Source organism: Streptomyces sp. NPDC048514, from assembly GCF_043199955.1.
Classification (GTDB): domain Bacteria; phylum Actinomycetota; class Actinomycetes; order Streptomycetales; family Streptomycetaceae; genus Streptomyces.
The window spans coordinates 469996-583537 of sequence record NZ_JBICWT010000005.1; the positions used below are offsets into that span (position 1 = coordinate 469996).

At 70.1% G+C, this 113542-nt stretch carries 99 protein-coding genes, 2 tRNA genes and 4 pseudogenes (1 of these 105 cut by a window edge); 63 read left to right on the plus strand and 42 right to left on the minus strand.

Annotated features, from left to right (window positions below):
* The 3 genes in view from ACGFT2_RS13815 to ACGFT2_RS13825 are tightly spaced (at most 26 nt apart) and all read left to right on the plus strand, a layout consistent with a single transcriptional unit that may run on beyond the window.
* Nucleotides 1-112, plus strand: the 3' end of a protein-coding gene (locus ACGFT2_RS13815) for a DUF742 domain-containing protein (RefSeq protein WP_393277419.1). The gene continues 296 nt to the left of window position 1, outside the view; only the last 112 of its 408 coding nucleotides appear in the window; the start codon falls outside the window, past its left edge; its stop codon occupies nt 110-112.
* Nucleotides 93-752: an ATP/GTP-binding protein gene (locus ACGFT2_RS13820; RefSeq protein ID WP_393277422.1), complete on the plus strand. Its 660-nt coding sequence runs from the start codon at nt 93-95 to the stop codon at nt 750-752. Before ACGFT2_RS13815 ends, ACGFT2_RS13820 begins: the two co-directional genes overlap by 20 nt.
* Before the next feature lie 26 nt (nt 753-778).
* Complete coding sequence (locus tag ACGFT2_RS13825; protein WP_393277424.1) at nt 779-2032, plus strand: styrene monooxygenase/indole monooxygenase family protein; 1254 nt, start codon at nt 779-781, stop codon at nt 2030-2032.
* Here the strand turns inward: ACGFT2_RS13825 and ACGFT2_RS13830 are convergent.
* From ACGFT2_RS13830 to ACGFT2_RS13845, 4 genes are all read right to left on the minus strand, one after another.
* Nucleotides 2005-3135: an NlpC/P60 family protein gene (locus ACGFT2_RS13830; protein ID WP_393277427.1), complete on the minus strand. Its 1131-nt coding sequence runs from the start codon at nt 3133-3135 to the stop codon at nt 2005-2007. The genes ACGFT2_RS13825 and ACGFT2_RS13830 overlap by 28 nt on opposite strands.
* 112 nt (nt 3136-3247) lie before the next feature.
* Entirely contained in the window at nt 3248-3550 is a 303-nt protein-coding gene (locus ACGFT2_RS13835; protein WP_393277430.1) for a hypothetical protein, read from the minus strand.
* Nucleotides 3551-3560: 10 nt separating this feature from the next.
* Nucleotides 3561-4211 (minus strand): TetR/AcrR family transcriptional regulator, encoded by a 651-nt coding sequence (locus ACGFT2_RS13840; protein WP_393277433.1) that lies wholly within the window; start codon nt 4209-4211, stop codon nt 3561-3563.
* A 190-nt stretch (nt 4212-4401) separates the two neighbouring features.
* Nucleotides 4402-5340 (minus strand): diiron oxygenase, encoded by a 939-nt coding sequence (locus ACGFT2_RS13845; RefSeq protein WP_393277436.1) that lies wholly within the window; start codon nt 5338-5340, stop codon nt 4402-4404.
* A 122-nt stretch (nt 5341-5462) separates the two neighbouring features.
* Between ACGFT2_RS13845 and ACGFT2_RS13850 the strand changes: the two genes are divergently transcribed.
* Nucleotides 5463-6605 (plus strand): ferritin-like domain-containing protein, encoded by a 1143-nt coding sequence (locus ACGFT2_RS13850; protein ID WP_393277438.1) that lies wholly within the window; start codon nt 5463-5465, stop codon nt 6603-6605.
* A gap of 79 nt (nt 6606-6684) precedes the next feature.
* Nucleotides 6685-7530 (plus strand): hypothetical protein, encoded by an 846-nt coding sequence (locus ACGFT2_RS13855; RefSeq protein ID WP_393277690.1) that lies wholly within the window; start codon nt 6685-6687, stop codon nt 7528-7530.
* Nucleotides 7531-7691: 161 nt separating this feature from the next.
* Here the strand turns inward: ACGFT2_RS13855 and ACGFT2_RS13860 are convergent, their stop codons facing one another.
* The 5 genes from ACGFT2_RS13860 to ACGFT2_RS13880 all read right to left on the minus strand — a co-directional run bounded on the left by ACGFT2_RS13860 (nt 7692) and on the right by ACGFT2_RS13880 (nt 13603).
* Nucleotides 7692-9149: a penicillin-binding transpeptidase domain-containing protein gene (locus tag ACGFT2_RS13860; protein WP_393277692.1), complete on the minus strand. Its 1458-nt coding sequence runs from the start codon at nt 9147-9149 to the stop codon at nt 7692-7694.
* 23 nt (nt 9150-9172) lie between these two features.
* Nucleotides 9173-10534: an FtsW/RodA/SpoVE family cell cycle protein gene (locus tag ACGFT2_RS13865; protein WP_393277440.1), complete on the minus strand. Its 1362-nt coding sequence runs from the start codon at nt 10532-10534 to the stop codon at nt 9173-9175.
* A gap of 411 nt (nt 10535-10945) precedes the next feature.
* Nucleotides 10946-12196, minus strand: coding sequence for an ATP-binding protein (locus tag ACGFT2_RS13870; RefSeq protein WP_393277442.1), 1251 nt, complete (start codon nt 12194-12196; stop codon nt 10946-10948).
* A complete protein-coding gene (locus ACGFT2_RS13875; RefSeq protein WP_393277444.1) occupies nt 12193-12915 on the minus strand; it encodes a hypothetical protein in 723 nt (240 codons plus the stop codon). The genes ACGFT2_RS13870 and ACGFT2_RS13875 overlap by 4 nt, the downstream gene beginning before the upstream one ends.
* A 181-nt stretch (nt 12916-13096) precedes the next feature.
* Nucleotides 13097-13603: a dual specificity protein phosphatase family protein gene (locus ACGFT2_RS13880; RefSeq protein ID WP_393277446.1), complete on the minus strand. Its 507-nt coding sequence runs from the start codon at nt 13601-13603 to the stop codon at nt 13097-13099.
* Nucleotides 13604-13727: 124 nt separating this feature from the next.
* On the opposite strand from ACGFT2_RS13880, the gene ACGFT2_RS13885 reads away from it, so the two are divergent.
* On the plus strand, nt 13728-14531 hold the full coding sequence (locus ACGFT2_RS13885; RefSeq protein ID WP_393277448.1) for a nuclease-related domain-containing protein: 804 nt from the start codon (nt 13728-13730) through the stop codon (nt 14529-14531).
* Between the two features lie 281 nt (nt 14532-14812).
* On the opposite strand, the gene ligD is transcribed toward ACGFT2_RS13885, so the two are convergent.
* Nucleotides 14813-15700, minus strand: a complete 888-nt coding sequence (gene ligD / locus ACGFT2_RS13890) for a non-homologous end-joining DNA ligase (protein WP_393277450.1) — start codon at nt 15698-15700, stop codon at nt 14813-14815.
* A gap of 53 nt (nt 15701-15753) precedes the next feature.
* Between ligD and ACGFT2_RS13895 the strand changes: the two genes are divergently transcribed.
* The gene (locus ACGFT2_RS13895) at nt 15754-16803 is read left to right on the plus strand and encodes a Ku protein (protein WP_393277451.1); all 1050 of its coding nucleotides are present in this window, start codon (nt 15754-15756) and stop codon (nt 16801-16803) included.
* Between the two features lie 265 nt (nt 16804-17068).
* Here ACGFT2_RS13895 and ACGFT2_RS13900 read toward each other — a convergent pair whose 3' ends face one another.
* Both ACGFT2_RS13900 and ACGFT2_RS13905 read right to left on the minus strand, forming a co-directional pair.
* Complete coding sequence (locus ACGFT2_RS13900; RefSeq protein ID WP_393277452.1) at nt 17069-17443, minus strand: hypothetical protein; 375 nt, start codon at nt 17441-17443, stop codon at nt 17069-17071.
* A gap of 339 nt (nt 17444-17782) precedes the next feature.
* Complete coding sequence (locus ACGFT2_RS13905; protein WP_393277454.1) at nt 17783-17956, minus strand: hypothetical protein; 174 nt, start codon at nt 17954-17956, stop codon at nt 17783-17785.
* Between the two features lie 785 nt (nt 17957-18741).
* Between ACGFT2_RS13905 and ACGFT2_RS13910 the strand changes: the two genes are divergently transcribed.
* Nucleotides 18742-19767 (plus strand): cytochrome P450, encoded by a 1026-nt coding sequence (locus tag ACGFT2_RS13910; protein ID WP_393277456.1) that lies wholly within the window; start codon nt 18742-18744, stop codon nt 19765-19767.
* 108 nt (nt 19768-19875) lie between these two features.
* On the opposite strand, the gene ACGFT2_RS13915 is transcribed toward ACGFT2_RS13910, so the two are convergent.
* Both ACGFT2_RS13915 and ACGFT2_RS13920 read right to left on the minus strand, forming a co-directional pair.
* Nucleotides 19876-20433 carry a GNAT family N-acetyltransferase gene (locus ACGFT2_RS13915; protein ID WP_393277458.1) on the minus strand — a complete coding sequence of 186 codons (558 nt, stop codon included), beginning with the start codon at nt 20431-20433 and terminating at the stop codon, nt 19876-19878.
* A 1902-nt stretch (nt 20434-22335) separates the two neighbouring features.
* Nucleotides 22336-22617: a DUF2511 domain-containing protein gene (locus tag ACGFT2_RS13920; protein WP_393277460.1), complete on the minus strand. Its 282-nt coding sequence runs from the start codon at nt 22615-22617 to the stop codon at nt 22336-22338.
* Nucleotides 22618-22997: 380 nt separating this feature from the next.
* On the opposite strand from ACGFT2_RS13920, the gene ACGFT2_RS13925 reads away from it, so the two are divergent.
* The 4 genes and pseudogenes from ACGFT2_RS13925 (at nt 22998) to ACGFT2_RS13940 (ending at nt 26348) form a co-directional block, all read left to right on the plus strand.
* Nucleotides 22998-23228 (plus strand): hypothetical protein, encoded by a 231-nt coding sequence (locus ACGFT2_RS13925; RefSeq protein ID WP_393277462.1) that lies wholly within the window; start codon nt 22998-23000, stop codon nt 23226-23228.
* 68 nt (nt 23229-23296) lie between these two features.
* Nucleotides 23297-23482 carry a hypothetical protein gene (locus ACGFT2_RS13930; protein ID WP_393277464.1) on the plus strand — a complete coding sequence of 62 codons (186 nt, stop codon included), beginning with the start codon at nt 23297-23299 and terminating at the stop codon, nt 23480-23482.
* 1631 nt (nt 23483-25113) lie between these two features.
* Nucleotides 25114-25523 (plus strand): annotated as a pseudogene (locus ACGFT2_RS13935) (site-specific integrase); the annotation flags it as partial.
* A gap of 606 nt (nt 25524-26129) precedes the next feature.
* Entirely contained in the window at nt 26130-26348 is a 219-nt protein-coding gene (locus ACGFT2_RS13940; RefSeq protein WP_393277694.1) for a DUF3761 domain-containing protein, read from the plus strand.
* 567 nt (nt 26349-26915) lie between these two features.
* Here the strand turns inward: ACGFT2_RS13940 and ACGFT2_RS13945 are convergent.
* Complete coding sequence (locus tag ACGFT2_RS13945) at nt 26916-27632, minus strand: tetratricopeptide repeat protein (RefSeq protein ID WP_393277466.1); 717 nt, start codon at nt 27630-27632, stop codon at nt 26916-26918.
* A gap of 429 nt (nt 27633-28061) precedes the next feature.
* On the opposite strand from ACGFT2_RS13945, the pseudogene ACGFT2_RS13950 reads away from it, so the two are divergent.
* Nucleotides 28062-28472: pseudogene (locus ACGFT2_RS13950) on the plus strand (site-specific integrase); the annotation flags it as partial.
* A 137-nt stretch (nt 28473-28609) separates the two neighbouring features.
* Here ACGFT2_RS13950 and ACGFT2_RS13955 read toward each other — a convergent pair.
* Nucleotides 28610-28846 (minus strand): hypothetical protein, encoded by a 237-nt coding sequence (locus ACGFT2_RS13955; protein ID WP_393277468.1) that lies wholly within the window; start codon nt 28844-28846, stop codon nt 28610-28612.
* 631 nt (nt 28847-29477) lie between these two features.
* A tRNA-Ser gene (locus tag ACGFT2_RS13960) sits at nt 29478-29557 on the minus strand.
* Between the two features lie 582 nt (nt 29558-30139).
* Here ACGFT2_RS13960 and ACGFT2_RS13965 point away from each other — a divergent pair.
* From ACGFT2_RS13965 to ACGFT2_RS13980, 4 genes are all read left to right on the plus strand, one after another.
* The gene (locus ACGFT2_RS13965; RefSeq protein ID WP_393277470.1) at nt 30140-33364 is read left to right on the plus strand and encodes a helicase-related protein; all 3225 of its coding nucleotides are present in this window, start codon (nt 30140-30142) and stop codon (nt 33362-33364) included.
* Nucleotides 33361-36111, plus strand: a complete 2751-nt coding sequence (locus ACGFT2_RS13970; protein ID WP_393277472.1) for a DUF1156 domain-containing protein — start codon at nt 33361-33363, stop codon at nt 36109-36111. Before ACGFT2_RS13965 ends, ACGFT2_RS13970 begins: the two co-directional genes overlap by 4 nt.
* 55 nt (nt 36112-36166) lie before the next feature.
* Entirely contained in the window at nt 36167-39163 is a 2997-nt protein-coding gene (locus tag ACGFT2_RS13975; protein WP_393277474.1) for a DUF499 domain-containing protein, read from the plus strand.
* A 1096-nt stretch (nt 39164-40259) separates the two neighbouring features.
* On the plus strand, nt 40260-40670 hold the full coding sequence (locus tag ACGFT2_RS13980) for a hypothetical protein (protein WP_393277476.1): 411 nt from the start codon (nt 40260-40262) through the stop codon (nt 40668-40670).
* Nucleotides 40671-40693: 23 nt separating this feature from the next.
* Here ACGFT2_RS13980 and ACGFT2_RS13985 read toward each other — a convergent pair whose 3' ends face one another.
* The gene (locus ACGFT2_RS13985) at nt 40694-42433 is read right to left on the minus strand and encodes an AIPR family protein (protein ID WP_393277478.1); all 1740 of its coding nucleotides are present in this window, start codon (nt 42431-42433) and stop codon (nt 40694-40696) included.
* A gap of 783 nt (nt 42434-43216) precedes the next feature.
* Between ACGFT2_RS13985 and ACGFT2_RS13990 the strand changes: the two genes are divergently transcribed.
* Nucleotides 43217-44044, plus strand: coding sequence for an MBL fold metallo-hydrolase (locus ACGFT2_RS13990; RefSeq protein ID WP_393277480.1), 828 nt, complete (start codon nt 43217-43219; stop codon nt 44042-44044).
* Between the two features lie 107 nt (nt 44045-44151).
* Here the strand turns inward: ACGFT2_RS13990 and ACGFT2_RS13995 are convergent, their stop codons facing one another.
* Entirely contained in the window at nt 44152-45255 is a 1104-nt protein-coding gene (locus tag ACGFT2_RS13995) for a DUF1152 domain-containing protein (protein ID WP_393277482.1), read from the minus strand.
* 80 nt (nt 45256-45335) lie between these two features.
* Between ACGFT2_RS13995 and ACGFT2_RS14000 the strand changes: the two genes are divergently transcribed.
* From ACGFT2_RS14000 to ACGFT2_RS14015, 4 genes and pseudogenes are all read left to right on the plus strand, one after another.
* Nucleotides 45336-46076 (plus strand): GntR family transcriptional regulator, encoded by a 741-nt coding sequence (locus tag ACGFT2_RS14000; protein WP_393277484.1) that lies wholly within the window; start codon nt 45336-45338, stop codon nt 46074-46076.
* Nucleotides 46077-46351: 275 nt separating this feature from the next.
* Nucleotides 46352-46789 (plus strand): ATP-binding protein, encoded by a 438-nt coding sequence (locus ACGFT2_RS14005; RefSeq protein ID WP_393277486.1) that lies wholly within the window; start codon nt 46352-46354, stop codon nt 46787-46789.
* Between the two features lie 88 nt (nt 46790-46877).
* Nucleotides 46878-47357, plus strand: coding sequence for a GntR family transcriptional regulator (locus ACGFT2_RS14010; RefSeq protein ID WP_393277488.1), 480 nt, complete (start codon nt 46878-46880; stop codon nt 47355-47357).
* A gap of 26 nt (nt 47358-47383) precedes the next feature.
* Nucleotides 47384-47626 (plus strand): annotated as a pseudogene (locus ACGFT2_RS14015) (site-specific integrase); the annotation flags it as partial.
* Nucleotides 47627-47782: 156 nt separating this feature from the next.
* On the opposite strand, the gene ACGFT2_RS14020 reads toward ACGFT2_RS14015, so the two are convergent.
* Nucleotides 47783-48253: a GNAT family N-acetyltransferase gene (locus ACGFT2_RS14020; protein ID WP_393277490.1), complete on the minus strand. Its 471-nt coding sequence runs from the start codon at nt 48251-48253 to the stop codon at nt 47783-47785.
* Between the two features lie 300 nt (nt 48254-48553).
* Nucleotides 48554-48625 (minus strand) — tRNA-Arg (locus ACGFT2_RS14025).
* Nucleotides 48626-48811: 186 nt separating this feature from the next.
* Here ACGFT2_RS14025 and ACGFT2_RS14030 point away from each other — a divergent pair.
* The 25 genes and pseudogenes from ACGFT2_RS14030 to ACGFT2_RS14150 form a co-directional block, all read left to right on the plus strand.
* Nucleotides 48812-49309: pseudogene (locus ACGFT2_RS14030) on the plus strand (PleD family two-component system response regulator); the annotation flags it as partial.
* Nucleotides 49310-50012: 703 nt separating this feature from the next.
* Entirely contained in the window at nt 50013-51266 is a 1254-nt protein-coding gene (gene nrtL / locus ACGFT2_RS14035; protein ID WP_393277492.1) for an ArgS-related anticodon-binding protein NrtL, read from the plus strand.
* A gap of 54 nt (nt 51267-51320) precedes the next feature.
* Nucleotides 51321-52712, plus strand: a complete 1392-nt coding sequence (gene lysA, locus ACGFT2_RS14040; RefSeq protein WP_393277494.1) for a diaminopimelate decarboxylase — start codon at nt 51321-51323, stop codon at nt 52710-52712.
* Between the two features lie 219 nt (nt 52713-52931).
* Entirely contained in the window at nt 52932-54224 is a 1293-nt protein-coding gene (locus tag ACGFT2_RS14045; protein ID WP_393277496.1) for a homoserine dehydrogenase, read from the plus strand.
* 6 nt (nt 54225-54230) lie between these two features.
* Nucleotides 54231-55289, plus strand: coding sequence for a threonine synthase (gene thrC / locus ACGFT2_RS14050; RefSeq protein ID WP_393277498.1), 1059 nt, complete (start codon nt 54231-54233; stop codon nt 55287-55289).
* 302 nt (nt 55290-55591) lie between these two features.
* Nucleotides 55592-56509: a homoserine kinase gene (gene thrB, locus ACGFT2_RS14055; protein WP_393277500.1), complete on the plus strand. Its 918-nt coding sequence runs from the start codon at nt 55592-55594 to the stop codon at nt 56507-56509.
* A 405-nt stretch (nt 56510-56914) separates the two neighbouring features.
* On the plus strand, nt 56915-58951 hold the full coding sequence (gene rho, locus ACGFT2_RS14060) for a transcription termination factor Rho (RefSeq protein WP_393277501.1): 2037 nt from the start codon (nt 56915-56917) through the stop codon (nt 58949-58951).
* A 478-nt stretch (nt 58952-59429) separates the two neighbouring features.
* Nucleotides 59430-60566, plus strand: coding sequence for an LCP family protein (locus ACGFT2_RS14065; protein ID WP_393277503.1), 1137 nt, complete (start codon nt 59430-59432; stop codon nt 60564-60566).
* Between the two features lie 481 nt (nt 60567-61047).
* Nucleotides 61048-61269, plus strand: coding sequence for a 50S ribosomal protein L31 (gene rpmE / locus ACGFT2_RS14070; RefSeq protein ID WP_030042685.1), 222 nt, complete (start codon nt 61048-61050; stop codon nt 61267-61269).
* A gap of 109 nt (nt 61270-61378) precedes the next feature.
* Nucleotides 61379-62455: a peptide chain release factor 1 gene (prfA, locus tag ACGFT2_RS14075; RefSeq protein ID WP_393277505.1), complete on the plus strand. Its 1077-nt coding sequence runs from the start codon at nt 61379-61381 to the stop codon at nt 62453-62455.
* 39 nt (nt 62456-62494) lie between these two features.
* Nucleotides 62495-63340, plus strand: coding sequence for a peptide chain release factor N(5)-glutamine methyltransferase (gene prmC / locus ACGFT2_RS14080; RefSeq protein ID WP_393277507.1), 846 nt, complete (start codon nt 62495-62497; stop codon nt 63338-63340).
* 52 nt (nt 63341-63392) lie between these two features.
* Nucleotides 63393-64040: an L-threonylcarbamoyladenylate synthase gene (locus ACGFT2_RS14085; protein ID WP_393277509.1), complete on the plus strand. Its 648-nt coding sequence runs from the start codon at nt 63393-63395 to the stop codon at nt 64038-64040.
* Entirely contained in the window at nt 64037-64714 is a 678-nt protein-coding gene (locus tag ACGFT2_RS14090; RefSeq protein WP_393277511.1) for a protein-tyrosine-phosphatase, read from the plus strand. Before ACGFT2_RS14085 ends, ACGFT2_RS14090 begins: the two co-directional genes overlap by 4 nt.
* A gap of 291 nt (nt 64715-65005) precedes the next feature.
* On the plus strand, nt 65006-66244 hold the full coding sequence (gene glyA, locus ACGFT2_RS14095) for a serine hydroxymethyltransferase (protein ID WP_393277513.1): 1239 nt from the start codon (nt 65006-65008) through the stop codon (nt 66242-66244).
* Between the two features lie 160 nt (nt 66245-66404).
* Entirely contained in the window at nt 66405-67751 is a 1347-nt protein-coding gene (locus tag ACGFT2_RS14100; RefSeq protein ID WP_393277515.1) for an MraY family glycosyltransferase, read from the plus strand.
* A gap of 302 nt (nt 67752-68053) precedes the next feature.
* On the plus strand, nt 68054-68500 hold the full coding sequence (locus ACGFT2_RS14105; protein ID WP_393277517.1) for a hypothetical protein: 447 nt from the start codon (nt 68054-68056) through the stop codon (nt 68498-68500).
* A 225-nt stretch (nt 68501-68725) separates the two neighbouring features.
* Nucleotides 68726-69547 carry a F0F1 ATP synthase subunit A gene (gene atpB / locus ACGFT2_RS14110; RefSeq protein WP_393277519.1) on the plus strand — a complete coding sequence of 274 codons (822 nt, stop codon included), beginning with the start codon at nt 68726-68728 and terminating at the stop codon, nt 69545-69547.
* A 74-nt stretch (nt 69548-69621) separates the two neighbouring features.
* The gene (locus ACGFT2_RS14115; RefSeq protein ID WP_388850538.1) at nt 69622-69864 is read left to right on the plus strand and encodes a F0F1 ATP synthase subunit C; all 243 of its coding nucleotides are present in this window, start codon (nt 69622-69624) and stop codon (nt 69862-69864) included.
* Nucleotides 69865-69905: 41 nt separating this feature from the next.
* Nucleotides 69906-70451 (plus strand): F0F1 ATP synthase subunit B, encoded by a 546-nt coding sequence (locus ACGFT2_RS14120; RefSeq protein ID WP_393277521.1) that lies wholly within the window; start codon nt 69906-69908, stop codon nt 70449-70451.
* Entirely contained in the window at nt 70448-71263 is an 816-nt protein-coding gene (locus tag ACGFT2_RS14125; protein ID WP_393277523.1) for a F0F1 ATP synthase subunit delta, read from the plus strand. The genes ACGFT2_RS14120 and ACGFT2_RS14125 overlap by 4 nt, the downstream gene beginning before the upstream one ends.
* A 141-nt stretch (nt 71264-71404) precedes the next feature.
* Nucleotides 71405-72997, plus strand: a complete 1593-nt coding sequence (gene atpA, locus ACGFT2_RS14130; protein WP_393277525.1) for a F0F1 ATP synthase subunit alpha — start codon at nt 71405-71407, stop codon at nt 72995-72997.
* Nucleotides 72998-73018: 21 nt separating this feature from the next.
* Nucleotides 73019-73936 (plus strand): F0F1 ATP synthase subunit gamma, encoded by a 918-nt coding sequence (locus tag ACGFT2_RS14135; protein WP_393277527.1) that lies wholly within the window; start codon nt 73019-73021, stop codon nt 73934-73936.
* Nucleotides 73936-75372, plus strand: a complete 1437-nt coding sequence (atpD, locus tag ACGFT2_RS14140; protein WP_393277529.1) for a F0F1 ATP synthase subunit beta — start codon at nt 73936-73938, stop codon at nt 75370-75372. Before ACGFT2_RS14135 ends, atpD begins: the two co-directional genes overlap by 1 nt.
* Nucleotides 75373-75483: 111 nt before the next feature.
* A complete protein-coding gene (locus ACGFT2_RS14145; RefSeq protein ID WP_353601191.1) occupies nt 75484-75858 on the plus strand; it encodes a F0F1 ATP synthase subunit epsilon in 375 nt (124 codons plus the stop codon).
* A gap of 154 nt (nt 75859-76012) precedes the next feature.
* Nucleotides 76013-76459: a DUF2550 domain-containing protein gene (locus ACGFT2_RS14150; protein WP_393277531.1), complete on the plus strand. Its 447-nt coding sequence runs from the start codon at nt 76013-76015 to the stop codon at nt 76457-76459.
* A 66-nt stretch (nt 76460-76525) separates the two neighbouring features.
* Here ACGFT2_RS14150 and ACGFT2_RS14155 read toward each other — a convergent pair whose 3' ends face one another.
* The 3 genes from ACGFT2_RS14155 to ACGFT2_RS14165 form a co-directional block, all read right to left on the minus strand.
* Nucleotides 76526-78346: a glycosyl hydrolase family 18 protein gene (locus tag ACGFT2_RS14155; RefSeq protein WP_393277533.1), complete on the minus strand. Its 1821-nt coding sequence runs from the start codon at nt 78344-78346 to the stop codon at nt 76526-76528.
* A 125-nt stretch (nt 78347-78471) separates the two neighbouring features.
* Nucleotides 78472-79113, minus strand: a complete 642-nt coding sequence (locus ACGFT2_RS14160; RefSeq protein WP_393277535.1) for a response regulator — start codon at nt 79111-79113, stop codon at nt 78472-78474.
* On the minus strand, nt 79110-80282 hold the full coding sequence (locus ACGFT2_RS14165) for a sensor histidine kinase (protein ID WP_393277537.1): 1173 nt from the start codon (nt 80280-80282) through the stop codon (nt 79110-79112). The genes ACGFT2_RS14160 and ACGFT2_RS14165 overlap by 4 nt, the downstream gene beginning before the upstream one ends.
* A gap of 151 nt (nt 80283-80433) precedes the next feature.
* On the opposite strand from ACGFT2_RS14165, the gene ACGFT2_RS14170 reads away from it, so the two are divergent.
* The 5 genes from ACGFT2_RS14170 to ACGFT2_RS14190 all read left to right on the plus strand — a co-directional run bounded on the left by ACGFT2_RS14170 (nt 80434) and on the right by ACGFT2_RS14190 (nt 83982).
* Entirely contained in the window at nt 80434-81015 is a 582-nt protein-coding gene (locus ACGFT2_RS14170) for a hypothetical protein (RefSeq protein WP_393277539.1), read from the plus strand.
* A gap of 115 nt (nt 81016-81130) precedes the next feature.
* The gene (locus tag ACGFT2_RS14175) at nt 81131-81835 is read left to right on the plus strand and encodes a response regulator transcription factor (RefSeq protein WP_393277541.1); all 705 of its coding nucleotides are present in this window, start codon (nt 81131-81133) and stop codon (nt 81833-81835) included.
* A complete protein-coding gene (locus ACGFT2_RS14180) occupies nt 81832-83295 on the plus strand; it encodes an ATP-binding protein (protein WP_393277543.1) in 1464 nt (487 codons plus the stop codon). Before ACGFT2_RS14175 ends, ACGFT2_RS14180 begins: the two co-directional genes overlap by 4 nt.
* Before the next feature lie 55 nt (nt 83296-83350).
* Entirely contained in the window at nt 83351-83755 is a 405-nt protein-coding gene (locus tag ACGFT2_RS14185; protein ID WP_393277545.1) for a hypothetical protein, read from the plus strand.
* Nucleotides 83755-83982: a hypothetical protein gene (locus tag ACGFT2_RS14190; RefSeq protein WP_393277547.1), complete on the plus strand. Its 228-nt coding sequence runs from the start codon at nt 83755-83757 to the stop codon at nt 83980-83982. Before ACGFT2_RS14185 ends, ACGFT2_RS14190 begins: the two co-directional genes overlap by 1 nt.
* 35 nt (nt 83983-84017) lie before the next feature.
* Here the strand turns inward: ACGFT2_RS14190 and ACGFT2_RS14195 are convergent, their stop codons facing one another.
* Genes ACGFT2_RS14195 through ACGFT2_RS14205 form a run of 3 tightly spaced genes read right to left on the minus strand, consistent with a single transcriptional unit; the run spans nt 84018 to nt 86171 of the window.
* Complete coding sequence (locus ACGFT2_RS14195; RefSeq protein ID WP_393277549.1) at nt 84018-84590, minus strand: cob(I)yrinic acid a,c-diamide adenosyltransferase; 573 nt, start codon at nt 84588-84590, stop codon at nt 84018-84020.
* 13 nt (nt 84591-84603) lie between these two features.
* Nucleotides 84604-85353 (minus strand): ABC transporter permease, encoded by a 750-nt coding sequence (locus ACGFT2_RS14200; protein WP_393277551.1) that lies wholly within the window; start codon nt 85351-85353, stop codon nt 84604-84606.
* A gap of 29 nt (nt 85354-85382) precedes the next feature.
* Nucleotides 85383-86171 (minus strand): ABC transporter ATP-binding protein, encoded by a 789-nt coding sequence (locus ACGFT2_RS14205; RefSeq protein WP_393277553.1) that lies wholly within the window; start codon nt 86169-86171, stop codon nt 85383-85385.
* Nucleotides 86172-86251: 80 nt separating this feature from the next.
* On the opposite strand from ACGFT2_RS14205, the gene ACGFT2_RS14210 reads away from it, so the two are divergent.
* The 4 genes from ACGFT2_RS14210 (at nt 86252) to ACGFT2_RS14225 (ending at nt 91309) form a co-directional block, all read left to right on the plus strand.
* Nucleotides 86252-86893 (plus strand): TetR/AcrR family transcriptional regulator, encoded by a 642-nt coding sequence (locus ACGFT2_RS14210; RefSeq protein WP_393277555.1) that lies wholly within the window; start codon nt 86252-86254, stop codon nt 86891-86893.
* 283 nt (nt 86894-87176) lie between these two features.
* Nucleotides 87177-88025: a 3-hydroxyacyl-CoA dehydrogenase family protein gene (locus ACGFT2_RS14215; RefSeq protein ID WP_393277557.1), complete on the plus strand. Its 849-nt coding sequence runs from the start codon at nt 87177-87179 to the stop codon at nt 88023-88025.
* Between the two features lie 214 nt (nt 88026-88239).
* Complete coding sequence (locus ACGFT2_RS14220; RefSeq protein WP_393277559.1) at nt 88240-88563, plus strand: STAS domain-containing protein; 324 nt, start codon at nt 88240-88242, stop codon at nt 88561-88563.
* A gap of 271 nt (nt 88564-88834) precedes the next feature.
* Nucleotides 88835-91309 carry an ATP-binding protein gene (locus ACGFT2_RS14225; RefSeq protein ID WP_393277561.1) on the plus strand — a complete coding sequence of 825 codons (2475 nt, stop codon included), beginning with the start codon at nt 88835-88837 and terminating at the stop codon, nt 91307-91309.
* A gap of 122 nt (nt 91310-91431) precedes the next feature.
* Here ACGFT2_RS14225 and nucS read toward each other — a convergent pair whose 3' ends face one another.
* Nucleotides 91432-92103 (minus strand): endonuclease NucS, encoded by a 672-nt coding sequence (nucS, locus tag ACGFT2_RS14230; RefSeq protein WP_393277563.1) that lies wholly within the window; start codon nt 92101-92103, stop codon nt 91432-91434.
* A gap of 277 nt (nt 92104-92380) precedes the next feature.
* Here nucS and ACGFT2_RS14235 point away from each other — a divergent pair, with 277 nt between their 5' ends.
* Entirely contained in the window at nt 92381-92773 is a 393-nt protein-coding gene (locus tag ACGFT2_RS14235) for an SCO5389 family protein (RefSeq protein WP_393277565.1), read from the plus strand.
* 131 nt (nt 92774-92904) lie between these two features.
* On the opposite strand, the gene ACGFT2_RS14240 is transcribed toward ACGFT2_RS14235, so the two are convergent.
* Nucleotides 92905-93933 carry an LLM class flavin-dependent oxidoreductase gene (locus ACGFT2_RS14240; RefSeq protein ID WP_393277567.1) on the minus strand — a complete coding sequence of 343 codons (1029 nt, stop codon included), beginning with the start codon at nt 93931-93933 and terminating at the stop codon, nt 92905-92907.
* 222 nt (nt 93934-94155) lie between these two features.
* Here ACGFT2_RS14240 and ACGFT2_RS14245 point away from each other — a divergent pair, with 222 nt between their 5' ends.
* Nucleotides 94156-94488 carry an ATP/GTP-binding protein gene (locus tag ACGFT2_RS14245; protein ID WP_393277568.1) on the plus strand — a complete coding sequence of 111 codons (333 nt, stop codon included), beginning with the start codon at nt 94156-94158 and terminating at the stop codon, nt 94486-94488.
* 52 nt (nt 94489-94540) lie between these two features.
* On the opposite strand, the gene ACGFT2_RS14250 is transcribed toward ACGFT2_RS14245, so the two are convergent.
* The 8 genes from ACGFT2_RS14250 to mce all read right to left on the minus strand — a co-directional run bounded on the left by ACGFT2_RS14250 (nt 94541) and on the right by mce (nt 105065).
* Nucleotides 94541-95425, minus strand: a complete 885-nt coding sequence (locus ACGFT2_RS14250) for an ABC transporter permease (RefSeq protein ID WP_393277570.1) — start codon at nt 95423-95425, stop codon at nt 94541-94543.
* The gene (locus ACGFT2_RS14255; RefSeq protein WP_393277572.1) at nt 95422-96843 is read right to left on the minus strand and encodes an ABC transporter ATP-binding protein; all 1422 of its coding nucleotides are present in this window, start codon (nt 96841-96843) and stop codon (nt 95422-95424) included. Before ACGFT2_RS14255 ends, ACGFT2_RS14250 begins: the two co-directional genes overlap by 4 nt.
* A gap of 131 nt (nt 96844-96974) precedes the next feature.
* Nucleotides 96975-97748 carry an ABC transporter permease gene (locus ACGFT2_RS14260; RefSeq protein ID WP_393277574.1) on the minus strand — a complete coding sequence of 258 codons (774 nt, stop codon included), beginning with the start codon at nt 97746-97748 and terminating at the stop codon, nt 96975-96977.
* A 3-nt stretch (nt 97749-97751) separates the two neighbouring features.
* A complete protein-coding gene (locus tag ACGFT2_RS14265; RefSeq protein ID WP_393277576.1) occupies nt 97752-98729 on the minus strand; it encodes an ABC transporter ATP-binding protein in 978 nt (325 codons plus the stop codon).
* A 135-nt stretch (nt 98730-98864) separates the two neighbouring features.
* Nucleotides 98865-99125 (minus strand): DUF3253 domain-containing protein, encoded by a 261-nt coding sequence (locus ACGFT2_RS14270; RefSeq protein ID WP_393277578.1) that lies wholly within the window; start codon nt 99123-99125, stop codon nt 98865-98867.
* 225 nt (nt 99126-99350) lie between these two features.
* Nucleotides 99351-100286 carry a cellulose-binding protein gene (locus tag ACGFT2_RS14275; RefSeq protein ID WP_362163037.1) on the minus strand — a complete coding sequence of 312 codons (936 nt, stop codon included), beginning with the start codon at nt 100284-100286 and terminating at the stop codon, nt 99351-99353.
* A 183-nt stretch (nt 100287-100469) separates the two neighbouring features.
* A complete protein-coding gene (scy, locus tag ACGFT2_RS14280; protein WP_393277580.1) occupies nt 100470-104417 on the minus strand; it encodes a polarized growth protein Scy in 3948 nt (1315 codons plus the stop codon).
* 207 nt (nt 104418-104624) lie between these two features.
* A complete protein-coding gene (mce, locus tag ACGFT2_RS14285; protein WP_393277583.1) occupies nt 104625-105065 on the minus strand; it encodes a methylmalonyl-CoA epimerase in 441 nt (146 codons plus the stop codon).
* A gap of 150 nt (nt 105066-105215) precedes the next feature.
* Between mce and ACGFT2_RS14290 the strand changes: the two genes are divergently transcribed.
* The 3 genes from ACGFT2_RS14290 to ACGFT2_RS14300 all read left to right on the plus strand — a co-directional run bounded on the left by ACGFT2_RS14290 (nt 105216) and on the right by ACGFT2_RS14300 (nt 108856).
* A complete protein-coding gene (locus tag ACGFT2_RS14290) occupies nt 105216-106415 on the plus strand; it encodes an acetyl-CoA C-acetyltransferase (RefSeq protein ID WP_393277585.1) in 1200 nt (399 codons plus the stop codon).
* A 59-nt stretch (nt 106416-106474) separates the two neighbouring features.
* Nucleotides 106475-107431: a methylmalonyl Co-A mutase-associated GTPase MeaB gene (meaB, locus tag ACGFT2_RS14295; protein ID WP_393277587.1), complete on the plus strand. Its 957-nt coding sequence runs from the start codon at nt 106475-106477 to the stop codon at nt 107429-107431.
* Nucleotides 107432-107578: 147 nt separating this feature from the next.
* Nucleotides 107579-108856 (plus strand): MFS transporter, encoded by a 1278-nt coding sequence (locus ACGFT2_RS14300; protein ID WP_393277589.1) that lies wholly within the window; start codon nt 107579-107581, stop codon nt 108854-108856.
* Here the strand turns inward: ACGFT2_RS14300 and ACGFT2_RS14305 are convergent.
* The 4 genes from ACGFT2_RS14305 to ACGFT2_RS14320 all read right to left on the minus strand — a co-directional run bounded on the left by ACGFT2_RS14305 (nt 108810) and on the right by ACGFT2_RS14320 (nt 111466).
* The gene (locus ACGFT2_RS14305; RefSeq protein ID WP_393277591.1) at nt 108810-109286 is read right to left on the minus strand and encodes a MarR family winged helix-turn-helix transcriptional regulator; all 477 of its coding nucleotides are present in this window, start codon (nt 109284-109286) and stop codon (nt 108810-108812) included. The genes ACGFT2_RS14300 and ACGFT2_RS14305 overlap by 47 nt on opposite strands.
* Before the next feature lie 92 nt (nt 109287-109378).
* Nucleotides 109379-110185, minus strand: coding sequence for an AIM24 family protein (locus tag ACGFT2_RS14310; protein ID WP_393277593.1), 807 nt, complete (start codon nt 110183-110185; stop codon nt 109379-109381).
* On the minus strand, nt 110182-110832 hold the full coding sequence (locus ACGFT2_RS14315) for an AIM24 family protein (RefSeq protein ID WP_393277595.1): 651 nt from the start codon (nt 110830-110832) through the stop codon (nt 110182-110184). The genes ACGFT2_RS14310 and ACGFT2_RS14315 overlap by 4 nt, the downstream gene beginning before the upstream one ends.
* Before the next feature lies 1 nt (nt 110833).
* Nucleotides 110834-111466, minus strand: a complete 633-nt coding sequence (locus ACGFT2_RS14320) for an AIM24 family protein (RefSeq protein WP_393277695.1) — start codon at nt 111464-111466, stop codon at nt 110834-110836.
* Between the two features lie 192 nt (nt 111467-111658).
* On the opposite strand from ACGFT2_RS14320, the gene ACGFT2_RS14325 reads away from it, so the two are divergent.
* Nucleotides 111659-112009, plus strand: coding sequence for a DUF3817 domain-containing protein (locus tag ACGFT2_RS14325; RefSeq protein ID WP_393277597.1), 351 nt, complete (start codon nt 111659-111661; stop codon nt 112007-112009).
* Nucleotides 112006-112308 (plus strand): MTH1187 family thiamine-binding protein, encoded by a 303-nt coding sequence (locus tag ACGFT2_RS14330; protein WP_393277599.1) that lies wholly within the window; start codon nt 112006-112008, stop codon nt 112306-112308. Before ACGFT2_RS14325 ends, ACGFT2_RS14330 begins: the two co-directional genes overlap by 4 nt.
* 3 nt (nt 112309-112311) lie before the next feature.
* On the opposite strand, the gene ACGFT2_RS14335 is transcribed toward ACGFT2_RS14330, so the two are convergent.
* On the minus strand, nt 112312-113292 hold the full coding sequence (locus ACGFT2_RS14335) for a DUF5937 family protein (RefSeq protein ID WP_393277601.1): 981 nt from the start codon (nt 113290-113292) through the stop codon (nt 112312-112314).
* Nucleotides 113293-113542 lie beyond the last annotated feature (250 nt).

Sequence of the window (113542 nt, forward strand, 5' to 3'; positions counted from 1 at the left end):
CCTCGCGGACCAGGGAAAGATCCGTGTGTACGGCACCGGAACCGGTCACGGCACCGGCCGCCCGGACCGCGCTCTGCTGGAAAGGGTGCTGAGTGGACTCCGTCGTCTCTGACGCCGTCGCCTCCGGGGTCGGAGGCAACCCCCTCGCCGCCGGTCACATAGAGCCCGACGGTGACCTGAAGTCCTGGCAGACGGACCGTAGCCGGGCTCCCGTCGCCACGAAGATAGTGGTGGCCGGGGGCTTCGGAGTCGGCAAGACCACCCTGGTCACCTCCGTCTCGGAGATCACGCCCCTGCAGACCGAGGCGCTGATGACCGAGGCGAGCCAGGAGACCGACGACCTGTCGGCCACGCCGGGCAAGCTCACCACCACCGTGGCGATGGACTTCGGCCGCATCACGCTCGACGACGACCTGGTGCTCTACCTGTTCGGCACGCCGGGCCAGCAGCGGTTCTGGTTCATGTGGGACGACCTGGTGCGCGGTGCCATCGGTGCCGTGGTGCTGGCCGACACCCGCCGCCTGAAGGACTGCTTCCCGGCGCTGGACTACTTCGAGAGCTGCGGACTGCCGTACGTCGTCGCGGTCAACCACTTCGACGGCAGCGAGCGGTTCCAGCCCGAGGACGTACGGGAGGCGCTGACCATACCCGCGCACATCCCTGTCATGATCATGGATGCGCGACGGCGGATCTCGGTCATCGAGACCCTGCTGGGCCTGGTGGCCCACGCGCTGGACGAAACCCCCGAGTAGTCCTCACCCGTAGGAGAACCACCCGCATGCGGAAGATACTCGTCGTCGGAGCCGGCCAGTCCGGACTCCAGCTCGCCCTCGGCCTGCAGTCGCACGGCTACGAGGTCACCCTGATGTCGAACCGGACCGCGGACGAGATCCGCTCCGGCCGGGTCATGTCGACGCAGTGCATGTTCCACACGGCCCTGCAGCACGAGCGCGACCTCCAGCTGAACTTCTGGGAGTCCCAGGCCCCGAAGATCGAAGGACTGGGCGTCTCGGTCGCGGCCCCCGGCTCGCACGACCCCGGCCCCACCCAGCGGGCGATCGACTGGGTGGGCAGGCTGGACGGATACGCGCAGTCGGTCGACCAGCGGGTGAAGATGGCCGGCTGGATGGACACCTTCGCCCAGCGCGGCGGCCAGCTGGTCATCCACGGCGCGGCCGTCGGCGACCTCGACTACTTCTCCCGCACCTACGACCTCGTCCTGGTCGCGGCGGGCAAGGGCGAACTGGTGTCGATGTTCGCCCGGGACCCGGAGCGCTCCCCGTACGCCGAGCCGCAGCGCGCCCTCGCCGTGGCGTACGTCCACGGGCTCGGACCGCGCCCGGAGCACCCGGAGTTCGACGCGGTCCGCTGCAACCTGGTCCCCGGCGTCGGCGAGCTGTTCATCATGCCGACGTTCACCACCTCCGGCCGCGCCGACATCCTGTTCTGGGAGGGCATACCCGGCGGCCCGGTCGACGCGTTCAACGGCGTCAAGGACCCGGCGGAGCACCTCTCCCTGACCCTGGAACTCATGGAGAAGTTCACGCCCTGGGAGTACGCGCGGGCGACGAAGGTCGAACTCACCGACGCCGGCGGCACGCTGGCCGGCCGCTACGCGCCGACCGTCCGCAACCCGATCGGCCGGCTGCCCGGTGGCGGTCTGGTCCTCGGCGTGGCCGACGTGGTCGTCGCCAACGACCCGATCACCGGCCAGGGCTCCAACTCCGCGGCCAAGTGCGCGGCCGCCTACCTCGCGTCCATCCTGGAGCGGGGGGACGAGCCGTTCGACGAGGAGTGGATGCGCGCCACCTTCGACCGTTACTGGGCCACCGCCCAGCACGTCACCAAGTGGACGAACGCGATGCTGGCGCCGCCGCCGGAGCACATCCTGAACCTGATCGGTGCGGCCGGCCAGCTGCAGCCGGTCGCCGACCGCTTCGCCAACGCCTTCAACGACCCGGCCGACTTCGAGGACTTCTTCTACGAGCCGGAGAAGACGCAGGCCTACCTGGCCTCGGTCGCCGGGGCCTGATCGTCCCCGGGGTGCGGGCGGACCGGCTGCGCGAGGTGGTTCGCGGCCGGGAGCGTGGTGGTCCGCGCCCCCGGCGGGTCGTCCGGACGCACGGCGCCGAGCACCGGATAGGAGGCCAGGGGCGAGACCTTCACCTGCCCGCCCGGCCTCGGCGCCTGTACGACCCTGCCGTCTCCCACGTACATCGCCACGTGTGTGGCCTCGGGGTAGTACACGACGAGGTCACCGGGGCGCAGTTCGTTCAGCGGCACCCGCTCCAGCTGCCGCCACTGCTCCTGGCTGGTGCGGGGGATCGGCGTGCCCGCATGCTGCCAGGCCTGGGAGGTCAGGCCCGAGCAGTCGTACGCCGAGGGCCCCTGGGCGCCCCACCGGTACGGCTTGCCGAGCTGGTCCATGGCGTAGTGGACGGCGCGGTCGCCCTCGCCGGAGGCGGGGCGGGCCGTGGGCAGGGCCCCGGCGGTGGTGAGCTTGCGCTGGGCCGCTGCGACCCCCTGCTGTTCCAGCCGGGCCACGGCGGCGAGCTGGGCCGGGGTGAGGGAGGCCAGCAGGCGTTCGACGTCCCCCAGCCTGGCCCGGACGTCGTCGCGCTGCTTGTGCTGCCGGTCCGCGAGGGTGAGCTGGGTGTCGAGCGCCTTGCGGGCCGCGCGTGCCAGGGCGTCCGCCCGCTTCTCCGCGCCGGTCAGCCGGGCCACCGTCCGGGCGTGTTCGCGGGTCAGCTCGCCGATGACATGGCCCTCGTCCAGGGCGTGCTGCGGATCGCGGGCGAGGAGCAGGCGGAGGTAGGGGCCGAAGTTGCCGCCGTTCTGGTACTGCTGGCGGGCCAGGCGGCCGGCGTCGGTCCGGCTGCCGCGCAGGGCGAGGCGGGCACGGGCCAGTTCGCCGTCGAGCCGGGCCACCTCGGCGCGCTGCCGCTCCAGCCTCACCGCCGTGGCGTTGTAGGTCTCGGTGGCCTGTTCGGCCTTCCGGTACAGCTGCTGAAGGTCCGTCAGCAGCTGCGAGACGGATCGCTGCGGGTCCGGTGCGGCCACCGCCGGCACCGGCGCGAGGACGGCCTGGGCCGCCATCGCTGCGGTACAGGCCAGACGGAGAAGCCTTCCTGACACGTCATCACCTCCGGTGCGGTGGAGGCGGTCTCTCCGCCTCTCGTCGCAACCCGATAATCAGACGTGACTTTGTCCGTTTTGTGTGACGTGTGCGCGGATCGGCGCAGCGCTTTCACTCGTTCGTGTCGTCCGGCTTGCCGGACGGCGGGACGTCCGGCTTGGACCAGGGCCACTTGAGCCTGCCGCCGGAGGTGTCGTCCGGGTCGTACCGGTACTTCCAGCCCTGGATCAGCCCCAGCCGCCTGCTGTGTCCCCGGGGCACGCGGCGGTAGACCAGCGTGGTGGGCGGGCCGCCGGCGGGGTCCGGGACGGGGATGCGGTAGGTCTTCGGGGGGTGTCCGGTGGGGCCGAGCAGGACGGGCAGCACGCGCCCGTCCATGGGGCCGTCCTCGAAGGGGATGTCCTGGCTCTTCACGGTTGCGGTCTCAGCCTTCCTCGGCGAGCGCGCCGACGACGGCGGCCGTCTGCGGGTCGCGTCCTGCGGTGACCGTGAGGACGGCGACGAACTGCTCCACCAGCCAGTCGCGCAGTTCCTCGACGGGGGGCTGCTTGTCCTCGTCCAGCCAGATCAGCGAGGCCGCCTCCACGGCCGTGATCCAGGTCCGGACCGTCATGCGCAGCCGCGCGCCGGGGAGCGGCACGCCGAGATGGCTGTAGATGTGCTCGGCGGCGGCCCGGCGCACCCCGTCCACGATGGCCGTCGTCCGGGACGTCTCCACCACGCTGCCGCCCTGCAGCAGCGCGCTGAAGCCGGTGTCGTGCTCGTCCACGAAGGTCAGATAGCGGTCGAGGGCGTGGGACAGCCGGGGCAGCAGCGGGCCGTCGCGGGGTTCGTCGAAGCACAGCCGGAGTTCCTCGGCGGCGGACCGGAGGGCGGCCTCGTACAGCTGCTGCTTGCCGCCGGGGAAGTAGCGGTACACCAGCGGACGGGAGACCCCGGCCGCCTCCGCCACGTCGTCCAGCGACACGTCCTCGGGGGCGCGGTGCGCGAAGAGGGACAGCGCGGCGGTGAGGAGCTGGCTACGGCGTTCCTCGACGCTCAGGCGGCGGTACGCGGGGGTGGCCGACGGGGTCATGCCGTCAGCCTAATCGCCGCTCCGGGGGACCGGGCGCGGGCGGCGTCGGGCCGTGGCGGGTTGCCGCCGCAGTGCCCCGCGCCCCTCCGGCCGAAAGGCGCGGCCGGCCTCGAGGGGGCGCGGGACTCCCGGTGCCGCGGCGCCCCGTGTGTCAGGCCGGCAGGCCCGACACCGCGGCCGGCCTCGTGTGTCAGGCCAGCAGTCCCGAGGACCGCCACAGCCGCCGGCCCACGCCCCGCAGCACCCCGATGTCGTCCAGGAAGTCGGTCAGCTTCCTCGCGCCGGTCTGCATGACCTCCCGGCGGTGCCCGCTCGCCTTCACCTGGGCCATGGCCTCCCGCTTGTCGAGGCCCACGTTCGGGTACACGTCGGGGTTCACGAAGGCGACCGAGAACACCCGCGCGAACTCGCCGGACGTGACCCGGGTGAACTCCTGGGACCACTTGGGGGCGGTCACCATCTGGCGCCGCAGTTCCTCACGGGCGTACCGGACATGGCGCGCCTCCTCGACCACGTGGATGCGCGTGACGCCCCGGATCAGGGTCTGCACCCGCTCGTCGGGGAACGTCAGCCGCTGCATCCAGTCCAGGATCTCCTCGCCGAGCAGCGTGGCGGTGAAGGAGCCGGGGGTCGTCGAGACGGTCTTGAACAGGCGGCCGAGGTTCAGGTGCGCGCGGTTCACCGGGTACCAGGGCGTGCCGCCCTGCGAGATCAGCCGCGCGAACATCTTCGAGTGCCGGCACTCGTCCTCGATCTCGGTGAGCGCGTACCGTACGTGCGCGCTCGTCGCCGCCTTGTCGTAGATGTGCCGGACGAGCAGCTGCATCAGGATGATCTCGAACCAGATGCCGAGCGAGGCCAGGGCCGCCGCCTCGTGCTGGGAGAGCAGGATGCGCTGCTCCTCGCTCATCCGCTTCCACAGCGGGGTGTCGTACAGCGACACCAGCTCCGGCGGCCAGAACCACTTGCCCTCCTCGAAGGGCGCGTCCCAGTCCAGCTCCCTGTCCGGGTCGAAGGAGTGCTTGGCGGAGGAGGCCAGCAGTCGTTCGGCCACCTGCTCCCGGTCCTTGAGCAGGCCGAGCGCGTCGCGCAGGCCGTCCAGCGCGTCCGCTTCCGTCAGGGTCGTCATGGCTCCCTCACCTCGTCACCCGGGGTACGTCGTCCGCCTCTTATGAGACTGCCTGTCAGCAAGGTCGTCAATCCCTTGCGCATGACTTGTTGACTCCGCGTCTACGTGTGAGCCTGCGAAGTATGCCGACCCGAGACCTGTACGCCGACGACGCCGGGGACTCGCCCTGGCAGGTGGCCGCCACCGGTGCGGCCCGGTTCAGCTGGGAGTACGACGACGGCCGTGACCGGCTGCTCGCCCTGTACCAGAAGGGCAAGGACAAGCAGTGGGACGGGAGCAGGCGCATCGACTGGGACCTGGAGGTCGATCCGTACGACGCGCTCGGCACCCCCGAGGAGGCGATGACCCTCTACGGCACGAAGTACTGGGACAAGTTCACCGAACGGGACAAGGGTGAGCTGCGCCGGCACTTCGCGTCCTGGCAGTTCAGCCAGTTCCTGCACGGTGAGCAGGGCGCGATGATCTGCGCGGCGCGGATCGTCGAGTCGGTGCCCGACCTGGACGCCAAGTTCTACTCCGCGACCCAGACGATGGACGAGGCCCGGCACGCCGAGATCTACGGCCGGTTCCTGCACGAGAAGATCGGCCTGCTCTACCCGATCAACGACAACCTCCGGTCCCTCCTCGACGACACCCTGCGCGACAGCCGGTGGGACATGCCCTACCTCGGCATGCAGGTGCTGATCGAGGGCCTGGCGCTGGCCGCGTTCGGCATGATCCGGGACACCACGGACAAGCCGCTGCCCAAGCAGATCCTGACCTACGTCATGCAGGACGAGGCCCGGCACGTGGCCTTCGGCCGGATGGCGCTCCGGGACTACTACCGGCAGCTCACCGACGCCGAACTGCGCGAGCGCGAGGAGTTCGTCATCGAGGGCTGCCACCTGATGCGCGACCGGCTGCGCGGGGTGGAGGTGCTGGAGAACTTCGGCATCCCCAGGGCCGAGGCGGAGACGCTCAGCGAACGCTCCGAGTTCCTCCAGCTGTTCCGCAAGCTGCTGTTCAGCCGCATCGTGCCCTGCGTCAAGGACATCGGCCTGTGGGGCAGGCGGCTGCAGCAGGCGTATGTGGACATGGGCGTCCTGGAGATGGGCGACGCCGATCTGGACCTGCTGATGTCGCAGGACGAGGAACTGGCCGAGCGGCTGGACGCGGAACGCTTCGCGGCGGAGGAGCGGGAGCGCGTGGCCGAGATACGAGGGGCGATCGAGTCGGGTGCGGCGGAAACGGAGAGAGGGGAGGCGGGGGCGGAGGGGAAGGGCTGACCCGAGCGGGGCGAGACGGGACGAATCGGGGTGTGGTTTCCGGCCGTTCACCCGGGTGCAGTAGCGTGCTGGCGTGTCCATGCCTCCGCCGCCGCAGCAGCCGCAGCATCCGAATCAGCCGCAGCCCCCGTACGGTCAGCAGCCTCCGCAGCCCCCGTACGGCCAGCAGCCCCCGCAGCCCCCGCAGGCCGCCCCCGGTCCGTACGGTGCGCCGTACCCCCAGCAGCCGTACCCTCCGCAGCAGGCCCACCCCCAGCAGCCGTACCCCGCCTGGGGCGCGCCGCCCATGGCGCCGCCCCCGAAGAAGCGCCGGGTCGGCCTGGTGCTCGGGATCGTGGGCGGTGTGATCGCGGCGGTCGTCGCGGTGATCGTGCTGATCGGCGTCCTGGCCGAGAGCGGCTTCCCCGCGGCCGAGAACAAGCTCACCCTGCCCAAGACGCTGCTGGACGGGCAGTACCAGCTCAGCCGGGACATGTCCGCCTCCGAGGGCCAGAAGATCGAGTCCGAGGCGGACGGCGCCTGGGACGCCAAGGACACCCACGGTGTCGTCGGCAGTTACACCGCCGGCGGTGACGAGGCCAAGGGCACCCTGGTGGTGTCGGGCATGTACGGCCGGTTCAAGAACACCGAAGCGGCCCGCAAGAACATGATGAAGGGCGCCGCCGGAAGTGGCAGCGCGACGGTCGCCGTACCGCCGAAGGAATTCGACCTGGACGTCACGATCAGCTGCCAGGTGCTGACCCAGAACCAGCTCGGGACCAAGGTGACCCTGCCCATGTGCGCCTGGGCCGACGGCAACACGGGCGCCACGATCGCCGAGGTGACCACGGACGCCGTGTCGCAGAGCCCCTCGGACGTGGACCTGGAGGCGCTCGCGAAGAGGACCGTCAAGATCCGCTCGGAGATGGTCAAGCCGATCGGCTGACCGGCCGCGGCCGCGAGGCCGCGACGGACGCCCGCGGCGTGACGGCGTACGGGTGGCGTACGGGTGAAGCCGGCCGTACGCCCCCTGGGCGTGGCCGGCGGCACCCGTACGCCGGGGGCCGCCGACCGTACGCCCCCCGGGGCGCGGCGGGCGTTCCCGTGTCACCGGCCGAGTACCGCCCGCATCACGTCCTTCGCGATCGGGGCCGCGTCCCCGCCGCCGCTGATCTCACCGCGGTCGGCCGAGGCGTCCTCCACCACCACCGCGACCGCCACCCCCGGCTCCACGGCGTCGTCGGCCTGCGCCCAGGAGACGAACCAGGCATAGGGCACACCGGCGTTGCCGACCCCGTGCTGGGCGGTGCCGGTCTTGCCGCCGACGATGGCGCCGGGGATGGCCGCCTGGGTGCCGGTGCCCTCCTCCACCACGTCGGTCATCAGCTCCTTCAGCCGGGCCGCCGTGGCCAGCCGCATCACCTGCCGGACCGGACGCGGCCCCGCCCCGGCGACCGTCTCGCCACCCTTGCGGGTCGTCCGCTCCACCAGATACGGCGTCCGCAGCTGCCCGTCGCTCGCCACGGCCGCCGCCACCATCGCCATCTGCAACGGCGTGGCCCGGGTGTTGTACTGCCCGATCGAGGACAGCGCCAGCTGGGCCTTGTCCACGTGCTGGTCGAAGGTGCTGGGCGAGACGGAGAACGGGATGCGCAGGCCGGTGTCGCTGAACCCGAACGCCCGTGCCGTGGCCGTCATGTCGTCGGCCCCCACGTCCACGCCCAGCTTGGCGAACACGGTGTTGCACGACCACTCGAAGGCCGTCCGCAGCGAGGCGTCACGGCAGCCGTCCGCCTCGTTGGTGAGCCGGGTCGTGGTGCCCGGCAGCCGGTACGGGTCGGGGGAGTCCGTCGGCGCGTCCAGATCCGAGACCACGCCCGCGTCCAGCGCCGCAGCCGCGGTGACCACCTTGAACGTCGAACCCGGCGGATACGTCTGCCGCACCGCCCGGTTGAGCATCGGCTTCTCCGGATCGTGGTTGAACCGCGCCCACGCCGACGCGACCGCCTCGCCGTTGCCGGACAGCGCCGAGGGGTCGTACGACGGGCTGGTCACCAGGGCCAGGACCCGGCCCGTGGCCGGCTCGATCGCCGCCACCGCACCCTTGCGCCCGGCCAGACCCCGGTACGCCGCCTCCTGCGCCTGCCGGTTCAGGGTCGTCACGACGTCCCCGCCCGGACTCCGCTTGCGCGTCACGTCGTTCCACAGGGGGAGCGGCGACAGCATCGGATCGGTGCCGGAGAGCACCCCGTCGTGGCTGTGCTCCAGGAAGGTGGTGCCGTACATCTGCGAGGCGAAGCCGGTGACCGGGGCGAACAACGGGCCGTCCCGGTAGGTGCGTTCGTAGCGCAGCTGCTCCCCGGTGTCCGTGGACCCGGTGACCGGCTCGCCGCCGACCAGGATGTCTCCGCGCGGTTGCTGGTAACGGGCGATCGTGGGCCGCCGGTTGGCCGGGTTGCCGTCGTACAGGCGCGACTGCACGAGCTGCACGCGGGCCGCGTTGACCAGCAGGGCCGCCAGCAACAGGGTGCAGAACGCGCAGGCGTGCCGGATGTACCGGGCCATCGGCCGCCCGCCGGAGTACTCGGTCACGGGGCCTCCTGGCCGTCGTACTGGCTGCGCGCCGAGTCGCTCACCCGGATCAGCAGTGCCACGATCGCCCAGTTGGTGACCACGGAGGAGCCGCCCTGGGCGAGGAACGGCATCGCCATGCCGGTCAGCGGGATCAGCCCGGTGACCCCGCCCGCGATCACGAACACCTGCAGCGCGAGGATCGAGGCCAGCCCCACCGCGAGCAGCCGGCCGAACGGCTCGCGCAGGGCGAGCCCCGCCCGGTAGCCGCGCTCCACCAGCAGGGCGTACAGCAGGATGATCGCCGCGAGCCCCGCAAGGCCCAGCTCCTCGCCCGCCGTGGCCAGGATGAAGTCCGACTTCACGGCGAAGCCGATGAGGACCGAGTGCCCGAGCCCGAGTCCGGTGCCGAGGAAACCGCCCGCGGCGAAGGCGAACAGCGACTGGGAGAGCTGGTTGGGCCCCAGCCCGGCCTCGATGGTGGCGAACGGGTGCAGCCAGTCCTCGATCCGGCCGTTCACATGCGGCTCGAGCCGGCCGACGGCGAACGCGCCGAGGACCGCCAGCACCAGCCCGACCGCGATCCAGCCGGTTCGGCCGGTGGCGACGTACAGCAGCACCACGAAGAGGCCGAAGAACAGCAGTGAGGTGCCGAGATCGCGTTCCAGGACCAGCACGCCGACGCTCAGCAGCCAGATCGTCACGATCGGGCCGAGCACCCGCCCGGTCGGGAACTGCATCCGCCACACCCGGCGGCCGCTGTACGCGAGGGCGTTGCGGTTGTCGGCCAGGTAGGCGGCGAAGAACACCGCGAGCAGCACCTTGGCGAACTCACCCGGCTGGATGGAGAATCCGGCGATCCGGATCCAGATGCGGGCGCCGTTGACCGCCGGGAAGAGGATCGGCAGCAGCAGGAGCGCCAGCGCCGCCACCACGCACACGTAGGAGTACCGCTGGAGGAACCGGTGGTCGCGCAGCATCAGGACGACGGCGATGAACAGACCCACCCCGAGTGTCGACCACACCAGCTGGGTGGGGGCCGCCCGGTCGCCCGGGGTCTCCAGGTCCAGCCGGTAGATCAGCACCAGCCCCAGCCCGTTGAGCAGCACGCCGATCGGCAGCGGCAGCGGATCGGCGTACGGCGCCCGGATACGGACCGCGAGGTGCGCGAACAGGGCGAGCACCCCGAGCCCGGCGGCGTAGCCGACGGCACCGGGCGGGACGGTACCGGTCCGCGCCAGCCCCACCGCGCAGTAGCCGTACACGGACAGCAGCACGGCCAGCACGATCAGGGCGAGTTCCATGCCCCGGCGCCGGGGGAGCCGCACGGCAGGTGCGGGAGCCTTGGCCGCCGTTACGGTGGTTCCGGCGTTCGTCATGCCCGGAACCTACCCAAACTGGGCGACTCCCGCCCCAAGCCACCCCACCCCGCGTGGCGAGCCGCCGAGGGAACGGCGACACGACAGCCGCCCCGAGCGCCGAGGCTCCCCGGAGACACGGCGAACCACACGCCCACCCTCTTCACCCCCGCACCCGCTCTCGCGACGGCCCGCGGGCGGCCCGCAGGAACGGCGCCCCTCCGGCACCGCCCCCCGGTGACTCCCTCAGGGGCGCGGGGAACTGCGCGCTCGGCCCACTCGCTCCCGCACCCGCACTCCTGGCGTCCTGCGGGTGGCCCGCAGGAGCGGCGCCCCTCCGGCACCGCCCCCGGTGACTCCCTCAGGGGCGCGGGGAACTGCGCGCTCGGCCCACTCGCTCCCGCACCCGCACTCCGGGCCGCACCAGACCCCTCACCCCTCCTCGGCCGTCGGCAACGTCAGCGTCGCCACCGCGCCCCCGTCCGCACCGTTGCCGAAGGACAGGCGCGCGCCCAGGACCTCCGCCTGTCCCAGCGCGATGGTCAGCCCGAGTCCGTGGCCCTTGGCCCCACCCTCCGTGCGGAAGCGCTGTGGCCCATGGGCCACCAGGTACTCCGGATACCCGCCCCCGTGATCCCGCACGGTCACCACGGGCCCGTCCACGGTGAGCACCACCGGAGGGCCGCCGTGCTTGTGCCCGTTGGCCACCAGATTGCCCAGCACCCGCTCCAGCCGCCGCCGGTCGGTCTCCACCCGCGCGTCCCGCACGATCCGCACCTCGGTGTCCGTGCCGGACGCCCGGACCACCCGCCGGGCCAGCGCCCCCAGCTCCTCGGTGTCGACGTCCAGCCGCTCCCGCCCGGTGTCCAGCCGGGAGATCTCCAGCAGGTCCTCGGTGAGCGTGCGCAGCGCCGCCACCCGGTCGCGGACCAGCTCCGTCGGCCGGCCCGGCGGCAGCAGCTCGGCCGCCGCGTGCAGCCCGGTCAGCGGGGTCCGCAGCTCGTGCGCCACGTCCGCGGTGAACCGCTGCTCGCTCAGCAGCTTGCCCTGCAGGGACGACGCCATGGTGTCCAGGGCCGCCGCCACCGCGGCCACCTCGTCCTGCGGGCGGCTCGCATCCTTCGTCCGGGGGTCGTGCACCCGGGCGTCCAGGTCGCCGGCGCTGATCCGCCGCGCCACCCGCGCGGTGCCGTGCAGTCGCCGGGTCACCCGGGTCACCGCGAACACACCGACCAGCACCGTCGCCCCGATCGCGAGCACGGAGGACCACAGGATCGCCTTGTCGAGCCCGGCGATGGTGCCGGACTGCTGCGAGTAGTCGACCTCCACGGCGAGCGCCCGGTGCCCGGCCGCCGGACCGGCCGCCCACATCGTGGGATGCCCCCGGTGCTTCGACACCATCGTGCCGCGCTTGCCGTCCGCCGCCAGGGACCGCAGCGGCGCGGGCAGCCCCCCGGGGTCGACCCCCGCACCCGGCAGCAGCCGGTCCCCGGCCTCGTACGCCTCGGTCGCGTCCGCGAGCCGGGACAGGGCGAGGTCGCGGGCCTGACCGACGGTCTGGTTGGTCACCGAGACGTGCACCAGGACGCCGAGCAGCGCGGCCAGCGCACAGCACATCACCGTGATGAACGCGGCGGCCTTCACGGCGAGCGTGCCGGCCCACTGCGGCAGCAGCGGTCTCACCGCGTGCTCGCGGACGGGCCGCCCGACGGGGACGGCGAGGGCGACGGCTTCTTGCCGTGCCGTCGGCCGTCGGTGTGCAGATACTCGTCGCGGGAGAACGTCATCGCGCGCTCCCCGGGATCCCACACCCAGGTGGTGCGGTACTCGTAGCCGGAGATGTCGGCCGGAGAGCGTTCGATCAGCGCCCGGCCGGCCAGCTCCACTCCCATGATCGCGTCGTTGTCCGACAGCACCTGCACGAGCTTGTGGTTCTCGACGGTGTAGACCCGCACCGCCGTCTGGTTGGTCGGGTAGAGTCGGAAGCCGAGCGTCAGGTCGGCCCTGCCGTCCCCGGTGAGATCCCGGTAGTACGGCTTCAGCAGCGGACAGCGCGCCTCGTCCCCACCGGCGCGGCACGCCTTCATCCGGTCCGCGGTCCCGTGGTAGGCGCCCTTGGCGGAGTAGTCGTCGGGATGCGCCTTGATCTCCGCCTCGACGACGTCCACCGGGTCGACCTTGCGGATGTCGTCACCGGGGACCTTCACCCCCTTGACGATCGCCCTGGTCGCCACGTCGTACGGGTAGGCCGGACTGGACGCCGGCCTGAGGTTCGGCCAGAGCCGGGCGGGGCTGACGGCGGTCGGGGTCGACCCCGCGGCCTGCAGCGCGCCGGTGTCCCCGCAGGCCGCCGCCGTCGCCGACAGCAGGGCGACGGCGGTCACGGCGAGGGCGGTACGCATGGGGCGGCGGGATGGCACGGTGCTCCTGGGCGTCGGGATCGGTAGGGCCCCCCACCTTAATTCGTCGGTTCGTATGGAAGTGTGCCCAGATTCCGAAGGAAGTCCGTTTTGTGCATCGGGGGAGGACGTCCGATCCCGGCGTCGGATTCCGGCACCCGTCCCCGATGTCCGGACGCGGCGGCTACTCGGCCAGCTCCTCCAGCAGCCGCACGGTGGACAGCCCCGCCCGCAGGTACTCCACGAACAGCTCGTTGTGCAGCGCCCACGCCGAGCGCCGGTCGCGGATCAGCCGGATCGCCTCGTCGGGCGAGCTCCCGCGCTGGACCAGGGCGTGCGCGATGACCAGGCCCGAGCGGTTGTACCCGTGGTGGCAGCGCACCAGCACCCGGCGGCCGGCGTCCAGCGTCTCGTTCACCGCGCGGGCCAGCCGCATCACCCCGGCGAGCTGCGTGCCGTCCAGCGGTCCGTCCGGGATCGGCCACACATGGTGCTCCACGCCCGGATCCGGCCCGTACCCCGGAAGCCGCAGCAGCGACTGCACGAGATCGAACTCGGCACGCACGACGACGGACTCGAGCCGGCCCGAACGGCCCCGGAACTCGTGCCCACCCATCCACAGACCGGGCACGATCTCACTCCACGGGCGCTCCGGCGCCGGTACGTCGTGCTGCTTTCCGCGGGTCCGCACCGGCGCCTCCCCAACTCCCCCTCGCAGGGCCGCCACAACGCGCCCTCGCAGGGCCGCCATCCAAGGTAACCGGTCTTGCCCCGGGAGCACCCTGCCTGTTCCCATGGTCGAGGGGTGATGGCGCATGAGCGGACTGCGCGTGGTGCCGGCCTTCCGGCACGGCCGGGAACGGCTGTACGTCTGCCGGCCGGACGGAAGCAGCGTCGCCTGGTACGACCGTGAGACGGCCCGGGTCAACCTGCTCGGCGAGGACGGCCGGGACGACGTCCTCGCGGCCCTGAAACCATTCCTGACCGGCCACGTGACCGTGGGCCCGCCACCGGTACCGACCCCCGCGGAACTCGCCCGGCTGACCCTGCACCCGGACGACGACCTGGCGCCCAACCGCCCCGGCGAGGCCCTGCTCGTCGACCTCGACCGCGCCCCCGGCCCCACCCACCGGCTGCGCCCCGACCCGCGCCGGCGCGCCCTGTCCGCCGAGCAGACCGTCGGCGAGGCCCTGGACCGGCTGGAGGGCGCCGGCTGGCACACCCTGCACTCCGTGCCGCTCCCCGGCGCCGACCGCATCCACCACCTGCTGATCGGCCCCGGCGGCCTGTTCGCCGTCCGGGCCCTGTACGCCCGCAAGAGCAGGGTGCTGGTCGCCGGCCCCATGGTCACCGTCGGCCGCCGCGAGGCCGAGCCGCTGCTGCGCCGGCTGCGCGCCGCCGCCGACCGGGCCGCCTTCGCCCTGACCGCCGAGGTCCACCCGGTTCTGGCGCTGGCGGGCCCGGCCCAGCTGACCGTGACCGCCGAGCCGCGCGGGATACGGATCCTGCAGGACCCGGAGCTGGGCGCGCTGGCCCGCCTCGGCGGGGTGCTGAAACCGGCGGACGTGGAGGCGCTGCACGCGATGGCACGGGACCGGAACACCTGGGGGAGCGTGTAGGCCGGGCGGCACGGGCCGGAACACCCGGGGGTGGAGGCCGGGGCGGCGCACGACCGGAACGCCTCGGGGTGGAGGCCGGGGCGGCGCAGGACCGGAACATCTGCGGGGAGCGTGTGCGCCGCGGAGGTGCAGGGCCGAAACGGGGGCGGAGGCCGGGGCGGCACGGGACCGGAACACCTGCGGGGAGCGTGTGCGCCGCGGAGGCGCGGGACGGAAACGCCTGCGGGGAGCGTGTGCGCCGCGGAGGCGCGGGACGGAAACGCCTGCGGGGAGTGTGCGGGTCAGGGCAGCGGGGCCGCCCTGCCGGGGTCCAGCAGCGGTGCCAGCAGATCCCCGTGGTCCTGCAGCCGCGGCGCCATGTCGTCGGCCAGGAACTCCAGCCGGCCGGGGCCGTCGCACTCCTCGACCTCCTCCCACGTGACCGGCGCAGACACCAGCGGGGCCGCGCGGGCGCGCAGGGTGTAGGGCGTCGCGGTGGTCTTGCGGGCCGCGTTCTGGCTCCAGTCGACGAAGACCTTCCCCGGCCTGAGGCTCTTCGTCATCCGGTGCACCACGAGCCGCGGCATCGCCCGCTCCGCCTCCACCGCCAGCGCCTTCGCGTACTCGGACGTCCGGTCCGGCGAACTCCCGCGCACCGCCGCCAGCAGGTGCAGCCCCTTCGACCCGGCCGTCTTCGGGTACGCCTCGATCCCGTCCACCGCGAGCCGCTCGCGCAGCCACAGGGCGACCTCGCAGCACTGGACGACGGTCGCCGGGGCGCCCGGATCCAGGTCGAACACCAGCCGGTCCGCCTCGTCCGGGCTCTGCACCAGCCACTGGTGGGTGTGGAACTCGGTGACCAGGTTGGCCGCCCACACCAGGCTCGGCAGGTCCTGCACGACCACCATCCGGGCCGGTCCCTCCGAGGACGAGCGCAGGACCTCGGCGGTCGTGACCCAGTCGGGCGTACCAGGCGGCACGTTCTTGGTGAAGAACTGCTGACCGTCGGGGCCGTCCGGATACCGCAGGAAGGACACCGCGCGGTCGCGCAGATGCGGCAGCAGGGCACCGGCGGTGGTCGCGTAGTAGTGCAGCAGCTCTCCCTTGGTGAAGCCGGTCTCCGGATAGAGCACCTTCTCCAGGTTGCTGAGCGAGACCCGCCGCCCCTCCACCTCCGTGATAGGCGTCATAGGATGACAATCCCAGACGGACCGGACAAAACGGTAAAGGAAGGGTGCGGCACGTGCGATCGATTTGGAACGGCGCCATCTCCTTCGGTCTCGTCAGCATCCCGATCAAGCTGGTGAACGCGACCGAGAGCCACTCGATCGCCTTCCGCCAGATCCACACCGAGGACAACGGCCGCATCCGCTACCGCAAGGTCTGCGAACTGGAGGACCGCGAGGTCACCCAGGACGAGATCGGCAAGGGCTACGAGGACGCGGACGGCACGATCATCCCGATCACCGACGACGACCTCTCCCACCTGCCCATCCCGACCGCCCGCACCATCGACATCGTCGCCTTCGTGCCGGCCGACCGGATCGACCCGCTGCAGATGGGGTCCGCCTACTACCTGGCGGCGAGCGGGGCCCCGGCGGCCAAGCCGTACACACTCCTGCGCGAGGCCCTCAAGCGCAGCAACAAGGTCGCCATCGCCAAGTTCGCGCTGCGCGGCCGGGAGCGCCTCGGCATGCTGCGCGTGGTCGGCGAGGCCATCGCCATGCACGGTCTGCTCTGGCCGGACGAGGTACGCGCCCCCGAGGGCCTGGCCCCGGACACCGAGGTCACCATCCGCGACAAGGAACTCGACCTCGCGGACGCCCTGATGGACACGCTAGGCGAGGTCGACCTGGCGGACCTGCACGACGAGTACCGGCAGGCGCTGGAGGAGGTCATCGCCGCGAAGGCCTCCGGCGAGGCACCGCCGGAGACGCCCGAACCGGCGGCCGGGGGCAAGGTGCTCGACCTGATGGCGGCCCTGGAGAACAGCGTGCGGGCGGCCAGGGAATCGCGCGGCGCGGAGCCCTCCGGCGACCAGGCCGAGGTCCGGCCACTGCCCCGGCGCCGGGCCGCCCCCAAGGAGCCCGGGGGCAAGAAGTCGACGTCCACGGCGAAGAAGACGGCTGCCGCCAAGAAACCGGCGGCCGCGCGCAAGTCGACGTCCAAGTCCGCGGAGCCGACGAAGAAGACGGCGGCGACGAAGAGCACGGCGAGGTCGTCCGCGAAGAGCACGGCGGCGGAGAAGAAGACGGCGGCGAAGAAGACGACTTCACGAAAACGCTCGGCCTGAGGTCTGAGGTCTGAGGTCTGAGGCCTGAGGTCTGAGGTCTGAGGCCTTGTTCGTGACCGGGCGGTCGACGGTGACGTGTGACGGGAGCACGCAGGTGAGCCGGACGACGACCGCTGCCGAAATCGGGCCTTCCGTTTTGCCGCCCGGAGGCGTAGGTTCCGTTTACCCCGCGGCGGCGCCTTCCGAGGCGCTGGCCCGCCAGTTCCGGACGGCGGGCCGCGCGGGGGCCAACTGCTGGCGCACGACCGCGTCCCGGCATGCCGTCTCAAGCGCTTGAGCGTGCCTTCCGGGCCTGGCGGAAGTCGAGGTACGACAGCGCGATGACCAACAGCGGAATGGTGATCCACAGCAGCGCGACCCGGAGCCGGCCACCGGTGAAGGTGGCGACCAGGACCACCGCGATGCCGCTGGCGACGAACCCGAAGAACTGCCGGTAGGAGCGGAAGCCACCTGTCAGGGCCGCGTGCGTCGCAGCAGGATCGTCCTCCTCCGCCAACGCGGCGCGCACGGGGTGACTGTCGCCCTCGCGCCGGGCCTGCCGCCAGGCGAAGAACCAACGGCCGCAGGCGTAGACAACGAATGTGCCCAGGAAGATCCACCACTCGGACGCCTCGTCGGGTAGGGAGCGTGCCAGTGTCATGGGCACCGGCTGCCCCTGGCCGCGCCGAGTAGACGGTTCCGGATGTGTACGGCCGGCCGTACGCCGGGGGCCGCACGCCCCACGTGCACCGACGCACCACACCACATGCACCACACCACATGCACCGCACGCACCACACCACGTGCACCGCATGCACCACGTGCACCGCACCGCAGGCACCACCCCACCACACCCCGCAACACCACCGCACCCGCAACACCGACCCACGAGGGCGCGAACCGCCCTCGCCGCGCCCCGGTGGTACGACTGGCCGGCCGTCAGGCCTGCGAACGGTCGTTCAGTGTCACGAGCGCGCGGTGACTCAAGGTCACGACATCGTCAGTGCTTGAACGAGCCCTTGGTCCTCTCCTTCGCGCCCCGCATCTTCCCTCGAGCTTCCAGGGCTGCGCCCTTCGCCGCGAGGGTGTCCTTGTGCACCGCATGGGCCGCCTTTCGCACGGCCATTCCGGCGACCTGCTCGGCCTTCGCCTTGGCCTTCTCTCCAGCACTCATCTCAGAACCTCCGTGCTCACTGCCCCAGTGCCTGTGAGGCAGGGACGAAACCCTGGACAGGCGGTGTCCCTGTGTCCCACCACCTCCGCCCGGGTCGTCCAGCGGCAGCAGCGCGTCTCGTGCACCTGGCCTCCCTGCTGTGACCTCCAGCCCCGGGACGACGTCGGCTGACTTCGGTCCTGGGCCCGGGCCTGCAAGCACGTGCCGTGAGCCGGTAGACATACGCGGCTGATGCTCCGCATATCGCATATACCGCATGTATGCCATATGTGGCAATATGCCATGTGGGGCATCTGATGCGAGAGGAGTGCGTCGTGATCGCCAAACTGCTCGGCAAGCTGTCCTTCACCCGGCACTACGGTGCGTACGGGGATAACGAGTGGAACGCGTACGCCGGCGACGACTGAGTCTGACCGCATTGCCGGCGGGCGCCCCCGGGCGCCCGCCGGCACCCAGCTATCCAGCCGACGACATCGGCCTGTACTCGTACGACCGTCAGGGACGATCTCATGGGCCGAACACATCAGCCGCCGCGGTTGCCCGAAGGCGGCTTCGCCGCCTGGAGCCGCGACCGGCTGGCAGTCGCGCGCCGTGGCGCTGACGAGTGCGGGGACGTCTGGCAGCTGGAGCCTGGTGTCTACGTGGCCGCTGCGGCCGGGCCGTGCGAAGCGGTCCTGAGCCGCGCGCATGACTTCCCCAAGGCGCCCTCTCCTCTCTTCCCGCCCTTGAAGCGGTCGAGCGGAGCACCGACGCCCGAGGAGCGTGCGCACGCTCACGCCGCCCGCATGCGCGGACTACGCGCGCAGGCGGTTGCAGCCCGGATCGGTGAGATTGCGGCCGGGATCGCTCGATTCGCCGACCACTGGCCCACGGGCCAGGACATCGAGGTCCTGCCCCCGGTCCGGCGCACCCTGGCAGAGATCGGCGTGCGCTACCTCTTCTCCGAAGACGCCCCCGTCCTCCTGCCCTTCGCCTCACGGCTCTTCCTGGCCAGGGAGGTGCTCGTACGCCCCTCACGCTGGGTATGGCCGCGCTGGATCCCCACACCGGCACGGCGATTCCGCACCCGGCAGCAAGTCGCCTTCACCGACGCTCTGCGGCCCATCGTCCGCCGGCGCCGTTCATCGGGCCGACTCGGCGACGACGTGCTGGGCCAGATGCTCCGGCCCTCCTCCCGCCACGGCGCCCTGCCGGAAGAGGCCATCCTCGACACTCTCCCCGGAATCACCGTCGCCACCTTCGAGACACCCTCCCGGGCAGCTGGATGGATCCTGCTTCACCTGGCCCGGCACCCCCAGGCAGCGGCCCGCGTCGCCGCCGAAGCCGCCTTGCTGCCCGCGGACCCGGCCGCGACGACCAGCACCCACCTCGACAGCCTGTGCTTCACCCAGGCACTGGTACGCGAGGTGCTCCGGCTGCACCCGCCGAGCTGGCTGCTGACCCGGCACGTCACGCGGCAGACTCAGCTCGCCGGCTACACCATCGACGCCGGGTCCACCGTTCTCGTCTGCCCCTACACCGCCCACCGCGACGCACGGGAACACCCCGAGCCGGATCGGTTCCAGCCCGAGCGCTGGCTCGACGACTCGGGCTCGCCGGCGGAATCCGGGGCCTTCCTCTCCTTCGGTGCCGGGCCGCATGGCTGCGAGGGAGTCGCTCTGGCCATGGCGATGCTGACGCTCCTGACCGCGCAGACCGCCCGCCGCTACCACTTGAGCGAGCCGCCCGGACCGGAACCCGGCTACCAGGTCACCACCTTCGGAGGTCTCGCGACCGTCGGCCTGCGCCTGCGTGCGACCCCGCGAAGCTGAGGGCTCCTGCCTTCGGTGACAGGCCGCATCCACCCGCGAACAGCGAACAGCGAACAGCGAACGTCGATCGAGTTCGGGCGCGGTTCCGCACACGCCCGGACGATCGGCTCATGCTTCGCTCATCGCGTGTCGCTGGTCGAACTCGCCGGCGAGCATGCCCATCATGACGAGGTCGTGGTACCGGCCGGCGAAGAAGACGTGCTCGCGAAAGCGCCCCTCCTCGGTGAAGCCGAGCCCACGAGTCAGTGCCAGCGATGCCTCGTTGTGGGCGAAGATCGCTCCCAGGCATTTGTGATAGCGCCGCTCGGCGAACATGAAGCGCATCAGCAACACGGCGGATTCCGCCGCGTAGCCCTTGCGCCGGTGGCCGGCGCCGATCGTGACATCGAACTCGAACCAGCCCGAACGAGGGCCGGTGCGATGTGAGCCGACCGTGCCGACAGGCTCTCCCGTGGCCGTCGCCTCAACCACCAACCGAAAGCGGTCGTCATCGCACGTGGCAACGGATTGCTCCTTCGCCCAGGCACGGTAGTCCTCGGCGGACCGCGGCAGGTTCAGCCGACTCCCTCGCCGCCCGTCGTCGTCGGCGAAGCCCATGAACGCTGTCCAGTCGTCGGGCTCGACAGCGCGTAGGCGCACCCGTCTACCAGTCCAGGACGATGCCATGCCTCATTCGACCACGCAGCAGTGCACGCGGGCCCGAGAGGCACGCCGAGAAGGGAGACGTCGTCCGCCGGAGCCTGTTTCCCCGGCAAGGAGGTACGACGGGGCTGCGATCACAATCCCCGCTCACCGGAGCGGCGTTCGGCCTCACCGCTGCCGAACTGAACCGACGCTCATGCCACACCGAGTGCCGTACTCCCACCCCAGACCGCCGCCGCTGGAGGCCGCGGCTGCGCGGGTCGCTCAAGCGAACGAGATGAGATCCGAGCCCTCTGGGTCGGATTTCGGGAGGTGGTTATGTCAATTCCTCACGTATGACGAGTAAGGGCCGCTCCTCCGTTGAAGAAAACCGGCCCTGAGTGTGTGTACTGCTCTGGTTCACACCGGCAGTCGCGGACCGGTCGGAATTCCGGGTGCGGGTGGCACGGTTCGCGGTGGGATTCCGGGTGCGGGTGGCACGGTTCGCGGTGGGATTCCGGGTGCGGGTGGCACGGTTCGCGGTGGGATTCCGGGTGCGGGTGGCACGGTTCGCGGTGGGATTCCGGGTGCTGGCGGTACGGTTCGCGGTGGGATTCCGGGTGCGGGTGGCACGGTCCGCGGTGGGATTCCGGGTGCTGGCGGTACGGTTCGCGGCGGGATTCCGGGTGCGGGTGGTACCGTCCGCGGCGGCGACCTACGGTCCCTGCCATGGCCGTCGCGCCACTTGTTGTGGTCGCGCCACTTGTTGTGATCGCGTTGGCTGTTGCTGTCGCGCCGGTTGTTGCCGTTATCCCCGTTCCCGCCGCCGTCGTCCGAATTGCCGTTACCGTTATCCTCGGAGGGCGTCATGACGGTGGAAACAGAAACCTGCTCCGCGGAGGCGGGAAGCGCGCTGGAGGGAACCGCTGTACCCCCTACAGCGAGGACGGCCAAGGCCGAAAGCATCCAGAATCGGTGTGGCGTGGATGAACAAGGCATAGCAATTCCTTTGTTGCATCAGAGTGGAAAGATCTTGCGAGCGGCCCGATCGATTGGCGACTCATCAGGTGTATGCGTGGGGCCGAACTTTCGACGATCGGCGGGTGGCGCAGCGCATAACTGCCGTTCTAGGCATGCTCGGCAGGTAATTACTGCGTCAGCCGTGCACGCTTGATCGAAGCCCGTGAAATCGCCCGAGCGTCATCTCAAAACGTCGCGGACGTGAGAGCCCGGATCGACGGGGGCTGCGTCGCTGACGAGGTCTTCGATATAGCGCCGTTACCATCAGAATCTCACTATGGCAACTCTGCTGCATCTCGGGAGGACGTGGGTGAGCAGAATCCGGTATTAGTTGAATGCCGCGCATATCGAAGCGACCCGAGCCGGCCCGGCTGGGCTTACGCCGTGAGGACCGACCCGAGGTCAATCCAGTGGTCGCGACTCTGGCTGGAGGATTGACAGCCCGAGTATGAGCAGGTGGCCAACTTCGGGTGCCCGGCACCCCTCTGAAGCGAACGGCGCAGGCAGGGGGCAGGGGCCCGGAGCAAGATCCGATGCATTTGCGCCCTGCTGGCCAGGGGCTACACACGACGGGAGCCGGCTACGCGCCAACCCCGCTCGTCATGCGCACGTCGAGCTGCTCGCGGCTGGCGGACCCGGAGTCACCACATCGAGGCCGCACCGTCGTCCTTCGGCAGCAGCGGTGCCCGGGGCATTCTGCCCCGGGCCTCCTTCGTCGCCTCAATCCTCAGTAAGCCCGATCAGGGCTCGGGTATCGCCTCTCGCGGCGTCTTGCTTACCGAATTGAATGGCGAGCGAGGTCCGACGCGCACGAAAATCCCGTCCGTCCGTATCGCCATCCGACCCCGGGGGCGTCTCGTAGACCCGACCCGGGGGCCGCGGCAACCGTAATCGTGGCAGAGATTCGCGGGCCCACACCCGAACAACTCAGTTCGGGCACAGCTTCAGGGCGCGGTCGATGAGCGGTCCCGTTGCCGCCTTCAGGCCCTGTGCGGCCCACGACGGGATGCGATTCGGCGCAACAATCTCTTCGGCGCTCGGATATGAGTCCGACTGCGGCTCACCGTCGATACGGTCGTTGTAGTTGAGTAGGTACCTTGTCCCGTCTTCGGTTTCGAAGATGATGTCGGAACCCCGCTCACAGGACAGAGTTCCCTCGTCGACCCCGGCGACGAAGGGCCAGTCCTCGCCGTACTCTGCCTCCGTCACGACCATCGGCTTCTTAGGTGCCCCGGAGCCGGATCCACAGCCGCACAGCAGCACAACACCAGCTGCCGTCACGCCTATGTACCCCCCTGTACGCACAGCGTTCCCTCCCCCGAAAAATCCCTCTTCTGGTCATCTCGTGTCCGCGATCGACCATCAGTCATAGCAACTGCTGCCAGTAACTTAGCGGGCCTTGCCCCGGCTCCAGGTCGGCCCGCTCTGCCGGTGACCACCGCTCACGGCCCCCGCAGGCGCCAGCGCGGCCAACTACCGCGCCACCTGCGGTCGGTGCTCCCTGTCCATCGCTCGGCCGGCGGTCTTGTGGGCCAGCCCTCTTACTGCTGCTATGTCGGCGACATCGCCGCGAGGGCACGAGGGGTCTTATGGAGCTGCACATCACGCGCTGGAAGCGGTACGGACATGACCGCCTGTACGCCAGCCTGTCGGATGGCACTGCGGTCGGTTGGGCGGACGTGAGGACAGGGGCCATCACGGTCTTGCGGGCCGACTATCGCAACGACGTGATCGCCCAGCTGACACAGCACTTACAGAACCTCAGCGAGACAGCCCCGGCAGACAGGACGCCCGACACTGAAGCGCGTCCGGTGCTTTGAAAGTCGATCACGGGAAACCCAAGCGAGTCGTCCGGGTGCTTGAGCACTATTGCGACTTTCCTGTACCGGTGGAGCCAGTGCTCGTCTTCGTTGGCGTCACCGATCTGAAGGTGGTCGCCACGCAACTCACTGTGCGGGTGTACCAGGAGCGCCAAGTAGGGTCCCTGGCACCGCTTTCAGGCGTGCTGACGGCCGAGCAGGTTGAGCAGGTGTACAGCGTCGCACGCCATCGCCAGGCCTGGACTCAGGCCTGAGCCGGTGGCCTCAGCGCGACGCCGGTGGCCCTCGTGGGCGCCCGGGTGATCTAGGGGGAGTTGGGTGCCTGACCTGCGGGAGTGGAGTGGCATGACGGCTCTTCGACGCCGATGACTCACTGCCCGCCGCTCCCGTGGCTCCCCGCCCAACTGAAACGGATCTGGCACGAGCTTGAGCGGTGAGGCAGCCGGCCAATGTCGCACGCGGGGTCCCGGCCTTTTCCGTGCGGACGACCTCACCACTCAACAGGTTATGCCTCCTGATGAGTAGCTCTACAGAGATTGGCCATTTAGGGACATGCAAGCTGCGACTTGCGGGGCTGTGGAGACCGGAGGAGCATGGTGCCAAAGGGCTTTCAGCTGCCCTTCTACCGGAGCGACTTGAGTCGTAGCCTGTTCAATTAATTGGCCCCAAGAGCCCACGCGAATCGCCACTCGGTGCAACATCATCCGTTCACGGAGTCATCATGACTACCACGGCCCGGGGGCAAATCCCCCGACTCATCTGCGTATCCTGCCTCAGTAGTGCACTTCTCATTTCCGTAGGTGCCACTACAGCGGCAGCGGGCACCCAGCCTTCTACCGGCGCGCCCGAACAACAAATATTCGCGACCGATCCGGACGGCAGCGAATCGGACCCCGGAAGTTCCGGCACCTCCGACGATGCGCCGCTCTTGGCCCAGAACGTGCCCCCGAAATCGAGAGATTCCTATGTGGATCCTAAGGATTCATACACCTATCCCGAACACACCGCCAAATCGAGCCAACGAAGAGAAGCCGGAGAAGCGATCGGACAAATGATCGGAGAAGGTGTCGGAGGTGTCGCGGGAGGAGGGTACGGCGACAGCCTCAAACAGATAACTGGGCCCATGGGCAAGGAGATCGGTGGCGGAATAGCCGATTTTGCCGACAAATTCGAGGCCGCGGCAACTCGCCCTCGGACCACCGTGTCTCCCGACAGCACCGTGACTGGGGGCGTGTCGGGTACTGGCACGGAGGGCACGGGCGGCGTGTCGGTTGGGAGCGCGGAACGCACTGGCGGTGTGTCGACGAGTAGCGGTGACACCAGCACGGGTGGGGGCATGTCGGGTACTGGCACGGAGGGCACTGGCGGCGTGTCGGTTGCCGGCTCGGACGGCACTAGCAGTACGTCGACGAGTAGCGGTGACAGCAGCGTGACTGGGGGCGTGTCGGGTACGGGCACGGAGGGCACGGGCGGCGTGTCGGTTGCCGGCTCCGACAGCACTGGCGGTGTGTCGACGAGTAGCGGTGACACCAGCACGAGTGGGGGCATGTCGGGTAGTGGCACGGAGGGCACTGGCGGCGTGTCGGTTGCCGGTTCGGACGGCACTAGCAGTACGTCGACGAGTAGCAGTGACAGCACTGAGAGCGCGACTGACAGCAACATGTCGACCAGCGGTGGCGCTGGCACCGACAGTGTGACTGACAGCAACATGTCGACCAGCGGTAGCGCCGGCACCGACAGTGCGACTGACAGCCAATTGACAACGCCAGATCTCTGACAGGCTGGCTGACCTACTGGTTGCTGCGTCACCCTCCTAGCGGTGGACGTGGTTGCTTCCTCGTCGTGAGGGAGGGTCGGGGACCCTTCCGCAGATCATCGCTGAACTGGGCGGGAGAACCGGCCGGTGAAGGAAGTCCGGCTCGTGCCTATCCCGCCCCAGCTCGTCACTATCCTCCGGCAGCACCTCGATACGTTCGGCAGTGCCGAGGGCGGGGCGGCCGTTCACCAGCGAGCGCGGGGGAGTGGTTGGCTCGTCCACGTACTACCGCGTGTGGCAGGAGGCTCGGATTCTCGCGCTCCCGCCGGCCATCGCCACCTCGCCGCTCGCGAGTCGGCCGTACGACCTTCGGCACTCGGCGCTGTCGACATGGCTCAATGCCGGAGTTGATCCACCGAGGTTGCCGAGCGCGCCGGCAACAGCGTCGAGGTCCTGCTTACCCGCTACGCGAAGTGCCTCGACGGACGGCAGGAGTCGCCGACCGGCGTATCGAGAACCTGCTTCGCGAGTACGAGTGACGGTCGCCTGACCGTGCCCGAGGCCCCTGACATCCTGTCGAGGGGCCTCGTTGACTGCTGATGAGGCTGCTCTTGCGCCCGTGTATGCCGCCAGTGCTCGCCCAACGGCCGGATCCTGCGGTGGATGAGCGCTCGTCTATGAGCGTCACCTCGGGGTGGCGGTTCGGGCGTGCGGGGATGGTGGCCTGCGGGGGCAGTTGGGAGTTGCGAGGTCACAACTGAGTCACTGTCTTCACCGGCCCCTCACAACTGATGCACCGGCGTAGGTAGCTTCACCCTTCAAGTACTTATGCAGGGGGGTCCTGTGAGCTACTACCAGCCTCAACCGCCGTTCCAGCCTCCGCCCGGGCCGCAGGCCGTCCGTCCCGCACCCAAGTGGGCCCGCAAGCGATTCGTGCTGCCCGCCCTGGGCCTCGCGTTCATCATCGGCGTGGGCAGCGCCGGCGCAGACGGCCAGAACTCGAACGCGACGAAGACGGTGGCTGACCACAAGGCACAGCCGGCGGCCACGGCACGGCCACGGCCACGGTCACCGCGACAGCCACGGCGACGGAGACCGCGAAGCCGAAGCCTGCGCCGACGGTGACGAAGACGGTCAAGGTGAAGGTGACCGTCACCGCGCACGCCGCAGCCGCGGGGTCGGGCACGGGGGGCAGTTCGACGTCTGGCGGATCGTCGTCCAGCAGCGGGTCCACCTCGTCGGGTGGCTCCAGCTCTGCGGGCGGCGGTGCCACGGCTCTGTGCAACGACGGCACGTACTCGTACGCCGCTCACCATCAGGGGGCCTGCTCGCATCACGGTGGCGTGGCCGTCTTCTACCGGTAGCCGCCGTCTCACGTTGGTGCTCTAGCTCGTGGTGTGAGTGCGGGATCGCCCGCCCCGTTGAATGGGGCAGGCCGGTCCCGCGTCTCCGGGGCCTGGGGGGCATGTGGGGCCTGTGGGGCATGTCCGAACGCACGACCACCCCGTTCCGCTATCAGCGCGGGGCTGGGCAGAAGACGGTGCGACAGGAGCGGCCAGAGCGATCAGGCTGGCCCGCAAGGATCGAGCTACAAGGTCGTCGACCTCGGAGGATTCGAACCTGCGCAGACGGCTCCGGAGCACAAGCGGAATTCGGCCTGCAAACCGCCTCTGACCATCGGGTTCCTTGATCCCAGGAGCTGCTCGGTGTTCTCCTGTATCGCAGATGGTGCGAATCGGGAGTCGCCTCCGGCTCCTGGCCCATTGAGAGGTCGGCTTCACCGACGGCTGCAACGCCCTGGAAGTGTTGCAGCCGCTTGTGACCGGACAGCCCGGACACCGGTACTTTGAGCTGTCCGGGCTGTTTGTGCAGGTGAGAGGCCCATTCGGAGAGCTGGGACACCCCTGTCCGGAGTCGCGGTGCGCGTCCGATCAAGCGCCGTCGATGCGGTCGAGCAGAGCCTGAGCCTCGACTGTGCGGCGATGGTCCGGGCCGAATGAGGCCAGACAGGCCTCGTGAGCAGCTGCGGCCTGACGGCGGGCTTCGGTGCCGCGGCGTAGTCCCAGGAGGGCGGTGGCTACGGCCAGCTCGATGGCGCCGGTCTCTGGGCGGCTCTCTCCCGCGGGCAGGCTGCGGCGCAGCTCACGGGCACGCTCCGCCTCGGCCAGGGCCTCCTCGTGGCGGGCTTGGCCGTTGAGGCTGCGTACCAGGCCGAGTCGCAACGCCAGAGTCAGCCGGTCCGGTTCAGGATGGGCGGCCAGGGCCTCGCGGGCGCGTGCCTCGGCCTCCGGGTGGCGCCCCTGCGCGCTGAGAGCGAAGACCAGCCCGTTACTGGCGGCCCTTACTACGTTTTGCAACTCCCCGGTACCGCCGCGCGCGGTCTGGGCGACGGCCGCACACTCTGCCTCACACTCGGCGTACTGACCGAGCGCGGCCAGCGTCTGGGCGCGGTCGGAGCGCAGCTTCAGGGTCTGCCAGTGATCAGCTCCGAAAGTCTTTCCGACAGCCGGCAGCACTTCGTCGTATATGGCGAGAGCGTCGGCGTGGCGGCCCTGGGCGCCCGTCGCGTTTGCGGCGATGCTCAGCGCCAGCGGTGTGTACGTGTCATCGTGTGGCAGCGACCGGGCCACGGCACGGGCCTCGGTCACCGCCTCTGCGTAGCGCCCGGCCCTGTACAGGGTCATAGCCCGCGACACAGGGGGTTCAGTCGTCCGCTTGGCGCGCGGTCGGAAGAGTCTCATGGCCGGAGGATATGGATATTGCGCCTGGTGTTCGGCCGAGGGGCGGGAATGACCGGCAGCACCGGATGGACCAACTGGGTTGCGCGGCGGCCACCTTGCGTGCTCAGCCCCTTGAGTTCGCTACTGCCGGAGGGATCCGTCCGTTTGACCTGCGGCGGAGCAGATCAGGAGGTGGCAGGACACAGGCTGTGTCGGAGGTGTGTCGCATGCGCCCCGGGGAGCGGGGCCGAGCGCTCTTGAGCCATGCATCCGAGGTGCTCCCTCGTCCACCCTTCAAATTCGAGCCGCATGGCTTGAACAGCGGCCTATCTGCCTCGGTTTGACCCGGTCATCCTGTCAAGGGAGGCCAAGAGCGACCGACCGGCCCCCATCCCGCCTGTCCCGGTGGTGATCCTTCGGGCTCACCTGGACGCGTTTGCCGCGGCCAAGGAAGGGCGCGTGTTCGGCAACGAGCGTGGGGGAGGGGTCGACTCATCCACCTACTGGCGGGTGTGGGAGGAGGCGCGGGAGTATGCGCTCCCGCCTGAGCGCGTCGCCTCGCCGTTGGCCGGGCGCCCGTACGACCTGCGGCACGCGTGCATCACGCGCTGGTTGAACGCGGGGGTGCCGATCGCTGAGGTTGCCCGGCGGGTCGGCAACTCTCCCGAGGTGATCCACCGGCGCTATCACGGCTGCATCGACGGCCACGAGGAAGCCGCCAACGCGAAGATCACAAGGGCATTGGAAGAGGACGGGGACGCTGCATAGCGCTCCGTGTCATCGCGCTGCGAGGGCGGTCCGGGAGATTCGAACCGCCCTCATGGCTCGGCACGTACCTGCGACTCTCCCGGCTACGCCCGCGTGGGAGCGCCCCGCAGCGCGTGGCTGCGGGGCGCCTAGTGGGTTTAGTCGACATCCTGCCCGTTGAAGTTGCCGCCCTTGCAGGTCGGGAGCCCGGCCGCGGACGTGGTCGACCGATCGACCGTTCCGCCGCCCTGCTCGCACTCACCCGGGGTGAGGCTGGCGGGGGTGGCGGTTGTGGCGGCGGCGGTTGCGGCGGTGGCGGTGGCGGCGCCTGTGAGGCCGAGTCCGGCGAGGGCTGCCGTGGCGATGACGGCGGCGAGGGTTCGTCGAATGCGCATTTGGTTTCCCTTTCACGGATTGCCTCGGTTGGGGCACTAGCCAGCCTGATCTTCACCCATGTGGGTGGCACGTCATGTTGCGCCATTCAGGTGAAAGCGCTGTCGGGTGCGGGGTCGGTGACGCGACGCGTCGGACAGGCCTCAGCACCAAAAATGTGCAGCGAGTGACCAAAAGCCCTGCTGGCCCGCGCTATCGGCTCAGGCACTGGCTAGCGCCGCCCGGTACGCTTCGTATCGAACCCAGGCGTCTTCGACCATCTCGATGGCGGCCGGCATGGCGCCGCACTCTTCGAGGCAGGCGCACTGGCCCGACCGCCCCTTCCGCGAGGCCGGCCAGGATCATTAGCGACGCCGCGGACGAGGTCACCGATGCCACTGTTTCGATCGGTTTGGGCCTGCAATCACGCCGTGAAGCTCTCCGCTTGGGCATGTCCGCACCCTTCCGCACAGCCACCCGACGTCGTCAGGGGTGCCCCACTCGTGAGGAGCGCGTGAGCGTGTCGGGTGTATCGCAGATGGTGCGCGGATAGTGAGAGACCACAAGAGAGGGCGGGAGTCAGTGAGACTGACTCCCGCCCTCTGCTGTCGGCATCCGCCCTGGTCAGCTAGGAACGTTCCTAGGCGATCGGCGAGTGCCCCGGCAGCATTCGAACCTGCGCACACGGCTCCGGAGGCCGTGCCTGGTCTCGCGAATTCGCAGGTCACGGGCCCATGACCGGTCGATGACGCGAGCGGGGTCCACAAGTGGTCCACGAGTGGCCAACGCGGTTCTTGAACGGAGTAGGTACCGGAGCACACCCGCACCAAGACTCTTCCGACCGGTCACATCACCGCAGCCCTCGACCGGCTCACTTAACTGTCCGACGCTGGCTGACCATCGGATTCCCTACCTTCGACAGCACCACCGACCGGAGCAGTGGAACCCGGCGCCACCCCACACCCGGGCCCACAGCCTGCGCCCACGGCGCGAAAGCGGTCCGCCGACTCTGTCAGCGGACCGTCACGAAAGATCGAGGCTAGGGGGCCGCGTCGCTGCTCAACTGTCAGAACCAGGCGCCTCTCGGACATGGAACTGGCTCGCAAAAACTGTTGCCCACACCAACCTTGTGCGCTCCATGTATTGGAAACGCGCAGGTAGTTGAGGTAACTTGACGGCTCGTTAGTCGGCCAGGGTGGGGAACCGTAGGTGGCCGAGGGGAGGGATAGGGACATGTCTTGTCCACGTCCAGTGAGTCGGCATGTGACCATTCTCGGCAGCTCGATGTCGGTGAGCCTCGAGGTAGACGCGTAGGCATGCAGCCCCAAGGCTTGTTCGAGCGCGGCCAGAGAGTACGAGTCCGGGCCGCTGGCGTGCCGGAGTTCGCCACGATCCGCTTCGCCCTGCCCGGAGATCAACCCGGTTCATGGGACCTCATCCTCGTCGATGACGAAGACCGCCGTCACGAAGTGAATCTGGCAGCCGGAGACACCGAGACCGTGCGGCCCCTCGTCAGTGACGGCAAGGCTGACTCCGCTCGCGTGCTGGCCGCTATGTGGACGCAGTGGATGAACGCCGCGGCGACCAACGCCGAGTCCAGCGCGATGGCAGCTACGCCGCTGAAGCCGTACGCGCACCAGACAACGGCTGTCTACGGAGCAATGCTTCCCCAGCCCCTGCTGCGCTTCCTCCTGGCCGACGAGCCGGGCACCGGCAAGACGATCATGGCGGGCCTGTATCTCCGTGAGATGCAGCGACTCGGCCTGATCAAGCGGGCGATCATCGTCTGTCCGGCGAACCTGGCCACCAAGTGGGTGGACGACTTCCAGCGGCTCCTGGGAGGTGGGTTGCGTCAGCTCACCTCGGCCACGGTGCGTGAGAACGCCCTGAACTCCAATGATCTGTGGGTGGTTTCCCTCGAGCTCGCAGCGGTGAACCCCGCAGTGCAGGACGCGATACGCCCGGACAAGGCTGGCTGGGATCTGGTCGTCTTCGACGAGGCCCATCGGCTGACTCCGACTGCCGCCGGATTCCACCAGGTTGGACGGCTCTTAGCCAAGAACACCCCGCGGGCGCTGCTGATGACGGCAACACCGCACCGGGGCAAGGAGTGGCTCTTCCGGCACCTGCTGCACCTGGTCGACCCCGAGATCTACCCGGATCCGGGCAGTGACCCCAACGTCGAGCTCAGTGCGCTGCGTCCCGGGCCCATCCACTTCTTACGGCGGATGAAGGAGGACCTGGTCGACTACGACGGCGCTACTCGGCTGTTCAGGGGGCGTACCGCGCGCAACCACAGTGTCCCGCTGTCGCAGACCGAGTACGGCTTCTATCAGGCCGCTCTCGACATGGTCGACCGGTTCTTTCCTCCGGTGGCGCAGCCGCTTGCCCGCATGGTCTACGGCAAGCGGGCAGCCTCCAGCCTCTACGCGCTGGCCCAGACCCTGCGGCGGCGCCACGAGCACATGGGGGCGATGAGCGAGGCGGAGGCGGCGCTCATCGCCGATCGCGAGGACCACGGTGACGAGGCCGAGGTCGAAGAGGCGAAGGTGATTCACACGGTCTCGGCCTCGACCAGGGCTGAGCGAACCGCGATCAACAGCCTTGTGCAGCAGATCGAGGCAACAAGCACCGACTCCCGTTGGCAACCGTCGAAGTGGAAGCGGCTCACCGATGATTGTCTGGCCGCCCACGGCATTCACCCGGGAAACGGCGAACAGGCCGTCATCTTCACCGAGTACGCGGACTCGGCCGAGTGGATCGCCCGACGGCTCCAGGCCGAGGGGTACACCGCCGAGCTGTACTCGGGCCGGCAGAGCAAGGCCGAGCGCGATGAGACCCGCAAGGCCTTCATGCGTGCCGAGTTCCAGATCATCGTCACCACCGATGCTGGCAACGAGGGCATCGACCTGCAGGCCGCGCATGTGCTGGTGAACTACGACATTCCGTGGTCCTTGGTGCGTCTCGAACAGCGGATGGGACGTATTCACCGTGTCGGTCAGCGGCGTGACGTGTATCTCTACAATCTGGTCGCCACGGACACTCGGGAAGGCGCGACCCTGCTCCGTCTGCTGGACAACTTCGTCATGGCCGCGAATGAGCTGCGTGGTCAGATGTTCGACAGCCTGTCGGCAGTTGCCGAGATCACGGGCGTCGACTACGACAAGTGGCTGTCGGACCTCTACGGCAACGATGATGTGAAGAAGCAGCAGGCCATAGATGCTGCCCAAGCGGTCCAGGCCCAGCAACTCACCCGCGCGGCCCGGAAGGTTCGCGACAATGAGCGCCGCCTGGCCAGTCAGGTGGACGCGGTCGCGGCCCTGACGCTGCTCCAGCGCGACTTGTTCGCGCGCATCAACCCTGCCATCGTCGAGGCGTACCTCGACCGGCTCGCAGCCGCCGGCGTGCTGGAGTGCGCACCGACCGCGGCCGGCCCTGGGTTCCGACAGCTCACCTTGAACGGCGAGACCGGTTTTCCTGTCACCCTGGGCGGACAGCGCGAAGTGCACGTCGCGACTAGCGGCGACGCGGTACGCAACGCCTCTGGGAGCATCGACGTCGGGGACACCATCACCCTGGGCCCCGGCGAGCCCGGCTTCAGCGACCTGATCAACATAGCCGAGCGCACCCTGGCCGAGGACTTGTACCAGTCCGGCGCCGCATCCGACCCCACCAGCCTCACTCCGTACGAGCTGTACGCGTACGAGGCGACGATGACGGAGAGCAACGGCAAGCGCGCCAGTGTGTGGGCCACCCTGATCAAGGTGGACGACAGCGGCAACGCCCGACCGGTCCGGTGGGAGTCACTGGCCAACCTCGTGCCAACCGAACAGAACGGCAGCGAACCACACCCTGCCCGGGAGGGCCACGCGTTCAGCGCGGCCCTCGAAGTGGCCGCCGCGACCGTCGCGGAACACCGTAAGGTGCGCGCCGACTGGTTCGCCCAGGCCCGTCGCGACCTGACCAACTTGCCCCTGAGCCTGACTGACCGTATTGAGGACCGCGTTGCCCGTCTTGAGTTGCGGCGTCGACTTCAGGCCCAGACCGCACAGCGACTCGAAGAACTGGAACGGCTCGCGGGCGTGCAGCTGACCGAACCGAAGCAGGTGGGGCGGATCCGCGTCCTGGCTACCGCCGACACTCGCGTCCAAGCCGAGATTGACGCCGAGTTGGTCTCCATGCGTCACGTGCAACAACTCCTCGAGGACGACGGCTGGACAGTGGCCGACGTCCACACCGAGGGCCGCGGATACGACCTGGAGGTTCGCCGCAACAGCCAGGTCCGTCACGTCGAGGTCAAGGGCGTGCTCGGCAGCGCGGCCAGTAACGGCATCCGGATGACTGGCAACGAAGTCCTCATCGCGACTCAGCACCGCAAGGAGTACTGGCTCTACGTCATCGACCATTGCGCCGACGGCAGGGGTCGATTCTTCGGCGCCTACCAGGACCCCGCCACCCTCTTCGCGAACGTCATGACCGGGAACGCGGTGTTCCGCGTCCCGGGCAGCAGTCTCAAGAACGCCCCCGGGAGCAACGCATGACCCGAATGATCGAACGCTGGTTTCCCTGTGCCGAGGTTTCGGCGAACAGCTCAGCAGGATGGGGCAGCGGGTCGACAGAGATCGGGCTGTTCCCGTGGTTCGCGAAACGTCCGGTTGCCCAGGCGAAGGCGGCGGTGGTCTGCTCGTTGCTGCCCTGGCCGGAGGATCAATCAGAACAGCAGCGTCTTCAAGAGCTAGTCCAGGAGGGCATGTCCGGACGCTATGGTGCCTGGCAACTGCTCCACGACGAGATCGTCAAGGCCAACCCTGAAGGCGCGTCGGTCCTGGATCCGTTCAGTGGTCGCGGCATGATCCCGCTGGAGGCAGGGCGGCTCGGGCTGGAAGCCCACGGTGTCGACTACAGCCCGGTCGCGGTGCTGGCCAGCACGCTCCTCACCGACTTCCCCTTTCGGGACTGGTCGCAGGAGCCGCGTCTGCCGTTCGCCCAGGAGAGCGACGCCCTCTACGATGACCGGCCTCGGCTGCTTGTCGACGTTCGCGCCACCCTTGACGAGGTGGGCCGCCGGTGGACTGCAGCTATGAAGGACTACTACCCCCAGGTCAACGGAAGGCAGCCATGGGGGTACCTGTGGGCCATCGCCATCCCCTGCCAGGAGTGCGGCAACCGTTTCCCTTTGGTCGGCTCGTTCGAGCTGCGTAGGCCGAGTCAGAAAAGCGGTCGAAAGGGTGCTCCGCCGGTCGTCGACCCCGGCCAGTCGTTCTACGTCGAAGCCGATCCGGCCACAGGGACCTGCGCGCCGGTAGTGCACGAGGGTGCTCCAAGGCGCACTCCAACGCTGACGCGCGCTCGTACCGCTGAGGGTCGCACGCTGCCGGGGAAATCAGCGATCTGCCCGTTCTGCAGTCACGTGCACCCACTCGATGTGCACCGACGGCTCACCGATGAGGGGCGGGCCACGGACATGCTGCTGGTGGTGGCCGACCACTCGGACGACTCCGGCAAGGAGTACCGGGAGCCCACCCAGGCGGAACTCTCGGCTGTCGCCGCAGCGCCTGCGGCACTACGTGCGCTGTCCGACCCGAGTCCATTTCTCAGTGCCATACCAGAGGAACGAATCGCACCGGGTAACAACAACATCATTGGGCCGTCCATCTACGGGGCGCGCACCTACGGCGATTTCATGTGCGATCGGCAGACCCTGGCCTTCGTCATGCTCACCCGATCCATCGCCGAGGTTGCCGACGAACTCATGCACAAGGTGGGGGTGAGCTCTGACTATGCCCGAGCACTTAGCGGATACGCCGGGTCCGTAGTCGCCCGGAAGCTTCGGCGGGCTACCCGTGGATGCACGATCGACATTAGTCGCGCAGGGGTCCACGACATATATGCAAATCAGGGATCAATTACGTTTTCACAGGACTTCTTTGAGGTAGGAATCGGCACCGGCGCGGGATCATGGGCGTCCCTGTGCAAGAGCAGCATGTCGACGCTGACGAACCTGATGGCCGACATCCAGGGGGCGCCGGTCAGTGTGAGCAGGGGATCGGCAACCTCGCTGAACCTGCGAGACGCGTCCATCACTGCCGTGGTGACCGACCCGCCGTATGACGAGATGCTCGCGTACGCCGACTCCTCCGATCTGATCTACGCGTGGCTGAAGCGTGCCCTCTACAACACCTGGCCCGAGTTGGTCGTCACGTCCAACGAGTACGGCTGCCAGGAGAAGCAGGAAGAGATCATCGTCAAGCGGGTCCGGGGAGAGGCGCCCAACGAGCATCGAACTCGCGAGCATTACGACACCAAGATCGCCCAGGCGTTCGGTGAGATGCGTCGCGCGGTCCGCGATGACGGTCTAGTGACCATCGTGTTCGGGTCCGGAGACCCGGAAGTCTGGCAGCGTCTTCTCACGGCCGTCGAGCAGGCCGGCTTGGTGATGACCGGTTCTTGGCCTGCGAACACCGAGGCAGGCAGCCACCAGGGCAAGGCGAATATCGAGACCACGTTGACCATGACGTGCCGTCCGAAGGCGCCCGGGCGTTCTCCTGGGCGCAAGGGGGCGGTCGAGGCCGAGATCAAGGCTGAGATCAAGCGGCGCTACCCGGACTGGGAGCGGTGGGGCCTGGCCCCGGCCGACATGCTGATGGCGGCTGCCGGGCCGGCGATGGAGGTCGTCGGTCGGTACAGCGAAATCCTCGACGCCAAGGGCGAACCGGTCGACATCTACACGTTCCTGCCGTTGGCCCGAGCCGCGGTCCAGGAGGCGATGGCAGTCGAGATCAACCACCAGCCGCTGGAGACCTTCGACGCTCGCACGCGGTTCGCACTGTGGTGGGTGACGCTGTACAACCGTCAGGTCCGGGGGAAGTCCGAGCTGCGCTGGCAGGCTCTGGCCGCCACGCTCGACTTGGCGACTATACGTGACCTGGTGCCCGACGCGGACGGGGGTGTCCGGTTCGTAGCCTCCCGCGACTTCAAGGGCAAGATCAACGCGGATTCGACGGTCATAGACATCGCCCTCGCGCTCGCAGCCGCCTCGGAAGATGGCCTGCAGGCCATGGGCCAGGTGCTCGCCGCTGCACAGCACACGGCCGACGACACCTTCCTGTGGTCCGCCATCCAGTTCCTCGCGGACCGGCTGCCAGACAACGACCCGGATTCCGTCCGCTTCACTCGGGTGCTACGCAACCGGGCCGGCGTCGTCGGAGCCGCCGAGTCCATCTCCGCGAGCGCCCTCGACAACCCGCAGCTCGAACTGATCGATGACGACGAGTTGCGGCGCCTGTGATGACGGTCCGCAGGACCCCCACCGCCTTTGTGCCCAGCAGCCCAGGAGAGCAGAAGTGACGACCAGCGTGACGCCTTGGTGGAAGGCGCTCAAGCTCCGCAAGGAGATCCTCAACGCCTCCGGGCAGATCGACGACGTACAGATGTCGCTGTTCCGGGCCGTTCACGCGACCGGAGCCGATCGCCCGCCCTACGCCGACGCGGGCTACTACGGGGACATCACGCACCCGACCGAACTGCTCATCGACCTGCTCACCGAGGTCGCGGTGCGTATCGGTGGCGGTGACGACTACTCGAAGGCCCGAGCGGTAACCCGGCTCGCCCAGGGCATGGGTGGCGGTAAGTCGCACGCGTGCATCGGCGCCTACCACCTGGCCGCCAATCCAGCGGCACTGCTGGGTACCGAACTCGGCCAGAAGGTCGCTGAGCGGGCACAGGCCAGGATCGGGCACCCGCTGACTGACGACCTCGGACGTCCGCACGTCGTCGTGCTGCCCTGCGACAACATGACCCCCGGCGCCGGCGTGCAGGAGCTCGACGGTCCCGCCTTCACCCTCTACGAGCGTTTCCTCTGGCGCCTATTCTCCAAGGATTACACCCTCTTCGAACGCTACCGGCCCTTCTGGAGCGACAAGCACAAGATTGCTGAGGCCATCAGTGCGGTGAACCGGCCCGTGCTGATCATCGTCGATGAAGTGCTCGACTACATCGGCAACGGACTAGACGGCGCGAACAAGACCGACCTGGCGGCGCAGGACATGGCGTTTCTGCGCGCAGTGCTCGATGTGGTCAACGATGTCCCTCACGTCGCGATGCTGGTCGTGATGATCGCTCCCGACGTCGACAAGACCTCACTGTCCGCCGCTGCGCAGGCCCGCCGTGATGACTTGAACAGCCAGCTCGACCGCAACGGCCTGCCGACCACTGTTACCGGCGTGGGCGACTTCGCCGACATCCTCCGCCGGCGGCTGTTCGACGCCGAGCCCGCCGGGGAGGTCCTTGCTGCGACTGCCGCACTGTACGAGAAAGTGTTGACGGACAAGGCGTGGGCGAAGCAGGTCTGGGACCCGATCAATGCCACCTGGCGTCGTAACTGGCGCACGGAGATGGCGACGTGCTACCCGTTCCACCCCATGCTCATTAAGCTGGCGCAGGACGAGTGGGGCAAGATCACCGGATTCCAACGGGTTCGGTCCACGATCCGCATCTTCGCTGCCACGGTCTACGCCCTCCAGCAACGCGGCAAGGCCGGCGAGTGGGTGCCGGCACTCATAGGCCCCGGAGACCTGCCGCTGTCGGACAACACTGTGCGAGAGGCGCTCCTGGGCAGCGGTCTGGTGGAGGACGACCGGACCATCGCCAACTACCGGAGCCTGGCCGAGATCGAAGTCGTCAACCACGACGCCTCATCCGGGGCCGCGCGCCGCCAGGACCTCGAACGCCCGTCGAGCACCTGGTCCTCGCACAACCCCCGCGCCGCCGAACGAGCGGCCACCTTCATCTTCCTGGCCAGCGTCGTTGGCACCTTGCGGCCGGGGCGAGGCCGCGGGGCCAGTGCTCCCGAGGTCAAGGCGGCCACTAGCGTCCCGATAATCACCTACACGATCACTGACGCCGACGGCGTCGTCGACGAGCTGGTCAACCCGAACCGAGGAATGAGCGCACTCGACATCACACCTGGACAGGGCAACAACAAGCCGGCCCGCTACTTCCTGTCCACCCGGCTCACCCACCGCATGCTGGTCAAGAACATCCGCCGAACCATCACCGAAACGGAGCGCGACCAGGTCATCTTCGACTTCGCGAAGAGGCTGACCAGCAGCGGACCGTTTCGTGACGTGAAATACGTCTCGGCGGACCTCCAACGAAGCCCCGCCGACGTCCTGGCCACGGCCGGGCTGGACACCGCCCACACCACCCGGCTCATCGTGCTCGACCCCGCGCAGTACAGCCTGCGGAACGGAATGGAGAAGCCCACCCTCGAGGCGCTCAACGTAGCCATGGGACTCGGGCAAGGTTCCCAGCAGCTTCCCGTCCAATGGGCCAGCAGCGCGGTCTACGCCGTGGTGAACACACAGCAGCGAGCCCTGGCACGCAACCTGGCGGTGGAGTACCTGGCCAGGCAAAAGGCTCTGCAAGCGCCCGAGATCCAGAACGACGACGAGCTCAAGACCATCGGGGCGAAGGAACTCAGCGAGGCCAAGACCCAGCTGGAGAGGCAGATCAAGCGGGCTTACCAGCATGTCGCCTTCCTAGCTCAGCCCGACCCGGATCGAGAGCGGTACCTGGACCAGCTCACGTTCGACAAGGACAACATCACGGCCCTCGACGGCCTGCTCGTCTGGAAGGGCCTCGCCGACCGGGACAAGGTTTTCGACACCGGCCAGTTCAGCGCCAAGGCCCTCCTGCACAACCTCCGCGACAATGACTACGGCAAGACCCTCTCTGACATCCGGGCCGCCTTCTACAGTGCCCCCCGGCTGCCGCTGCTGTACGCCGGCGATCGCGATCTCCAGCAGGGCATCCACGACGCCGTGAGCCAAGGGCTGCTGAGCATCGTCGACGGAGCTGGCACCGAGGTGGCGGTCACCGCTCCCGGCCAGGTCAACCTCGCAAGCACGGGCCTGCGCCTTGCCAAGCCACAGGCCAAAACCTGCCTCACCTGCGACCAGCCGGCCCACGAAGGCCCGTGCGCTGCCAGTGTCGACGACACCGCGGGTGGGGCCGCGTCTCCTGTGCCCGGAAGGCCAGAGGACAAGGCATCCGAAACCCCTCAGCAGCAGGCTGGCGGGCAGGATCCGGAAACCTCACCGAAGCCGATGCCTGTCAAGGAGCGGCAGGTCGCCTTCTCCTTCACGAAGAACCTTCTGGCCAACACTGACAGCGCCGACGGCTTCGCCGCGCTCTTCCGGGCGTTCTACATGACCCTTGACGAACGGCAGATCAGCTACCTGCAGGGCACCCTCCAGTTGGTGATGCAGGCTGAAGCGGCAGAGGAGATACAGCAGCGCCTTGAAGAACTCGGCATTAACGGGACGTTCAAGGAAATATGACAAGACCGCCGCTGCCGACGATGGCAGAGACTACCCAGGGAAGCTTCCAGTCCCGGTTAGGGCCTGTTGTGAGAGTGGATCTTGTTCGTCGCTGATCACGTCCCCTAGGACGTGGGGATCTGACGAACGGCCAGTGGGCCCGTATTGAGCCCCGGCTGCCGACGGGGCATCAACGGAAACTATGACGGGCGGCCATCACGGGTCCATTGGTCACGGGCCTGGGGGTGTCGTCGTGCTCAGCGCGGTTGCCACGGTTCCACATGACGGCATCTTGCCCGCTGGGTGTAGCCGCCGGGCACGTCGAGGCTGACGGAATCCCAGAACGGCTCGGCCTCGCGGAAGTGACCGCCGCCCGTATGCCACTGGACTCCTGGGTAGGCGTGGCGCAGGGACCGAAGAGCGGCTGAGGCGAGGCCGCAGCGCTTATAGCCCTCATAGGAGTGAGGCGCTTCGACCCAGGCGATCTTGCACAGGTTGCAGACCACGTACTCGACCTCGAAGGCCAGGTCGGACCGGACGTAGGCCGCACGGATGCGCCAGCCTGTTCGCTCGTAGTGGCCGGCGGGCCGGTCGACCCAGGGTTCCGGTGGGGTGGCGGTCCCGTCGAAGTGGTACGACGCGGGGTTCAGCCACTGGCGAAGCCGGTCCCGTCAGGTCGGTTTGTCGGGCCACTTCCGTACCCAGTACACGTGGTCAGCACGGCGCGCCACAGTACGGATTGCCGCCTCGTCCGCCATGCGCTCTCCTCCCCGGGCCTGGAGTCGCCCTCAGCCATGGTCCGGTGCGCGGGAGGCTGCTGTACAGGACAACATATGGATCTCACTGGTCGTGACTGCTTCGCACGGTCGTCGTGGGGAATACAGGGTTCCTGTCCCTGTGCGACGAGGCGGCAGCAACACTGGTCCAGTGAAGTGGCTTACACCCTTCATCGGACTTGTCGGCGTAGTCGTTGGTGCCGCCACCTCCTACGCCTCGACCCAACAGGCGCAGAAGCGACAACTCGCTGACGCTCGCCTCGCGCGTGAGGAGGCAGAGCGGGCGGCCGTGGTTACCGCCAATGCCCAGGCGTTTGCCGCGTTGCTGGGGTACAAGGGAGATGCCGCCCGACTCCACATTGGCAGATGTTCCTTCGGATACGTACGAGCAGCTTGCCAAGCGTGAGCAGGCCTGGGGAAAAGAGCTGCATGAATATCTAGAACCGGCGCGCCTAGCAGCACTAGAAGTGCGCGATGAGGAACTTCGGACGCTCCTTGTCGATGGCCTGACACGGATCCATGATTGGGATTGGATCGATCTCGGTCTCTACAGGAGAAGTCGAGAGTGGCTCATAACGGGAACGATCCATCACCTGATTTCCTGTTTGTTTGCATGGAAGCGCGGCGATGCACAAATGCCAGAGCCCAATGGTCACTGTAGTCGCTACAAGGAGGCATGGGAATACGAGGAGGAAAGGCGACGCATCGAGGCCGAGGAGGTCGAGGCAGAGCGTCGCGGCCAACGCCATTGACGTAGGTCGCGATCTAAGCAGGGTTAGGGCGTTGCTTGCCGAGCTGCTTGCGCTCGGTTCAGTAGGTATTCGCTGAACCGTTGAGCCTTGGTTGCCCTTTCCAGGATTACGCCTTCTTGCTCAAGATAGGTAGCAGACCATTCCTTGAGATTTTCGAAGAGAGTTTTGATCTCCGTTTCCTCGACTCCAGCGTTCCTGGAGGCTAAGGAGCGAAGTTGCTGCGGCCTTCGAATGGGACCGCCGTTCAATTTTTCCACGATGAGCATGGATAGATGGAACTTAAGGTTGCTCTTTTGAGACACGTTGGCTTCGGCGGCATCAGACAAGATGAAGTTATCCACTTGGCGCTGTAGTCTTGCGCACCATAGGTAGGTATGCAGATCAATCGAAGAGTTGAAAACAAGACGGTAGTCTTCATCGTTCTTAAGTAGCGAAGAAGGCTTACCGCGAGATTTGTCCGGGCGCGCCAGCCCCATCGCTGTGACGGACGCTCCAACGAATTGAATGCTCACAATTTTGGCAGGATCCTTGCCGTCGTTCTTGTAGTATCCTTTCCTCCTGTCGTAGTACCAGCCTTGGGTCAAAAAATAGTCCTCGATATTGCGTTGTACCTCATCCGTTGCACGCAGAGAGGCGTCAGTAATTGCTGTTTGGCGGTTGGTGGCCCTGATGACCATATCTCTGGTTGCGGCGTCATCAGTGACGATAATCCGCACGAGAAGCATGCGCTCTGCAGCTTCTTCCGTGGGGTTTCCTCTGAGCGCTTCACAAATTTCGTGACTGGTCTGCAAGCCATTCACGATCTGAATATTTGACAGGGAGTAGGTCTTCGCTGTACTCGTAGCTTCGCTGCAAATCAGGGTGACGCCATTGTTTAGCCACCAAAACTCAGGGCTTTCAGTAGCCGTCAAGGACTGGCGAATCTCCTGATTCACCGACACGTTACCTTGATAGTCTCTAACGTTCCATTCGAAGAGGTGCCGACGGAGTCGACCGTTCTCATCAACGATCAAGTTGTAGTAGTCCCTCAACTTAACGAGGGCTACGTGGGACTGTCCGCTTGTGGCGCTTTCTTGATAGTTCATGGCCAAGGTGTAAGGCGGACGTTCGTTGTACCTAGCCAGTAGCTCCTTATCGCCAAGAAGCTCTACAGAGATTGTCCGTGCGTCCGGCACTGAAGAGAGAATCACTTGCTTCAGGGCGTGTAGTTTTGCCTCGAACTGCGGTGTGATGTTGCTGGAGTCTCCTGGAGTGGCATAAATAATATTGACACTGATTCGGGGGCGGCGTGTGAGGAGCTTCTCCCAAGCGGCGCGGAAGATTCCGAAACGTGCCAGCAGCGTGGGATTGTATAGAACGGATAGATCGTCAAGGGGTTGCGATAGGTCAAGCAATCGGCGCATCGTATTCTCTAGCTTTTCTGCTACCTCCTCGGCGAAGCTAGGTGTCCGCTTAGCTTGCACCACCCAGAGTTCAAGGTTTCTATCTTGTCCGAAATCGGTGGGGCGGCTTGTTTCTGACACTACATCTGAGTCTTCATCTAGCAGCGTGTCATCGAAGAAGACGTGCACTGAGTCAATGGCGCCATCCTGCCCACCGCCTACAATCCCCGCTTCAATATCCTCAAGCCCCAGACCGAATGGCCGCAATGCAAGCTCGGATGCGAAGACTTCAAAGGCCGTGCCCACGTCAACCGTAGGTAGGTTTTCTTCTTTCCATGCATCGAAGATTCGCATGATCAGCATCTGTGCGTTGCTGGGCATTTTCGGCATATGAGAACTCCCGCCCGTCAAAGCGATGTTGCGTGCTGAACGTACCATTGAGGTGGGTGGCCGTGCAGTGCTTTCACGGTTTAAGGGTTCTAGAGGGCAGCGCTCTCATCTGGCTGGTCGTCCGTGTGCATCCGGGTTAAACGTAGGCCGCAGCAGCATGGCAGTCAGGTCGGTGGAGCGGCTTTTGGGTGGCGCTGCTTTGGCGCGAGTGATCATGGCCCCGTAAGCTTCCGGCGCGTCGGGCAGTCTGTGGACCTGCCCGGTAAAGCACGACGTTGGGGCCATGATCTTCGAGGCTCGCGCCAAAGTGGCTGCCTAAAGCCGTGTAGCCGACCGCCCCAGCCACGACGTGCCCCTTCTCTGACATCAGGCGGCTGATTGCTTTAATGCGCGGCACGGGCGCCGGTCGGGCTGGAGCGGGGCGGAGACAGGAGCGCAGGCCCGGCCGGGGGCCGGGCCTGCGCGCGGTGAGCGGAGCGAGCCGCCTTGAACCAGTAGAGAAAGTTGTGACTCAGTCGGTCGCGTGGGCCTTGTCTTGTCTCGGTTGATGCTTGAGAGGAGGCCGGGCCTCGTGGCGGATCACCAGTGCGTGCCGACGGGGCTTCGCAGAATGGACCGTTGTGAGAGGGCATACGAGGTCCTGAGCTGGCTCTCCTGCCTCTGGGGGCCGAGGATGCTCGTATGAAGGTGCCGATCGGTCGCCCGAGTCTGCGGCCCTACCTGGCTTACCAACAGCGCGCTGCAACGCACCGTGAGGGGCTGATCGCTCACTTCTTGGGCACCAGTTCAGTGCTGCTGTCGGACGGACAGACCTCGGTGCTCAGTGACGGGTTCATCACCCGCCCGGGGATGCTGCGTGTGGGAATGGGCAAGATCGCCCCGGACCGCTCGCTGGTGCGTGCCGCCATCGAGCGGCTGCGGGCCGACACCCTCGCCGCCGTGGTGTGCGCGCATTCCCACTACGACCACGCCCTCGACGCGCCAGTGTGGGCGTTGGAGACCGGCGCCGAACTGGTCGGGTCGGAGTCCACCGCCAACATCGGGCGCGGCCTGGGGGTCCCCGAGTCGTCCTTGCGGTTGGTCGGCGACGGCGACACCGCCACCTATGGCAGCTTCACACTGACCTTCCTGGACTCCGTGCACAGCCCGGGCGACCACTACCCAGGGACCGTTGACCGGCCCTTGGTGCCGCCGGCCCGCGCCGGTGCCTGGAAGACCGGCACCGCCTACTCCGTGCTCGTCACCCACCCCCACGGCCGTGTGCTACTGCAAGCCAGTGCCAACTACCGGCCCGGCGCGCTTCGTGGTCACCATGTCGACGTCATCTACCTGGGCGTCGGCATGCTGGGCAAACAGCCCGCCGAGTTCCTCCACACCTACTGGGACGAGGTCGTGGTCGCGACCGGGGCCAAGCGGGTCATCTTGGTGCACTGGGACGACTTTTTCTTCGGCCTGGACCGGCCACTGCGTCCCATGTCCTACCTGTTCGACGACCTTGGCACCACCATGCGCAGGCTGCTGCCCCTGGCCCGCCGTGACGGCGTCGACGTCGTCCTGCCCGTCTCCTGGCAACCGAGCGCGCCCTTCACCGGTCTCGCGTGAACTCGGCTCAGAGCTGGAATCGGCGCTGTGCGTCGATTATCCGGCAAACGATGCGATACGAGGCACTGTGAACCGAGAAGGATCAACCGACACGAATCCGTCAAGATTCAACTGGACCTGGGCACTTCCGTGATGCGCCATAGGGGCGCGTCGTACTGCTCCGGGCGGTTGTCGATGAGCAGCTGGCGCAAGGCATGGCGCTGAGAGCCGTTGAGGTTCAGGGCCTCGGTGATGTGGCGGAACGTCGTGTGGGTGACTTCGCGGCTGCGGGCCTCCGCCTCGAACTGGTCGAGTTGCGGCAACACGGCTGCGCTGTCGAGCTTGACCGGCGGCTGGTCCTTTAGCCACGCGGCCTTGTTGCGCTCGTAGTCGATCTCGGAGAAGCCGCAGATTTCACGGCTGTATGCCTCGACCTCGTCTAGGAGGGCGGTTGTCATGATGGCTCGGGCCAAGCTGTTGCGGTTCACCGCTTCGTCCAGGTCGACCTCGTGGACCCTGGGGCCTTCGTCGGTGAGTGCCACGGGGAGGCCGGCATCGCGGACCTCGCAGGTGCCCCGCACTCCGCTGGCCGTCGCGGCGAGCATCGCGGTTGCCTCGGACGGGTGCCACTGAAGGACCGTGCTGATCCGCTCCACGTCGTCCGCGGTGAGGGTGCGGACGAGGGAACCGAGCAACGGGCGTAGGTCGTCCGGGGAGAGTTCTCCGTCCAGGCCGGGGCCGGCTACCAGGAGTCGAATCGATGCGTTCACCTGGCAGGCCGCGGCCAAGGTGACGGCGTCGGCGAGGGGGCTCTTCAGTGTGGGCTCGTCGCCTCGCGCAAGGATGTCCCCGCCGACGTCCAAGAGATCAATCGACTCCGGCTCGAAGTGACTGATCAGCTCTTCCAGTTGGCGCGTGACGCCTTCGACGCCTTGGTGCGGGTCAAGCAAAGCAAAGGTGTGCGGGAGTTCCGCTGCGAGTCGCGGGAGGGTGGATCCTGCGGGCGCGATCGCGTGGGCATCGGCCGGCACTGCCGAGACTGCTGGGGTGATCCGCTCGAGGCCCGTGAAGTCGCGGGCTCCTCGTGGCCCCGGTACCGGATCGATGAGGAGGCGATCCCATGCGTAGGTCAGGATCACCGCCTGGTCCTCGTCGCCGTACAGGGCGGCGCTGAGCATTGCGGAGGCGACTGCGTCGCCACCTCCTCCTGCTGCGACGATCAACCGCGTCATGTCATCAGCGTACGGGTTTCGATGTTGGCCACTCACCCTATAGTGGCTAGAGGCCATAGCCAGTTGAATAGGGAGGGAGCATGCCTCAGATCGAGGAGGCTCAGCCGAAGTATCTCCAGATCGCACACTTCATCCGTGATCAGATCCTTCGAGGGGACCTGCGACCGGGGGACGAGGTCCCCTCGGAACGGCAACTCGCGGCGGACTGGAAGGTGTCCAGGCCGACCGCTGCCCGCTCGTTGGAGGCGCTGAGTCATCAGGGCCTGGTCGAGAAGAGGCAGGGATCGGGTACGTACGTCCGGAGCCTGGAAGTCAACCGGAGGGCACGGGAGCTGTACGGGCGCGCTCGTCAGACCGGGAAGATCTACACCTCTGGTGAGTACGCGGTCATCACGTCAGCCGGCTGGCTTGAGGCGCCGGACCACGTCGCTGAGGCGCTGGGGCTGGCCAAGGACCGGCGGGCCGTTCATCGGCGGCGCGTCACGAACAACCAGGACGGCGCCATCACGCTGTCCACCTCGTGGTTCGCCCCCGACGTCGGCCAGAAGGCGCCCAAGCTCATGGATCCTGAGCGGATCCAGGAGGGCACCCTCATGTACGTCGAGAACATGACGGGACGTCAGGGCAGCTATGCCGAAGACCGCATGTGCGCTCGCACCGCGACGGAAGAGGAGGCGGCCGATCTCCAGCTGGAGCATGGCTCCGCCGTCCTGATCGTCCATCACGTCGTCTTCGACCTGCAGGACCGTCCCCTGGAGTTCGCCGAAGCGACCTACCCGCCTCACCGCTGGGCGTTCGAGCAGGGCTACCCGCTCACCTGAGGCTTGGTCTGATTGCGTCGAACCGCTTGCACGGCGTGAGTGGCTAATGCCACTATCCAGTAAGTGGCTAAGGCCACTTACCAAGGGGGCACGGCGTGACGAGTCGGCGGCCTGAACAGGACGCGCACTTAGCTTGCCTGAGTTGCCGGGGGCGCGGTTGGAAGCGCGTGAGCTCGCGTACGACGCTGGCGCTCTCCACCGTCAACGACCGTGCTCGTGCCACATCGAAGCGACGGTGCCTCGACTGCGACGGCACCGGCAAGGAGTGAGCACGGATGGCCTACACGCTGGACCGTGACCCATGCCCGGAGTCGCCCCGTCTCGGAGCGATGACCTTGCACCCGACCCCCGAGTCGGTGCCCCGGGCGCGACGCTGGTTCAAGAAATTCATCGCCTCGTACGACCCGGCCTGCTCGGTTGACGACTGCCTACTGATGATCTCGGAGTTGGTGACCAACGCCATCTCCTACGGCCGGTCGGATGAGCCCTGGCTCGTCCGGGTGGAGTGGTTCCGTGACGGGACCTCGCTTCGGGTCGAGGTCCACAATCCGGGCTTCCCGGCGCACGTTCGGCTGCGCCGGCCGGACGCCACCGAAGCCCATGGACGTGGTCTGCTTCTGGTCGACTCCATCGCCGACTCGTGGCGGTCCGGTCCGAGTGGCTTCGGCGGGACGGTCGTGTCGTTCACGATGGCCGATGCCTGGCCGTCGTGAGAGATGCCCGACCCTGTCTGTCCTGACACGGGGAGTGTCGCTGGTCTGGCTGACCAGTTGACTTGGCCACTCTCGATGGGCGGCGTTCATGGCGTATGAGGTGGAGGCACCCAAGTACGTACGCCTCGCGCGGACCATCCAGCGTCGCATCGAGGACGGTACGTATCCGCCCGGCACCCGGGTCCCCAGTGAGAACCAGCTGATGCAGGCCTTCGGGATGTCCCGCCCGACCGTCGTTCGGGCGCTGGAGCTGCTGAAGCGGGACGGCTGGCCGGAGTCTCGCCGGGGTTACGGCACGATCGTGCGCGGCCGCCCGGCCGCCGTGGACCGGAAGGACCGCAGAGGGCGGGACGTGCTGGAGCGCGACGAGTCGCGCGCTCCGGGTCGCCTCGTAGAGGTCGGCGAAGTCTCTGTTCCTGCCCGCGTCGCTTCCGTGCTTCGGCCTGCCGAAGCGCGCCAAGGTGGTCATGCGTCGCTTCCTCGTCGAAGGGGACCGCGAAGCTGTCGAGTTGGTCTCGTCCTACTTCCCCGCAGACCTGGTCGAGGGCACCGAGCTGGCGAGCAGTGACGTCCTGGGCGGCAGTCCGCGTGTGACAGCAGGCTCGGGCGCTCGGGCTCCAGCCGGCTGCCCTCGCCTCGCCGCTGGCTGCGCGGCCGTACGATCTCCGACACTCGGCGCTGTCTACGTGGCCCAACTCCGGGGTGGGCCCGACCGAGGTGGCCGAACGCGCGGGTATCAGTGTTGAGGTACTGCTGAGCCGCTACGCCAAGTGCATTGATGGGCGGCAGAAAATCGCCAACCGCAAGATCGAAGAGCTGCTGCGCGAATACGAGTGACGAGGCACATAGCCATGAGCCCCTGGTCCGCGAGTGGGCCGGGGGCTTCGTCGTGTGTCCCGGTCGCAGGGCGTCGGTCACAGGCAGACTTCCGAAGCCCACCAAATTCCTGGTCAGGTGACCACCGGAAAACTTTCTGCGGTTTCCTGTGTGAGTTCACTCGGTGGGGAAGGTGAGCCGCAGAACGATCTCGCCGTCGTCGATCTCCCCAGTGGGCTCGAATCCGAACTTCTGGTAGAAGGGCCACGGTTCGCCCTCGCCGGGATCGTAGCTGGTCAGCAACTCGGTGGCGCCGTCCTCACGAACCAGGGCGGCGATCTGCGTGAGAGTTTCCCGGCCGATCCCTCGCCGCTGATGGTGCTTGTCAATGAGCAGGCGCCAGACGAAGTGCCGCCCTGTGTAAGGACCAGCCGGCGGCTTCCACGACAGCATCACGAAGCCGACTGGCTCGTCGCCGATGTACACCGCGCGATACCAGGGATTGGTCTCCGGGTGCTGTGCCGCCTGCTTGAGAGACCTGGACACGGAGGCGACGAACTGCTTCTGGTCACGGCGGACGCGGAGGGCACGAACGGCATCCCGGTTGTCGTCAGTGATCTCGCGTAGGTGTACGTCTGGAGACCTCATGCCACACCCTTTCCTGCATGCGGCGGCTGTGCCGTCCCGAGCGACGTGAAGAGCCGTTCTCGTGTGGCATTCAGGCGCAGCGTATTCGGCGCCGTGGATCTGGTGGGGGACCGGCACGCCGGGCCGCGTCCGCTCCGAGATAGCCGCTGTGACCTGGGCAGACGCGCTCAGTTCCTGTCCACGAATAGTCCACAGACCCCGGCATACGGCCGCTCCGGGCGGCACACGCCTGCACAAACGCGAAGACCCCGGCCTCAGCGTTTCCGCTGGTGACGGGGTCTTTGGGCACCTAATCCAAGGTGCCCCCGGCAGGATTCGAACCTGCGCACACGGCTCCGGAGGCCGTTGCTCTATCCCCTGAGCTACGGGGGCGTGTCGGCTGCTGAGCTGCTCGCTCGCGGCGACGGGTAGAACACTAGCAGGTCCGGCGGGGTGATCAGGAACCCGTTTCCGTGGGGCGGGGGAGGGCGGCTGCCTGCAGGGGGTGGGGGTGGGGGAACGTAGGTCGCCTGTGCCGGATGGAAGAGGGGGAGAGCGGGTCCCCTGTACGGGGTGGAAGTGGGGAAAACCCGGACGCGGTGGCCGGGCCGGACCTACTCTCGACGTGTGTCAGGCGCCTCGGGCCGGGTGCTTGTTGTGGACGACAACAAGGTCATCCGGCAGCTGATCAGGGTCAACCTCGAGCTTGAAGGGCTCGAGGTCGTGACCGCGGCCGATGGTGCCGAGTGTCTGGATGTGGTGCACCAGGTACGGCCCGATGTCGTGACTCTCGATGTCGTCATGCCCCGGCTGGACGGGCTGCGCACCGCCGCTCGGCTCCGCGCGGACCCCCGTACGCGTCACCTGCCCCTCGCCATCATCAGCGCGTGTACGCCTTACGAGGTCGAGACCGGCCTCGACGTCGGTGTCGACGCCTTCCTCGCCAAACCCTTCGAGCCTGCCGAACTCGTCCGGCTCGTCAAGGACTTGATCGGCAAGCGGACCGAGCGCGGGGGAGACGGGCATCGTCGAGTGGGGCATCCCGGAGACGCGGGCGGCGGCGACGGACGTGCGGGTGAAGAACACGGCGGCCCTGCGCTTGGCGACGGGCATGTTCGTGACGGACACGGAGGCGCTGCACGTGGGAGGGAAGCGCGTGGGCGACGGGGGAGCGAGCCGGACCCTGGTGGGGGCGGTGATGGGGAAGGGGACGATGACGGCGTCCCCGACGAGGTACCGGGCGGCATCTCCTTCGGATTCGGCGGCGGATAGTTCGGCGGCGGATAGCCGTTGAGTCCTCGGCCAGGTACCCGGTGGGATGGTCGCAGGTCGCAGGTCGCAGGTCGCAGGTCGCAGGTCGCAGGTCGAGGGTCGCGGCGGCGGCTCAGCCTGTCGTCGACACTGTGGGTGCGAGTGCGAGTGCGAGTGCGAGTGCGAGTGCGAGTGCGGGATCGGATGCGGGTGCGGGTCGGATGCGGCGGTGGCACCAAGCTCGCGGGCGTCGCTACGGCACTCTCCTCCGCCTGCCTGGGAGTGTCGCGTCTGCCGTAATCCGGCCGGGGTGTGTCGTAGCCCCGTAGCCCCGTAGCCCCGTAGCCCCGTAGCCCCGTAGCCCCGTAGCCCCGTAGCCCCGTAGCCCCGTGGCCGTCGGTCTGTTGCGGTCGGTCTGACCGGTGGGGCCGGTCCCTGACGCGGGGATCTTCGTGCCGTCCGGCATCCGGTCGTTCCACAGGCTGAACCGGTTCGCCTACCCTGCCCCCTCCTCCCCTACGCTTGTCCCGTGACCCCCGTCGAGCTCTCCCGTACCGTGCTGCGCGCGGTGCGTCGTGCTGTCGACGACGGGGAGCTGAGCGTGGTCGTTCCCGAGCGGGTGATGGTGACCGAGCCGGGGCCCGGCGGATGCGGGGACTACGCCACCAACATCGCCCTCCAGCTCGCTCGGCCGGCCGGGACGCCGCCGCGGCGGGTCGCCGAGATTTTGCGGTCCCGTCTCGTCGGCGCCGACGGCATCCGGGACGTCGTCGTCACCGGGCCCGGGTTCCTCAACATCACCCTCGACGCGCAGGTCGACCTCGTCACCGGCCTGGTCCGGGAGATCCGGGATCGCGGTGCCGCGTACGGACACGGTGCCGCCCTTGCCGGGGAGGTTCTCGCGCTGCGCGTGCCGTACGAGGTCCGGGCGGAGATCGTCGCCGACGCGGTGGTGCGGATCGCGGCCACTCAGGGCGGGCGGGCGGTCGTCGAGCACGGCGAGCCGGTCAATCTGCGGCCCGTACCCGCCCCGGAGGACCCCGCCCCGCTCGGCCCCGACGCCGCCCGGTGGGCCCTCCTCCACCCCGCCCCGCACGACCGGCCCCGGATCACCGCCGACCACCTGGTCCAGCGGGAGAGCAATCCCCTCTTCCGCGTCCGGTACGCCCATGCCCGCATCCGCTCCCTCAGCCGCAACGCCGCCCGCCTGGGCTTCACCGCCGAGCCCGGTCCCGTCGCCCTCGACAAGACGGCCCCGGCGCACCTGCCTGCCGGCACGGAAGCTCGTACACCTCGTACACCTCGTACGCCCGACAGGGCCCAGGCCCACCTGCCCCAGCCGCACGGGGACGCGCCCGTCTCCGGCACGCCGACGCACGGCGACGCGCCCATGGTCTCCGGTACGCCGGCGAACGGGGACGCGCCCACCGTCCACGGCCCGCCGACCACCTTCAGCGCACCCCCACCCCCCGGCGCCCCACCCACCCGCAGCGCACCCCCGGCCCCCGGTGCCGACCCCGGCGTTCGTGCTCTGCTCACGCCCCTCGCCGATCACCCCCGCATCCTCGCCGGGGCCGCCACCCACCGTGCCCCGGACCGGGTTGCGCGGCATCTGGTCGGTCTTGCCGATGCCGTGCTGCCCTTTCTGGCCTCGGTGCTGCCCTGCGGTGAGGAGAAACCCTCGGCCGCCCACCGTGCCCGGCTGGCGCTCGCCGAAGCCGCCGGGACGGTGCTGGCCGGCGGCCTGTCCCTGCTCGGCATCGACGCACCCGAACACCTCTGAGGGCCGCGGAAGACATGGGCCCCGGAGAGACACAGAGAGTCTGAGAGTCACGTCATGAGCCGTTCCGCGCACCCCGCCGGGCCCCGCCACGCCGACGTCCTGCCCGAGGGGCACTACTCGGCGCCGCCCACGGACCTCAACGCCCTCGACCGCAAGGTGTGGGCCCAGACCGTCACCCGCGACGCCGACGGTGTCGTGACCGTGGGCGGGATCGACGTCAACCGGCTCGCCGAGGAGTTCGGCACCCCCGCCTACATCCTCGACGAGGCCGACTTCCGGGCCCGGGCACGCGCGTGGCGTGCCGCCTTCGGGACCGACGCCGACGTGTTCTACGCCGGCAAGGCCTTCCTCTCGCGCGCCGTCGTGCGGTGGCTGGACGAGGAGGGGCTGAACCTGGACGTGTGCTCCGGCGGCGAGCTGGCCACCGCGCTGTCCGCCGGGATGCCCGCCGAGCGCATCGCCTTCCACGGCAACAACAAGTCCGCCGAGGAGATCGAGCGGGCCGTCGGCGCCGGCGTCGGGCGTATCGTCCTCGACTCCTTCCAGGAGATCGTGCGCGTCGCACACATCGCGCAGTCCCTCGGGAAGCGGCAGCGGGTGCAGATCCGGATCACCGTGGGGGTGGAGGCGCACACGCACGAGTTCATCGCCACCGCCCACGAAGACCAGAAGTTCGGGATCCCGCTCGCCGGCGGGCAGGCCGCCGAGGCGGTACGGCGGGCCCTGACGCTCGACGGACTCGAGCTGATCGGCATCCACAGCCACATCGGCTCGCAGATCTTCGACATGTCCGGCTTCGAGGTCGCCGCCCACCGCGTGGTCGGGCTGCTGAAGGACATCCGGGACGAGCACGGGGTCGAGCTGCCCGAGATCGACCTCGGGGGCGGCCTCGGCATCGCCTACACCAGCGACGACGACCCGCGCGAGCCGCACGAGATCGCCAAGGCGCTCACCGAGATCGTCGGCCGGGAGTGCGAGGCGGCCCGGCTGCGGACGCCCCGCATCTCCGTCGAGCCGGGGCGCGCGGTCGTCGGCCCGACCGCCTTCACCCTGTACGAGGTCGGCACCGTCAAGCCGCTCGACGGGCTGCGTACGTACGTCTCCGTCGACGGCGGCATGTCGGACAACATCCGGACCGCGTTGTACGACGCCGAGTACAGCGTCGCGCTCGTCTCCCGGACCTCCGCCGCCGAGCCCATGCTCGCCCGTGTGGTCGGCAAGCACTGCGAGAGCGGGGACATCGTGGTCAAGGACGCGTTCCTGCCCGCGGACCTGGCGCCCGGCGACCTGATCGCCGTGCCGGCCACGGGTGCGTACTGCCGGTCCATGGCCAGCAACTACAACCACGTGCTCCGGCCGCCGGTCGTCGCCGTGCGCGACGGCGAGGCCCGGGTCATCGTCCGGCGGGAGACGGAGGAGGACCTCCTGCGGCTCGACGTCGGCTGACCGCACCCGCCGGAGACCCGGCGAGCAGGTCGGCCCGGGGGACCCCGGGACGGCCCCGGGGACACCCCGGCACCCCGGGAACGACGGGGGTGGAAGATCTACGGTCTTCCGCCCCCGTACAAATGAAATAGATGTCTCACGATCCGGACGAAGGGTAGAAACTCCCGTCCGGTGAGTGAGACTGGTCCAACCGTAGACGGTATGAGGAAACGAGGTCGGATGATGCGTACGCGTCCGCTGAAGGTGGCGCTGCTGGGCTGTGGAGTGGTCGGCTCAGAGGTGGCGCGCATCATGACGACGCACGCCGACGACCTCGCCGCCAGGATCGGCGCCCCGGTGGAGCTGGCGGGCGTGGCCGTACGGCGCCCGGGCAAGGTGCGCGAGGGCATCGACCCGGCCCTCGTCACCACCGACGCCACCGCCCTCGTCAAACGTGGCGACCTCGACGTGGTCGTCGAGGTCATCGGCGGGATCGAGCCCGCGAAGTCGCTGATCACCACCGCCTTCGCGCACGGCGCCTCCGTCGTCTCCGCCAACAAGGCCCTGCTCGCCCAGGACGGGGCCGCCCTGCACGCCGCAGCCGGGGAGCACGGCCGGGACCTGTACTACGAGGCCGCCGTCGCCGGCGCCATCCCGCTGATCCGGCCGCTGCGCGAGTCCCTCGCCGGGGACAAGGTCAACCGGGTGCTCGGCATCGTCAACGGCACCACCAACTTCATCCTCGACAAGATGGACTCCACGGGGGCGGGCTACCAGGAGGCCCTCGACGAGGCCACCGCCCTGGGGTACGCCGAGGCCGACCCGACCGCCGACGTCGAGGGTTTCGACGCCGCCGCCAAGGCCGCCATCCTCGCCGGGATCGCCTTCCACACGCGCGTGCGTCTCGACGACGTCTACCGCGAGGGCATGACCGAGGTCACCGCCGCCGACTTCCAGTCGGCCAAGGAGATGGGCTGCACCATCAAGCTGCTCGCCATCTGCGAGCGCGCCAAGGACGGGGCGTCCGTCACCGCGCGCGTGCACCCGGCGATGATTCCGCTCAGCCATCCGCTCGCCTCCGTGCGCGGCGCGTACAACGCCGTCTTCGTGGAGTCCGACGCGGCCGGGCAGCTGATGTTCTACGGCCCGGGCGCCGGCGGTGCGCCGACCGCCTCCGCGGTCCTCGGCGACCTCGTCGCCGTCTGCCGCAACCGGCTGAACGGCACCACCGGACCCGGCGAGTCGGCGTACGCGGACCTGACCGTCTCCTCGATGGGCGAGGTCGTCACGCGCTACCACATCAGCCTCGACGTCGCCGACAAGCCGGGTGTGCTCGCCCAGGTCGCCACCGTCTTCGCCGAGCACGGGGTGTCGATCGACACCGTTCGGCAATCGGGCAAGGACGGCGAGGCCTCCCTCGTCGTCGTCACCCACCGGGCCTTCGACGCCTCCCTCACCGGGACCGTCGAGGCACTGCGCAAGCTCGACACCGTGCGGGGTGTCGCCAGCATCATGCGGGTTGAAGGAGAGTAACCAGCAATGACCCACCAATGGCGCGGAATCATCGAGGAGTACCGGGACAGGCTGCCGGTCTCCGACACCACGCCGGTCGTGACGCTCCGCGAGGGCGGCACGCCCCTCGTGCCCGCGCAGGTGCTCTCCGAGCGCACGGGCTGCGAGGTCCACCTGAAGGTGGAGGGCGCGAACCCCACCGGGTCCTTCAAGGACCGGGGCATGACCATGGCCATCTCCAGGGCCAAGGAGGAGGGGGCGAAGGCCGTCATCTGCGCCTCCACCGGCAACACCTCCGCCAGCGCGGCCGCGTACGCCGTACGGGCCGGCATGGTCTCCGCCGTGCTCGTGCCGCAGGGCAAGATCGCCCTCGGCAAGATGGGCCAGGCCCTCGTGCACGGCGCGAAGATCCTCCAGGTCGACGGCAACTTCGACGACTGCCTCACCCTCGCTCGAGAACTGAGCGAGAACTACCCGGTGGCGCTGGTGAACTCCGTCAACCCGGTGCGGATCGAGGGCCAGAAGACGGCCGCCTTCGAGATCGTGGACATGCTCGGCGACGCGCCCGACATCCACGTCCTCCCGGTCGGCAACGCGGGCAACATCACCGCCTACTGGAAGGGCTACCGGGAGTACGCCGCCGACGGCATCGCCACCGGGACCCCCCGCATGTGGGGCTTCCAGGCGTCCGGCAGTGCTCCGATCGTGCGCGGTGAGGTGGTCAAGGACCCGTCGACCATCGCCACCGCCATCCGCATCGGCAACCCGGCCTCCTGGCACTACGCCCTCGCCGCGCGCGACGAGTCCGGCGGTGCCATCGACGAGGTGACGGACCGTGAAATCCTGCGGGCCTACCGGCTGTTGGCCGCGCAGGAGGGCGTCTTCGTGGAGCCCGCCTCCGCCGCCTCGGTGGCCGGTCTGCTCAAGGCGGCCGAGCAGGGCAAGGTCGACCCGGGCCAGCGCATCGTGTGCACCGTCACCGGGAACGGCCTGAAGGACCCCGACTGGGCCGTCGCCGGCGCCCCGCAGCCGGTCACCGTTCCGGTCGACGCGGCCACCGCCGCCGAGCGCCTCGGGCTCACCTGATCACCCGGCGGACCGGGGCTTCCACCAGGGAGCCCCGGCCCGTCCCGGCAAGGAGCACAACGGGCTGACGACACGCATCGTGCGCCTCCTGTGCGCCCTGTGTCGCCACAGAACCTTCCTTCGATAGGCTGTACCGAACCCGCCTACCGCATATGCCCCCGCGTATGGCACGGCGCCGCGCCGTCTCCGCGGCCCGACGGGTCTTTCGTACGTCATCGGATGTCCACCGAACATCGGCCGGATGCCATCGAGTCCATCGACCGTCGTCCGACCGCACGCAGCTCAAGGAGAGTCAACGAGCGATGGCCGGTCCAGCGTTCCGCGCCGCCGCCGTCCGGGTGCGCACTCCCGCCACCAGCGCCAATCTCGGCCCGGGCTTCGACGCCCTGGGTCTCGCGCTGGGGCTCTACGACGACGTGGTCGTCCGGGTGGCCGACTCCGGGCTGCACATCGACATCGCGGGTGAGGGCGGCGAGACCCTGCCCCGGGACGAACGCCACCTGCTCGTCCGCGCCCTGCGCACTGCCTTCGACCTGCTCGGCGGACAGCCGCGCGGCCTCGAGATCGTGTGCGCCAACCGCATCCCGCACGGCCGCGGCCTGGGCTCCTCCTCCGCCGCCATCTGCGCCGGGATCGTGGCCGCCCGCGCGGTGACCATAGGCGGCGAGGCCCGCCTGGACGACGCCGCGCTGCTGGAGCTGGCCACCGAGATCGAGGGCCACCCGGACAACGTGGCGGCCTGTCTGCTGGGCGGCTTCACCCTGTCGTGGATGGAGTCCGGCGCCGCCCGGGCCATCAGGATGGAGCCGAGCAATTCCATCGTTCCGGTGGTTTTCGTGCCCGGGAAGCCGGTCCTGACCGAGACCGCGCGCGGCCTGCTCCCGCGCACCGTGCCGCACGTCGACGCCGCCGCCAACGCGGGCCGCGCAGGCCTGCTCGTCGAGGCCCTCACCCGGCGCCCCGAGCTGCTGCTGCCGGCCACCGAGGACCGTCTCCACCAGGAGTACCGCGCCCCGGCCATGCCGGAGAGCGCGGCACTGGTGGAGCGGCTGCGGGCCGACGGCATCCCGGCCGTGATCTCGGGTGCCGGGCCCACCGTCATGGCCCTCACCGACGTCGGCACCGCCGACAAGGTGGAGGCCCTGGCCGGCGCCGACTGGGCCGCCAACCGGCTGAGCCTGGACATGCAGGGAGCGAGCGTGCTGCCGCTTGCGACCTGAGACACGGTTGCCGGATTTCGAGAGGGGGAATGTTTGTTGGATCCGGTAGTGTTAACCTCAAGTCTGCACCCGACCCCACCATGGCGAGGTGCCTCGTGTCCCCGTCCGGGACAGACATTCTTCCGGGAGCCTCCCAAGCCACTCCGTGTCCCTCGTGTCGTACCTGGGCAGTACGTCGTCGGCGGGCACTGAGCGGGCCGCCGGGCACGCTCCGGAATCGGTGCGACCACGCCACGTGACACCAGGTGCCACGGCTCGCGGAAGCGCCATCACCAGCAAATCTCTTTCCGCCGCTTTGGCGGACCACCGCCCCGGCACGGTTCGCAGAAGACAGGACCGTAGCCGGACAGCACAACCGGTCGCCGAGCCAGACAGGCCGACGTCCGCTCCAGGGAAGGACCCTTCGTGAGCGACACCACCGATCTGATGGGCGCACGTGTCGAGGAGACCGCTGCCGCGCCCGCCACGGACGCCTCCGCGCCTGCCACCGGTGCCGGCTCCCGGCGGCGCCGCGGTACCGGCCTCGAGGGCATGGTGCTGGCCGAGCTGCAGCAGGTCGCCTCGGGCCTCGGCATCAGGGGCACCGCGCGGATGCGCAAGAGCCAGCTGATCGAGGTCATCAAGGAGGCGCAGGCCGGCGGCGGCGCCAAGGCGGCGTCGGCCCCCGCCGGGGACGCCGCCGAGACCAAGCCCAAGCGCCGGACCACCTCCAAGGCCCGCACGGGCGAGGCCGTCGACGGCGACAAGAAGGCCGGGGCCAAGAGCGAGGCGCCCGCCGAGAAGGCCGTGGCCCAGCAGCAGATCGAGATTCCCGGCCAGCCGGCCAGCGACGACGCCCCGAGCGAGCGCCGTCGCCGGCGTGCCACCGCGGAGGCCGGCAGCCCGGCCGCGGGCAGCGCCGAGACCGTCGCCGCCGAGGCGAAGAGCGAGCCCAAGGGCGAGGCCGCGGCGAACGCGGCCCAGCAGTCGGGTGACGCCAAGGGCGACGCGGGTGACGGCGATGGCCGTGGCCGGCGCGACCGCCGCGAGCGCGGCCGCGACCGCGACCGCCGCAACAAGGGTGACGACCAGCAGGGTGGTCAGGGCGGCGGCCGGCAGGACCGTCAGCAGCAGGACCGCCAGCAGGACCGCCAGCAGGACCGCCAGCAGCAGGGTGGCGGCCGGCAGGACCGGGACCGCGACCGCCAGCAGCAGGACGACGACGACTTCGAGGGTGGCCGCCGGGGCCGTCGCGGCCGCTACCGCGACCGCCGGGGCCGCCGTGGCCGCGACGAGATCGCCGAGCCGCAGGTGGCCGAGGACGACGTCCTGATCCCCGTCGCGGGCATCCTGGACATCCTCGACAACTACGCCTTCATCCGGACCTCCGGCTACCTCCCGGGTCCGAACGACGTGTACGTCTCCCTCGCCCAGGTCCGCAAGAACGGCCTGCGCAAGGGTGACCACATCACCGGTGCGGTCCGGCAGCCGAAGGACGGCGAGCGCCGCGAGAAGTTCAACGCGCTGGTCCGCCTCGACTCCGTCAACGGCATGGCGCCCGAACACGGCCGCGGCCGCCCGGAGTTCAACAAGCTGACCCCGCTCTACCCGCAGGACCGGCTCCGCCTGGAGACCGACCCGGGTGTGCTCACCACCCGCATCATCGACCTCGTGTCGCCGATCGGTAAGGGCCAGCGCGGTCTGATCGTGGCCCCGCCGAAGACCGGTAAGACCATGATCATGCAGGCGGTCGCCAACGCGATCACCCACAACAACCCCGAGTGCCACCTGATGGTCGTCCTCGTCGACGAGCGTCCGGAAGAAGTCACCGACATGCAGCGGTCGGTCAAGGGCGAGGTCATCTCCTCGACCTTCGACCGCCCGGCCGAGGACCACACCACGGTCGCCGAGCTGGCCATCGAGCGCGCCAAGCGGCTGGTGGAGCTGGGCCACGACGTCGTCGTGCTGCTCGACTCCATCACGCGTCTGGGCCGTGCCTACAACCTGGCGGCGCCGGCCTCCGGCCGCATCCTGTCCGGTGGTGTCGACTCCACCGCCCTGTACCCGCCGAAGCGCTTCTTCGGTGCGGCGCGGAACATCGAGGACGGCGGCTCGCTGACCATCCTCGCCACCGCCCTGGTGGACACCGGGTCCCGCATGGACGAGGTGATCTTCGAGGAGTTCAAGGGCACCGGCAACATGGAGCTCAAGCTCGACCGGAAGCTCGCCGACAAGCGCATCTTCCCGGCGGTGGACGTCGACGCGTCCGGCACCCGCAAGGAAGAGATCCTGCTCGGCAGCGACGAGCTGGCCATCACCTGGAAGCTGCGCCGGGTGCTGCACGCGCTCGACTCGCAGCAGGCGATCGAGCTGCTTCTCGACAAGATGAAGCAGACCAAGTCGAACGCCGAGTTCCTGATGCAGATCCAGAAGTCGACGCCGGCTCCGGGCAACGGCGACTGAGCGCCGTAGCACCGACCGCCGTTCGGGCCGCCCCCTGTCATCCGATGACAGGGGGCGGCCCCTTTGTGTGCCCGGTGTGCCCGGTGTGCCCGGTGTGCCCGGTGTGCCCGGTGTGCCCGGTGTGCCCGGTGCGGGCGCGAAGGGCGGGCCGGTGCGGGCGCCTGGTGCGGCCCGGTGCGAGGACGGGGGGTGGGCCGGCGCGGGCGTGCGGGGCGCCGAGACCTTTGCCACACGCGACGCGGCCTGCGGCGGGGGGACGCAGTGCCGCCCTCTGACCGGAAATCCCAGGTGGGCGGTGTTCCGTCCGGTCGGGGCGGCTACGGTCCGTGCCGGTCGCCGTACGTACTGGAAACAGGGCGTTGTGCAACCCTTTGCCGAGTTTCTCCGTCTGACCGGGCGGAGCGACGATGGAGCGGTGACGACCGCGCCTGACCCTGAAAGCAGGGGATAACCGACACCGACGAGACCTAGGAGAGATGTGTCCGCCGAGAGCACGCCGGAGCCCGGCATACCGGAGCCGGCCCAGACCGGCCCCCACCGCCGTGGCAAGGGCCGCCGCCGCAAGCCCCGCAGCGGGAGCCGCAAGGCCCTGCTCATCACGGCCTGGACGGCCGCGGGTGTGGTCGTGCTGGGCGGCATGGGCGCCGGATACGTCTACTTCAAGCTCAACGGCAACCTCAAGAGCGTCGACATCGACCAGGCCCTCGGCGGCGACCGGCCCTCGAAGATCGACAACGGTTCCGAGAACATCCTGGTCCTGGGCTCGGACACGCGCACGGGCAAGAACAAGAAGCTCGGCGGCGGCACCGACGACGGCAGTGCCCGCTCGGACACGGCGATGATCGTCCACGTCTACGAGGGCCACAAGAGGGCCAGCGTGGTCTCGGTCCCGCGGGACACCCTCGTCGACCGCCCGCAGTGCACCGACACCAAGGGGACCGCACATCCCGCCGCGTCCGGCGTGATGTTCAACGAGGCGTATTCCACCGGCGGCGCGGCCTGCGCGGTGAAGACCGTCGAGTCGATCACCGGCATCCGCATGGACCACTACCTCGAGGTCGACTTCCAGGGCTTCCAGAAGCTCATCGACGACCTCGGCGGCGTCCGGGTGACGACGGCCAAGGACATCGCCGACCCGCAGAGCCACCTGAACCTGAAGGCGGGCCCCCACACCCTCGACGGGCAGCAGGCCCTCGGCCTGGTCCGCACCCGGCACGGCGTGGGCGACGGCTCGGACCTGGGCCGCATCCAGCTCCAGCAGGCGTTCATCAAGGCCCTGATGGACCAGGTGAAGCACGTCGGCGTGTTCTCCAGCCCCAAGAAGCTGTACGACCTCGCCGACACCGCCACCAAGGCCGTCACCACCGACTCCGGCATCGGCTCGGTCAACTCGCTGATCGACTTCGCGGACGGTCTCAAGGGCATCGGCTCGTCCCACATGAAGATGGTCACGATGCCGGTCCGGTACGACCCGGCCGACCCCAACCGGGTGCTGCTGGAGAAGACCAAGGCGCAGCTGATGTGGGACGCCCTGAAGAAGGACAAGCCGATCCCCGGGGCGGCCACCGCGGGCACGGCCACCGGCACGGCCAAGGGCGTGGTGAGCGCCGGCTAGGGCAGTGCTGAGCGCTCACCACGGGGTGGTGAGCGCCGGCTAGGCCATTGGCGAGCGGGGACCACGGGATGGTGAGCGCCGGCCAGGGCAGTGGCGAGCGGGGACCACGGGGTGGGTGAGCGCCGGCCAGGGGCGCCCGGCAGCGGCGCGGACGCCCTCCGGCCGTCCCCCCGCCGCCCGGCAGCGGCGCGGACGCCCTCCGGCCGTCCCCCGACCACGCCGGGCCGTCCCCCGACCACGCCCCGCGGGCCCGCGGCCCCGACCGGCCCGCAGGCCGTCCCCCGACCACGCCCCGCGGGCCCGGGGCCCCGACCGGCCCGCAGCTCCCTGGGCGCGCATCCGCCCATCCCAGGAATAGAACAACCGCACCCCCGGTTTGGGTGGATGGCCCCAGTCCTGGCAGACTGGTACGTCGGCTCCGGTTCACGCACCCGCATCCCGCGGCGGCGACCCGGCGCCCTCCCGAAACCTAGGAGACACCTTGAAGCGCGACATCCACCCCGAGTACGTCGAGACGCAGGTCAGCTGCACCTGCGGTGCGTCGTTCACCACCCGTAGCACCATCGACTCGGGCACCATCCGGGCCGAGGTCTGCTCCGAGTGCCACCCGTTCTACACGGGTAAGCAGAAGATCCTCGACACCGGTGGCCGTGTGGCCCGCTTCGAGGCCCGCTTCGGCAAGGCCGCCGGCTCCAAGAAGTAGCGAGCCCCATTTCGCCGGTCCACGGTCACGTCCTTTTTCCCGGGGCGTGCCCGGGACCGGCGTTTTTGGTCGCCCGCCCTTCCCTTCACCGCAGTACAGGAGCCGAAAGATGTTCGAGGCAGTCGAGGAACTCGTCGCCGAGCACGCCGACCTGGAGAAGAAGCTCGCCGACCCGTCGGTGCACGCCGACCAGGCGAACGCGCGCCGGCTGAACAAGCGCTACGCCGAGCTGACCCCGATCGTCGCCACGTACCGCTCCTGGAAGCAGACCGGCGACGACATCGAGACCGCGCGGGAGTTCGCCGCCGCCGATCCCGACTTCGCCGCCGAGGTGAAGGACCTGGAGAAGCAGCGCGAGGAACTCACCGAGAAGCTGCGCCTGCTGCTCGTGCCGCGTGACCCGAGTGACGACAAGGACGTCATTCTGGAGATCAAGGCGGGCGCCGGCGGCGACGAGTCCGCGCTGTTCGCCGGTGACCTGCTGCGCATGTACCTGCGCTACGCCGAGCGCGTCGGCTGGAAGACCGAGGTCATCGACGCCACCGAGTCCGAGCTGGGCGGCTACAAGGACGTCCAGGTCGCGGTGAAGACCAAGGGCGGCCAGGGCGCCACCGAGCCCGGCCAGGGCGTCTGGGCCCGGCTGAAGTACGAGGGCGGCGTGCACCGCGTGCAGCGGGTGCCGGCCACCGAGTCCCAGGGCCGTATCCACACCTCCGCCGCCGGTGTCCTCGTCACGCCGGAGGCCGAGGAGGTGGACGTCGAGATCAACCCGAACGACCTGCGCATCGACGTCTACCGGTCCTCCGGGCCCGGCGGCCAGTCCGTCAACACCACCGACTCCGCCGTGCGCATCACGCACCTGCCCACCGGGGTCGTGGCCTCCTGCCAGAACGAGAAGAGCCAGCTGCAGAACAAGGAGCAGGCGATGCGTATCCTGCGCTCCAGGCTGCTCGCCGCGGCGCAGGAGGAGGCCGAGCGGGAGGCCGCCGACGCCCGCCGCAGCCAGGTCCGCACCGTCGACCGCTCCGAGAAGATCCGCACCTACAACTTCCCGGAGAACCGCCTCTCCGACCACCGCGTCGGCTTCAAGGCCTACAACCTGGACCAGGTCCTGGACGGCGACCTCGACGCGGTGATCCAGGCCTGCGTCGACGCCGACTCGGCAGCGAAGCTGGCGGCCGCGTAAGAGGCGTACGCACGCACGAGTACGACACGGAGGACTTGCGTGAACCTGCTGCTCGCAGAGGTGGCCCAGGCCACCCAGCGGCTGGCCGACGCCGGCGTGCCCTCGCCGCGCAACGACGCGGAGGAGCTGGCCGCGTTCGTGCACGGGGTGAAGCGCGGCGAACTGCACTCCGTGAAGGATTCGGACTTCGACGCCCGGTACTGGGAGGTCATCGCCCGGCGTGAGCAGCGCGAGCCGCTGCAGCACATCACCGGCCGGGCGTACTTCCGGTACCTGGAGCTCCAGGTCGGGCCGGGTGTCTTCGTGCCCCGGCCGGAGACCGAGTCCGTGGTCGGCTGGGCCATAGACGCCGTACGCGCCATGGACGTCGTCGAGCCGTGCATCGTCGACCTGTGCACCGGCTCCGGCGCCATCGCGCTCGCCCTCGCCCAGGAGGTCCCGCGCTCGCGCGTGCACGCCGTGGAGCTGTCCGAGGACGCGCTGGTGTGGACCCGCAAGAACGTGGCCGGATCGAGGGTGGACCTGCGGCAGGGCGACGCGCTGACCGCCTTCCCCGACCTCGACGGCCAGGTGGACCTGGTCATCTCCAATCCGCCGTACATCCCGCTCACCGAGTGGGAGTACGTGGCGCCCGAGGCCCGCGACTACGACCCGGAGCTGGCGCTCTTCTCCGGCGAGGACGGCCTGGAGCTGATCCGCGGCATCGAGCGCACCGCGCACCGGCTGCTGCGCCCGGGCGGCGTCGTCGTCATCGAGCACGCCGACACCCAGGGCGGCCAGGTGCCGTGGATCTTCACCGAGGAACGGGGCTGGGCCGACGCCGCCGACCACCCCGACCTGAACAACCGGCCCCGGTTCGCCACCGCCCGCAAGGCGCTGCCGTGAGCACCCGCCAGACTTCCATCCCGCAGTACGTGTACGAGGAGGCCCGCTAGCTATGGCACGGCGATACGACACCAACGACGCGACCGACCGTGTGACGGGTCTGCGCGAGGCCGCGTCCGCCGTCCGCCGGGGCGAACTGGTGGTGCTGCCCACCGACACCGTGTACGGCATCGGTGCCGACGCGTTCTCCTCGGAGGCCGTCACCGACCTGCTCGCCGCCAAGGGCCGGGGCCGCAACATGCCCACCCCTGTCCTCATCGGCTCCCCGAACACGCTGCACGGCCTCGTCACGGACTTCTCCGAGCTGGCGTGGGAGCTGGTGGACGCGTTCTGGCCGGGCGCCCTGACGCTCGTCGCCAAGCACCAGCCGTCGCTGCAGTGGGACCTCGGCGACACCCGGGGCACGGTGGCCGTCCGCATGCCGCTGCACCCGGTCGCCATCGAGCTGCTCACCGAGGTCGGCCCGATGGCCGTCTCCTCGGCGAATCTGACCGGGCACCCGGCGCCGGAGGACTGCGACGCCGCCCAGCAGATGCTCGGCGACTCCGTCTCCGTCTACCTCGACGGCGGGCCCACCCCCGGCAACGTGCCGTCGTCCATCGTGGACGTCTCCCGCGAGGTGCCGCTGCTGCTGCGCGAGGGGGCCATCTCCCCGGACGAGCTGCGCAAGGTCGTACCCGACCTCGAGGTGGCGAATTGACGGCCCCTGAAGCGGGGCGTGGCATAGGCATCGGGGCGCGTGCCGCGGAGGAGACGACCACCTTCGGCTTTCCGCGCGACACCTTCCGCATCCTTCATGTCAGCACCGGCAACGTGTGCCGCTCGCCCATCACCGAGCGGCTGACGCGGCATTTCGTCGCGGAGCGTCTCGGCGTGCTCGGAGGCGGGCTGATCGTGGAGAGCGCGGGCACCTGGGGTCACGAGGGAGCGCCCATGGAGGCCAACGCGGAGGCCGTGCTGGCCGAGTTCGGCGCGGACACCTCCGGGTTCACCGGCCGGGAGCTGCTGGACGAGCACGTCATCAGGGCCGACCTGGTGCTGACCGCCACCCGCGACCACCGCGCCCAGGTGATCTCCATGGGGCACTCGGCGGGCCTGCGCACCTTCACCCTCAAGGAGTTCACCCGCCTGGTCCGGGCCATAGACCCCACCACCCTGCCCCCGCTGGAGGACGGTGTGGTCATGCGGGCCCGTGCGCTGGTGCGCGCCGCCGCCGCGCTGCGCGGCTGGCTGCTGGCCCCGACCGCCGAGGCGGACGAGGTGTACGACCCCTACGGAGCGCCGCTGCCGTTCTTCCGGTCGATCGGTGACGAGATACACCAGGCGCTGGATCCGGTCGTGACGGCGCTGACCGGGGTAGCGGCACGGGCCTAGGGCGCGCGCCCGTCAGGGCGACGGCACCCCGCGTGAAGCATCGCGCGAGCGCCCGCGGCGAACCCTCGTCCTCGGCCCCGCAGGCCCGCGTGAAGCATCGCGCGACCGGCCGCGGCGAACCCTCGTCCTCGGCCCCGCAGACCCGCGTGAAGCATCGCGCGACCGGCCGCGGCGAACCCTCGTCCTCGGCCCCGCAGACCCGCGCGTCCACGAGCGGCTCCATCACCGGGCGTCCGCGCTGTACCGGGCCTACATTGGACCTACGTCACCGTCGACCGCCCGGAGCCCGCCATGTCGGTTCCCACTCTCCACGAGACCGACGTCCTGCGGGAACAGGACCCGGAACTCGCCGACATCCTGCTCGGTGAGCTCACCCGGCAGTCGACGACGCTCCAGCTGATCGCCGCCGAGAACTTCACCTCCCGCGCCGTCCTCGAGGCCCTCGGCTCGCCGCTCGCCAACAAGTACGCCGAGGGCTACCCGGGCGCCCGGCACCACGGCGGCTGCGAACTCGTGGACGCCGCCGAGCGCCTCGCCGTCGAGCGAGCCAAGGCGCTGTTCGGCGCCGAGCACGCCAACGTGCAGTCCCACTCCGGCTCTTCGGCCGTGCTGGCCGCCTACGCGGCTCTGCTGCGTCCCGGCGACACCGTCCTCGCCCTCGGCCTGCCGTACGGCGGGCACCTCACCCACGGTTCGCCGGCGAACTTCTCCGGCCGCTGGTTCGACTTCGTCGGCTACGGCGTCGACGCCGAGACCGGGCTCGTCGACCACGACCAGGTGCGCCACCTGGCCCGCAACCGCCGGCCCAAGGCCATCGTCTGCGGCTCCATCGCCTACCCCCGCCACTTCGACCACGCCTTCTTCCGCGAGGTCGCCGACGAGGTCGGTGCCTATCTGATCGTGGACGCGGCGCACCCGATCGGCCTGGTCGCCGGCGGTGCCGCACCGAGCCCGGTGCCGTACGCCGACATCGTGTGCGCCACCACCCACAAGGTGCTGCGCGGACCCCGCGGCGGGATGATCCTGTGCGGGGCCGACCTGGCCGAGCGCGTCGACCGGGCCGTCTTCCCGTTCACGCAGAGCGGTGCGCAGATGCACACCATCGCCGCCAAGGCCGTCGCGTTCGGTGAGGCGGCCACGCCGGCGTTCGCCGTGTACGCCCGTCAGGTGGTCGCCAACGCACGCGTGCTCGCCGGTCATCTCGCCGCCGAGGGGCTCGCGGTGACCACGGGCGGCACCGACACCCATCTGATCACCGCCGACCCCGCCCCGCTCGGCGTGGACGGCCGCACCGCGCGCGGCCGGCTGCTCGCCGCCGGCCTGGTGCTGGACTGCTGCGCGCTCCCGCACGGTGACGGCCGCGGGCTGCGCCTGGGCACGGCCGCCGTCACCACGCAGGGCATGGGGGAGCCGGAGATGGTGCGCATCGCCGCTCTGCTCGGCTCGGTCCTGCGCGGTGAGGCGGACACCGTCCGGGTGCGGGACGAGGTGCGCGGGCTGACCGGCGGATTCCCGCCTTATCCCGGCTGAGCGGGGGTGGGCACGGTCCGTGGAGCCGGGGGCGCCCGGTCACGGAGCGTGGTGCACAGCCGGTCGTGCAACCATCGTCGCTACCCGGAAGTCCTCATCCATATGCGTCGCTCGCTAGGGTGTGGGGCTGTGATGGCCAGCGAGACCTGTGGGGAAGCCCGTGCGTGAATACCTCCTTACGCTCTGCGTCACGGCCGCGGTGACGTATCTGCTGACAGGGCCGGTACGCAAGTTCGCGATCGTGGCCGGGGCGATGCCGGAGATCCGGGCGCGTGACGTGCACCGGGAACCCACTCCGCGCCTCGGCGGTATCGCGATGTTCTTCGGTCTGTGCGCGGGCCTGCTGGTCGCCGACCACCTGACCAACCTCAACGAGGTCTTCGAGAAGTCGAACGAGCCGCGCGCCCTGCTCTCCGGAGCCGCGCTGATCTGGCTGATCGGTGTCCTGGACGACAAGTTCGAGATCGACGCGCTGATCAAGCTGGGCGGCCAGATGATCGCCGCCGGCGTGATGGTGATGCAGGGTCTGACGATCCTGTGGCTGCCCATCCCGAGCGTCGGCACGGTCGCGCTGACCCAGTGGCAGGGCACCCTGCTGACGGTGGCGCTCGTCGTCATCACGATCAACGCGGTCAACTTCGTGGACGGCCTGGACGGTCTCGCCGCCGGCATGGTGTGCATCGCGGCGGCCGCGTTCTTCATGTACACGTACCGCATCTGGTACTCGTACGGCATCGAGGCGGCCGCGCCCGCGACGCTGTTCGCGGCGATCCTGATGGGCATGTGCCTGGGCTTCCTGCCGCACAACATGCACCCCGCGCGGATCTTCATGGGGGACTCCGGCTCGATGCTGATCGGGCTGGTGCTGGCCGCGGGCGCGATCTCGGTCACCGGGCAGGTCGACCCGGACAGGCTCTTCGACGCCTCCGAGCGCAGCACCGTCCACCAGATGGTGCCGGTGTACATCCCGCTGCTGATGCCGCTGACCATCATCGCCGTGCCGGCCGCCGACCTGGTGCTGGCCATCGTCCGGCGAACCTGGCGGGGCCAGTCCCCGTTCGCAGCGGACCGCGGCCACCTGCACCACCGGCTGCTGGAGATCGGCCACTCGCACAGCCGGGCCGTACTGATCATGTACTTCTGGTCGGCGCTGATCGGCTTCGGGGCGCTGGCGTACTCGGTCAACTCGGCGTCGATGTGGATCGTGCTGGGCGTGGTCTTCCTCAGCGCCGTCGGCCTCGTCCTGCTGCTGCTCCCGCGCTTCACCCCGCGGGTCCCGGTGTGGGCACAGCGCTTCGTACCCCCGCGTTACCGCAGGCGCCGGGGCACGGCCGAGGAGGCGCTCGCCGTGGGGACGGCCGCGGAGGCCGCCGGGCCGGGGGGCGCGGAGGCCGCCGCGGACGGGGCCGCGGGGACGGAGGGACGGGCGCCCGTCACCGCGGGTTACCCGGGCGTCAACGGGGCGACCGCGATCGGTCCCCGTTCGCGTTTCGTGGACCGTCACTGAGACGGCCAAGGTAAGAATCTGACTAGAGCATTGCCAACTCGTGGGGGAGCAAAGCGCCCTAATACCAGACAAGAGGGCGCGGTTCCTGCACAGACGTGCACTGTCACTCTCATGTGTGACAGCAAGCACACCCACCAGGTAAAGACCTCATCAAATAGTTTGTGATACGGTTCACGAGAACCCCGGATAGAGCCGAAGGACCCGAGTGCGAAGGTCCATTGGTGTGAGGTCTCGATCACTCAGCCCGGGACTACGCTCGTCCATGACGACACCCTGCCCCCTGTGAAAGCGGAGTTGCCGCCATGCCGTCCAATGACGCCCGGATCCTGGCTCAGGCCGCCGTACCCACGGCTGTCGTCGGCGCGATCGCCGCCGTCGTCAGCGGCGTGGTCGCCGGCGGCAAGGGAGCCATCGGAGCCGTCGTCGCGACGCTGGTCGTGATCCTGTTCATGGGGCTCGGTCTCTACGCCCTGCAGCGCACCGCCAAGTCACTGCCGCACCTGTTCCAGGCCATGGGCCTGATGCTCTATGCGGCGCAGATCCTGCTGTTGTTCGTGTTCATGGCCGCGTTCAAGCACACGACGCTGTTCAACCCCAAGGCTTTCGCGTTCACGCTCCTCGCCGGCACCCTCGCCTGGATCGCCGCGCAGACGCGTGCGCACATGAAGTCGAAGATCCTCTACGTCGAACCCGAACCGAGCTCGTCCGCCACCGGCGAAAAGTCCCACAAGTCGGGGCACTCGTCGTGAGAGGTAGGGCCGGGATAAAGGCACATGAGAGATCCTGCTATCGTCCGGTGCCAACTGCGGCATCGCGGGCGCGGGCATCTGAGCTGACGCCTGCTCAATCGCGAGGCGAGATGCCCCCCAGCCGCCCCCACATCCGTAACACCAGTCCCGTGCCGAACCGCGGCCACGCGCCGCGCCGACACAACGAGGTTGCCGTACCTATGCGCCACGCTGAAGGAGCCCGCGGTGAGTGCTGACCCGACGCAGGTGCTCGCCTTCGAGACCGACTGCCACATCTTCAACGGCTGTGGCTTCCCGGCTCCCGGCCTGCACTCGTTCCTGTTCAAGCCCCTCTGGGGCGACGGCGACAGCAACGTGTACTTCAACAAGACGATGCTGCTGGCGCTGCTGGGCTCGATCATCATCGTCGGCTTCTTCTGGGCCGCCTTCCGTAAGCCGAAGGTCGTCCCCGGCAAGCTGCAGATGGTCGCCGAGTCCGGCTACGACTTCATCCGTCGGGGTGTCGTCTACGAGACCATCGGCAAGAAGGAAGGCGAGAAGTACGTCCCGCTGGTCGTCTCGCTGTTCTTCTTCATCTGGATGATGAACCTGTGGTCGATCGTTCCGGTCGCCCAGTTCCCGGTGACGTCGATCATCTCGTACCCGCTGGTCCTCGCGCTGATCGTCTACGTCCTGTGGGTCTCGCTGACCTTCAAGCGCCACGGCTTCGTAGGCTTCTTCAAGAACGTCACCGGCTACGACAAGTCGCTGGGTGCGGTGCTGCCGCTCGCCATGCTCATCGAGTTCTTCTCGAACCTGCTGGTGCGGCCCTTCACCCACGCGGTCCGGCTCTTCGCCAACATGTTCGCCGGGCACACCCTGCTGCTGCTCTTCACGATCGCCAGCTGGTACCTGCTGAACGGCATCGGCATCGCCTACGCCGGCGTCAGCTTCATCATGACCATCGTGATGACGGCCTTCGAGCTCTTCATCCAGGCACTGCAGGCGTACGTCTTCGTCCTGCTGACGTGCACCTACATCCAGGGCGCCCTCGCCGAGCACCACTGAGCGCCCACACCACCTCCCTGTGATCGTCCGGTGGCCAACCCCCACCGGTCCGTAAAGAAGAAGGAAGAATCGGCATGTCCGCTCTCCAGACCCTTGCTGCCGACGGCGTCACCGGCTCCCTCGGCTCCATCGGCTACGGCCTCGCGGCCATCGGTCCCGGCGTCGGCGTCGGCATCATCTTCGGTAACGGCACCCAGGCTCTGGCCCGCCAGCCCGAGGCCGCCGGTCTGATCCGTGCCAACCAGATCCTCGGCTTCGCCTTCTGTGAGGCGCTCGCCCTGATCGGCCTGGTCATGCCGTTCGTCTACGGCCCCTGATCCAGCGATCAGCGAACGCCACCTAGACGAAAGGCATTGACATGAGCCAGCTGCTCAACCTGGCGGCCGAGAGCGGCGAGAACCCTCTCATTCCGCCGATCCCCGAGCTTGTCATCGGCCTGCTCGCCTTCGTCATCGTCTTCGGCTTCCTCGCCAAGAAGCTCCTCCCGAACATCAACAAGGTTCTGGAAGAGCGTCGCGAAGCCATCGAGGGCGGTATCGAAAAGGCCGAGGCCGCGCAGACCGAGGCCCAGAGCGTCCTCGAGCAGTACAAGGCCCAGCTCGCCGAGGCCCGGCACGAGGCCGCGCGCCTGCGCCAGGAGGCGCAGGAGCAGGGTGCGTCGCTCATCGCCGAGATGCGGGCCGAGGGCCAGCGTCAGCGCGAGGAGATCGTCGCCGCCGGTCACGCGCAGATCGAGGCCGACCGCAAGGCCGCCGCGTCGGCGCTGCGCCAGGACGTGGGCAAGCTCGCCACCGACCTGGCCGGCAAGCTGGTCGGCGAGTCCCTCGAGGACCACGCCCGGCAGAGCCGTGTGATCGACCGCTTCCTCGGCGAGCTCGAGGAGAAGGCCGAGGCCACGCGATGAACGGAGCGAGCCGCGAGGCACTGGCAGCCGCACGTGAGCGCCTCGACGCGCTGACGGACTCCACGTCCGTGGACGCCGCGCAGCTCGCCGACGAGCTGGCGGCCGTCACCGCGCTGCTCGATCGCGAGGCCGGTCTGCGTCGGGTCCTCACCGACCCGGCGCAGCCCGGAGACGCCAAGGCGGAGCTGGTCCGGCGTCTGATCGGTGGCCAGGTCGGCGGTGCGACCGCGGACCTGGTGTCCGGGCTGGCCCGCGCCCGCTGGTCGCAGTCCCGCGACCTGGTGGACGCGCTCGAGGAGCTGGCGAACATCGCGGACCTCACGGTCGCGGAGAAGACGAGCACGCTCGACGACGTCGAGGACGAGCTGTTCCGGTTCGGCCGGATCGTCTCCTCCAGCACCGAGCTGCGCGCCGCGCTGACCGACCGTGCCGCCGGCAAGCCGGCCAAGACCGAGCTGCTGCACCGGCTGCTCGGCGGGCGTGCCAAGCCGGTCACCGAGCGTCTGGTGACGCGCCTCGTCACCGCGCCGCGTGGACGTAGCCTGGAGTCGGGACTGGAGTCCCTGTCCAGGCTCGCCGCGGAGCGCCGGGACCGCATGGTCGCCGTCGTCACCTCGGCGGTGCCGCTGAGCGACGGACAGAAGCAGCGCCTCGGCGCCGCCCTGACCAAGCTCTACGGTCGTCGGATGCACCTCAACCTCGACGTGGACCCCGAGGTCCTCGGCGGGATCCGGGTGCAGGTCGGTGACGAGGTCATCAACGGCTCCCTCGCGGACCGGCTGGACGAGGCCGCTCGCCGCATGGCGAGCTAGCAGCAACTCGATACTTCGAAAAAAGCAGTACGTACTTACGACGGCCCGGTTGGGCCGTGCAGAGGATTCACCTCCTGATGGGGGGAGTCCCCATCCCCCCAAGTGAAACTTCGGGCCCAACAAGGAGAGCAGGGAACCCAGATGGCGGAGCTCACGATCCGGCCGGAGGAGATCCGGGACGCGCTGGAGAACTTCGTCCAGTCGTACAAGCCGGACGCGGCCTCGCGCGAGGAGGTCGGTACGGTCACCGTCGCCGGCGACGGCATCGCCAAGATCGAGGGCCTGCCCTCGGCCATGGCGAACGAGCTGCTGAAGTTCGAGGACGGCTCCCTCGGTCTCGCGCTGAACCTGGAAGAGCGCGAGATCGGTGCCGTCGTACTCGGCGAGTTCAGCGGCATCGAGGAGGGGCAGCCGGTCACCCGCACCGGTGAGGTCCTCTCCGTCGCGGTCGGCGAGGGCTACCTCGGCCGCGTCGTCGACCCGCTCGGCAACCCGATCGACGGCCTCGGCGAGATCGAGACGTCCGGGCGCCGCGCCCTCGAGCTGCAGGCCCCCACGGTCATGCAGCGCAAGTCGGTGCACGAGCCGATGGAGACGGGCTACAAGGCCGTCGACGCGATGACCCCGGTCGGCCGCGGCCAGCGTCAGCTGATCATCGGTGACCGCCAGACCGGCAAGACCGCCCTGGCCGTCGACACGATCATCAACCAGCGCGACAACTGGCGCTCGGGCGACCCGAAGAAGCAGGTCCGCTGCATCTACGTCGCCATCGGCCAGAAGGGCTCCACCATCGCCGGCGTGCGCCGCGCGCTGGAGGAGAACGGCGCGCTGGAGTACACGACCATCGTCGCCGCCCCGGCGTCCGACCCGGCCGGCTTCAAGTACCTGGCGCCGTACACCGGTTCGGCCATCGGTCAGCAGTGGATGTACGAGGGCAAGCACGTCCTCATCATCTTCGACGACCTGTCGAAGCAGGCCGACGCCTACCGCGCCGTGTCGCTGCTGCTGCGCCGCCCGCCGGGCCGTGAGGCCTACCCGGGTGACGTCTTCTACCTGCACTCCCGCCTGCTGGAGCGCTGCGCCAAGCTCTCCGACGAGATGGGTGCCGGTTCGATGACCGGTCTGCCGATCGTCGAGACCAAGGCCAACGACGTCTCGGCGTTCATCCCGACCAACGTCATCTCCATCACCGACGGCCAGTGCTTCCTGGAGTCGGACCTGTTCAACGCCGGTCAGCGCCCCGCGCTGAACGTCGGTATCTCCGTCTCCCGAGTCGGTGGTTCGGCGCAGCACAAGGCGATGAAGCAGGTGTCCGGCCGTCTGCGTGTCGACCTGGCCCAGTTCCGTGAGCTGGAGGCGTTCGCCGCCTTCGGTTCCGACCTGGACGCCGCGTCGAAGTCGCAGCTGGAGCGCGGTCAGCGCATGGTCGAGCTGCTGAAGCAGGACCAGTACCAGCCGATGTCCACCGAGGACCAGGTCGTCTCCGTCTGGGCCGGCACCACCGGCAAGATGGACGAGGTCCCGGTCGCCGACATCCGCCGCTTCGAGCGCGAGCTGCTGGACTACCTGCACCGCAAGGAGTCGGGCCTGCTGGCCTCCATCCGCGAGGGCGGCAAGATGTCCGACGACACGCTCACGGCCATCGCCGACGCGATCGCGGAGTTCAAGAAGCAGTTCGAGACCTCGGACGGGAAGCTGCTCGGCGAGGACACTCCTGCCGCTGCTTCCAAGTGACGTAAGGAAGGGACCTGACTCATGGGAGCCCAGCTCCGGGTCTACAAGCGTCGCATCCGATCCGTCACCGCGACCAAGAAGATCACCAAGGCGATGGAGATGATCGCCGCCTCGCGCGTCGTCAAGGCGCAGCGCAAGGTGGCGGCCTCCACGCCGTACGCGAGCGAACTGACCCGTGCGGTCACGGCGGTCGGCACGGGTTCGAACACGAAGCACCCGCTCACCACGGAGGCGGAGAACCCGACCCGGGCCGCGGTCCTGCTCCTCACGAGCGACCGTGGTCTGGCCGGCGCCTTCAACTCCAACTCCATCAAGGCCGCGGAGAGGCTGACCGAGCGCCTGGAGCGCGAGGGCAAGCAGGTCGACACGTTCATCGTCGGCCGGCGCGGTGTCGCCCACTACAACTTCCGTGAGCGCAAGATCTCGGAGTCGTGGACGGGCTTCACCGACGAGCCGACCTACGCGGACGCCAAGAAGGTCGCGGCGCCTCTGATCGAGGCCATCGAGAAGGACACGGCCGAGGGTGGTGTGGACGAGCTCCACATCGTCTACACCGAGTTCGTCTCGATGATGACGCAGACCGCGCTCGACGCCCGGCTGCTGCCGCTGCGGCTCGAAGAGGTCGCCGAGGAGGTCGCCCCCAAGGGGGAGATCCTCCCGCTGTACGACTTCGAGCCGTCGGCGGAGGACGTCCTCGACGCTCTGCTGCCGCGCTACGTGGAAAGCCGTATCTACAACGCGCTGCTCCAGTCGGCCGCTTCGAAGCACGCCGCCACGCGGCGCGCGATGAAGTCGGCCACCGACAACGCGGGCGAGCTGATCAACACGCTCTCCCGTCTTGCCAATGCGGCCCGCCAGGCCGAAATCACCCAGGAAATCAGCGAGATCGTCGGTGGCGCGAGCGCCCTCGCCGACGCGACCGCGGGGAGTGACCGCTAATGACCACCACTGTTGAGACCGCGACGGCTACGGGCCGCGTCGCCCGGGTCATCGGCCCGGTCGTCGACGTGGAGTTCCCCGTCGACGCGATGCCGGAGATCTACAACGCCCTTCACGTCGAGGTGGCCGACCCGGCCAACGCCGGCGAGAGGAAGACGCTGACCCTGGAGGTCGCCCAGCACCTGGGTGACGGCCTGGTCCGCACCATCTCCATGCAGCCCACCGACGGCCTGGTCCGCCAGGCCGCGGTCACCGACACCGGCAGCTCCATCACGGTGCCGGTCGGCGACTTCACCAAGGGCAAGGTGTTCAACACCCTCGGTGAGGTGCTGAACGTCGACGAGAAGTACACCGGCGAGCGCTGGGGCATCCACCGCAAGGCGCCGAACTTCGACGAGCTCGAGTCGAAGACCGAGATGTTCGAGACCGGCGTCAAGGTCATCGACCTGCTCACCCCGTACGTCAAGGGTGGCAAGATCGGTCTGTTCGGCGGTGCCGGTGTCGGCAAGACGGTGCTCATCCAGGAGATGATCTACCGCGTCGCCAACAACCACGACGGTGTCTCCGTGTTCGCCGGTGTCGGTGAGCGCACGCGTGAGGGCAACGACCTCATCGAGGAGATGTCGGACTCGGGCGTCATCGACAAGACCGCGCTGGTCTTCGGTCAGATGGACGAGCCCCCGGGCACCCGTCTGCGCGTCGCGCTGGCCGGCCTCACCATGGCCGAGTACTTCCGTGACGTCCAGAAGCAGGACGTGCTGTTCTTCATCGACAACATCTTCCGCTTCACGCAGGCCGGTTCCGAGGTCTCCACGCTGCTCGGCCGTATGCCGTCCGCGGTGGGCTACCAGCCGAACCTGGCCGACGAGATGGGCCTCCTGCAGGAGCGCATCACCTCGACCCGTGGTCACTCGATCACCTCGATGCAGGCGATCTACGTCCCCGCGGACGACCTGACCGACCCGGCCCCGGCCACCACCTTCGCCCACCTCGACGCGACGACGGTGCTCTCCCGTCCGATCTCGGAGAAGGGCATCTACCCGGCCGTGGACCCGCTGGACTCCGTGTCCCGCATCCTGGACCCGCGCTACATCGCCGCGGATCACTACAACGCGGCCATGCGCGTGAAGACGATCCTGCAGAAGTACAAGGACCTCCAGGACATCATCGCGATCCTCGGTATCGACGAGCTGGGCGAGGAGGACAAGCTCGTCGTCCACCGGGCCCGTCGGGTGGAGCGCTTCCTGTCCCAGAACACCCACGTCGCCAAGCAGTTCACCGGCGTGGACGGCTCGGACGTGCCGCTGGACGAGTCGATCGCGGCGTTCAACGCGATCTGCGACGGCGAGTACGACCACTTCCCCGAGCAGGCGTTCTTCATGTGCGGTGGCCTGGAGGACCTCAAGGCCAACGCCAAGGAGCTGGGCGTCTCCTGAGCCTCGTGCTCCCGGTGAGGGGGCGGGTGCGTCCCGCCCCCTCATCCACGCCCTCTAGAATTGACCCCAACACCCGGCACTACCGCCGGGTGGTGACCCGAGGAGCCACCCTTGGCTGCTGAGCTGCACGTCGAGCTGGTCGCCGCCGACCGCCAGGTCTGGTCCGGCGAGGCCACCCTGGTCGTCGCGCGCACCACGTCCGGCGACATCGGCGTCATGCCCGGTCACCAGCCGCTGCTCGGTGTGCTGGAGTCGGGCCCGGTGACCATCCGTACGAGTGATGGTGGAACGGTCGTCGCCGCGGTGCACGGCGGTTTCATCTCGTTCGCGGACGACAAGCTGTCCCTGCTGGCCGAGATCGCCGAGCTGTCGGACGAGATCGATGTCCAGCGCACGGAGCGGGAGCTGGAGCGCGCGAAGGCGGAGGGCGACGCCGCCGCCGAGCGCCGCGCGGATGTCCGCCTGCGTGCGGCGACGTCGCGCTGAATCACCCGCGCGGTACGTTGACGTCACTCAGCCGCGGCCGGCCCGGAGTAATCCGGTGCCGGTCGCGGCTGAGGCGGATGTGGGTGATTTTTCCGTTTCATTACTCAGTCGCAGAAGCAGTTCCCCTACCTAGGAGACGAGGAGGTCGGTGCCGATGGTCCTCGCTCTGACTGTGTGCGGGATCGTGGTCGCGCTCGTGGTGGTGGGGCTGTTCCTGTTCGGACTGCGACGCAGGCTGATCCAGCGCTCCGGCGGGACCTTCGACTGTTCGCTGCGCTGGGACGTGGCCGAGAGGCCGGACTCCGGCGGCAAGGGGTGGAGCTACGGCGTCGCCCGCTACAACGGCGACCGCATCGAGTGGTACCGCGTCTTCTCCTACGCCTTCCGCCCCCGCCGCACCCTGGAGCGTGCCCGGATCGAGGTGGCCGGCCGCCGGCTCCCCGAGGGTGAGGAGGAGCTGGCCCTGCTCTCCGACGCGGTGGTCCTCGTCTGTGTCCATCGGGGCACTCGCATCGAACTGGCCATGAGCGAAGACGCGCTGACCGGATTCCTCGCGTGGCTGGAGGCGGCCCCGCCCGGTCAGCGGGTGAACGTGGCGTGATCACGTTCACCCTCCCCCGGACGGAGTCCGAGGAAGGGTGAAGGGTGTGCGCGGTGCCGTTCGCTCCTACAGGTTGTTGCTGATGGCGCTCACCAGTTCGCCGTTGCCGGTGTCACCGCTGAACTCCCAGAAGAACGCACCGCCGAGTCCCTGGTTCCTGGCCCATGCCATCTTGGTGGCGATGGTGGCCGGGGTGTCGTAGGACCACCAGTTGCTGCCGCAGTGCGCGTAGGCCGTGCCGGCGACGGTGCCGGTGGCCGGGCAGGACGACTTCAGGACCTTGTAGTCCTCGATGCCCTGCTCGTAGGTGCCCGTGGCCGGGCCCGTGGCCGTGCCGCCCGGGGCGTCCTGGGTGACGCCGGTCCAGCCGCGGCCGTAGAAGCCGATGCCGAGGAGCAGCTTCTTCGCGGGGACTCCGGTGGCCTTGTACTTGGCGATCGCGTCGGCGGTGGTGAAGCCGGCCTTCGGGATACCGCTGTACGAGGTGAGCGGGGAGTGCGGGGCGGTCGGGCCCTTGGCGTCCCAGGCGCCGAAGAAGTCGTACGTCATCACGTTGTACCAGTCGACGTACTGGGCGGCGCCCGCGTAGTCCGCGGCCTCGATCTTGCCGCCGGCCGAGCCGTCGGCGGTGACCGCGGCCGTGACCAGGTTGTTCGAGCCGAACTTGGCGCGCAGGGCGGACATCAGGTTCTTGTAGGCGGCCGCTCCGCTGGTGTCGCAGCTCAGCCCGCAGGCGTTCGGGTACTCCCAGTCGATGTCGATGCCGTCGAAGACGTCGGCCCAGCGCGGGTCCTCGACCAGGTTGTAGCAGGACTGGGCGAAGGCGGCCGGGTTGGCCGCGGCCTGGGCGAAGCCGCCGGACCAGGTCCAGCCGCCGAAGGACCAGAGGATCTTGATGTTCGGGTACTTGGCCTTCAGTTCGCGCAGCTGGTTGAAGTTGCCCCGCAGCGGCTGGTCCCAGGTGTCGGCGACCCCGCTGACGGACTGGTCGGCGGTGAACGCCTTGTCGTAGTCGGCGTAGGAGTCGCCGATGGCGCACTGGCCGTTGGTCACGTTGCCGAAGGCGTAGTTGATGTGGGTGATCTTCGCCGCCGAGCCGGACGTCACCAGGTTCTTGACGTTGTAGTTGCGGCCGTAGATGCCCCACTCGGTGAAGTAGCCGAGCTTGACCTTGTCGCCGGTGGGCGGGGGAGTGGTGCCGCCCCCGGTGGTGTGCACGGCGACCGCGCCGCTGGCGGGGCCGGTCTGGTCGGCGGTGTCCCGGGCGCGCACGGTGTAGGAGTAGTCGGTGCCGGCGGTCAGGCCGGTGTCGGTGTACGAGGTCGTCGTCACCGTGGAGACGACCTTGCCGTCGCGCAGGACGTCGTAGTTCTTGACGCCCTTGTCGTCGGTGGCCGCGCTCCAGCCGAGCTTCACCGAGGTGTCGGTGACGCCGGAGGCGGTCGGGGTGCCGGGGGCGGAGGGTGCCGCGTCACCGGGGACCGTCGTGCCGTCGCAGCTGTCGCCGTTGAGCTTGCAGTTGGACGGCGAGCCGGGGCCCGCTCCGTTGAAGCCGAACGAGACGGAGGCGCCGGGGGCGAGGGTGCCGTTGTAGGACTTGTTCTTGGCGGTCCAGTGGGTGCCCGAGCCGGTGACGTCCGCGTCCCACGCCGAGGTGACGGAGGTGCCGGAGGGGAAGTCCCACTCGACGGTCCAGGAGCTGATGCTGGAGGTGCCGGTGTTCTTGACGGTCCACTGACCGCCGAATCCGGTGCCCCAGTCGCTGGCCTTGGTGAAGCTCGCCGTCGCGTTCGTCGCGGCCTGGGCGGGGCCCGCGAGACCGACCAGACCGGCCAGGGGGAGCAACAGGGTCGCGAACCCTGCCGCGGCTCTGTGTCTGAAGCGCATGCTGCGCCTCCCTCTTCGTTGGGGGTGTCGGGGGCATGGCTGAGCCTCCATGCCCACAGTGCTGCGAGAGTAGAAAGGTCTGGACCACAGGTCAATAGGTCTGGACCAATCACTCCCGGCCCCGTCTAGATCCCCAACTCCTGCGCCAGCACGGCGGCTTGGACCCGGCTCCGCAGCTCCAGCTTGGCCAGCAGACGGCTGACGTGCGTCTTCACCGTGCCCTCCGCCATCTCCAGCCGCGCCGCGATCCCGGCGTTGGACAACCCCTCGCCGATGCACGCCAGCACCTCGTGCTCACGCCGGGTGAGCGCCCGCAGCACGGCCGGGTCGGCCCGCGGCCCCCGCACCGGTCCGGCCGCGAACTCGGCGATCAGCCGCCGGGTGACGGCCGGTGCGACGACCCCCTCCCCGCGTGCCACCGTCCGCACCGCCTCCAGCAGATCCCGCGCCTCCGTGCTCTTCAGCAGGAACCCGGCCGCGCCCGCGCGCAGGGCCCCGAACACGTACTCGTCGAGGTCGAAGGTGGTCAGCACCAGGACGTCCGCGAGTCGCTCCGCGACGATCTGCCGGGTCGCCGACACCCCGTCTAGGCGCGGCATCGACACGTCCATCAGCACGAGATCGGGCCGCAGCTCCCGGGCCAGCGCGACCGCCTGCTCGCCGTCTCCCGCCTCGCCGACCACAGCGATGTCGGGCGCGCTGCGCAGGATCAGGACGAGCCCGGCGCGTACGGCCGACTGGTCCTCGGCGACCAGGACGCGGATCACGCGGTGACTCCTTCGGTGAGCGGAAGAGAGGCGTACACGGTCCACAGCGGGCCGTCGGGACCGGCCTCGAAGGCGCCGCCGAGCAGCGCGACCCGCTCCCGCATCCCGGCCAGGCCGGAGCCGGAACCGGGCGCGCGCGGGATGTCGCCGGGCCGGTACGGACTGGTCACCCGGATGTCCAGGGCCGCGTCCCGCTGCCGCAGAACGACCTGGACCCGCCCCCGTGCGGCGTGCTTCAGGGCGTTGGTCAGCGACTCCTGCACGATCCGGTAGGCGGCCAGACCGACGGGGACCGGCACCTCGCCGTGACCGGCGTCGAGGGCGGCGTCCAGGCCGTTCGCCCGTGCGCTGTCGACGAGCGAGGCGAGTCCGCCGAGCGTGGGTGAGGCGGCCGGCTCGTGGTCACCGGAGCCGTCGCGCAGGATGCCGATCAGCCGGCGCATCTCGGCCAGCCCCGCCACGCTGTTCTCCCGGATGACGGTCAGGGCCTGTGTGGAGGTCCCCGGGTCGTCGATGGACAGCGCGGCGGTCGAGTGGATGGCGATCGCCGACAGGTGGTTGGCGACCATGTCGTGCAACTCCCGTGCCATCCGGGCCCGTTCGGAGGTGACCGCCTGGATGCGGTCCGTCTCTGCGAGCAGCGCGGTCTGTTCGGCGCGCAGCCGGGCGGCCTCGGCGGCGTCACGGTGGTTGCGGACCAGCGCGCCGGTGGCGGCCGGCCCGAACGCGACCACCCCGACGCCCACGCCGATGAGCAGGGCCTGCGGGTCCCGCCAGAGCGCGGCCGGTACGACCGCGCCGCCGACCGTCAGCATCCCCGTGATCCTCGGGATCCGGCGGGCGGCGGCGGGGTTTCCGTACAGCACGGCCGCGTAGATCAGGTCGGTGTACAGCACGATCGTGACGATGCTGCCCAGGGTCACCGTGTCCAGCACCAGCGCCGCCGTGCCGATCGGCAGGCCCAGGCGGGGCCGGATCCGGCGCAGCGGCTCGCAGGCGGCCGTCACCGTCAGGGGCAGCAGCGGGGCCCAGGGCGCGTGCCACAGGACGAGGCTGTCCCCGGCGATGCGGGGGTGGACGCCGAGCGCCCAGAGCAGTACCCCGCCGAGCAGTCCGCCCACGGCGATCCGCAGGTCGTCGCGGTGGGGGCGGGGGAGCGCGCGGGCCATGACCCCATCCAACACGTCCCGCGGCCGGCCCGCCTGCACCCGGGGAAGGGTCCGTGGCTGCAACTTTCGCTTACGGCGGGTTCATCTGTGCCGACGAGGTCGCGGGGCCGTGCCGCCGGAACCCTGGAAGGGTGACCGAGAGGAGCGAGTCGTGATCGTCGGATTGATCATCGCCTGTGAGGTGGCGTTCTGGGTACTGCTCGGGGCCGGACTGGCCTTCCGCTACGGGCTGCGGATGCCGCGCACCGGGCTGGCGCTGCTGCTGTGCGAACCGCTGCTGGAGGTCGTGCTGTTCACGATCACCGCGATCGACCTCCGCAACGGCGCCGAGCCCGACTGGCGGCACGGCCTGGCCGCCGTCTACATCGGCTTCACGGTAGGGCTGGGCCACTCCACGATCAAGTGGGCCGACGCCCGGATCGCCCACCGCTTCGCCGGCGGTCCGCCGCCCGTGAAGCCTCCGAGGTACGGCACGGCCCGTGCCGTCCACGAGTGGCGGGTCGCGGGCCGCTGGATCCTGGCGTCCGTGGTCGCCGTGGGCCTGCTCCAGGCGGCCGCCTGGTACGTCGGCGACGACGGCGACACCGGCTCGTTGCGGGCGTGGCAGCTGCGGATGCTGTGGCTGATCGGCATCAACGTGATCATCGCCGTCAGCTACACCCTCTTCCCGAAGCGGGAACCGGGACGCCGACCGGAGCCGGACTCCCGGCGCGAAGGCGCCGGGCGACGCTAGCACCGCCCGCCCCCGCGACCCCCGGGCGAAGGGCCGTGCCCCGCGCCGGCGCTGCCCGCCCGCGCGACCCGGGCCGGGCGAAGGGCCGTACCCTGGCCGGCGGTGAGGAGGGCGCATGGGTGAGACGGCAGGCTCGGGCACGGTCCTGGTCGTGGACGACGACGCCGCGATCCGCCGCTCCCTGGAGCGCGGACTGAGACTGAACGGCTTCGCGGTGCGGACCGCGGCCGACGGCGCCGAAGCGCTCGATCTGATCGAGGGTGCCGCGCCGGACGTCCTCGTGCTGGACGTGTCGATGCCGGGGATGAGCGGGATCGAGCTGTGCGCGCGGCTCCGGGGCGCGGGCAGCGACCTGCCGGTGCTCATGCTCTCCGCGCTCGACGAGACCGCCGACCGTATCGCCGGGCTGCAGGCGGGCGGCGACGACTACCTGGTCAAGCCCTTCGCCCTGCAGGAACTGGTGCTTCGGCTGCACGCCCTGCTGCGCCGCCGGCCCCCGGCCGACCGGGAGGTGCTGCGGGTCGCGGGCCTGGTGATCGATCCGGCGGCCCGTACCGCCGAACTGGACGGCCGCCCGCTGGAGCTGACCCGCCGCGAGTTCGAACTGCTCGAGGTGCTCGCCCGCAACGCGGGCCTGGTGCTCACCCGTGACCAGCTGCTGGAGCGGGTGTGGGGCTACGACTTCGACGTGCGCACCGACGCCGTCGACACCTTCGTCAGCTATCTGCGGCGCAAGCTGGAGGCGGACGGGAGCGGCCGGCTGGTCCACACGGTCCGCGGGGTCGGTTTCGTGCTCCGGGAAGCGCGGGGCGCCCGGTGAGACTCTCCACCCGCGTCGGCCTCGCCGTCGGCTGCACCGTGCCGCTGCTGGTCCTGGCCTCCGGCTGGCTGCTGCTGCACCTGGTCGCCCGCGACCTGCACCGCGCCGAGGACCAGCACCTCAGACAGCGGGCCACGGCCCTCGCCCCGGACGCCCGGTCCCTGCTGCGGGCCTCGGCGAACGGCCGCCCCAGGGCCGCCGACACCAGGGAACGGCAGTTGTTCAGCGCCGCCCTCGACGTGGGCGTACGGGTCGTCGGACCGGACGCCGTCTTCAGCGGTGGGCCCCAGCCCGGCCGCTCGGTGCCCCTGCCCGCCCCCACCACCGGACCGGTCACCGTCCGCGACGGCGCCCGGAGCTGGCGCGCCCTGGCCCGGCCGGCACGGGGCGGCAGCGCCTCCGGCACGCTGTGGGTCTTCGCGCCCGACACCGCCGACCGCGCCCAACTCGGGCTAGTCCGGCGCCGGGTGCTGCTCACGGCGCTGCTCGCCGCGCCCCTGTCCGGCCTGCTCGCCTTTGGTCTGGCCGCCGGTGCGAGTGCCCCGCTGCGCCGGCTGACCCGCCGTACCGCGGGCCTCGACCCGCGCGCCAGCAGTGCCCGGCTCGACCACCGGCGCACCGGGGTGACGGAGGTCGACGAGCTGGCGGCGACCGTGCGGACCGTCCTCGCCCGGTACGACGAACAGGCCGCCCGCACCGCCGAGGCCCTGGAGACCGCCCGCTCCTTCTCCTCGGCAGCCGCGCACGAACTGCGCACCCCGCTGATGAGCATGGGCACCAATCTCGACATCCTCGCCGGTCATCCCGGCCTGCCCGATCCGGACCGCGCCGAGGTCGTCACCGATCTGCGGTGCGAACACGCCCGGCTGCTGAACCTGTTGGTGATGCTGCGCGAACTGGGGCGCGGCGACCTGGTGGAGGCGGAGGCCCTGCGGACCGTCGACCTGTCCGACGTGGCCGAAGCGGCCGTCGCCGAGGCCCGCCGCGGCGCACCGGACGCCGACGTCGGGCTGGACGCCGCACCCGGGCTCACCGTGCACGGCTGGGAGCCCGGTCTGCGGATGCTGCTGGACAACCTGATCGGCAACGCGCTCGCCCACGGCCGCGACGGCCGGGGCCTGGCCCGGGTGCGGGTGGGGGTGCGCGGCCGGCCGGGCCAGGTGCTGATCACGGTCGACGACCGCGGGCCCGGTGTGCCCCACGACGCCCGCGAGCGCGTGTTCGAGCGGTTCCGGCGCGGCCCGGACAGCACGGGCTCCGGACTCGGCCTCACCCTCGTCGCCCAGCAGGCGGCGCTGCACCGGGGCAGCGCCGCCGTGCTCGACGGGCCGGACGGCGTGGGAGCCCGCTTCGAGGTACGGCTGCCCTCGGACGACGGCGGGCCGCCCGGCCGGCGGAACTGGCTGATCGGCACGGCCGGGGCGAACCGGTCACAGAGTTTCCCCAAAGAGCTTCCCTAGCCTCCGTCGCGACGGACGGTCGGCCTTGGCCGTCGGGAAGTGAACGGAGAGGCAGATGTACGGACGACGACACACGAGGACCCTGCTCGCGGGACTCGCCGCGACGGCCGTCCTGGCGGGTACGGCGGGGACGGCGGCCGCGGACGCCGGCACACCCCCGGCCGCGCCGGCCGGGGACGGGGCGAAGGCGCTGTGCAAGCGGGTGCCGAAGGTCGACCGGCGGATCGAGCGGGCCCTGAAGCGACTGGACGCCGGGGCGGGCACCCGCGGCTCGGTGGCCCGGTTGCAGAAGCGCGTGGACAACGCGAGGAAGGCGGGGCACACCGAGATCGCCACCTACCTGCAGAACCGGCTGACCTCCCGCAAGTCCCTGCGCACCGATCTGCAGCAGCGGCAGAAGGACCTGACCGCCGTCAGGACGTGGTGCAAGGACGACGACGGCGGGAAGGCGGCGAGCTGATGCGGGTCCGGCGGCCGGTGCCCGCGCTCGCGACGGCCGCCGTCCTCGCGGCCCTCGTCACGGGCTGCGCCGACCAGGACGGCGTCTCCGCGCCCCCGGCATCCGGCGCCTCGACGGCTCCTTCCGGCACGCCCTCGGGATACGCGGACATGAAGAAGAAGGTCGACGCCGCCGAGTCCGCGGCGGCCGCCGCCGACCGGGACGCGACCGACGCGGCGGACCGCTGAGGCGGCGGACCGCCGGCGCGGGCGGGGAAGCGCGCTCAGCGGTCCCCGCCCGGCACCCACAGCACGTCCCCGGTCTCCTTGTTCGCGCTGCGGGCCAGGATGAACAGCAGGTCGGAGAGCCGGTTGAGGTAGGTCGCGGTCAGCTCGTTCATCGTCTCGCCGTGCGCCTCCAGCGCCGCCCAGGTGGAGCGCTCGGCACGGCGTACGACCGTGCAGGCCTGGTGCAGCAGGGCGGCGCCCGGGGTACCGGCGGGGAGGATGAAGGAGCGCAGCTTCTCCAGCCGCTCGTTGAAGCGGTCGCAGTCCGCCTCCAGCTTGTCGATGTAGAACTGCTCGACCCTGAGCGGCGGGAACTCCGGGTTCTCCACCACCGGCGTCGACAGGTCGGCGCCCACGTCGAACAGGTCGTTCTGGACACGGGTGAGCACCTGGACGACCTCAGGCTCCAGGTCGCCCAGCGCGATCGCGGTGCCGATGACCGCGTTCGCCTCGTTGGCGTCCGCGTAGGCGGAGATCCTCAGGTCCGTCTTGGGCACCCGGCTCATGTCGCCGAGGTTGGTGGTGCCCTTGTCGCCGGTCCTGGTGTAGATGCGCGTCAGATTGACCATGTGCCCAGCGTAGTTACGCGCCGGCGGTCCGGAAGACGCGTGTGCCCACCGTCACGGCGAGTGCCGCGAAACCGACGGCGACGAGGACGCCGTAGAGCATGTGCGCGCTCGTGTACTGCCCGACGTAGGCGTCGCGCACCGCGTCCACCAGATAGCGGAACGGCACGAAGTGCGAGAGCACGTCCAGCCAGCCCGGGGCGAGCGACATCGGCAGCATCAGGCCGGACAGCAGCATCGAGGGCATCGACACCGCGTTGATCAACGGGCCGAACTCCTGCGGGGTGCGGACCTTCATCCCCAGCGCGTACGACAGCGCGGCCAGCGAGAGCGTCAGCAGGGCGACGAAGCCGAAGCCGATCAGGATGCCGGCGAGCGGCGCGCGCAGCCCCATCACCAGCGCGGCCAGCACCAGCAGCACCGCCTGGAAGACGAAGACCGTGGCATCGCGCAGCACCCGGCCCAGCAGCAGGGCGAGCCGGCTGACCGGCGTCACCCGCATCCGCTCCACCACCCCCTGCCCGTTCTCGAGGATGACCGCGAAGCCGGCGAACAGCGCCCCGAACAGGCCGAGTTGGAGCAACAGTCCGGGGACGAGCACCTGCCACGAACTGCCCCCGCCGCCCAGCGGCAGACGCGTGAGCAGCGGGCCGAAGAAGAGCAGGTACAGCAGGGGCGTCAGCACCCCGAAGAGCAGGGCGAAGCGGGAGCGCAGGGACTGGCGCGCGTAACGGCCGTAGACGAGAGCCGTGTCGTGGAGAAGCATGTCCGGGGGTCCTGTACGGGTCGGGGCCGTCATACGGCCACGGGTGCGGTGCCGGCCGCCGGTGCGGGGCCACGGCCGGTGACGGCGAGGAAGGTGTCCTGCAGGGTGGCGTCGATCGAACCGCCGTACGTCAGCTTGAGCGCGCTCGGCGTGCCCTCGGCGACGACCGTGCCGCGGTCGACGATCACCAGCCGGTCGGCGAGGGCGTCGGCCTCGTCGAGGTAGTGGGTGGTCAGGAAGACGGTGGTGCCGTGCGTGTCGCGCAGCCGGCGGACCAGGTCCCACAGGTCGGCGCGGCTGCCGGGGTCCAGGCCGGTCGTCGGCTCGTCCAGGAAGAGCACCTTCGGCCGGTGGGTGAGCGCCATGGCGATGTCGAGACGTCGCCGCTGACCTCCCGAGAGCGCGCCGGTCCGCCGGTCCAGGAGTCCGGTCAGCTCCAGCTCCCGGGCGAGTTCCACGGCGCGCTCGGCCGCCTCGGTCTTCGGCAGGCGGTACATCCGGCCCTGGGTGACCAGCTCCTCCCGCACGGTGATCCGCGGATCGACTCCGCCGGACTGGGCGACGTAGCCACTCACCCGGCGCACCCCGGCCGGATCGGCCGCCAGGTCGTGCCCGGCCACGGTGGCCGCGCCGCCGGTGGGTTTCAGCAAGGTGGTGAGCATCCGCAGGGTGGTCGTCTTGCCGGCGCCGTTGGGTCCGAGGAAGCCGAGGATCTCGCCCTCCCGGACGGCGAGGTCCACACAGCGCACGGCCGTCACGGGCCCGGTCCTGGTCTGGAAGGTGCGGGCGAGACCCGCCGCACTGATGACTGCTGCCATGCCCTCAGGAAAACAGAGACACTTAATTTTTGCAATGACCCCAACTTTTCAGAAGGTCCAGCGAAGCTAGGATGCGAGGCATGGCAGAGGGACTCAGGGAGCGCAAGAAGCGGCAGACCCGGCAGTACATCTCGGATGTCGCCACGGGGCTGTTCCTGGAGCGCGGCTTCGACGCGGTGACCGTCGCGGAGATCGCCGAGGCCGCCGACGTCTCCGTCAACACCGTCTACAACTACTTCCCGGCCAAGGAGGATCTCTTCCTCGACCGCGCGGCCGGGATGACCGACCGGCTCGCGCGCTGGGTCCGCGGCCGGCGCGAGGGCGAGTCGGCCGCGGACGCGGTCCTGCGCGAGCTGCGCGAGGAGACCGAGGCGGTCTCCCCGCGGATCGGCCTGATGCCCGGCTACGCGGCCTTCATGAAGGTCATCGAGGAGGCGCCCGCACTGCGCTCCCGGCTGTGGTCGATCGCCCAGGAGGTACAGGCCAGCCTGGAGCAGGTGCTGCGCGCGGAGACCGGCGCCGCGGACGGTGACGAACTGCCCCACCTGGTGGCGGGTCAGATCGGGTGGGCGCACAGCACGGTCATGGCGGTCATCGGCCGGGAGATGGTCAAGGGCCGCGAACCGGACGAAGTGTCACGAGAAGTACTCGTCCTGCTGGACGACATCGAGAACCTGTTGAGCGAGCGGATCCTCAACTACGCCGTTCGGGGAGCAGACTGAGCGGGACGCGGGACACGCGGCCCCCGCGGCTCGGCCCGCGCCCCGCCCCCGGCCGGTCCGCGCGGCGCCAACCGGGGTGGATCCGGGAGAAATTGACGTTCCGGCCCCGGTGACCGGACTGTGCCGGCCCGGTTGCCCTCGGTGCCGCCGGGTCCGTCATCGGACGTGACGGGTGTCTCACGCCCTGAGACCGTGACACGCGTTACTTACCGCTCACACAGCGCCGCCAGAGCGCTAGGGTCCGCCGGAGAAACAGACTTGGAGAGCGTTCTAGGGAGTCGGAGTGGCACGGAAGCTCGCTGTCATCGGGGCCGGTCTCATGGGGTCCGGGATCGCCCAGGTCGCCGCGCAGGCGGGCTGGGACGTCGTCCTGCGTGACGTCACCGACGAGGCGCTGAGGCGGGGCACCGACGGCATCAAGGCCTCGTACGACAAGTTCGTGGCCAAGGGCAGGCTGGCGGCGGACGACGCCGAGGCCGCCCTGGCCCGCATCACCCCGACCACCGAGCTGGACGCGGCCGCCGACGCCGACATCGTGGTCGAGGCCGTCTTCGAGAAGCTGGAGGTCAAGCACGAGATCTTCCGCGCGCTCGACAAGCTCGTGCGTGAGGACGCCGTGCTCGCCTCCAACACCTCCGCCATCCCGATCACCAAGATCGCGGCGGCCACCGAGCACCCCGAGCGGGTCGTCGGCGTGCACTTCTTCTCGCCGGTGCCGATGATGCAACTCGTCGAGCTGGTCCGCGGCTACAAGACGAGCGACGAAACCCTCGCCACCGCACGGGAGTTCGCCGAGTCCGTCGGCAAGACCTGCATCGTCGTCAACCGGGACGTCGCCGGCTTCGTCACCACCCGGCTCATCTCCGCCCTCGTCGTCGAGGCGACCAAGCTGTACGAGTCGGGCGTCGCGACCGCCGAGGACATCGACCTCGCCTGCAAGCTGGGCTTCGGTCACGCCATGGGCCCGCTCGCCACCGCCGACCTGACCGGCGTGGACATCCTGCTGCACGCCACCGGCAACATCTACACCGAGTCCCAGGACGAGAAGTTCGCCCCGCCGGAGCTGATGCGCCGGATGGTGGACGCCGGTGACATCGGCCGCAAGAGCGGGCAGGGCTTCTACGCGTACTGAGAAGCCTCGGCACGTCGTACCGGGAGCCATCGGTACGACGTACCGAGACCCATCCGTACGCGCATACGCCGGACATTCGGCCCGGGAGGATCACTCTCAGGGGTGAATTCGGTATCGGTTCGCTTACAAGCAGCAACCGCACCGCCACTCACGCAGTCAGACGTTGCACAGCACCGTCACGGAGTACGCCAACCGCACTCAACGGGGAGCGCATATGTACATCAGGGGCGACCACGCCGAGCTGGTCGTCGGGGGCCGCCTCGACGTCCGCAGCGCGGCGGACGCCCGTACGGCCCTGCACTCGGCCGTCGACGACGGAGTCGGTGACCTGGTGCTCGACCTGTCCGAACTGGACTCCTGGGACGCCACCGGCCTCGGGGTGATCATGGGTGCCCACCGGCGGGCCGGCCGCTGCGGTCGCCGTCTGGTGCTGCGCGGCGTACCCCAGCAGATGCAGCGCCTGCTGGTGGCCACCCGGCTGCACCGCATCCTCGCCATCGAGGGCGGCATCGGCGTGGAGTCGCTGCCCCGCGTGTGACGCCCCGAGCGCGTGCGCAGGGGGCGACGGACGGGACCCGGGCACAGCCGTCGAAGCGCACGTCAGGGGCAATCCTCATAAGACCGTGACGTCCCGGACCGCATGGCACCCCACCCTGTCGGAGATACTGGGCGAAGGTTTAGGGTTCGGTCGCCCGCCACCTCGCAACCCTCGACCGAGCGGGCCCGGGCCGGAAGCGTCAGCGCGGTGTGCGGCAAGGCCGGGAGGGGCCGCATCACGGGCACACGACGCTTTTGGGGGGCTTGAACCCATGGACCCGAACACCCCGGGACCCGAGGAGCACGGTCCGGCGTACAGCCGCCGCCCGCCTCGGGAATCCCTCAACCCCGACTTCGTCCCGGGCGCGCCCGCGCTCGCCCGTACGGCGCAGCTCGTCTGCGGCGACCTCCTGCTGACCGTCAACCCGGTCGACGGCAGCGAGATAGAACTCCGCCCACCCCGGGGCACCGCCCGCTCCGGCGAGTCCGGGACCGGGGCGGACCACTCCGGCCGGCCCCGCAGGCGCACCGCCGCCGAACGTGCGGAGGCCGAACGCGCCGCCCGCCCGCCGGTGCCGCCCGGCCCCGCCCTCCCGGCCCACGTCCTGCTGGAGCGCCAGGACGAGCGCGAGCGCCTGGTCCGGCTGCTGGCCCGAGGCCGTTCCGTCCGGCTGACCGGGCCCGGCGGCTCGGGCCGCACCGCCCTCCTCGACCTGGTCGCCGAGGACTGCCGGGACCTCGCCCCCGACGGCGTCGTCCGCCTGAACGGCTTCCACCGCACGTCCGGTGAGGTCCTCGACGACCTCTTCCACGCCGTGTACGACGCCCCCGGCCACCGCCCGGAACGGGACGAACTCCTCGCGTCGCTGCGGGAGATCGGTGCGGTCGTCGTCCTGGACGACGCCGAGTTCGGCGGTACCGCCCTGGACGAGCTGCTCGACGCCACCCCCGAGTGCGCGTTCCTGATCGGCGCCACGCCGGACGTGCCCGCGCCCTCCGCCGAGTCGGAGATCGAGGAGGTGTTCCTCGGAGGCCTCGACCGCGCCGCCGGCGTGGAGATCCTGGAGCGCACCATCGGCCGGGTCCTCACCGAGGACGAGGCCAACTGGGCCGGCGACCTCTGGTTCGAGTCCGAGGGGCTGCCGCTGCGATTCGTCCAGGCCGGCGCCCTGCTCCGGCAGCGCGAGGAACTGCGGGCCAGCACCGGCGCGGTGGACGAGTACGGCGTCTTCGAGGACGTACGCCCGCCGGCCGACCTGCCCGTGGAGCCGGCGGCGGACGCCCCGCTGCCCGCCCTCGGCGAGGCGGCGGCCCCCGCGCCGCTACTCGCCTCGCGGCTCAGTGCCTCGGCCCGCGCCGCCCTGAGGTTCGCGGTCGCGCTCGGTGGTGAGGTGCCGCACCAGGCACACCTGCCGGCCCTGGTCGGCGACACGCACGCGGACGCCGCCCTCGGTGAGCTGGCGGAATGCGGGCTGGTCTCCCCGGTCGGCTCCCGCTACCGCCTCGCCGCGGGCGTACGGACCCAGCTCGAAGCCGCCGGATTCGCCGACGACGCACCCGCCCACGTCCTCATCGCCGCGCAGCACTACGCCTGGTGGGCCGGTCATCCCTCGGTCACCCCCGAGCGGGTGTGCGCGGAGGCCGACGCGGTCCTGGCCGCGCTCACCGCCGTCGTGCCGCAGACGTCCCCGCCCACCGCCGGCGAGGAGGCCTGCGCGGTACGGCTGGCCCGGACGGCCGCGCCCGCGTTCGCCGCCGGGCTCCACTGGAGCGCCTGGGAGCGGGCCCTGCGCGCCGGCTCCCAGGCAGCCCGGCCGGCCGGCGAGGTGTCCGAACAAGCCTATTTTCACCACGAGTTGGGAGTGCTCGCGCTCTGCCGCGGGCAACTCGACCGGGCGCGCGCGGAGCTGGAGGCCTCCATCGGGCTGCGCGGGGCGCTCGCCGACAAGCGGGGCACCGTGGCCGGCCGCCGGGCGCTGGCGCTGGTCGCCGACCGCTCGGGTGAGGTGACCCGGACGGTGGTCACGGCGGCGGGGGAGGAGGCGCCGGAGACGCGGCCCGAGGAGCCGCTGCCGCCGAACGGCTCCGCCGCCGGCCCCCTGGCCACCCACCGGCCCCCGGCCGCCAGGCCGTACGGCGGCCTGCGCCGCCTGGCGCGCCGCAATCTGGTGGCGGCCGGCTCGGGCGCGCTGCTCGTCGCCGTGCTCGGCACGGTCGTCACCCTCGGCATGACCTCCCAGGAGAACGCGGGGAAGGACCCGGCCGGCAAGGCCGACGTCAACCCGTCGGCGACCCAGGACCTGGACGACGGCGGCCTGGGCTCGGACCCCAAGGACGGCGGCGGCAGCGCTGGCACCGGCTCGGGCTCCGGCACGGGCACGGCTACGGCCACCGCCCGGCCCACGGCGCCCGGCCCCGACGGCACCTACGGCACGGCCGACGATCCGGCGCCGCCGGTCCCCGCCGGGCCCTCCTCCGGACCCGGGTGGACGAAGGGGCCGCAGACCGGGAGCGCGTCCCCTAAGCCGTCCGGGCCGCGCACCACGACGCCGGGTTCGCCGCCCCCGACGAAGCAGACCCCGTCGGACACGCCGTCCTCACCCCCGCCGCCCTCCGGCACGCCTTCGCAGTCCCCGCCCCCGACGGGCTCGTCCACACCGTCCACCACGGACACCGCAAGCCGCCCGCTGCCCTCCGGCACCGAAGCCGGCACGAGAACACCGGCCGGCTCCGACCCGGTGCTGTGACCCAGAGGGCCGACGGCTCGTCCCCGCGCGACACCGCGGCTCACCGCCGTTCGGCGTGAGCGGCGTCGCGACGGGGAACCGTGCGGTGGTGGGCCGGGCGGTGGGGCTTGCCGTGCGGGGGATCAGAAGAGGCGGAGTTTGTCGTCCTCGATGCCCCGGAGGGCGTTGTAGTCGAGGAGCTGGCAGTTGATGCCGCGGTCGGTGGCGAGGACGCGGGCCTGCGGCTTGATCTCCTGCGCGGCGAACACACCGCGGACCGGCGCGAGATGCGGGTCGCGGTTCAACAGCTCCAGGTAACGCGTGAGTTGCTCCACGCCGTCGATCTCGCCCCGGCGCTTGATCTCCACCGCGACCGTCCCGCCGTCGGCGTCCCGGCAGAGGATGTCCACGGGGCCGATCGCGGTCATGTACTCGCGGCGGATCAGCGTGTAGCCGTCGCCGAGCGTCTCGATGCGGTCGGCGAGCAGTTCCTGGAGGTGCGCTTCCACGCCGTCCTTGATCAGGCCGGGATCCACGCCCAGTTCGTGCGAGGAGTCGTGGAGGATCTCCTCCATCGTGATGATCAGTTTCTCGCCCGCCTTGTTGACGACGGTCCACACACCCTCGTCCTCGCCCGCGCCCTCCTTCAGCGTGCAGGGCGGCGACATCCAGTTGAGGGGCTTGTAGGCCCGGTCGTCGGCGTGGATGGAGACGCTGCCGTCCGCCTTGACCAGGATCAGGCGGGGCGCCGAGGGCAGGTGGGCGGTGAGCCGGCCGGCGTAGTCGACCGAGCATCGGGCAATGACGAGACGCATGGTCGGCAACGCTACTCGACGCCCGTCGGTGCGCGCGATCCGCCCGTCCCGCTCTCCGGTGATCGCCCCATTTGTCCCTGGAAACTCTTGTTCATCCCTGGCCGATTGTGGGCGTAACGGGACCGTTCCATATACGCATTCTGCTGGTGTGGTCACCGACCGTTGCCTACCGTAGTGAACTGGAGGTCGCGACGCCTGTACTCAGAGTGTTCGAAATCGCGAACTTCCCTTATCTGTCCGGCAACCCCTGCTGTTCGGGGGTGCGAGAGGAGAACCCATGTCGCTCGACGTCTCACCGGCCCTACTCGAACAGGCCGAGCGAGGCGAGGTCGACGAAGCAGCATTCGTCGACTGCGTCCGGACCTCCCTGCCCTACGCGTGGGAGATGATCAGCTCCCTGGTGGCCCAGCTGAAGGTGGACGGCGGTCCCTTCGCCGACAACCAGACGCCCCCGCCGGACGAGCAGGCACGCGGTCAGCTGCTGCGTGCGCTCGCGAGTGACGCCATACGCGGCGCGCTGCAGCGGCACTTCGGGGTGCGGCTGGCCTTCCAGAACTGCCACCGCGTGGCGGTGTTCCCGCTGGACGACTCGGTGGACGAGACGCTGGCCCGCTTCACGTCGGCGCGCAACCAGTTGCTGAACCAGTCGCCGGAGCTTCGGGACTGCTGACGCGCGGCTTCGGTACGGCCGAGGCATCCAGCCGTCTGCTTGCCGCTCCACCCGCGGGAGGTGCATCCGGTACCGGGGCGGCAAGCCCCCCAGGTGGCTTGCGCGCGGCGCTCGTGAGGGGCGGGGACGCGTCAGCGCAGTCGGGGCAGCACCTCGGCGCCGAGGCGCCGGAGGTTCTCCTCCGTGGCGGCGAGGTCGCCGGAGCCTTCCGTGAGGAGGGCGAAGCGGGTGATGCCGGTGCGCTCCGAGGTCGCCGCGAGCCGGTCGGCGGCGAGTCGCGCCGTGCCCACCGGGTGCAGTCCGCAGAGCAGTTCGGTGTAGGCGTGCGGGTCGCGCATCGCGCGCGCCCGCCCGTCCACCGTCACATGGGCGTCGAGACCCTGCTTCAGCCAGCCCGGCATCGTCTTCAGCAGCGTCTCCACGGCGTCCGTGCGCCGGTCGGCGATCTGGCAGACCCCGGCCGACACGTGGGCGGCACCCGCGATCTCCCCGGCCGGCCGGCCCGCGGCGCGGGCCCAGCGCCGCCACGAGGCGACCATCTCGGCCTTCTCCTCGTCCCCGACGTGCATCCCGAGCAGCATGGGCAGGCCGCGCTCGGCGGCCAGCCGCACGCTCGCCGGCGAGGTGCACGCGATCACGACCTCGGGCCCGGGCGCGTCCGTCAGTGCCTCCGCGGGGCGGGGTACGACCGGCACCTCGCGGAAGGAGAACCGCTCGCCGGAGGCCGCCACGGACGGTTCGCGCAGCCAGCGCAGCAGCAGATCGAGTGATTCGGGGAATCCCTGTTCGTACGCCCCGAGGCCTGTGCCGAAGACCTCCAGATCCACCCAGGGCCCACCGCGGCCCACCCCTAGACTGAACCGGCCGCCGCTCGTCACGTGGAGCAGCGCGGCCTGCTCGCCGAGGGCGACCGGATGCGCGGTGGGCAGCACGCTGACCGCCGTGCCGACACGGATGCGGCGGGTACGGCCGAGCAGCAGGGCGGCCAGGGTGACCGCCGACGGACAGGTGCCGTAGGGCACGAAATGGTGCTCGGCCAGCCAGACGGCGTCCAGCCCCGCCTCCTCGGCGACCTCCGCCGAGCGGACCGCCCGGTGCAGCGGCTCCCCCTGTCCCTGTCCCGGGAACTGGGCCGCCAGCACAAAACTTCCTACGCGCATCGCTCTTCCCGCTTCCTTGGCTCCGGCTCGGAGCTCCCCCACCCGGCATAACCGTCTGACACGTGCCGAGGACACGGCCTCGCGGAGAGATTTACGGATTGTCTGCGGAATGGGTCGCCCAGGAGGGGGACTTGTACGGTTTGCCGCTCTACGCGTACCCCTCTCGGCGGCGCGTAGGCTGGATGCAGCCCGTGCTTCCTGTATAGCCCCGAGAGGTGTCCCGTGTCCCCGCGTCGCAACCGACCGAAGGCAGCCGGAACGTCGGGCCGGAGCGCCGAGGACGACCGCACCGGCCGGTACGGCGGCTGGCAGTCCTCGGAGAGCTGGCTGGGCGAGGCGTGGAGCGTGCGCCATGTCGCGGGGGCCAGCGCCGAGGGCAAGACCTACCGCTGCCCCGGTTGCGACCAGATGATCCCGTCCGGCGTCCCGCACGTGGTGGCCTGGCCGGAGCACTCGGGCGTCGACGACCGCCGGCACTGGCACAAGGCGTGCTGGAACGCGAAGGACCGCCGCACCACGCGGGTGCAGCGGTCCCGTAACGCGCCGAGGTTCTGAGCGGCCGCGCTCCCCGGCGCAGGAGCGCGGCCGCCGCGGCCGGGAGTCCGGGTCACACGTCCCGGCTCTGCAGCAGCGCGTAGGCCCCGGCGTAGGCCGCCGCCGTCACGCCCAGCATGATCCACAGCGGGTCCCAGCCCGACGGGCCGGAGCTGCTCAGGGAGTTGTCGTAGAAGACGCTCAGCTGGCTCGGGATCGAGTACTCGAACAGCCACTCGCGCAGCTTCTGGAGCGACTCGGTGGCCATGAACAGCGCGAGCACCAGCGGCGCCAGCAGCACGCCGATCATGATGGTGACGGCGCCCGCGGAGTGCCGGATGACCGAGCCGATGAGCAGCGAGAACAGGCCGAGCAGCGCGATGTAGAGGCTGATGCCCAGGGTGGCCTTGAGCCAGTCGCCGCCGGTGGGGGTGCGCGCGCCGGTGCCGCTCAGCATGGACGCGTGGACCATGGCCACGAAGCCGGACGTCACCAGGGTGACGACGAAGGCGAGGGTGAAGAACACGGTCGCCTTCGCGGCGAGCACCCGGGCCCTGCTGGGGCACGCGGTCATGGTCGTCCGGATCATGCCGGTGCCGTACTCCGACGCCGTGGTCAGCACGCCGAGGGTGATGATGCAGATGCTGCCGAGCAGCAGTCCGAAGAACCCGAACGACAGCGGGTTCTCGCCGCTCAGGCTCCCGGAGTCGGAGTTGGCCTCGACCAGCGAGCCGGACAGCAGCCCGATGCCGAGGACGAGCACGACGAACACGCCGAGCGTCCACATCGTGGAGCGCACCGACCTGATCTTCGTCCACTCGGACGCCAGCGCGTGCCCGAGGTGGGTGCGCACGACCGGGATGGGCGAGGTGTAGCCGGGGTACGCGCCGCCGGGCGCTGCCTGCCAGTCGGGCGCGGCTGCCGGGGCCTGCGGCATCGGGGGCTGGTGGGTGCTCATCGGGCGTCCTCGGGCTGGGTGGTGTCGGCGGGGGCGGGCGCGGCGGCCGGGGCGGCGGCGGGCGCCGGGGGAGTGGCGGGCGCCTGCTGGGCGGCGGGCGCGGCCGGGGTGCCCGGGGCGGCGGCCGCCGGCCGGCCCTGCGCGGGCTGCGCAACCGGCTGGGCCGGCGGGACCGAGGCGGCCTGGGCGGGCTGCGGGGCCGGGGCGGGCTGCTGGACCTGCGCGACCGGAGCGGGCTGCTGGGCCTGCGCGACCGGAGCGGCCTGCGGGGCCTGGGCGGGCTGCTGGGCGTACGGGTTGGGGGCCGGGGCGCCGGGAGTGCCGTACGGAGCCGCCGGGGCGCCGCCGTACAGGCCCGGGGACGCGGCCGGCATCGCGAAGGGCTGCCCGCCCTGCTGGGGCGGCGGCGGGGCGTACCAGCCGGGCTGGCCCTGGCCGGGCACCGGCATGGGCGGCTGCGCGCCGGGCGGCACCGGCTGCTGCAGGCCCGCCTTCAGGTCGACGGTCGAGCGGTAGTCGACGGCGGCCTGCGTCATCCGCATGTACGCCTCCTCCAGCGAGGCCTGGTGCGGCGACAGCTCCCAGAGCCGGACGCCCGTCTCGTGGGCGAGATCGCTGATCCGGGGCAGCGGCAGCCCGGTCACCCGGAGCGCGCCGTCCTGCTCCGGCAGGACATGGCCACCGGCCTCGGTGAGCGAGGAGGACAGCTTCTCGCGCAGCTGCGGCTCGCTGTCCGGGGTGCGCACGCGCGCGAAGTCGGCGGAGTTGGCCGAGATGAAGTCCGTCACGCTCATGTCCGCGAGCAGCTGCCCGCGCCCGATGACGATCAGGTGGTCGGCGGTCAGCGCCATCTCGCTCATCAGGTGCGAGGAGACGAAGACCGTACGGCCCTCGGCCGCCAGAGCCTTCATCAGGTTGCGGACCCAGAGGATGCCCTCGGGGTCGAGGCCGTTGACCGGCTCGTCGAACAGCAGCACCTGCGGGTCGCCGAGCAGCGCGGCGGCGATGCCGAGGCGCTGGCCCATGCCGAGCGAGAAGCCCTTGGAGCGCTTCTTGGCCACGTCCTGGAGGCCGACGACACCGAGCACCTCGTCGACGCGGCGGGCAGGGATGCCCGACAGCTGGGCCAGGCTCAGCAGATGACTGCGGGCGCTGCGGCCCCCGTGCACGGCCTTGGCGTCGAGCAGCGCCCCGACCTGGCGGGGGGCGTTGGGCAGCTTGCGGTACGGGTGGCCGGCGATGGTCACCGCGCCGGACGTGGGATTGTCCAGCCCGAGGATCATCCGCATCGTCGTCGACTTCCCCGAGCCGTTCGGCCCGAGGAAGCCGGTGACGGCGCCCGGCCGCACCTGGAAGGAAAGGTTGTGCACGGCGGTCTTGTCGCCGTAGCGCTTGGTCAGGCCGACAGCCTCGATCATGCTCCGCACCCATCGAAAGGTTCAGGACAGCGGGGCACACGCCCCCGTAAGGGTTAGGAGGATATCGAGGAGCTGACGGTTCCGCCCAAAGGAAGGTAAAGCCAGAACATCACGTTGTGTGATCCAGGTCTCTATTGGGCGTCCCGGCGCTTGAGAAGGGCGTAACCGCCCGCCAGCGCGGCGATCACCCAGAGCGCCATGATCCCGAGCCCGCCCCAGGGGCCGTACGGTGTGTCGTCGCCGATCCTCGGCACCACCTGCATGATGTGGCTGCCCGCCTGGTCCGGCAGGAACCGGCCGATCTTCTTCGTGGCGTCGACGTTGCCGAGGATGTTGGAGATCAGGAAGAAGAACGGCATCAGGATGCCCAGCGACAGCAGCGGCGAGCGCAGCATCGCGGCGACGCCCATGGAGAACATCGCGATCAGGGCCATGTACAGTCCGCCGCCGAACACCGCGCGCAGCACCCCGGGGTCGCCGATCGCGGCCCGGCGGGAGCCGAGCATCGCCTGACCGAGGAAGAACGCGGCGAAGCTCGTGACCAGGCCGACGGCCAGCGCGAGCGCGGCGGCCACCGCGACCTTGCTGAACAGGAAGGTGGCGCGCTGCGGAACGGCGGCCAGCGAGACCCGGATCATGCCGGTGCTGTACTCGTTCGACACGACGAGCACACCGAACACGATCATCGCGAGCTGGCCGAGGGTCATGCCCGCGAAGCTGATCATGGTGGGATCGAAGGAGAGCCGCTCCCGTAGGGGCATGTCGTCGAACTGACTCCTGGTCAGCGCCGAGATCAGCATCCCGAGCGCGACGGTGACGACCACGGCCAGGGACAGCGTCCACACCGTGGACGACACCGACCGGATCTTGGTCCACTCGGACCGGATGACCTGTACGGCCGCCATGGCTCACGCACCCTTCCAGCCGGCGCCCCAGTCCTGGGCGGCGGGGCCGGGCCCCGGGCCCGGCACAGACTCGGGAGCGGAATGCGCGTGGTACTCCACCGACCCTGCCGTCAGCTGCATGAACGCCTCCTCCAGTGAGGCCTGCCGTGGGCTCAGCTCGTGCAGCACGAGCCCGTAGCGGGCCGCCAGCTCGCCGATCTGCTCGGCCTTGCCGCCCGCCACCTCCAGCGCCCCGTCGCCCGCCTCCACGACGGTGATCCCGGCCTGGTGCAGCACGTCGAGCAGCCGCTCGCGCTGGGGGCAGCGGATACGGACGTACGACCGCGAGTTCTGCCGGATGAAATCGGCCATGGAGGTGTCCGCGAGCAACCGGCCCTGCCCGATGACCACGAGGTGATCCGCCGTCAGTGCCATCTCGCTCATCAGGTGACTGGAGACGAACACCGTCCGGCCCTGCGCGGCCAGCGACTTCATCAGGTTCCGGATCCAGTGGATGCCCTCCGGGTCGAGCCCGTTGACCGGCTCGTCGAACATCAGGATCCGCGGGTCTCCGAGCAGCGCCCCGGCGATGCCCAGCCGCTGTCCCATGCCCAGCGAGAACCCCTTGGCCTTCTTGCGCGCCACCGCCGTGAGCCCCACGGTGTCCAGCACCTCCGCCACCCGGCGGGGCGCGATCCCGTTGCTCTGCGCGAGGCACAGCAGGTGGTTGTGGGCACTCCGGCCGCCGTGCACGGCCTTGGCGTCCAGCAGGGCGCCGATATACGTCAGCGGGTCCTTGAGCCGGTCGTAGTGCGTGCCGTCGATGCGGACGTCGCCGGCGGTGGGGCGGTCGAGCCCGAGGATCATCCGCATGGTCGTGGACTTCCCGGCGCCGTTGGGCCCGAGAAACCCCGTCACGATGCCCGGCCGGACCGTGAAACTGAGATGGTCGACCGCCACCTTGTCGCCGAACCGCTTGGTCAGCCCCTCCAGCTCGATCATGCGGCCACGCTAGGACGGGGACCGCAGCCCTGCCACTCGGGCGCTCGCTCCCGTCACCCCCGGGCGACGGGGAGCCGCACACGCGGGCGGCGGCCCGCGCGACGCACCTCCGCCGGCTCGTGCCGGGCGCTCTCCTCAGGGCGTACGGCGGATCCGGATCGGGCCCCGGGCTCCGGCGGGGTCGACGGGTGTGCCGTGCTGGGTGATCTCCACCCGCCCCTCGGCGGCGAGCCGGGCGGCGGCCCGGCGGACGGGTTCCATCAGCTCGCGCCAGCCCTCGCCGGGCGACCTCTCGATCGCGCGGGCCACGTCCGAGGGACAGACGGACGCCCCCGGCGCCCTCCGGTCGAGCAGATCGAGGATGGCGTCTTCGAGGGACCGGTCGCCTGCCCGCATACGGGCCCCCCTTTCGGGCCGGACGGGCCGCGCGCCGTTGCGGACTGCACCGGCCGCCGAGGCCCTGCTCCAGGATTCAGGCTACGCGCCGACCGGGGCCGGAGAGCGGGAAGCGGTCCCGCCCCCGGCCGCGCAGCGCGGGCGGGACCGCGATACGCGTGCACACGTCAGGGGCGGCGGGACCCGGTCCCGCCGCCCCTCACGGCGTCGTACGAACGTGCGGTCCTACCGGGTCTGCTGCGCCGGAACGCCGCGGGAGATCGGCTCGTCGTCGGTCGACGTGCCGGCCGCGGCCACCGCGGCACCGGTCAGCGTGGCGAGCATCTCGCGGACGTTCGTCAGCTGGGCGTTGATGGAGTCGCGGCGGTTGGTGAGGGCGGCCAGCTCGCGCTCGGATTCCGAACGGATGCGGTCGGCCTTGGCGTTGGCGTCGGCCACGATGTCCTCGGCCTGGCGCTGGGCCGTCTCCACCGTCTGGCGGGCGCGGCGCTCGGCGTCCGTGCGCAGCTTCTCCGCCTCCAGACGCAGCTGCTCGGCCCGGTGCTCGATCTCGGCCAGGCGCTTCTCGGCCTTCTGCTGACGCGAGGCCAGGTCGCGCTCGGACTGCTCGCGGCGCTTGGCCAGGTTCGTCTCGAAGTCGGCGGCGGCCTGCGCGGCCTTGGCACGGGTCTCCTCGAAGAGGGCGTCCGCCTCCTCGCGCTTGGACTGCGCGTCCTTCTGCGCCTCGGAACGCAGCTGGGAGGCGTCGGCCTTGGCCTTCTCGACGATCCGGACGCCCTCGTCCTCGGACTTGGCCTTGCGCTCGGCCGCGTAGGTCTCCGCGTCGTTGCGGACCTGCTGGGCCGCCGACTCGGCGAGGTCGCGGTGCTGCTCGGCCGCCCGACGGGCCTCCTCACGCAGCTCCTTGGCCTCTTCCTCGGCCAGGCGCAGGATCTTCTCGACCCGCGCGCCGAGACCCGCGTACGACGGCTCGGCGTCGGTGACCTGTGCCTGCGCGTTCTGCGTCTCGAGGTGCAGCTCCTCGATGCGCTTCTCCAGGGCGGTGATACGGGCTAGAGCGCTGTCACGGTCGGAGACGAGCTTGGAGATACGTTCGTCCACCTGAGCGCGGTCGTACCCACGCCGCACAAGCTCGAAGCCGTAGGGGGAAGTGTCGCTCATGGGGTTCCTGTCGAATGAGACCGGTGAGGTGATAGGTGGAATCCTAGGGGCCGAAGCGGTGTGTCATCGAGCGGATACGTGTTTGATCTGGAGAATGACACCTCTTTTGAGTGGCTGACCGTCGGACGGCTTGCCAAGGACTCGGGCAAAGCCACCAGAAGACACCGGAATCCACCTTTCCCGCTAGCCGTCTGACGACTTGCCACCCGATCGGGGGGCGCCCACGGTCGCGCCCGCCTTGACCCCGTTGTCCTTGCCGGCCGCCGGGGTCTCGAAGGACTCCAGTGCCTCCAGGACGTCCTGGACCCGGGAGATCTCGGCGTTGATGTCCTCGCGCCGGCGCACCAGGATCTCCAGCTCGCGCTTGCCCTCCTCGACCGTGCGCCGGGCCTCGCGGATCGCCTCGGCCTTCAGCTCCTCGGCCTCCTTCACGAGGGTGGCCTTCTTCTGCTCGGCCTCCTTGAGCAGCCCCTCCGCCTTCCTGACGGCGGCGATGCGCACCTTGCCCGCCTCCGAGTTGGCGTCGGACAGGATCTCCTTCGCCTTGGCCTGCGCCTTGGCGTGCTGCTCCTCGGCGGCCTTGATGAGCGCGTCGCAGCGGTCGCCGGCGGTCTTCATGGTCTCGGCGGCCTCCCGGCGGGCCCGCTCGTGCAGCTCCTCGACCTCGCTGGTGATGCGGTCGCGCAGCTCCTCGGCCCGCTCCCTTATGGCGGTGGCGTCCCGGCGGGCGCCGACCAGCAGTTCGTCGGCGTCCGTGCGGGACTTCTCCACCAGGGAATTGCCCTCGACGGTCGCCTCACCGACGATCCGGTCGGCCTCGCTGCGGGCGGCGCCGACCATCGTGTCGGCCTGCGACTCCGCGTCCGCGGTGGTCTTCAGCGCCTGCTGCTGCGCCTCGGTGAGCAGCTTGTCGGCCTCGGCCGCGGTCTCCGTGATGAGCGTGTCGACCTGCTCGGCCGCCTCCGAGCGCCGCTTGTTGGCGTCCTTGCGGGCCTCGTCCAGCGTCCGGTCGGCCTCCTCGCGCGCGGAGTTGACGAGCCGTTCGGCCTCCGCCTCCGCGTCCGCCCTGAGCCGCTCGGCGTCCGCCCGCACCCGCTCCGCGTGCTGCTGGGCCGAGCCGACCGTCTCGGCGGCCTCGGCGCGCAGCCGCTCGGCGTCGCCGGTGGCGTCCCCGATGAGCCGCTCGGCGCCGGCCACGGCCTCGGTGCGAACCCGGTCGGCCTCGGCCAAGGCCTCGGTGCGCACCCGGTCGGCCTCGGCGGTGGTCTCCGTGGTGAGCCGCTCGGCCTCGGTGAGCGCCTCGGTGCGGACCCGCTCGGCCTCCGCGAGCGTCTCGGTCTGCAGCCGCTCGGCCTCGCTGCGGGCCTCGGTGATCAGGGTGTCCGCCTGGGTCGCCGCGTCGGAGCGGATGCGGTTGGCGTCCTCGCGGGCGTCCGCCCGGGTGCGGGCGGCGGCCTGGTCGGCCTCGGCGAGCGCGTCCGACGCCTCGGTGCGCACCCGCTGGGCGTAGTCCGAGGCCTCCGTGCGCAGCCGCTCGGCCTCCCCGATCGCCTCCGCGACCGTATGCTCGGCCAGCGTCTTGGCGGCCTCGGTCTCCTCGTTCGCCTCGCGCCGGACGCGGCTCGCGTCCTCGCTCGCCCGCTCCCGCTCGGCGTAGGCGTCGGCGCGGACCCGGTCCGCCTCCTCCTCGGCCTCACGCTTCGTACGGTCCGCCGCGTGCTCGGCGGCCGAGCGCAGCCCGCTGATCTCCTCCTGTGCCTGCTCGTGCAGCCCGGCCACGGAGTCCCGCACCTGCTGCGCGTGCTGCTCGGCGGCGGAGACCATCTCGGTGGCGCGCCGGTCGGCCTCCTCCACCAGACGGGTCGCCTCGGCCTGCGCCTCCTCCACGCGCTTGCGCGCGGAGGCCAGCAGTTCCTCGCTCTGCTCGCGGGCCCGCTGGCGCTCCTGGTCGGCCTCCTCGCGCGCGGCCCCGAGGAGCTCCTCGGCCTCGCGCCGGCGCCGGGCGGCCTCCTCCTGCGCGGCGGCCAGGGTCTCGGACGCCTCGGTGCCCAGCCGCTCGGCGGCGGCCTGCGCCTCGGCGCGCATCCGGTCGGCGGTGTCCTGGGCCTCCGTCTTCAGCCGCTCCGCCTCGGCGGCGGCCTCGGAACGCAGCCGTACGGCGACGGCCTCGCCCTCGGCGCGCGAGGCGGACGCGTCGGCTGCGGCCTCGTCGCGCAGCCGGTCCGCCTCCGTCTCCGCCTGCTGCTGGAGGGTGCGGATCCGCTCGGCGGACTCCGCGCGCAGCCGCTCGCTCTCCTCGCCGGCCTCCCGGCGGATCCGGGCGGCCTCCTCGCGGGCGTCGGTGAGCGACTGTTCGGCGGTGGCCAGCCGGTCCTGCGTCTCGGTCTGCAGCCGGGTCAGTTCCGCGGCGGCCTCGGTGCGGCGGGCCTCGACGACACGCTCGGTCTCCTCGCGCAGCTCCCGCGCGGCCCGCTCGGCGTCGGCCTCGACCGTCTCGGCCCGCTCGGCGGCCTCGTCGCGCAGCCGCTCCGCCTCCTTGCGGGTGCGCTCCAGGGTCTCCTCGGCCTGCCGGCGCAGCGCGGTGGCCCGCTCGATGGCCTCGGTGCGGACCTTCTCGCTGTCCGTGGTGGCCTTCTGCCGCAGCTCGTCGGCGTCCGCCTTGGCCTTGGCCAGCAGCTCCTCGGCGGACTTGGCCGCCTCCTCGATCTGCGCGACCGCCTCGCGGCGGGCCTCGGCGCGGATCGACTCGCCCTCGGCGACCGCGTCGGCGCGCAGCTGCTCGGCCTCGCCGCGCAGCCGGCGGGCCTCCTCCTGCAGCTCGACCGTCTTGGCGCGGTACTCCTTGGTGTCGTCCTTCGCCGCGCCCTTGAGCTGCTCGGCGATGTCGTGCGCCTCGGCGCGCAGCCGGTCCGCCTCGGCCTCGGCCTCGCTGCGGATCCGCTCGGCCTCCTCGGTGGCGGCCCTGGTGGTCTTCTGGGCGTCCTCGGACGCCTTGTTGAGGACGTCCTCGGCGGTCCGGGCCGCCTTCGACAGCTGGCTGGCCGTCTCCTCGGCGGTGATCGAGCGGGCCTTCTCGGCGGCCTCGGCGACGATCCTCTCGGCCTCGGCGCGGGCGTCGGCGACCGCGTGCTCGGCCTCGGACCTGGTGTTCTCGGCCTCCTTGGTGGCCTCCTCGACCAGCCGGGCGACCTGCTCCTTGGCCGTGCGGGTGCGCGTCTCGTTGGCGGCCTCGGCGCTGGAGAGGGCCTTGGCGGCGGCCTCCTTCGCCTCGGTGAGCACCTTCTCCGACTCGGCCTGCGCCTTGCGCAGCGCCTCCTCGGCCGCCGCCATCCGCTCCTCGGCGGTCCGGCTCAGCTCGGCGGCCTGGCGGCGGGCGGTGTCCGACTCGGTGGCGGTGGCGGTCCGCAGCTGCTCGGCGTGCTCGGTGGCCTCCTGGGCCTGGGTGGACGCGGCGTTCAGCAGGCGCTCGGCGTCCGTGCGGGCGCGGCGCAGGATCTGCTCGGCCTCCGCGCGGGCGGCCTCGGCATCGCTCTGCAGCCGCTCCCGGGCCTCCCGGGTCAGCCGCTCGGCCTCCGTGCGGGCGGCGGCCATGGCCTGGTCGGCCTCGGCGCGGGACTCGTCCAGCAGCCTCCGGGCCTGCTGCTCGGTGCGGGCCCGCAGCTGCTCGGCCCAGGCCACGTTCTCGTTGACGTGCGACTCGACCGTGGAGCGGCGCTCGGCCAGTTCCTGGTCGAGCTGCTGGCGCCGGGTCACCGCCTCCTGGTGCAGCTCCGCCTGGAGCCGGGCGGCCTGCTCGGCGTGCTCCTGCAGGATGCGCTGGGTCTGCGCGCGGGCCTGGCTCAGCTCCCGCTCGGCGTCCTGGCGCAGCTGCTCGGCCTGCATCTGGGCGTTGCGCAGCAGCTGCTCGGCCTGATAGCCGATGTCACCGCCGTCGTAGGCGGGCCGGGTCATGAGGGTGCGGCGCGCCTCGTGCAGCTTGGCGCGCAGCACCTCGACCTGGTAGCCGAGGTCCTCGGCGTGCTGGATCGCCTTTTCCCGCTCGGTCTTCAGCCGCTTCATCTCGGCCTCGAACCGAGAGAGGTGGTCGACGTCAGCCGCCGGCTCTCGCTCCTGGCTCTCGTAGCCCCGCACTGCGCGGTCCCATCCGTCCCCTGGTCAGCTTCTTCGACGAGCTCCGTCCATCCGCCGAACGGGGCCCCCGGGGAATGGTGTCAGATCAACGGCGGAGCACGGGCTGCCGCCCCGACGCTCGTCCCCCGAAACCCGGACCCCGGCATGCGGTCGCCCCCGCGTTCAGGGACGACCGCCCCCAACCCTACCGGCCCATATGTACGGGGGTCAGTGCTCAGGCGACTCAACAGGGGCCGAAGTGACCAGTTCTGTGAGAACGCCATGGCAATCCTTGGGGTGCAGGAAGGTGATCCGCGACCCCATGGAGCCGCGCCGGGGCTCCTCGTACAGCACGCGTACGCCCTTGCCGCCGATGTCGGTGGCGTCCGCGTCGACGTCCGCCGTACCGAAGGCGATGTGGTGGACACCCTCCCCGTTCTTCGCCAGCCACTTGCCCACCGCCGAGTCCTCGCGGGTCGGCTCGAGCAGCTGGAGGTAGGAGGCACCGCCGTCCGAGGTCTCGTTGATCTTGAGCATGGCCTCGCGCACCCCCTGTTCCTCGTTGACCTCGGTGTGGAACACCTCGAAGCCGTACGTGGCCCGGTAGAACTCGACGGTCGTGTCGAGGTCGTGGCAGGCGATCCCGATGTGGTCGATTCGCGTCAGCATGGAATCAGTGCAACGCCCCGGGGGTGGTTACGCAACGTGCGCGCGATCACACCGACGGGCCGATGACGCCGTGCTGTACCGCTCAGTACATTCGAAGTAAACCCTCGTTCACTCCTCGGCCCGTGCGGGCCGGTAAGGGGATCGCAGCTCATGCCTTCTGGAACGACCAGCTCGGTGATCGTCGCGGGTGCCCGTACGCCCATGGGACGACTGCTGGGCTCGCTGAAATCCTTCTCGGGAGCCGACCTCGGCGGCTTCGCGATCAAGGCCGCCCTCGACCGTGCGGGGATCGGTGGCGACCAGGTGCAGTACGTCATCATGGGCCAGGTGCTGCAGGCCGGGGCGGGGCAGATCCCGGCGCGCCAGGCCGCGGTCAAGGCCGGCATCCCGATGAACGTCCCGGCGCTCACCGTCAACAAGGTGTGCCTGTCCGGCCTGGACGCGATCGCGCTGGCGGACCAGCTGATCCGGGCGGGCGAGTTCGACATCGTCGTGGCCGGCGGTCAGGAGTCCATGACCAACGCCCCGCATCTGCTGCCGAAGTCCCGCGAGGGCTTCAAGTACGGCGCGGTCCAGATGCTCGACGCGATGGCCCACGACGGCCTGACCGACCCGTGGGAGAACATCCCGATGGGGGAGTCGACCGAGAAGCACAACACGCGCCTCGGCCTCGGCCGCGCCGAGCAGGACGAGATCGCCGCCCTCTCCCACCAGCGGGCCGCCGCCGCGCAGAAGAACGGCCTTTTCGAGGCGGAGATCACCCCGGTGGAGATCCCGCAGCGCAAGGGCGAGCCGGTCGTCTTCAGCAAGGACGAGGGCATCCGCGGCGACACCACCACGGAGTCCCTGGGCAAGCTGCGCCCGGCCTTCGCCAAGGACGGCACGATCACCGCCGGCTCCGCCTCGCAGATCTCCGACGGCGCGGCGGCCGTGGTCGTGATGAGCAAGGCCAAGGCCGAGGAGCTGGGCCTCACCTGGCTCGCGGAGATCGGCGCCCACGGCAACGTGGCCGGCCCGGACAACTCCCTGCAGTCCCAGCCGTCCAACGCCATCCGGCACGCCCTGAAGAAGGAGGGCCTGGAGGTCTCCGACCTCGACCTCGTCGAGATCAACGAGGCGTTCGCCGCGGTCGCCGTGCAGTCAATGAAGGACCTCGGCGTGTCCACGGAAAAGGTGAACGTGAACGGCGGCGCCATCGCGCTGGGCCACCCGATCGGCATGTCGGGCGCCCGGCTCGTGCTCCACTTGGCGCTGGAGCTCAAGCGGCGCGGCGGCGGTGTCGGCGCGGCCGCGCTGTGCGGTGGCGGCGGTCAGGGTGACGCGCTGATCGTGCGGGTACCGAAGGCCTGAAACCCCCTGTACGCGGGGTCCGAGTCCCGCTGTACGTCTCATGAGCGAACGGAGCTGTGATGCAGGACGTCTCCTCTCTGGTGGCCCAGGCCAGGGAAGGCCGGCCACGGGCCGTGGCCCGGCTGATCTCCCTTGTGGAGGGGGCGTCCCCGCAGCTCAGGGAGGTCATGGCGGCGCTCGCCCCGCTCACGGGCAACGCCTATGTGGTGGGTCTGACGGGCTCGCCGGGCGTCGGCAAGTCGACCTCGACCACCGCGCTCGTCACGGCGTACCGCAAACAGGGCAAGCGGGTCGGCGTCCTGGCCGTGGACCCGTCGTCCCCGTTCTCCGGGGGCGCCCTGCTCGGCGACCGGGTCCGGATGTCGGAGCACGCCTCCGACCCCGGCGTCTACATCCGCTCGATGGCCACCCGGGGCCATCTCGGCGGGCTCGCCTGGGCCGCCCCGCAGGCGATCCGGGTGCTGGACGCCGCGGGCTGCGACGTGGTCCTGGTGGAGACGGTCGGTGTCGGCCAGTCGGAGGTGGAGATCGCCGCCCAGGCGGACACCTCCGTCGTCCTGCTGGCGCCCGGCATGGGTGACGGCATCCAGGCGGCGAAGGCCGGCATCCTCGAGATCGGCGACGTCTACGTCGTCAACAAGGCGGACCGCGACGGCGCCGACGCCACGGCCCGCGAACTGAACCACATGCTGGGCCTGGGCGAGTCCCGCGGCCCCGGCGACTGGCGCCCGCCGATCGTGAAGACGGTCGCCGCGCGGGCCGAGGGCGTGGACGAGGTCGTCGAGGCCCTGGAGAAGCACCGCGCGTGGATGGAGGAGCACGGCGTCCTCGCCGAGCGCCGCCAGGCCCGCGCGGCCCGCGAGGTGGAGACGATCGCGGTCACCGCGCTGCGGACACGCATCGGCGACCTGCACGGCGACCGCCGCCTCGGCGCCCTCGCCGAGCGCATCGTCGCCGGTGAACTGGACCCGTACCGCGCGGCGGACGAACTGGTGGCGGGCCTGACGGAGGGCTGACCCCTGGTCACCCCCGGCGCCGCGCTGCTAGCGTGACCCGCATGTTCCTTCCGCTGGCGTAGAGCGCACCCCGGACGCGGGGCCCCGTCGAGAGGCCGCCGCGTCCTTCGGTGTCCCCTCTTCCCGCCTCCGCAGAGGAACCTCAGCGTGTCCACGCACCCCCCGCGGCCCTCGTACGCCGCCGTCCTGCGCGTCCCGCACGCGCGCCGCACCTTCGCCGCCGCTCTGATCGCCCGTCTGTCCTACGGCACGGTCGCGCTCGCGGTCATGCTCTCCGTCACCCGGGCGACCGGGTCGTACGCCGTCTGTGGCGCCGTGATGTCGCTGTTCGGCGCCACCACGGTGTTCCTCATGCCCCTGCGGGCGTCCCTGATCGACCGGTTCGGCCCGCGCCGCGCCCTGCCGCCCATGGCGTCGCTCTACGGTGCCCTGTTGTGCGCCCTGGCCGCCCTCACCTGGCGGCCCGGGGCGCCGGCCGCTCCCATCGCCGCGACCGCCGCGCTGGCCGGTGCCTGCGCGCCGCCGCTCGGTCCCACCATGCGTGCCCTGTGGACCGAACTCGTCGAGGACCGGGCGCTGTTGCAGCGCGCCTACGGTCTGGACGGCGTCGCCGAGGAACTGCTCTACGTGTCCGGCCCGGCGCTGGTCGGCCTGCTGGCCGGCTTCGCGCCGCCGCCGGCCGGCATCCTGCTCAGCGCCGTGCTGGTCGTCGCCGGCACCGGCGCCTTCGTCACCTCCCCGGCGATGGCCGGACCCCGGCCGGCTTCCCGGGACACGACGTCCGGCCGGGTGAGCGGTCTGCTGCCCGCGGTGGCCGTGGCGGCCGGCGCCGGTCTGGCGCTCAGCGGGGTGGACCTGCTGGTGCTGGCCTTCGCCGGTGAGCGGTCCTACGACCCCGCGCTGGTGCCCTGGGTGCTGGGCGCGCTGAGCGTGGGCAGCGCGGTGGGCGGTCTGGTCAACGGGGCGATGCGGTGGCGTACGGCCACCCGGGTGCGGCTGTGCCGGTTCGCCGCCGCACTCGGCCTGATGATCGCGGTGGCGGGCCTGGCGCCCGGCCTGTGGACGCTCACGGTGGCGCTGGCCGGCGCGGGCGCGTTCCTCGCCCCGGCCCTGACGACGGCGTATCTGCTGGCCGACGAGACGGCGGCGCGGGAGGCCCGCACCCGGGCCGGCGCCTGGGTGAACGCCGCCGTCAACGCGGGCGGTTCCAGCGGCGCGCTGCTGACCGGCCTGCTGCTCGGTGCGGTGCCGCTCGGCGGGTGTTTCCTGCTCGCGGGCGCGGCGGCGATGTCGGCCGCGCTGCTCGCGGCCCCCCGCCCCGGGGCGGGGGCCTCTGGGGCGCGGCGTCTGCTCCGGCGCCCTGGAGGCCCGGCCGAGGTCAGGGGCGCCCCCGCTGTCCCCGCAGATGCTCCGCGATCGGCTTGAGCGCCTTGTCCAGCTCTATCAGAGCCTCGGACGGGAGCAGGTCGATGAAGTGCCGCCGCACCGATGCCACGTGGTGCGGCGCCACCTTCTTCATCGTCTCCATGCCGTGCTCGGTCAGCACGGCGTACAGGCCCCGCCGGTCCGACTCGCAGTTCTCACGGCGCACCAGGTTCGCGTTCTCCATGCGCGTGATCTGGTGCGAGAGCCGGCTCTTGGACTGCAGGGTCGCGGAGGCGAGATCGCTCATCCGCATCCGCACGTCGTCCGACTCGGACAGGTTCACCAGGATCTCGTAATCGTTCATCGTCAGGCCGAACGGCTGCAGATCCTTTTCGAGCTGGTACGTCAACAGCCTGTTGACCTCCAGGTGGGTGCGCCAGGCGCACTGCTCCGCATCGGTCAGCCAGCGCGTGGCCGTCTCGGTCTCCATGAATGAAGTCTACCTAAGAAGTTGAATGACGAACTACTTCGGGTGGTGTGACAGTGCGCACGCGTTCGAGGTCACACTCCGCAGACTACCGCTCACAGCCCGAAGCGACGCTGGAGGTCTCCCAGCTGTCCGGGAAGGCGCGGTCCGCCCGGCGATTGCGGACCGTGTCCGCCCGGTGCCGTTCCGCCACCGCCGGGCACCCCCGGCCCGGGCGGTACGGCGCCCGTCGCGGACTCGGTCATGAGGGCCTCCGACGACTGCAGCAGGACCGTCCCGGCGCCCACGAACTCGAACTGGTGCTCCTCGCCGGAAACCCCGCCGAGGCCAGTCATCGCACGTAGACCGCCCAGTACGCCCGCCAGGTACCCGTGGTCGTAGTGATGGCACGGGGACGGGCAGTCGGCCCAGCCGACGAGGGCCTGGGGATCGACCCGGATCGGAGGTTCCATGAACACCACCGGACCGTTAGAGGCGGCGACGAACTTTCCGGTTCCGATCAGTGTCAGAAAACCCGGCACGATCGATTGTTTCAGTGCGAGACTTGGCTGAAAAGCGAGCAGGTTGCCCGCGCGAATGGTCAAGTTCCCGTCGTCCAGGTCGTAGGAGTCGACGTCGAAGGCCCGGTCGGCCAGCAGCATCTTGCCCGAGCCCTCCGCCACGACCCAGTCGCTCGCGTGCAGTGGCGAATGGAACGACGTACGGACAAGTCGGTCGAGTCGGCCGTGTCCGATGCCGTTGAACTCGATCGCCCCGTAGTAGGCGATCATCTTCCCCTTCTGCAGGAACCACTGCCCGCTCTTGAGCTCGACGCAGAACGTGTACCGGTTCACGTTGTCGTCGGCGGGCAGGGTCGTCGGGTCGTGCACCACCGGGCCGCCCGGGGTCGCGTGCGCGCTCACAGCTTCTCCTCCGAGGCCTGGACGTACACGGTGCCGTTGCCGCTCAGCTCCAGCTGGAAGGCCTCACCGGAGCCCCGGCCCACCATGTCCCGCCAGCCGAGCGCGGTGGACAGCCTGTTGCGGACGTCGCCGTGATGGGCGACGTAGGCCTGCGGGTCGACGTGGACCGGGCGCTGGGGGGTGATCGGGATCTCGAAGACGCCGCCGTGCGCCATCACGGCGACGGACCCCTGGCCCTGCAGCGTGGTGGTGAACAGCCCCTGGCCGGTGACCTGGCCCCGGACGAGGCCCATGACCCCGCCCTGCGAGCCCATGAACATCGTGCCCTGGCGGAGCGTGCCCTCGAACGCGAGCAGCCGGTCGGCCTCGACGTACAGGGTGTCACCGGAGAGGCCGATGACGTGCACGTGGTGGCCGCCGTGCCCGAAGAAGACGGTGCCGCTGCCCTCGACGGACATCAGCGGGGCCGCCTCGCCGGCCATCCGCCGCCCGAGCATGGACATCACACCGCCCTGGCCGCCCTGCACGTTCGGGGTGAAGGACACCTCCCCGCGGTAGGCGAGCATCGCCCCGCGCTGGCTGAACAGCCGCTGCCCGGGCAGCACGGTCGCCTCGACCATCTTCGAGTTGATCTCTCGGAAGCCCATGTCACAGATCCCCCGCGATCGTGTTCCGTTCGCTCGGCTGCACGTACACCAGCCCGTCGCCCTCGAAGCGGATCTGGAAGGCCTCGCCGCCGCCCTCACCGAGCAGCGTGCGGAAGGTCACACCCGACTGGAAGGACTGCCGCACACTGCCCTGGTGGGCGATGTAGGCACCCGGGTCGACGGTCAGCGGGTACTGCGGGCTGACCCGCAGCACCACCGCCGGCCCGTCGGACGTGATCGCCGCCTGGCCGTGCCCCTCGACGGTCGTGGTGAACAGGCCGTTGCCCTGGGAGGCGCCGTGCAGCCCCGTGAACGTCGTGCCCGTCCTCAGCCCCGCGTCGGTCGCGAGCAGATTGCCCGACTCGACGTAGAGCTTGTCCCCCCGGAGGCCGACCAGGTTGATCTCGGTGGCCCGGTCCGCGAACCAGCAGGTCCCGTGCCCCCTCACCTCCATCACCGTCATCTGCTCACCGGTGAGCCGCCGGGTCACCATCCCGCGCAGCCCCTCGCCGCCACCGCTCAGCTTCTTGAAGGCCATCTGCCCGTCGTACGCGACCATCGAGCCGTTCTTCGCCTTCACGGCGTCCCCGGTCATGTCGACGGCGAGGACCTTGCTCCCCTGGAGCCGGAACATCGCCACCCGGCGAAGGTAGCGGCGTGGCGGGTGGGCGGAACAGGGCCTGTGGGTGGATACCGACCCCGATGCCGACCCTGAGCGCACCCCCGGGGTCGTCGTTTGCCACAATGGGCGAACGCTTGTGCTTCCGTTCACAAAGCGGACTGCCCCGTGACCGCGCCCTCAGCGACTCTCACCCGAAGGTGACCCGTGGACCTCAAGACAGCCTCCGCCATCCGCCGCCTCCGTCTGATCTCCGTACCGGAGGGCATCTCCTGGATCGTCCTCGCGGTCTGCACGGTCATCAAGTACACGGTGACCTCCGAGGTCGACGTCGCCCGGGTGCTCGGCCCGATCCACGGCGTGCTGTTCGTCATCTACGTGCTCTTCTGGGCCGACGCCTGGAACCGCACCAAGTGGAACAGGGGGAAGGCCGCCCTCTACTTCGCGTACTCGGTCATCCCCGGCGGCGGCTTCATCATCGAGCGCAAGCTGCGCCGCGAGGCCGAGGACGCCGTCATCGCCGCCCGTGCCCGCAAGGAAGGCGTGGTGAACGCGTGATCGTCGCCTTCTCCGTGACGCCGCTGGGCGTGGGTGAGGACGTGGGGGAGTACGTCGCCGACGCCGTACGGGTGGTCCGCGAGTCGGGCCTGCCGCACCGCACCGACGCCATGTTCACCTCGGTCGAGGGCGAGTGGGACGAGGTGATGGACGTCGTGAGGCGGGCCGTCGCGGCCGTCGAGGCGCGCGCACCGCGGGTCTCGCTGGTCCTCAAGGCGGACATCCGGCCCGGTGTGACCGACGGGCTCACCTCCAAGGTCGAGACGGTCGAGAGGCATCTGGCGCGGCCCGCGGAGTAGGGGTCAGCCGCCCGACGCCAGGGTCATGCCCAGCGGGGTCCGCTCGTACAGCACCTGGTGGCCGTACCGGCGTGCGGTCAGCAGGCCCGCGTCCCGCAGCACGGCCAGATGGGCCGACACCGACGACGGCGCGAGCCGCAGCCGGTGGGCGAGGGCGCTGGTGGTCGCCGGTTCGCCGAGCGCGGTCAGGACGGCAGCCCGGTTGCGGCCCAGCAGCCGGATCAGCGCCTCGGGAGTGCGCTCGGCCGGCTCGGTCCACAGGCCGCCGACGCCGCGCGCGGGGTAGACCAGGGCCGGCTGCCACGGCGGATCGAAGCCGCTGACCAGGTCCGGCCACGAGAACACGCTCGGCATCAGCACCAGGCCCTGCCCGCCCAGGTGCCGGTCGTGCTCCCCGTGCCGGTCCAGGGTGAGGGTGCCCTCGTGCCAGCGCAGCCTCGGGTCCAGCTCCGGCAGCAGCACGCCGAGGCCGACCTCGGCCAGGCGCCGCGAGTGGTAGGCCACGTCGGCCTCCAGCAGCGCCCGCAGCCGCGGCCAGTCCGGCCGGACCAGCACCTGCCACGCCTCCTCCACGGCGTCCGCCAGCTGTCGCACCATGCGGGCGGGATCCGCGCGCCAGGACCGTGCCCACGGCGACTCCGGCGCACCAGGGGTGCAGGCCAGCGAACGGGCCGTGTCCCGCCAGGCCGCCTCCGGGCCGGCCGACCGCACCGCCGCGATCTCCTCCTCGAACGTGGCGGCCGGCCCGAGCGGTGGGGGGCCGAGCCAGTCCGGTGAGTGTCCCCGGCGGGGCATCAGCAGCCACAGCGGAGCGAGGTCCAGCCCGGCCGCCGCCGCACGGATCCGCCGGAGCCACGGCGCGTGGTACCCGTGCCGGTCCGGGCGCTTCAGGGTGCGCACCGCCTCCTGCGTCTCCCAGAGAGGCGACACCGCGAACCGGCAGCGCAGGAAGTCGTCCTCGCCGAAGCGGAGCAGAGAGGGCACGGTCACCTCCATGGCGGCCCCACGGCCGGCTCGTCCGGCCCGCGCAAGAGGCTACGGCGCCCGGCTCCAGCCAGCGCCGCCCTCCCGGCCCGCGCCGCCGAGCCGGGGAGCAGACGGTGTGTGCCGTGAGTCCCGGTCCCCGGCGGGACCGGCGTTGCCCGGCTTCCGCCCGCGCCGCCGTCCCGGCCCGCGCCGCCGAGCCGGGACCAGGCGGTGTGTGCCGTGAGTCCCGGTCCCCGGCGGGACCGGC

What these genes read in the sequence shown, in the direction of transcription:
- ACGFT2_RS13825 (WP_393277424.1), top strand. Translation starts at nt 779, where the DNA reads ATGCGGAAGATACTCGTCGTCGGAGCCGGCCAGTCCGGACTCCAGCTC.
- ACGFT2_RS13840 (WP_393277433.1), bottom strand. Translation starts at nt 4,211, where the DNA reads ATGACCCCGTCGGCCACCCCCGCGTACCGCCGCCTGAGCGTCGAGGAA.
- ACGFT2_RS13845 (WP_393277436.1), bottom strand. Translation starts at nt 5,340, where the DNA reads ATGACGACCCTGACGGAAGCGGACGCGCTGGACGGCCTGCGCGACGCG.
- ACGFT2_RS13850 (WP_393277438.1), top strand. Translation starts at nt 5,463, where the DNA reads ATGCCGACCCGAGACCTGTACGCCGACGACGCCGGGGACTCGCCCTGG.
- ACGFT2_RS13855 (WP_393277690.1), top strand. Translation starts at nt 6,685, where the DNA reads ATGCCTCCGCCGCCGCAGCAGCCGCAGCATCCGAATCAGCCGCAGCCC.
- ACGFT2_RS13860 (WP_393277692.1), bottom strand. Translation starts at nt 9,149, where the DNA reads ATGGCCCGGTACATCCGGCACGCCTGCGCGTTCTGCACCCTGTTGCTG.
- ACGFT2_RS13865 (WP_393277440.1), bottom strand. Translation starts at nt 10,534, where the DNA reads ATGACGAACGCCGGAACCACCGTAACGGCGGCCAAGGCTCCCGCACCT.
- ACGFT2_RS13875 (WP_393277444.1), bottom strand. Translation starts at nt 12,915, where the DNA reads ATGCGTACCGCCCTCGCCGTGACCGCCGTCGCCCTGCTGTCGGCGACG.
- ACGFT2_RS13885 (WP_393277448.1), top strand. Translation starts at nt 13,728, where the DNA reads ATGAGCGGACTGCGCGTGGTGCCGGCCTTCCGGCACGGCCGGGAACGG.
- ligD (WP_393277450.1), bottom strand. Translation starts at nt 15,700, where the DNA reads ATGACGCCTATCACGGAGGTGGAGGGGCGGCGGGTCTCGCTCAGCAAC.
- ACGFT2_RS13900 (WP_393277452.1), bottom strand. Translation starts at nt 17,443, where the DNA reads ATGACACTGGCACGCTCCCTACCCGACGAGGCGTCCGAGTGGTGGATC.
- ACGFT2_RS13905 (WP_393277454.1), bottom strand. Translation starts at nt 17,956, where the DNA reads ATGAGTGCTGGAGAGAAGGCCAAGGCGAAGGCCGAGCAGGTCGCCGGA.
- ACGFT2_RS13910 (WP_393277456.1), top strand. Translation starts at nt 18,742, where the DNA reads ATGCGCGGACTACGCGCGCAGGCGGTTGCAGCCCGGATCGGTGAGATT.
- ACGFT2_RS13915 (WP_393277458.1), bottom strand. Translation starts at nt 20,433, where the DNA reads ATGGCATCGTCCTGGACTGGTAGACGGGTGCGCCTACGCGCTGTCGAG.
- ACGFT2_RS13925 (WP_393277462.1), top strand. Translation starts at nt 22,998, where the DNA reads ATGGAGCTGCACATCACGCGCTGGAAGCGGTACGGACATGACCGCCTG.
- ACGFT2_RS13955 (WP_393277468.1), bottom strand. Translation starts at nt 28,846, where the DNA reads ATGCGCATTCGACGAACCCTCGCCGCCGTCATCGCCACGGCAGCCCTC.
- ACGFT2_RS13965 (WP_393277470.1), top strand. Translation starts at nt 30,140, where the DNA reads ATGCAGCCCCAAGGCTTGTTCGAGCGCGGCCAGAGAGTACGAGTCCGG.
- ACGFT2_RS13970 (WP_393277472.1), top strand. Translation starts at nt 33,361, where the DNA reads ATGACCCGAATGATCGAACGCTGGTTTCCCTGTGCCGAGGTTTCGGCG.
- ACGFT2_RS13980 (WP_393277476.1), top strand. Translation starts at nt 40,260, where the DNA reads ATGCCGCCCGACTCCACATTGGCAGATGTTCCTTCGGATACGTACGAG.
- ACGFT2_RS13985 (WP_393277478.1), bottom strand. Translation starts at nt 42,433, where the DNA reads ATGCCCAGCAACGCACAGATGCTGATCATGCGAATCTTCGATGCATGG.
- ACGFT2_RS13995 (WP_393277482.1), bottom strand. Translation starts at nt 45,255, where the DNA reads ATGACGCGGTTGATCGTCGCAGCAGGAGGAGGTGGCGACGCAGTCGCC.
- ACGFT2_RS14000 (WP_393277484.1), top strand. Translation starts at nt 45,336, where the DNA reads ATGCCTCAGATCGAGGAGGCTCAGCCGAAGTATCTCCAGATCGCACAC.
- ACGFT2_RS14005 (WP_393277486.1), top strand. Translation starts at nt 46,352, where the DNA reads ATGGCCTACACGCTGGACCGTGACCCATGCCCGGAGTCGCCCCGTCTC.
- ACGFT2_RS14010 (WP_393277488.1), top strand. Translation starts at nt 46,878, where the DNA reads ATGGCGTATGAGGTGGAGGCACCCAAGTACGTACGCCTCGCGCGGACC.
- ACGFT2_RS14020 (WP_393277490.1), bottom strand. Translation starts at nt 48,253, where the DNA reads ATGAGGTCTCCAGACGTACACCTACGCGAGATCACTGACGACAACCGG.
- lysA (WP_393277494.1), top strand. Translation starts at nt 51,321, where the DNA reads ATGAGCCGTTCCGCGCACCCCGCCGGGCCCCGCCACGCCGACGTCCTG.
- ACGFT2_RS14045 (WP_393277496.1), top strand. Translation starts at nt 52,932, where the DNA reads ATGATGCGTACGCGTCCGCTGAAGGTGGCGCTGCTGGGCTGTGGAGTG.
- thrC (WP_393277498.1), top strand. Translation starts at nt 54,231, where the DNA reads ATGACCCACCAATGGCGCGGAATCATCGAGGAGTACCGGGACAGGCTG.
- thrB (WP_393277500.1), top strand. Translation starts at nt 55,592, where the DNA reads ATGGCCGGTCCAGCGTTCCGCGCCGCCGCCGTCCGGGTGCGCACTCCC.
- prfA (WP_393277505.1), top strand. Translation starts at nt 61,379, where the DNA reads ATGTTCGAGGCAGTCGAGGAACTCGTCGCCGAGCACGCCGACCTGGAG.
- ACGFT2_RS14085 (WP_393277509.1), top strand. Translation starts at nt 63,393, where the DNA reads ATGGCACGGCGATACGACACCAACGACGCGACCGACCGTGTGACGGGT.
- glyA (WP_393277513.1), top strand. Translation starts at nt 65,006, where the DNA reads ATGTCGGTTCCCACTCTCCACGAGACCGACGTCCTGCGGGAACAGGAC.
- ACGFT2_RS14105 (WP_393277517.1), top strand. Translation starts at nt 68,054, where the DNA reads ATGCCGTCCAATGACGCCCGGATCCTGGCTCAGGCCGCCGTACCCACG.
- ACGFT2_RS14115 (WP_388850538.1), top strand. Translation starts at nt 69,622, where the DNA reads ATGTCCGCTCTCCAGACCCTTGCTGCCGACGGCGTCACCGGCTCCCTC.
- ACGFT2_RS14120 (WP_393277521.1), top strand. Translation starts at nt 69,906, where the DNA reads ATGAGCCAGCTGCTCAACCTGGCGGCCGAGAGCGGCGAGAACCCTCTC.
- ACGFT2_RS14125 (WP_393277523.1), top strand. Translation starts at nt 70,448, where the DNA reads ATGAACGGAGCGAGCCGCGAGGCACTGGCAGCCGCACGTGAGCGCCTC.
- atpA (WP_393277525.1), top strand. Translation starts at nt 71,405, where the DNA reads ATGGCGGAGCTCACGATCCGGCCGGAGGAGATCCGGGACGCGCTGGAG.
- ACGFT2_RS14135 (WP_393277527.1), top strand. Translation starts at nt 73,019, where the DNA reads ATGGGAGCCCAGCTCCGGGTCTACAAGCGTCGCATCCGATCCGTCACC.
- atpD (WP_393277529.1), top strand. Translation starts at nt 73,936, where the DNA reads ATGACCACCACTGTTGAGACCGCGACGGCTACGGGCCGCGTCGCCCGG.
- ACGFT2_RS14150 (WP_393277531.1), top strand. Translation starts at nt 76,013, where the DNA reads ATGGTCCTCGCTCTGACTGTGTGCGGGATCGTGGTCGCGCTCGTGGTG.
- ACGFT2_RS14155 (WP_393277533.1), bottom strand. Translation starts at nt 78,346, where the DNA reads ATGCGCTTCAGACACAGAGCCGCGGCAGGGTTCGCGACCCTGTTGCTC.
- ACGFT2_RS14165 (WP_393277537.1), bottom strand. Translation starts at nt 80,282, where the DNA reads ATGGCCCGCGCGCTCCCCCGCCCCCACCGCGACGACCTGCGGATCGCC.
- ACGFT2_RS14175 (WP_393277541.1), top strand. Translation starts at nt 81,131, where the DNA reads ATGGGTGAGACGGCAGGCTCGGGCACGGTCCTGGTCGTGGACGACGAC.
- ACGFT2_RS14185 (WP_393277545.1), top strand. Translation starts at nt 83,351, where the DNA reads ATGTACGGACGACGACACACGAGGACCCTGCTCGCGGGACTCGCCGCG.
- ACGFT2_RS14190 (WP_393277547.1), top strand. Translation starts at nt 83,755, where the DNA reads ATGCGGGTCCGGCGGCCGGTGCCCGCGCTCGCGACGGCCGCCGTCCTC.
- ACGFT2_RS14195 (WP_393277549.1), bottom strand. Translation starts at nt 84,590, where the DNA reads ATGGTCAATCTGACGCGCATCTACACCAGGACCGGCGACAAGGGCACC.
- ACGFT2_RS14200 (WP_393277551.1), bottom strand. Translation starts at nt 85,353, where the DNA reads ATGCTTCTCCACGACACGGCTCTCGTCTACGGCCGTTACGCGCGCCAG.
- ACGFT2_RS14205 (WP_393277553.1), bottom strand. Translation starts at nt 86,171, where the DNA reads ATGGCAGCAGTCATCAGTGCGGCGGGTCTCGCCCGCACCTTCCAGACC.
- ACGFT2_RS14210 (WP_393277555.1), top strand. Translation starts at nt 86,252, where the DNA reads ATGGCAGAGGGACTCAGGGAGCGCAAGAAGCGGCAGACCCGGCAGTAC.
- ACGFT2_RS14220 (WP_393277559.1), top strand. Translation starts at nt 88,240, where the DNA reads ATGTACATCAGGGGCGACCACGCCGAGCTGGTCGTCGGGGGCCGCCTC.
- ACGFT2_RS14225 (WP_393277561.1), top strand. Translation starts at nt 88,835, where the DNA reads ATGGACCCGAACACCCCGGGACCCGAGGAGCACGGTCCGGCGTACAGC.
- nucS (WP_393277563.1), bottom strand. Translation starts at nt 92,103, where the DNA reads ATGCGTCTCGTCATTGCCCGATGCTCGGTCGACTACGCCGGCCGGCTC.
- ACGFT2_RS14235 (WP_393277565.1), top strand. Translation starts at nt 92,381, where the DNA reads ATGTCGCTCGACGTCTCACCGGCCCTACTCGAACAGGCCGAGCGAGGC.
- ACGFT2_RS14240 (WP_393277567.1), bottom strand. Translation starts at nt 93,933, where the DNA reads ATGCGCGTAGGAAGTTTTGTGCTGGCGGCCCAGTTCCCGGGACAGGGA.
- ACGFT2_RS14250 (WP_393277570.1), bottom strand. Translation starts at nt 95,425, where the DNA reads ATGAGCACCCACCAGCCCCCGATGCCGCAGGCCCCGGCAGCCGCGCCC.
- ACGFT2_RS14255 (WP_393277572.1), bottom strand. Translation starts at nt 96,843, where the DNA reads ATGATCGAGGCTGTCGGCCTGACCAAGCGCTACGGCGACAAGACCGCC.
- ACGFT2_RS14260 (WP_393277574.1), bottom strand. Translation starts at nt 97,748, where the DNA reads ATGGCGGCCGTACAGGTCATCCGGTCCGAGTGGACCAAGATCCGGTCG.
- ACGFT2_RS14265 (WP_393277576.1), bottom strand. Translation starts at nt 98,729, where the DNA reads ATGATCGAGCTGGAGGGGCTGACCAAGCGGTTCGGCGACAAGGTGGCG.
- ACGFT2_RS14270 (WP_393277578.1), bottom strand. Translation starts at nt 99,125, where the DNA reads ATGCGGGCAGGCGACCGGTCCCTCGAAGACGCCATCCTCGATCTGCTC.
- ACGFT2_RS14275 (WP_362163037.1), bottom strand. Translation starts at nt 100,286, where the DNA reads ATGAGCGACACTTCCCCCTACGGCTTCGAGCTTGTGCGGCGTGGGTAC.
- mce (WP_393277583.1), bottom strand. Translation starts at nt 105,065, where the DNA reads ATGCTGACGCGAATCGACCACATCGGGATCGCCTGCCACGACCTCGAC.
- ACGFT2_RS14290 (WP_393277585.1), top strand. Translation starts at nt 105,216, where the DNA reads ATGCCTTCTGGAACGACCAGCTCGGTGATCGTCGCGGGTGCCCGTACG.
- meaB (WP_393277587.1), top strand. Translation starts at nt 106,475, where the DNA reads ATGCAGGACGTCTCCTCTCTGGTGGCCCAGGCCAGGGAAGGCCGGCCA.
- ACGFT2_RS14305 (WP_393277591.1), bottom strand. Translation starts at nt 109,286, where the DNA reads ATGGAGACCGAGACGGCCACGCGCTGGCTGACCGATGCGGAGCAGTGC.
- ACGFT2_RS14315 (WP_393277595.1), bottom strand. Translation starts at nt 110,832, where the DNA reads ATGGGCTTCCGAGAGATCAACTCGAAGATGGTCGAGGCGACCGTGCTG.
- ACGFT2_RS14320 (WP_393277695.1), bottom strand. Translation starts at nt 111,466, where the DNA reads ATGTTCCGGCTCCAGGGGAGCAAGGTCCTCGCCGTCGACATGACCGGG.